The 115,343-nt window shown below is 47.7% G+C and carries 86 protein-coding genes and 2 pseudogenes (1 of these 88 running past the window's edge); 40 read left to right on the top strand and 48 right to left on the bottom strand.

From position 1 onward, the window contains the following. Nucleotides 1-1,254, top strand: the end of a protein-coding gene (locus NC996_RS12105) for a PAS domain-containing protein (protein WP_190687459.1). It extends 1,314 nt beyond the left edge of the window; the window shows 1,254 of its 2,568 coding nt (coding positions 1,315-2,568); its start codon lies off the left edge, out of view; its stop codon occupies nucleotides 1,252-1,254. Between the two features lie 380 nt (nucleotides 1,255-1,634). Next, nucleotides 1,635-4,304 (top strand): EAL domain-containing protein, encoded by a 2,670-nt coding sequence (locus tag NC996_RS12100; RefSeq protein WP_190687457.1) that lies wholly within the window; start codon nucleotides 1,635-1,637, stop codon nucleotides 4,302-4,304. Nucleotides 4,305-4,406: 102 nt separating this feature from the next. Here the strand turns inward: NC996_RS12100 and murQ are convergent, their stop codons facing one another. The 9 genes from murQ to yidD form a co-directional block, all read right to left on the bottom strand. After that, a complete protein-coding gene (murQ, locus tag NC996_RS12095; RefSeq protein WP_190410302.1) occupies nucleotides 4,407-5,336 on the bottom strand; it encodes an N-acetylmuramic acid 6-phosphate etherase in 930 nt (309 codons plus the stop codon). 84 nt (nucleotides 5,337-5,420) lie between these two features. Further along, complete coding sequence (locus NC996_RS12090; protein WP_190410303.1) at nucleotides 5,421-5,813, bottom strand: DUF3110 domain-containing protein; 393 nt, start codon at nucleotides 5,811-5,813, stop codon at nucleotides 5,421-5,423. A gap of 228 nt (nucleotides 5,814-6,041) precedes the next feature. Then, a complete protein-coding gene (locus NC996_RS12085) occupies nucleotides 6,042-6,749 on the bottom strand; it encodes a M15 family metallopeptidase (protein WP_190435319.1) in 708 nt (235 codons plus the stop codon). Between the two features lie 344 nt (nucleotides 6,750-7,093). Further along, on the bottom strand, nucleotides 7,094-7,429 hold the full coding sequence (locus NC996_RS12080; RefSeq protein ID WP_190687455.1) for a DUF6176 family protein: 336 nt from the start codon (nucleotides 7,427-7,429) through the stop codon (nucleotides 7,094-7,096). Nucleotides 7,430-7,464: 35 nt separating this feature from the next. Continuing rightward, complete coding sequence (locus tag NC996_RS12075) at nucleotides 7,465-7,710, bottom strand: hypothetical protein (RefSeq protein WP_190410306.1); 246 nt, start codon at nucleotides 7,708-7,710, stop codon at nucleotides 7,465-7,467. A gap of 360 nt (nucleotides 7,711-8,070) precedes the next feature. Beyond that, a complete protein-coding gene (locus tag NC996_RS12070) occupies nucleotides 8,071-8,457 on the bottom strand; it encodes a GNAT family N-acetyltransferase (protein WP_339380396.1) in 387 nt (128 codons plus the stop codon). A gap of 273 nt (nucleotides 8,458-8,730) precedes the next feature. After that, on the bottom strand, nucleotides 8,731-9,966 hold the full coding sequence (locus tag NC996_RS12065; RefSeq protein ID WP_190687451.1) for a serine hydrolase domain-containing protein: 1,236 nt from the start codon (nucleotides 9,964-9,966) through the stop codon (nucleotides 8,731-8,733). A gap of 171 nt (nucleotides 9,967-10,137) precedes the next feature. Further along, a complete protein-coding gene (locus NC996_RS12060; protein WP_190687449.1) occupies nucleotides 10,138-12,261 on the bottom strand; it encodes an AAA family ATPase in 2,124 nt (707 codons plus the stop codon). Continuing rightward, nucleotides 12,262-12,507, bottom strand: a complete 246-nt coding sequence (yidD, locus tag NC996_RS12055) for a membrane protein insertion efficiency factor YidD (protein ID WP_190536054.1) — start codon at nucleotides 12,505-12,507, stop codon at nucleotides 12,262-12,264. A gap of 57 nt (nucleotides 12,508-12,564) precedes the next feature. On the opposite strand from yidD, the gene NC996_RS12050 reads away from it, so the two are divergent. Together NC996_RS12050 and NC996_RS12045 are read left to right on the top strand one after the other, a co-directional pair. Beyond that, nucleotides 12,565-13,272 (top strand): diacylglycerol/polyprenol kinase family protein, encoded by a 708-nt coding sequence (locus tag NC996_RS12050; RefSeq protein ID WP_190687447.1) that lies wholly within the window; start codon nucleotides 12,565-12,567, stop codon nucleotides 13,270-13,272. Between the two features lie 149 nt (nucleotides 13,273-13,421). Further along, nucleotides 13,422-14,114 (top strand): hypothetical protein, encoded by a 693-nt coding sequence (locus tag NC996_RS12045; protein ID WP_190677232.1) that lies wholly within the window; start codon nucleotides 13,422-13,424, stop codon nucleotides 14,112-14,114. A 61-nt stretch (nucleotides 14,115-14,175) separates the two neighbouring features. Here NC996_RS12045 and NC996_RS12040 read toward each other — a convergent pair whose 3' ends face one another. Both NC996_RS12040 and NC996_RS12035 read right to left on the bottom strand, forming a co-directional pair. Continuing rightward, nucleotides 14,176-14,310: a hypothetical protein gene (locus NC996_RS12040; RefSeq protein WP_277878915.1), complete on the bottom strand. Its 135-nt coding sequence runs from the start codon at nucleotides 14,308-14,310 to the stop codon at nucleotides 14,176-14,178. A 301-nt stretch (nucleotides 14,311-14,611) separates the two neighbouring features. Then, nucleotides 14,612-14,764, bottom strand: a complete 153-nt coding sequence (locus NC996_RS12035; RefSeq protein WP_190687444.1) for a hypothetical protein — start codon at nucleotides 14,762-14,764, stop codon at nucleotides 14,612-14,614. 474 nt (nucleotides 14,765-15,238) lie between these two features. Here NC996_RS12035 and NC996_RS12030 point away from each other — a divergent pair, with 474 nt between their 5' ends. The 5 genes from NC996_RS12030 to NC996_RS12010 all read left to right on the top strand — a co-directional run bounded on the left by NC996_RS12030 (nucleotide 15,239) and on the right by NC996_RS12010 (nucleotide 20,262). Then, a complete protein-coding gene (locus NC996_RS12030; RefSeq protein WP_190687441.1) occupies nucleotides 15,239-16,648 on the top strand; it encodes a nicotinate phosphoribosyltransferase in 1,410 nt (469 codons plus the stop codon). Between the two features lie 108 nt (nucleotides 16,649-16,756). Further along, the gene (locus NC996_RS12025; RefSeq protein ID WP_190437826.1) at nucleotides 16,757-17,344 is read left to right on the top strand and encodes a nicotinate-nucleotide adenylyltransferase; all 588 of its coding nucleotides are present in this window, start codon (nucleotides 16,757-16,759) and stop codon (nucleotides 17,342-17,344) included. Beyond that, entirely contained in the window at nucleotides 17,317-18,063 is a 747-nt protein-coding gene (locus NC996_RS12020; RefSeq protein ID WP_190437823.1) for an NUDIX domain-containing protein, read from the top strand. The genes NC996_RS12025 and NC996_RS12020 overlap by 28 nt, the downstream gene beginning before the upstream one ends. A 153-nt stretch (nucleotides 18,064-18,216) precedes the next feature. Continuing rightward, the gene (locus NC996_RS12015) at nucleotides 18,217-18,513 is read left to right on the top strand and encodes an isochorismate lyase (RefSeq protein ID WP_190687438.1); all 297 of its coding nucleotides are present in this window, start codon (nucleotides 18,217-18,219) and stop codon (nucleotides 18,511-18,513) included. Nucleotides 18,514-18,570: 57 nt separating this feature from the next. Further along, entirely contained in the window at nucleotides 18,571-20,262 is a 1,692-nt protein-coding gene (locus tag NC996_RS12010; RefSeq protein ID WP_190687434.1) for an NAD+ synthase, read from the top strand. A gap of 39 nt (nucleotides 20,263-20,301) precedes the next feature. Here NC996_RS12010 and NC996_RS12005 read toward each other — a convergent pair whose 3' ends face one another. Further along, the gene (locus NC996_RS12005) at nucleotides 20,302-21,528 is read right to left on the bottom strand and encodes a WG repeat-containing protein (protein WP_190687431.1); all 1,227 of its coding nucleotides are present in this window, start codon (nucleotides 21,526-21,528) and stop codon (nucleotides 20,302-20,304) included. Nucleotides 21,529-21,787: 259 nt separating this feature from the next. On the opposite strand from NC996_RS12005, the gene NC996_RS12000 reads away from it, so the two are divergent. Further along, entirely contained in the window at nucleotides 21,788-23,314 is a 1,527-nt protein-coding gene (locus tag NC996_RS12000; protein ID WP_190687428.1) for a site-2 protease family protein, read from the top strand. A 226-nt stretch (nucleotides 23,315-23,540) separates the two neighbouring features. After that, nucleotides 23,541-23,753 (top strand): hypothetical protein, encoded by a 213-nt coding sequence (locus tag NC996_RS11995; RefSeq protein WP_190410320.1) that lies wholly within the window; start codon nucleotides 23,541-23,543, stop codon nucleotides 23,751-23,753. A gap of 218 nt (nucleotides 23,754-23,971) precedes the next feature. Here the strand turns inward: NC996_RS11995 and NC996_RS11990 are convergent, their stop codons facing one another. After that, nucleotides 23,972-25,111, bottom strand: coding sequence for a GDSL-type esterase/lipase family protein (locus NC996_RS11990; RefSeq protein WP_190536048.1), 1,140 nt, complete (start codon nucleotides 25,109-25,111; stop codon nucleotides 23,972-23,974). A gap of 1 nt (nucleotide 25,112) precedes the next feature. Here NC996_RS11990 and NC996_RS11985 point away from each other — a divergent pair, with 1 nt between their 5' ends. After that, a complete protein-coding gene (locus NC996_RS11985; RefSeq protein WP_277877454.1) occupies nucleotides 25,113-25,244 on the top strand; it encodes a hypothetical protein in 132 nt (43 codons plus the stop codon). 146 nt (nucleotides 25,245-25,390) lie between these two features. On the opposite strand, the gene NC996_RS11980 is transcribed toward NC996_RS11985, so the two are convergent. Together NC996_RS11980 and NC996_RS11975 are read right to left on the bottom strand one after the other, a co-directional pair. Next, on the bottom strand, nucleotides 25,391-26,578 hold the full coding sequence (locus NC996_RS11980; RefSeq protein ID WP_190687425.1) for an acyl-CoA dehydrogenase family protein: 1,188 nt from the start codon (nucleotides 26,576-26,578) through the stop codon (nucleotides 25,391-25,393). Nucleotides 26,579-26,894: 316 nt separating this feature from the next. After that, a complete protein-coding gene (locus NC996_RS11975; protein WP_190687423.1) occupies nucleotides 26,895-27,968 on the bottom strand; it encodes a class I SAM-dependent methyltransferase in 1,074 nt (357 codons plus the stop codon). Between the two features lie 728 nt (nucleotides 27,969-28,696). Here NC996_RS11975 and NC996_RS11970 point away from each other — a divergent pair. Further along, nucleotides 28,697-29,206 (top strand): hypothetical protein, encoded by a 510-nt coding sequence (locus NC996_RS11970; RefSeq protein ID WP_348259993.1) that lies wholly within the window; start codon nucleotides 28,697-28,699, stop codon nucleotides 29,204-29,206. A gap of 404 nt (nucleotides 29,207-29,610) precedes the next feature. Then, a complete protein-coding gene (locus NC996_RS11965) occupies nucleotides 29,611-30,063 on the top strand; it encodes an FxLYD domain-containing protein (protein ID WP_190687421.1) in 453 nt (150 codons plus the stop codon). 618 nt (nucleotides 30,064-30,681) lie between these two features. On the opposite strand, the gene NC996_RS11960 is transcribed toward NC996_RS11965, so the two are convergent. After that, entirely contained in the window at nucleotides 30,682-30,915 is a 234-nt protein-coding gene (locus tag NC996_RS11960; protein WP_190687417.1) for a hypothetical protein, read from the bottom strand. Between NC996_RS11960 and NC996_RS11955 the strand changes: the two genes are divergently transcribed. Beyond that, nucleotides 30,914-38,398 (top strand): AAA family ATPase, encoded by a 7,485-nt coding sequence (locus NC996_RS11955; protein ID WP_199303198.1) that lies wholly within the window; start codon nucleotides 30,914-30,916, stop codon nucleotides 38,396-38,398. The two genes, NC996_RS11960 and NC996_RS11955, sit on opposite strands and share 2 nt — an antisense overlap. On the opposite strand, the gene NC996_RS11950 is transcribed toward NC996_RS11955, so the two are convergent. The 4 genes from NC996_RS11950 to NC996_RS11935 all read right to left on the bottom strand — a co-directional run bounded on the left by NC996_RS11950 (nucleotide 38,399) and on the right by NC996_RS11935 (nucleotide 47,788). Beyond that, nucleotides 38,399-38,689 carry a DUF4242 domain-containing protein gene (locus tag NC996_RS11950; RefSeq protein WP_190410329.1) on the bottom strand — a complete coding sequence of 97 codons (291 nt, stop codon included), beginning with the start codon at nucleotides 38,687-38,689 and terminating at the stop codon, nucleotides 38,399-38,401. A 79-nt stretch (nucleotides 38,690-38,768) separates the two neighbouring features. Continuing rightward, nucleotides 38,769-45,233, bottom strand: coding sequence for an AAA family ATPase (locus NC996_RS11945; protein ID WP_190687415.1), 6,465 nt, complete (start codon nucleotides 45,231-45,233; stop codon nucleotides 38,769-38,771). Nucleotides 45,234-45,664: 431 nt separating this feature from the next. Beyond that, nucleotides 45,665-46,504 (bottom strand): 2-isopropylmalate synthase, encoded by an 840-nt coding sequence (locus NC996_RS11940; RefSeq protein ID WP_190687414.1) that lies wholly within the window; start codon nucleotides 46,502-46,504, stop codon nucleotides 45,665-45,667. Between the two features lie 33 nt (nucleotides 46,505-46,537). Further along, a complete protein-coding gene (locus NC996_RS11935) occupies nucleotides 46,538-47,788 on the bottom strand; it encodes a GNAT family N-acetyltransferase (protein WP_199303196.1) in 1,251 nt (416 codons plus the stop codon). 149 nt (nucleotides 47,789-47,937) lie between these two features. Between NC996_RS11935 and NC996_RS11930 the strand changes: the two genes are divergently transcribed. Then, on the top strand, nucleotides 47,938-49,530 hold the full coding sequence (locus tag NC996_RS11930) for a BamA/TamA family outer membrane protein (RefSeq protein ID WP_199303195.1): 1,593 nt from the start codon (nucleotides 47,938-47,940) through the stop codon (nucleotides 49,528-49,530). A gap of 84 nt (nucleotides 49,531-49,614) precedes the next feature. On the opposite strand, the gene NC996_RS11925 is transcribed toward NC996_RS11930, so the two are convergent. The 3 genes from NC996_RS11925 to psaA all read right to left on the bottom strand — a co-directional run bounded on the left by NC996_RS11925 (nucleotide 49,615) and on the right by psaA (nucleotide 55,107). Further along, nucleotides 49,615-50,409, bottom strand: a complete 795-nt coding sequence (locus NC996_RS11925; protein WP_190687412.1) for a class I SAM-dependent methyltransferase — start codon at nucleotides 50,407-50,409, stop codon at nucleotides 49,615-49,617. 144 nt (nucleotides 50,410-50,553) lie between these two features. Further along, nucleotides 50,554-52,767 carry a photosystem I core protein PsaB gene (psaB, locus tag NC996_RS11920; protein WP_190410332.1) on the bottom strand — a complete coding sequence of 738 codons (2,214 nt, stop codon included), beginning with the start codon at nucleotides 52,765-52,767 and terminating at the stop codon, nucleotides 50,554-50,556. A gap of 81 nt (nucleotides 52,768-52,848) precedes the next feature. Then, nucleotides 52,849-55,107, bottom strand: a complete 2,259-nt coding sequence (psaA, locus tag NC996_RS11915; protein WP_190410333.1) for a photosystem I core protein PsaA — start codon at nucleotides 55,105-55,107, stop codon at nucleotides 52,849-52,851. 471 nt (nucleotides 55,108-55,578) lie between these two features. On the opposite strand from psaA, the gene NC996_RS11910 reads away from it, so the two are divergent. Then, nucleotides 55,579-57,381, top strand: a complete 1,803-nt coding sequence (locus tag NC996_RS11910; RefSeq protein WP_190687410.1) for a hypothetical protein — start codon at nucleotides 55,579-55,581, stop codon at nucleotides 57,379-57,381. Between the two features lie 248 nt (nucleotides 57,382-57,629). Then, entirely contained in the window at nucleotides 57,630-59,153 is a 1,524-nt protein-coding gene (locus NC996_RS11905; protein ID WP_190687483.1) for a thioredoxin-like domain-containing protein, read from the top strand. A 143-nt stretch (nucleotides 59,154-59,296) separates the two neighbouring features. On the opposite strand, the gene NC996_RS11900 is transcribed toward NC996_RS11905, so the two are convergent. Beyond that, a complete protein-coding gene (locus NC996_RS11900; protein WP_190437783.1) occupies nucleotides 59,297-60,079 on the bottom strand; it encodes a circadian clock KaiB family protein in 783 nt (260 codons plus the stop codon). Nucleotides 60,080-60,109: 30 nt separating this feature from the next. Next, nucleotides 60,110-61,501: a type IV pilus twitching motility protein PilT gene (locus NC996_RS11895; RefSeq protein WP_190410336.1), complete on the bottom strand. Its 1,392-nt coding sequence runs from the start codon at nucleotides 61,499-61,501 to the stop codon at nucleotides 60,110-60,112. 635 nt (nucleotides 61,502-62,136) lie between these two features. Between NC996_RS11895 and NC996_RS11890 the strand changes: the two genes are divergently transcribed. Together NC996_RS11890 and wecB are read left to right on the top strand one after the other, a co-directional pair. After that, on the top strand, nucleotides 62,137-62,511 hold the full coding sequence (locus tag NC996_RS11890) for a hypothetical protein (RefSeq protein WP_190410337.1): 375 nt from the start codon (nucleotides 62,137-62,139) through the stop codon (nucleotides 62,509-62,511). A 159-nt stretch (nucleotides 62,512-62,670) separates the two neighbouring features. Beyond that, nucleotides 62,671-63,789 carry a UDP-N-acetylglucosamine 2-epimerase (non-hydrolyzing) gene (wecB, locus tag NC996_RS11885; protein WP_190687408.1) on the top strand — a complete coding sequence of 373 codons (1,119 nt, stop codon included), beginning with the start codon at nucleotides 62,671-62,673 and terminating at the stop codon, nucleotides 63,787-63,789. A gap of 14 nt (nucleotides 63,790-63,803) precedes the next feature. On the opposite strand, the gene NC996_RS11880 is transcribed toward wecB, so the two are convergent. The 3 genes from NC996_RS11880 to ilvN all read right to left on the bottom strand — a co-directional run bounded on the left by NC996_RS11880 (nucleotide 63,804) and on the right by ilvN (nucleotide 71,743). Beyond that, a complete protein-coding gene (locus NC996_RS11880) occupies nucleotides 63,804-64,949 on the bottom strand; it encodes an ABC transporter ATP-binding protein (RefSeq protein ID WP_190410340.1) in 1,146 nt (381 codons plus the stop codon). A 229-nt stretch (nucleotides 64,950-65,178) separates the two neighbouring features. Then, nucleotides 65,179-70,293 (bottom strand): hypothetical protein, encoded by a 5,115-nt coding sequence (locus NC996_RS11875; protein ID WP_190687406.1) that lies wholly within the window; start codon nucleotides 70,291-70,293, stop codon nucleotides 65,179-65,181. Between the two features lie 931 nt (nucleotides 70,294-71,224). Continuing rightward, nucleotides 71,225-71,743 (bottom strand): acetolactate synthase small subunit, encoded by a 519-nt coding sequence (gene ilvN, locus NC996_RS11870; RefSeq protein ID WP_190410342.1) that lies wholly within the window; start codon nucleotides 71,741-71,743, stop codon nucleotides 71,225-71,227. Between the two features lie 333 nt (nucleotides 71,744-72,076). On the opposite strand from ilvN, the gene NC996_RS11865 reads away from it, so the two are divergent. Continuing rightward, on the top strand, nucleotides 72,077-72,445 hold the full coding sequence (locus NC996_RS11865; RefSeq protein WP_190410343.1) for a BON domain-containing protein: 369 nt from the start codon (nucleotides 72,077-72,079) through the stop codon (nucleotides 72,443-72,445). A 77-nt stretch (nucleotides 72,446-72,522) separates the two neighbouring features. Here the strand turns inward: NC996_RS11865 and NC996_RS11860 are convergent, their stop codons facing one another. Continuing rightward, the gene (locus NC996_RS11860; protein ID WP_190429292.1) at nucleotides 72,523-73,473 is read right to left on the bottom strand and encodes an alpha/beta fold hydrolase; all 951 of its coding nucleotides are present in this window, start codon (nucleotides 73,471-73,473) and stop codon (nucleotides 72,523-72,525) included. Nucleotides 73,474-73,923: 450 nt separating this feature from the next. Between NC996_RS11860 and infC the strand changes: the two genes are divergently transcribed. The 5 genes from infC to NC996_RS11835 all read left to right on the top strand — a co-directional run bounded on the left by infC (nucleotide 73,924) and on the right by NC996_RS11835 (nucleotide 79,092). After that, nucleotides 73,924-74,457: a translation initiation factor IF-3 gene (infC, locus tag NC996_RS11855; protein WP_190410345.1), complete on the top strand. Its 534-nt coding sequence runs from the start codon at nucleotides 73,924-73,926 to the stop codon at nucleotides 74,455-74,457. 124 nt (nucleotides 74,458-74,581) lie between these two features. After that, on the top strand, nucleotides 74,582-77,554 hold the full coding sequence (locus NC996_RS11850; RefSeq protein ID WP_190687405.1) for a HEAT repeat domain-containing protein: 2,973 nt from the start codon (nucleotides 74,582-74,584) through the stop codon (nucleotides 77,552-77,554). 128 nt (nucleotides 77,555-77,682) lie between these two features. Next, nucleotides 77,683-78,162 (top strand): Crp/Fnr family transcriptional regulator, encoded by a 480-nt coding sequence (locus NC996_RS11845; RefSeq protein ID WP_190429295.1) that lies wholly within the window; start codon nucleotides 77,683-77,685, stop codon nucleotides 78,160-78,162. A 187-nt stretch (nucleotides 78,163-78,349) separates the two neighbouring features. Continuing rightward, the gene (locus NC996_RS11840) at nucleotides 78,350-78,769 is read left to right on the top strand and encodes a XisH family protein (RefSeq protein ID WP_190687403.1); all 420 of its coding nucleotides are present in this window, start codon (nucleotides 78,350-78,352) and stop codon (nucleotides 78,767-78,769) included. After that, nucleotides 78,757-79,092: a XisI protein gene (locus NC996_RS11835; protein WP_190687401.1), complete on the top strand. Its 336-nt coding sequence runs from the start codon at nucleotides 78,757-78,759 to the stop codon at nucleotides 79,090-79,092. Before NC996_RS11840 ends, NC996_RS11835 begins: the two co-directional genes overlap by 13 nt. A gap of 49 nt (nucleotides 79,093-79,141) precedes the next feature. On the opposite strand, the gene NC996_RS11830 is transcribed toward NC996_RS11835, so the two are convergent. From NC996_RS11830 to fbp, 7 genes are all read right to left on the bottom strand, one after another. Further along, a protein-coding gene (locus tag NC996_RS11830) for an IS630 family transposase (RefSeq protein WP_199303191.1) occupies nucleotides 79,142-80,025 on the bottom strand; the annotation gives its coding sequence in 2 pieces (ribosomal slippage) (nucleotides 79,142-79,696 and nucleotides 79,699-80,025; 882 coding nt in all). A 130-nt stretch (nucleotides 80,026-80,155) separates the two neighbouring features. Then, entirely contained in the window at nucleotides 80,156-81,571 is a 1,416-nt protein-coding gene (locus NC996_RS11825; RefSeq protein WP_190687398.1) for a dynamin family protein, read from the bottom strand. A gap of 223 nt (nucleotides 81,572-81,794) precedes the next feature. Beyond that, complete coding sequence (locus tag NC996_RS11820; RefSeq protein WP_190687395.1) at nucleotides 81,795-83,240, bottom strand: cobyrinate a,c-diamide synthase; 1,446 nt, start codon at nucleotides 83,238-83,240, stop codon at nucleotides 81,795-81,797. A 76-nt stretch (nucleotides 83,241-83,316) separates the two neighbouring features. After that, on the bottom strand, nucleotides 83,317-84,693 hold the full coding sequence (gene opcA, locus NC996_RS11815; RefSeq protein ID WP_190410350.1) for a glucose-6-phosphate dehydrogenase assembly protein OpcA: 1,377 nt from the start codon (nucleotides 84,691-84,693) through the stop codon (nucleotides 83,317-83,319). A gap of 189 nt (nucleotides 84,694-84,882) precedes the next feature. Beyond that, on the bottom strand, nucleotides 84,883-86,412 hold the full coding sequence (zwf, locus tag NC996_RS11810; protein ID WP_190526116.1) for a glucose-6-phosphate dehydrogenase: 1,530 nt from the start codon (nucleotides 86,410-86,412) through the stop codon (nucleotides 84,883-84,885). A 145-nt stretch (nucleotides 86,413-86,557) separates the two neighbouring features. Beyond that, nucleotides 86,558-87,703, bottom strand: coding sequence for a transaldolase (tal, locus tag NC996_RS11805; protein WP_190687480.1), 1,146 nt, complete (start codon nucleotides 87,701-87,703; stop codon nucleotides 86,558-86,560). A gap of 109 nt (nucleotides 87,704-87,812) precedes the next feature. Next, nucleotides 87,813-88,892: a class 1 fructose-bisphosphatase gene (fbp, locus tag NC996_RS11800; RefSeq protein WP_190410352.1), complete on the bottom strand. Its 1,080-nt coding sequence runs from the start codon at nucleotides 88,890-88,892 to the stop codon at nucleotides 87,813-87,815. 233 nt (nucleotides 88,893-89,125) lie between these two features. Between fbp and NC996_RS11795 the strand changes: the two genes are divergently transcribed. Then, nucleotides 89,126-90,208: an ATP-dependent 6-phosphofructokinase gene (locus tag NC996_RS11795; RefSeq protein ID WP_190429299.1), complete on the top strand. Its 1,083-nt coding sequence runs from the start codon at nucleotides 89,126-89,128 to the stop codon at nucleotides 90,206-90,208. A gap of 274 nt (nucleotides 90,209-90,482) precedes the next feature. Here NC996_RS11795 and NC996_RS11790 read toward each other — a convergent pair whose 3' ends face one another. From NC996_RS11790 to nrdJ (NC996_RS11775), 4 genes and pseudogenes are all read right to left on the bottom strand, one after another. After that, the gene (locus NC996_RS11790; protein WP_190410354.1) at nucleotides 90,483-90,761 is read right to left on the bottom strand and encodes an RNA-binding protein; all 279 of its coding nucleotides are present in this window, start codon (nucleotides 90,759-90,761) and stop codon (nucleotides 90,483-90,485) included. Nucleotides 90,762-91,164: 403 nt separating this feature from the next. Next, entirely contained in the window at nucleotides 91,165-91,386 is a 222-nt protein-coding gene (locus tag NC996_RS11785; RefSeq protein WP_190410355.1) for a hypothetical protein, read from the bottom strand. 122 nt (nucleotides 91,387-91,508) lie between these two features. Next, a pseudogene (gene nrdJ / locus NC996_RS11780) lies at nucleotides 91,509-92,579 on the bottom strand (ribonucleoside-triphosphate reductase, adenosylcobalamin-dependent); the annotation flags it as partial. Between the two features lie 244 nt (nucleotides 92,580-92,823). Beyond that, nucleotides 92,824-94,053 (bottom strand): annotated as a pseudogene (gene nrdJ / locus NC996_RS11775) (ribonucleoside-triphosphate reductase, adenosylcobalamin-dependent); the annotation flags it as partial. 529 nt (nucleotides 94,054-94,582) lie between these two features. Between nrdJ (NC996_RS11775) and NC996_RS11770 the strand changes: the two are divergent. After that, on the top strand, nucleotides 94,583-95,164 hold the full coding sequence (locus tag NC996_RS11770) for an Npun_F5749 family FMN-dependent PPOX-type flavoprotein (RefSeq protein ID WP_190410357.1): 582 nt from the start codon (nucleotides 94,583-94,585) through the stop codon (nucleotides 95,162-95,164). Between the two features lie 62 nt (nucleotides 95,165-95,226). Here the strand turns inward: NC996_RS11770 and cysE are convergent, their stop codons facing one another. Then, complete coding sequence (cysE, locus tag NC996_RS11765; RefSeq protein WP_190410358.1) at nucleotides 95,227-95,988, bottom strand: serine O-acetyltransferase; 762 nt, start codon at nucleotides 95,986-95,988, stop codon at nucleotides 95,227-95,229. A 163-nt stretch (nucleotides 95,989-96,151) separates the two neighbouring features. Beyond that, nucleotides 96,152-96,613 (bottom strand): hypothetical protein, encoded by a 462-nt coding sequence (locus tag NC996_RS11760; RefSeq protein ID WP_190410359.1) that lies wholly within the window; start codon nucleotides 96,611-96,613, stop codon nucleotides 96,152-96,154. Nucleotides 96,614-96,805: 192 nt separating this feature from the next. Between NC996_RS11760 and NC996_RS11755 the strand changes: the two genes are divergently transcribed. Then, nucleotides 96,806-96,967, top strand: a complete 162-nt coding sequence (locus NC996_RS11755) for a hypothetical protein (RefSeq protein ID WP_190429304.1) — start codon at nucleotides 96,806-96,808, stop codon at nucleotides 96,965-96,967. A gap of 174 nt (nucleotides 96,968-97,141) precedes the next feature. Here NC996_RS11755 and NC996_RS11750 read toward each other — a convergent pair whose 3' ends face one another. The 4 genes from NC996_RS11750 to NC996_RS11735 form a co-directional block, all read right to left on the bottom strand. Beyond that, the gene (locus NC996_RS11750; RefSeq protein ID WP_190437738.1) at nucleotides 97,142-97,864 is read right to left on the bottom strand and encodes an alternative oxidase; all 723 of its coding nucleotides are present in this window, start codon (nucleotides 97,862-97,864) and stop codon (nucleotides 97,142-97,144) included. Between the two features lie 279 nt (nucleotides 97,865-98,143). Further along, a complete protein-coding gene (gene sbcC / locus NC996_RS11745) occupies nucleotides 98,144-101,170 on the bottom strand; it encodes an exonuclease subunit SbcC (RefSeq protein WP_190687392.1) in 3,027 nt (1,008 codons plus the stop codon). Nucleotides 101,171-101,225: 55 nt separating this feature from the next. Beyond that, nucleotides 101,226-101,609, bottom strand: a complete 384-nt coding sequence (locus NC996_RS11740; protein WP_339380395.1) for a hypothetical protein — start codon at nucleotides 101,607-101,609, stop codon at nucleotides 101,226-101,228. Nucleotides 101,610-101,621: 12 nt separating this feature from the next. Then, on the bottom strand, nucleotides 101,622-101,801 hold the full coding sequence (locus NC996_RS11735; RefSeq protein ID WP_348259992.1) for a hypothetical protein: 180 nt from the start codon (nucleotides 101,799-101,801) through the stop codon (nucleotides 101,622-101,624). 110 nt (nucleotides 101,802-101,911) lie between these two features. Here NC996_RS11735 and NC996_RS11730 point away from each other — a divergent pair, with 110 nt between their 5' ends. The 3 genes from NC996_RS11730 to NC996_RS11720 all read left to right on the top strand — a co-directional run bounded on the left by NC996_RS11730 (nucleotide 101,912) and on the right by NC996_RS11720 (nucleotide 106,108). After that, nucleotides 101,912-104,224, top strand: a complete 2,313-nt coding sequence (locus NC996_RS11730; RefSeq protein ID WP_190687387.1) for an NACHT domain-containing NTPase — start codon at nucleotides 101,912-101,914, stop codon at nucleotides 104,222-104,224. A 306-nt stretch (nucleotides 104,225-104,530) separates the two neighbouring features. Further along, on the top strand, nucleotides 104,531-105,202 hold the full coding sequence (locus tag NC996_RS11725; RefSeq protein WP_190687385.1) for a hypothetical protein: 672 nt from the start codon (nucleotides 104,531-104,533) through the stop codon (nucleotides 105,200-105,202). 246 nt (nucleotides 105,203-105,448) lie between these two features. Continuing rightward, entirely contained in the window at nucleotides 105,449-106,108 is a 660-nt protein-coding gene (locus NC996_RS11720) for a hypothetical protein (RefSeq protein ID WP_190687383.1), read from the top strand. 181 nt (nucleotides 106,109-106,289) lie between these two features. Here the strand turns inward: NC996_RS11720 and NC996_RS11715 are convergent, their stop codons facing one another. Beyond that, the gene (locus tag NC996_RS11715) at nucleotides 106,290-106,505 is read right to left on the bottom strand and encodes a hypothetical protein (RefSeq protein ID WP_190410367.1); all 216 of its coding nucleotides are present in this window, start codon (nucleotides 106,503-106,505) and stop codon (nucleotides 106,290-106,292) included. A gap of 128 nt (nucleotides 106,506-106,633) precedes the next feature. Next, the gene (locus NC996_RS11710; RefSeq protein ID WP_190687381.1) at nucleotides 106,634-109,249 is read right to left on the bottom strand and encodes a PBP1A family penicillin-binding protein; all 2,616 of its coding nucleotides are present in this window, start codon (nucleotides 109,247-109,249) and stop codon (nucleotides 106,634-106,636) included. Nucleotides 109,250-109,843: 594 nt separating this feature from the next. On the opposite strand from NC996_RS11710, the gene NC996_RS11705 reads away from it, so the two are divergent. The 8 genes from NC996_RS11705 (at nucleotide 109,844) to NC996_RS11670 (ending at nucleotide 115,233) form a co-directional block, all read left to right on the top strand. Further along, entirely contained in the window at nucleotides 109,844-110,575 is a 732-nt protein-coding gene (locus tag NC996_RS11705) for a site-2 protease family protein (protein ID WP_199303189.1), read from the top strand. A 355-nt stretch (nucleotides 110,576-110,930) separates the two neighbouring features. Then, nucleotides 110,931-111,185, top strand: a complete 255-nt coding sequence (locus tag NC996_RS11700) for a SemiSWEET transporter (protein ID WP_190410369.1) — start codon at nucleotides 110,931-110,933, stop codon at nucleotides 111,183-111,185. Between the two features lie 27 nt (nucleotides 111,186-111,212). After that, nucleotides 111,213-112,847 carry a radical SAM protein gene (locus tag NC996_RS11695; protein WP_190687378.1) on the top strand — a complete coding sequence of 545 codons (1,635 nt, stop codon included), beginning with the start codon at nucleotides 111,213-111,215 and terminating at the stop codon, nucleotides 112,845-112,847. Nucleotides 112,848-112,987: 140 nt separating this feature from the next. Next, complete coding sequence (locus NC996_RS11690) at nucleotides 112,988-113,455, top strand: hypothetical protein (RefSeq protein WP_190687375.1); 468 nt, start codon at nucleotides 112,988-112,990, stop codon at nucleotides 113,453-113,455. 94 nt (nucleotides 113,456-113,549) lie between these two features. Next, nucleotides 113,550-114,005, top strand: a complete 456-nt coding sequence (locus tag NC996_RS11685; protein ID WP_190433637.1) for a hypothetical protein — start codon at nucleotides 113,550-113,552, stop codon at nucleotides 114,003-114,005. 23 nt (nucleotides 114,006-114,028) lie between these two features. Next, nucleotides 114,029-114,217, top strand: coding sequence for a CPXCG motif-containing cysteine-rich protein (locus NC996_RS11680; RefSeq protein ID WP_190410373.1), 189 nt, complete (start codon nucleotides 114,029-114,031; stop codon nucleotides 114,215-114,217). 160 nt (nucleotides 114,218-114,377) lie between these two features. After that, a complete protein-coding gene (locus tag NC996_RS11675; protein ID WP_339380394.1) occupies nucleotides 114,378-114,857 on the top strand; it encodes a hypothetical protein in 480 nt (159 codons plus the stop codon). A gap of 160 nt (nucleotides 114,858-115,017) precedes the next feature. Then, nucleotides 115,018-115,233 (top strand): hypothetical protein, encoded by a 216-nt coding sequence (locus tag NC996_RS11670; RefSeq protein WP_190687370.1) that lies wholly within the window; start codon nucleotides 115,018-115,020, stop codon nucleotides 115,231-115,233. Nucleotides 115,234-115,343 lie beyond the last annotated feature (110 nt).

The following is a 115,343-nucleotide window of genomic DNA, read 5'->3' as shown; positions in this document are numbered from 1 at the left end:
CCAGCGTGGTCGATGACTTACATTAGTGAAGGTTGCTTTAAGCTGACTGGGTATCACAGTGAAGAATTGATTGGCGATCGCGCGGTGTCTTATGATTCCATTACTCATCCTGAGGATTTACCCAAAGTTTTAGAAGCGATCGCTACGGGCATCACGCTTCTAAAACCCTATGTTGTGGAATATCGCATTCTGACCAAATCAGGTGTAGAAAAATGGGTTTGGGAAAAAGGAGCGGCGGTCTGTGACAGCGCCGGTAAAGTCCTCGGACTCGAAGGCTTCATCACCGATATCACCGAGCGCAAGCGGACAGAAGAGGCTCTACAACAAGCAGAAGCAAAGTATCGCAGTATCTTTGAGAATGCAATTGAAGGGATTTTCCAGACAACGCCCGACGGACAGTATATTAGTGCCAATCCCGCTCTGGCACGCATTTATGGATATGAGTCTCCGACAGAACTAATGGCGCGTCTGACGGATATTAAGCAGCAACTATACGTTGACCCAAACCGGCGTGCTGAGTTTACGCGCCTGTTGCAAGAACACGATGCCGTTTCAGAGTTTGAGTCCGCTGTTTCCCGCCAAGATGGCAGCATCATTTGGATTTCGGAAAATGCCCGTGCGGTGCGCGATTGTGAAGGTAAGCTGCTTTACTACGAAGGCACGGTGGAAGATATTACCGAGCGCAAACGGGCAAAGGAGCATCTGCGGGAGCGGGCGTTTTATGATATCTTAACCGGCTTGCCCAACCGAGCTTTGTTCATGGAGCGCCTCAGTCAAGCGGTGGAGCGAGCCAAACAGTGTCAAGATTTTCAGTTTGCGCTGCTGTTTGTAGATTTGGATGGCTTCAAAAAAGTGAACGACAGTTTGGGGCATCTGGTTGGGGATAAATTATTGGTGGCGTTAGCGGAGCGGCTGCTTCGCTGCGTCGCTCGCCGTCTCGAAACCTGCGTGCGTGCTGAAGACATCGTCGCTCGTTTGGGGGGAGATGAATTTACCCTGCTTTTGGAAGCTATTGACGACCTGAGTCACGCCACCAGCATCGCCGAACGAATCAACCGAGAACTGATACCGCCTTTCTATCTCGACGGACACGAAGTTTTTACTGCCGCAAGTATTGGCATTGTTCTCAGCAGCGGCTACGATCGACCTGAAGACCTCCTGCGCGATGCCGATACAGCCTTGTATCGTGCCAAAGCGCTAGGAAAGGGACGGTATGAGGTGTTTGACCAAACGATGCACTCAAGTGCCCGGTGAAAGGAAATGATTCCCGGTCTTCCTTTCTCCAGCGGAGGGGGGTGGGGGGATAGAGATGGTTCCCAATCAATTTTTATAATTGAGATGCTGCTGTTGCAGTTGAGCGCAATTACAAATTTGGGTATCCATTTAACAAAACCTTTTAGAAAATTTTGGATGGTAGATTTCGGATTGAGGTTGAATTCGCAAGGGAACAAAGGCGATCGCGTATAGCCCTTTGGGCATGAAAACAGCGAGGCGTTAGCCTAGCGCTGAAAGAGTCAGTTCGCGTCTCTACCAAATTGAGAGTTGGAAAAAATTAAACCTAGCAGCATTAAGCAAAATTGTTATAAACGGTCGCATCAACGCTGTTGCGACTCCTTTGGGAAAACAGCAGATGTATGAACTGGCAATTCCCTGAAAAGTCCAAAATTCAAAGTTTAAAAGTAGAAGAAAAAGAAAAAGAAAAAAAATCCTTTATTGCTAATTTTGCTTTTTTCTTTTTTCCTTCTTTAATCGTTGCAAGTGGTTTGGTACTAGGGATTTGGCAACCCCTGGAACAGCTTGCTTATCGGGGTTTATTCCGCCTCCGGGGAACGATGCCTTGGGATGAACGGGTGGTGTTGATTGACATTGATGATGCCAGTTTAAAGGAACTGGGTCGCTTTCCTTGGCCTCGCAAGCAATACACCCAGTTGCTGAATCAACTATCCGCAGCAGAGCCTAGTGTGGTGGTATTGGACGTGCTGATGCCCGAAAGTAGTCCGGAAGATGCACAGATGGCGGTGGCGATGGAAAAAGTGGGTCAGGTAGTGTTGGCGCAGGGGTGGGATCTCAAAAAAAACCCTTTGCGTCCTACTCCAGAATTGAGCAAAAGCGCGATCGCAATCGGACATATTGCCAACCACAAGGATAGCGATGGTTTAACTCGCCAAGTTGTACCGCAACTTGAAGGCGTGCCTCTTTTAAGCATCGCGGCTTCCCAGGTTTATTCACTGGTGAAAGAGCCGGTAAAACTCCCACCGATGAATCAACCGCTGCTCGTGAACTGGCCCGGTGAGGTGCTTCAGGCACCGCACTATTCCTTTGTTTCAGTCCTTCAGGGGAAAGTGCCTGCCTCGGCATTCAAGGGAAAGATTGTGATGGTGGGCGTCACAGCAGCCGCTCTCGATCCTCTAAACACTCCGTTTGACAATCATCCACCCGCGAGTGGAATTCACCTGCACGCTACCGTTCTGAATAATCTCTTGCAAGAAAACTTTCTGAAAACCCCAGACCCCAAGTGGCTGCTGGGTTTCCTGTTGCTGGGCGGGCCAATGCTTGGCTTCACGCTCAACCGCTATCGGGCGAGACACCAGCTGATTGCAGTCGTTAGTCTTTGTAGCGGCTGGGTCATTGTCAGTGTAGTGCTTTTGCGGGTGGGTTACTTGATGCCGGTAGTGTCACCCGTGGGATTATTTTGTTTAACGGCAGCGAGCTTGAGCATCCAAGAGCGTCTGCGAATGAAAGCGCAGCTTCAACACATTGAGCAGCAGCAGCAGCAACGGCAACTTTATGACTCGCTGACGGGTTTGCCTAATCGAACCTTATTTATGGAGCGGTTGGAGGTTGCCCTAGAACGTACCTATCAGTTTGAAAATTATCTATTTGCGGTACTGTTTGTGGATCTCGACCGATTTAAGGTGATTAACGACAGCTTGGGGCATACGGTCGGAGATAAACTACTTGTCGCGATCGCGCATCGGCTCTGTACTCTGATGCGCCCCAGAGATACGGTGGCACGTCTTGGCGGAGACGAGTTCACGATCCTGCTGGAGGAGATTCAGCAACTGGGTGACGCGACCCGCGTTGCCGAGTCAATCCACGAAGCCCTCGCATCACCCTTTTACCTCGATGGACATGAAGTATTCGCCGCCGCCAGTATTGGCATTGCCCTGAGCCGGAGAGCCGGAGAGCCGGAGAATCGGAGAGTGGGACAGGACGGTAAGACAATTCCCTTCCTCACGCCTTCTACCCTTCCTTCACCCAACACTCAAAAGAAGCAAGAACCCGTACTTAACCCGGAGTGGGACTTGCTGCGCGATGCCGACATTGCCCTATCTCAGGCAAAAATAATGGGAAAAGGGCGTTATGCCGTGTTCCACACGACTTTACATGCACGCGCGATCGCACTTTTACAATTAGAAACCGACCTGCGTCTGGCAATTGGGGCTTTATCTAAGGAAAGTTTTGAGTTCTCCGTTTTGAGTTCTCCTTTACAAGATGAAAATTCAAAACTCCAAACTCCAAACTTAAAACTTTTACCTAACTCTGAGTTTCGGGTTTACTACCAGCCTATCGTCTCCCTCTCAACCGGCAAAATTACTGCCTTTGAGGCACTCGTGCGCTGGCAGCACCCTAAGAGAGGGTTAGTTTCTCCGCTTGAGTTTATTCCCGTTGCAGAAGAAACCGGACTGATGGCGCAACTGGATTGGTGGGTATTGCGCGAAGCCTGCTGCCAGATGCGTGCTTGGCAAGAAAGATTCGTTCAGAATAGTGAACCCTCAACATCCAACTATGAACAATTAACAATTGGCGTAAATCTTTCTGCGATGCAGTTTGCCCAATCTGACATGGTTCAGCAGATCGATCGAATTGTTCGGGAGACTGGTTTGGAAACTCGCAGTTTAAAGCTAGAGATTACTGAAACTTGCTTGCTAGAAGATGCCGATGCCGTAACCGCTATGCTTGAGCAGCTCAGAGCCTTAGGAGTGAAAGTGGGAATTGACGACTTTGGCACTGGCTATTCTTCCTTGGGGCGTCTGCATTGCTTACCAATTGATACTTTGAAAATTGACCGCTCCTTTATTAGCGGCATGGGGGATGAGGAAAATCGCTGGGAAATTGTCCAGACAATTATGACGCTGGCTCACAATTTGGGGATGGATGTGGTTGCCGAAGGTATCGAAACCGCAGAGCAGATGCTTCAGCTCAAGCGGCTGCAATGTGAATACGGACAGGGATACTTTTTTTCTAAGCCGGTAGATGCACCGGCAGCTGAGGCGTTATTGGCAGCACAGCCCCAGTGGTGATAAAAATCAAAAATTGCCTCAAATCGGCAAGGCAATATCAGCCGTTGAAACTGGGAAAAATTTGAGAGTTGAAATAGAATTCCAACATCTCAAATCTCAAATTTAGGGAGAGTCGCTGGGGTGGTTGTAGCTGGAAACAGCTGCTCTGAGATTACCTTTGTGTTCTGCAAGGAGGCGATCGCCTTCTTGCTTCTCCAAACCCGTCCAATGCATCAACAACGCTAACTTGACAGAACGCCCACTTTGCTCCAGCAAATATCCAGCGTCTTCTCGATTTAAATCCGTGAGGTCTTGCAGCATTCGCAGGGCGCGATCGTGCAATTTTTTATTAGTAACGGCGACATCTACCATGCGATTGCCGTAGACTTTGCCCAGCTTCACCATCACGCCGGTGGAGAGGATATTTAAAGCCATTTTAGTGACGGTTCCGGATTTCAGTCGCGTCGAGCCTGCCACTACTTCTGGCCCTACAATTAGGCGAATATCTAAATCTGCATCGATGGTAACTTGTTCGGCTGGGACACAGGCAATCAAAATCGTGGTTGCACCCCGCTGACGTGCCGCTTGGATTGCACCGTGGACAAACGGTGTTGTTCCCCCAGCGGTGATGCCGACAACAACATCGAGATGGGTAATCTGCCGAGTCGCGATCGCAGATGCCCCGTCTTCATCTTTGTCTTCTAAATCTTCTGAGCTGCGGATTAACGCCCCCGCACCCCCGGCGATAATCCCTTGAACCAGTTCTGGCGGCGTACAAAAGGTGGGCGGACACTCCGCTGCATCCAACACGCCCAAACGCCCGCTCGTGCCAGCTCCCACATAAAACAGGCGTCCCCCGTGACGTAACGCCTCAGCCGTCTTATCGATTGCTTCAGCGAGCTGAGTTCTGGCGATTGCGATCGCTGCTAGCGTCTGAGCATCTTCCTGATTGAACAAATCTACCAATTCCAGAGAACTCATCTGGTCGAGATTCTGGCTATTGGGATTAACCTGCTCTGTTAAAAGATGTCCCCGCTCCTCCAGATTCTTCATCCTCGATCCTTCATTTTTTTTATCGTTCATCCTGCCAAGAAAGCGCCGCTATGGGTTACGCGATCGCTAACATCCTCGATCCTTTCATAACAGTCCTTCTAATTGACGGCGAATTCTGTCTAGATCGGAAACTTCCGCTTGCGGAGCATCTGGTTTCCAGTCTGTTTCCTCCAGATTCGTTTCTGGCGGAACCAGAAAAAGACGTTCCGCATCTCCTTCGGGAACAAATCCCTCCGGAATTAGCTTGCACTCGTAACCTGCACCCTCGCAAAATGCCTCGACTTCCTCTGCATCGATGGCTTCAACACTGGGACTGAGAAAATCTTGGGCTTCTAGTAGCATCGCATAGCGAGTCGCATCGTCTTCTGATTCAAACATGAGTATCCAGTTGCGATCGCCAATCTGAATCGAGTGAATCCCCTCGTTGTCAGTCCGAGGATTAAATATTAAAACGAATACGCGCCTAGATGTAGTCATCGTTTTTTATCCATTCTTAACTTAGGATATCTAACTGGCTTCCCTGATATCACGTCTAGTTGCTCTTCCTTTGCTAGCTAGCGATGCGGAGCAATAAAGACAGAGGGAAAGAGAAATTCAAGAGAGAAGATTCAAATGAAATTGCGAGGAAATCAGCAAAAAAGCTAAATTACCCCCAACCAATAGATGTTAAGACATTTCAGATCGCCATAGATATCCTTTCCTAGCTCAAGCAACTCTACCGTAACGGGCAGTCACAGGATGATGGGGATTTTCTTGATTGCATAACCACGCCCACATCTGATCGCCCAAGCAGAAATGCCACCACTCGTTGGGATGACGGCGAAACCCAGCTTGGAGCATCACATCATTTAATAGCTGCCGATGAGAATGATACTGCTGTTCTACTGGCTGGATGCTATTGGCATAATAATCGGGATGCGATCGCGCTGATATTTCATCAATTTCTCCCCCCATATCTATCGTCTTGCCAGTATTGTCTACTAAGGTGATATCCACCGCAGCCCCCGTACTGTGAGGCGGTGGCATTGCTGGATCGAGGTTGGGGGGTGCCCAAAATTGATAAACTATCTCCCAAATTGCTTGACGCTGAGCTTCTGTTAACTCAATCAAGTTTAAACCTTGAGCCTGAACCACTTCAGCAAAGGTGTAATCTACCATGAATTGCTGGACTTCCACGGGTCGAAAGGCATCAAAGAGATCGATCCGCCAATCTGGATTCGTGACAGCTAACTGGTGTTGGGCGGCAATTAGGGATTCGAGGACACCCTGACGGAGATAATAAGGTGAGCGATCGCCATAAGTCGCACCCAATTTTTCATAAGGATGGGGAGAGACAACCGCAAATTGTTCCAAAGGAATGGCAGTGAGCGGCTCACCACACTCTACAATTACAATCTGCTGATAAGGTTTCATATTCCGTTCTTTCAGACTGACCCTATTTTGCCGTCTGGCGTGAAATATTCAAAATATGCAGTATTTTTATCAGTAGTTTTAGACAAGTTTAATCGACGCTTCAAAATAACGAGATAAAAAGATTTAAAAGCTAAATATCTATATCAAACTTAGAAAATAATTATTAATAAAAAATTAACAGTGCTAGAATCCACAATAACAATCTTAATTCATCCCTTAAAATCTTCTTTCTTTTCTTTCTTCGCGCCCTAAGCGCTAACGCGGAGGCTACGCCAACACGACTTCGCGGTTCATCAAAAAATTGCTGTATCTAGCGTAATCTTGATAGTTGATTTCCGCAATACCTAAACTTCTGTCATCCCCTCTAAGTCGATGACTAATTCTAGGGGCTGGATGTCTCCCCATGTTTCGCTAATGAATTTCTGAGTAGCCAAGGCGAGTGGAGAGCTAGATTCATGGAATGTTTCGCTAGCTTTGCTTAAATCTTTTGCCTTTTGATACAAAATCAAATAGTCTCCATCTTGGCTGCGTTCGAGAAAGATGGATTCTATAATGACTCCTTCGTTCCTCAGCAATTCCCGCACTTCATCCAATTGATTGTTCAAGTTCTTGAGCCAACCAATTACAGGGAGGGTCAATCCTGGCTTAATCCGAATTTTTAAGCATTGGGTGTCCGCCATTAACTTGCCCTTTATGGATGGATAAAATTGAAAAATTACCGAATTGCGTATTGCGTGTTAGGTTGCTTATTCGTTTTACAGAAAGTTTGCTGTAAACCTCTTAATTCCCGCGATTCTTGCTTCACCTGACCAGACATTGCAGCCGTCTGTAAGGCCATGAAAGCGTTGAAGTCTTCCAGGCCATACTTAGTTCTTAAAAGCTGTCGCAGTTGATTTTCTGCTGCAATGGTTAAATAACCTGTTGTCAGAGCCTGTTGTACAAGGTCGCGGATCAGAGACATATTCACCCCTCAAAAATTTTTATATTAACAATATGACCCGGAAAACTAAGTAGCTATCAGTTCGCGCCAGCCAGAAAAATTCAGTGTTTTCAACCGTTATTTTAATAAACTTGGGCGATCGCAGCTTTATGTATTTCTGGTTTTGCGAATGCTAATAGCAATGAATTATTAGCCGTTAGCGATTCAGAAATGGCTGGCTGTTCAACCGGCTTTTAGATGGGTCATCCTGTTAATCTGCCACACTAGGTAGGAAACTTTTACTCCCCGAAGGGCTATAGAAGTTTCCTACCTAGCTTACAAGAAGCGGTTCTAGTAAACCTCATCCTATGGACTCACCCGATCGGGTGATTTTCTCGATCGCTAGCATGGTTCGTGCGTTTTGGTCAGCGGTAGCACGTAACGCCAATACCGAAGACCAAACATAGGTGGGAGTTCGATGTCCTGCTGAAATCCCATTTGCTCATACATTTTTCTGGCAACCGTCATCAACTCGCTCGTATGCACTCCAATTTCGCAGGCACCGTCTGCTTTTGCACGCTGAATACACTCCTGGGTGAGCAGTCGTCCGGCTCCCTTTCCGCGATGGGAAGGGGATACTGCTAGCAAGCGAATGGATGCCCACTGGGGCGGAAACAGCCTGCCGTCTGACTTACCAGGCGCAAAGTACGCCACTGTCCCGACGAGGTGACAATCCTCGTGTGCCACGATTAACTGAGCTAGCTCGGCTCTCTTTGCGACTTGGGACAAATTCCCCTGCATCACCTCCCAGCCACCGGGCGCTAGGGCGCGTGCTTACTCCTGGTAAGCTGCAACCGAGATTTGCTCGATTTGGGCGAAATCCTGTGACAGGGCGTTCCGAATCGCGATCGCCATATTTTATGTTTGCCTGTCTGATTTGAACTCTACGAAGTTTTCTTGGTTGCACTGATTCGGCGCTGGCGCGGAGCTAAGAACCCAGCACTGAGTATCATCAGTCCTGCTAGGATGCTGGGTTTAGGTACGAAAGTGCGATCGCCTTGCTTACGGTTTCCCCAGCACTAACTCTAGAGTGGCATTGCGGATAGAGGTAAAATACTGTCCGACTTCTTGGTTTGACAAAGACACTACGGTAAGCCCTCGATTAGGTAAGTACCACAGCGCAGCAGCAGTCCCGATGCCACTCCCGCTGATTCGCCATGCTTTTCCCCAAGGGGTGTCGTTAGACCAAATCCCCAACCCATATCCGAAACCGCTTCCCAAGTCGATAAAGGTAAGCATTTCCTTGAGGGTGCGAGATTTCAACAATTTACCCCGGAAAAGTTTATCGCCAAAGCGAATCAGGTCTTGCGTATTGGAAACCATTGTGCCAGCAGCCCATGCTACTGACATATTTACAGATGTAAGATCCTCATCAATTCCATCCTGAGGGTAGATATCCCAATATGCATGAACGATTCCCCCCGGAACGCTATCGGTTCTAGCAGTAAAAAAGGTATTTTTCAGCCCTAAGGGTTTAATAATTCGATTTTCTATTTGACTAGCTAGGCTGGAATTTGTCGCCTTTTCAACGATCATCCCTAGCAAGATAAAACCAGTGTTGGGATAGACCCACTTCCCAATCGTTGGTTGTCGTCCGTAAATGTAGGAAACAAGCTCCTCTGGCTTCCAGTCTCTGTATGGATTCTGAAGGATATCCTGCCAAATCGCGCTGTCGTCGGCTAAGTAATCGTAGATGCCGCTGGTGCCGTTCAAGAGTTGGCGAATTGTAATTTTGTTACTGTTCGGAATATTTTTGGCAATTGAAGGAAGCCATTTGTCTAAAGTATCGTCTAATTTGAGCTTTCCTTCATCCACCAGTTGCAGCACAACGGTTGCCGTAAATGTCTTCGTGGCGCTCCCGATGCGGAATTGATCCTGTGGAGCCACAGAGGTTCCCGTTGCCAGGTCAGCTACACCACTAGACCCAAACCATTGTCCCTCGTCGCGGCTGGCGATCGCTAAAGTTGCACCAGCTACTCCTCCTTTACCTGGAATTCCCGCTGCCAAGCGGGTTTTGTCCAGTGTTGCTTGGAGTTGGCGAGCGAGTTTGTCAGATACAGTGTTTGTCGGTGAGTTGCTGTGTTTTTGAGCCGTTAGCAATGAAATAAGATTCGAGCTGCCTGCCTTTGGTGCTGTCGTGCTTGACACTGCTTTACTAGCAATCGCGGTGCTGCCTGAGATACCAAGAACCACGGTTGCGGCAACAGCGACTGATGCAGCTATTTGAGAAAAGTACATATTCGCCATTCCTTGTCAAGTACAATTTTTGCTTGGGTTAGTTTTAGTTTGGCGAAAGAAAGCTATACAATTCCAGATCGAAACTCGATCGAAAAGCGATCAATTTCTAATGGCTAATAGTCACTCTTGCATTAGCCATTGGCTTGTCTTCAAAAAGCGACATGCTTGATATTAGTTTTCCAGTCGGTCGATTTCTTGATGCCACATAATCTCTGTGACTCGCACAATTCCTGCCTTCAAATGACGGCGAAAGGTGCCGATTGATATATCTAATATTTCTGCGGCTCGTTCCTGGGATGGAGCGGGGTGCAGGTAGGCGCGATCCAAAGCGCGATAAAATTTGGCTTCGCGGGGCGATCGCTGTAACGATTCAACCGCTTCTTGCAACAGCGCTTGTAAGGCGGCAATTCGTTCTGCTGCACGAGTATTGGTGCCTGCACGTTCGATAACCAGATGCGATCGCGCTAAAGGATTATGTAATAGTGCCTCCGGTCGCACGAAATCCCGCAAAGCTTGATGCACCGCAGAGGCAAATTCAGATTGGCTTAAAGGGGAATTGGGAAGTGGTAATGAGGAATGGGGGATTGGTATTCCCTTCCCTTGCCTGATCTCCCCCTCTCCTGGTGGAGCGATCGCGATCGCCCAAGCTGGCAGTTCCAACAAATCATTGAATACGGGAAAAACTCGATAATTGTGTGCGGATACACCATAACGCCGTCCACCCACTTCAAAAGATGTTTCTGGCAGCAACGGCATATTGGCTGCCGTACAAAACAATTCCCAGAAATCCGGTCGAGCGATCGCTGTAAAAATAAAAGCTAAGCCGGGAGTCGTGACGCAGTGCCGAAAAATTTTGATAAAGATGAGGCTTTGAATTTGGGAAACAGCTTGATAAGTATCAGCAGCCATCCAAAAGCGGCAGAACGTAGCCTTCTCACCAAGTTGTAATGCTCCTTGCTGCTGGATATAATTCCATACCACCTGAGTAGCGGGGTCAACTTGTAAATCTTCTAAACTAGCTTCATCCAAAGCCAGCATCATCATAAAGCCTAGAGGAGTTCCCTCCTCCGACTGGCGAAACACCAACACTCCTTGAGGCTGTCGCGCCAACCAATGTGCCAAAAGCTGGGCAGAAGCTTCCCCCTCATGAGTCGTCACCATCTCCATCAGCACCGAGCGATCGCTCTCGCGCAGGGTGTCGGTCAGCAAGTTGTTGTCTTGCCATATAAAAAATTGTCGTACTTGCGGACTTTTGAAAACATAATCAAATAGGGCGCGTTCTAGTTCCGAACCCTGAGTTTGCAGGATACGTTTGCAGTAATAACCACGGGCACGACCGAACAGTTCGGCATAGCGTTCGGGATTTCGCCAGCGCAAGTCAGCTGAAATTGCTTCCCGTGCTAAGTCGTGGGGAAAGATACCTTGTAATTTCGATTCTATAAACGAAAGTCCTCGCAGCCAGTTGAACAACTCGTAAGCATCGGGAATCGCGAGAGTTTCACACAGCAGTGCTTCGGTAGTTAAACGCACTAAAGCACAAACTTCTAATGCTGCCCGATGCAACGGACTGGGGACTTCTTGCACAAATTGTTCTAATAAAGTTTTCACCACATCTGGTGCGGCTTCTGGTCGAAAATCAATATTGCCGTGCTGGGCAAAAACATCCGCAACTAGGGACATTGCCAGAGGATGACCGCGAGTAAAGTTCAAAACAGAGGAATGCTGTTCGACAGGAATCTGACGTTTGGTCAGATACGCCCGACTTTCTTCTGGATTCAGGTTATCTAAGGATATTAAACGCATCAACGCCTGCCATCCTGGATCGGCACGCCAAGCAGATGACGGGGGTTGACGACCCGCGAGAACGACGAGGGCATTTTCCGGCAACTGGGGTAAGAAAAATTCCCGCAGCCAGTCTTCTAGTGGCGTTAAGGTTTCGTAGGTATCGATCAGAATGACACAGTGACCGGGTTGGGAAGCAAACCACTCCCAAAGCTGGTTTTGATGCTCCAGACCGATAACCATCTGGAGGGCGCTGAAAAAAGAGTCGGGTGAAGGTTCGACATTACGGGTATCTAGGTAGACGACTGGCGTTTTCGCTTGTTCGCAGATGTAGGCAAACTCGCGCAGCAAAGTCGTCTTGCCAACACCACCCGAACCATGAATATAGAGGAGATGCCAAGGTAATTGCGCCTCGTCCAGCGCCGACTGAAATAGAGTTTGTTCGCGATCGCGTCCTACAAACCGACTACGACGCAACTCCTCTAGACGATCTGATACCCGCGATGACTTCATTTACTCTTTTGTTTGTTTAACCGCCCCAGAAGCGGCGGGTGGCACCGGATCGTAACCGCCAGGATGGAAGGGATGGCAGCGCAAGATGCGCCGAATCGCCATCCAGCCGCCGCGCCAAGGGCCAAATCTCTCTACCGCCTCTAAAGCATATTTGGAACAAGTCGGCTGAAACCGACACGCTGGGGGCAAAAGGGGAGAAATTAGCACTCGGTATCCCCGAATTAGCCAAATTAGTAATATTTTCATTACTGTGCCCTGGATCTAATAGATTGGTAAGGAGAGCTTTTTTTTATAATTCAATCTTTGCGTAAATCCGTGTTGTGGTTAGAATCAATTCCGGATCTATGGCTCCACATTGGGTTAGTTGGGGCTTGCCTGGGCATTCTTGTGTTACTGGCAGAAGGGCTGCATCGCTACACTTCTACCGAACCGGAAAAGGTGCGGAAGGTGGTTCACATTGGCACGGGCAATGTGATTTTGCTTGCCTGGTGGCTGAACCTTCCCGCTTGGGTGGGGATTACGGCTTCAATTTTCGCGAGTGCAGTGGCTCTTTTGTCATACAAATTTCCGATCCTCCCAGGCATTAACAGCGTTGGGCGCAAGAGCTGGGGGACATTTTGCTATGCCCTCAGTATTGGCATTTTAATCGGTTGGTTCTGGCCTCTAAACCAACCCCAATATGCAGCACTGGGAATTTTGGTGATGACTTGGGGGGATGGCTTAGCTGCTCTCATTGGTCAACGATTTGGTAAGCATCGCTATGAATTTTGGGACATCCGTAAAAGTTGGGAAGGCTCGCTGACGATGTTCCTGGTTAGCTATGGGGTTAGTAGCTTGATTTTTCTGGGAGTCCAGGGCAATATCTGGCAAACGTGGGTAGTGCCGATTTTCGTTGCTTTCTTTGCTACTCTCTTAGAAGCTTTCTCCTGGTTCGGCATCGACAATCTGACGGTTCCTGTAGGCAGTGCCGCGATCGCTTTTTTCTTGACTCAGATGCTTTTACTTAGCTAACACTTTCGATAAATAGCAAACAGTTAGTTTGGTTGCAATATCCGTAGAATCCCAGATTACAAATTTTCTGCTTCCATTAAGATAGTTGAAGAAGCCTATCTAGGGACATACTCCCGCTTTATTCAATTTATCTCCAAAGATGGATGTCAATGACTTTTTTTAATCCTGCCGAACCGCTTGTCCGTAGCAAACAGGAAGCCCTTGATTTTCAGGATCGTCAGGGGCTTTTACGTATTCACTTGCAAGTTGGAAATAAAACGCTGATTTCGAGCTTTTATTCTCGAATCGATCAGGCGTTTATTGTTTGGGGTTGGATTACCGCTGCAATTTTTATCAATGCTCAGTTTTTACCTGTTAGCTGGTACGTGCAAGCGATGTTTTGGTCAGCACTTACCTTAGTCGGTACGGTGGGGATGGTGGTGTTGACTCACTTTTGGGTGAAAGTAGAACGCCTGCGCTGGCTGCTTTATAGCTGGGTTGCACTGATGTTATTCGGGGTGGTGCTAACTGACTTGGGTATTTTTCTGGGTTGGGGGTTGGTGCTGATGAACCTGTGTCAGTTTTGGCTGGGTTTAAGTACCATTGGCTACTTTTTTACGGGGATGGGAATGCGATCGCGTACTTTCCTGATTAACGGGTTCGTTCATCTATTGGGCATTGGGATCTTGCCTTATGTCGGAGGCTGGCAATTTCTCACCACGGGTCTTGTAATGGCGGGGACTTTACTGCTATTGGCAGGAGTGCAGTGGGATATGCGATCGCCCATTGATTATGACGTATTAACCCCCGAACAAAAGCAGTTTAACCAGGAACAACATCAGCTACGTCAAATGAGTATTTAGAACTTTAAATAAGCTCTAACTTTTGTATTAAATTCCGTACAATTTTATAGAACGCTTGTCACTATAGAACTATGCAATATTCGGTGCGTGAATTTTCCTCATCCACCGAATATTGCCCGACCATAGCAGGCGTTTTGCTGTTTGTCCTGCGAATTGCCCCACTTAGGAGAACGGCGTCTAGGCGGCGAGTGGTCATTCATTGCCCATTCTCAGGATATGGGCTAACCAAGCCAGTTGAGCGCCAGTTGAGCGTTAAGTAGTGGTACAGGGTTTTTGTCGTTTCCCCTGCTTTGCAGCCACCAAAGGGATGTTAAACCATCCAACAGAGCAGTCTGAGGTGACTGACACATTAAAAGACGTTCTGGTGGGACTTTTTAGCCATATCAGAAGAATAATTTTAAAAATTATTTCATAAAATTTGGTGGAGAAAGAGTCTCTTTCTCCACCAAATTTCTTATTTTTGAATCCAACAATATAGAAAAAAGCATTCAGGCTGACTACCAATCTTCTCCGCGACGTGCTCTAAACGGTTCCCCTGTAAAAGGCTGCACGCCAGTCACAGGATACGCATCGTCGCTTAGTCCAAAGATGCGAGCGATCGCGCCAGAAAAATATTGGATGATATTGTCAAACATTCCGGTAAGACTCATATCTTTACTCTCCAGATTCCTTTGGGGATTCGATGAAATGTATATTAGCCTTTGATACTTTTATTATGAATACGGCTGGATAATTTGAGGTAATTTGCAATACTTGTTTGATTAGGTTTGCAATACTTTGCTTATACTTAAGTCGGCGGTTAGTTTACTTAAGATTTCTACATACTTTTAAATTCATTTAGATTTTGCACGATTAACGCTAGAAACTGATGGTTGGTGGTTAAGGGCGAATGGGCAACGCCGCCATGCTCTCTCCTGTGTCTTTTTGGCATCAACTGCCCTTTTCTGTAGCTTTTGAGTCAAAATACTATTAAGAATAATGTATATAACCTAAGAATGACCTGAAGATGGCAATAAAGCTCTCTTCAGAAACCATCTTCTTGAAGAACTCATCAAAATGCCTTGACACTATTATGGTGAATATTACTATAATTAGAGAACCCACACTTGCTAGGAAGCAAGACTATGAGAACTTCCGTGGACGGACTTGTAAAGCATCCTGCTAACCTGCTTCAGGAGCCGGTTAGGGTAGAAGATCGGGAACTCGCGATCGCTTCTGAAGATTACAGTCTCTTAACCGACCTGTATCAGCTGACAATGGCAGCTTGCTACACCGGCGAAGGTTTAGATCAAACACGGGCAAGCTTTGAGCTATTTGCGCGGCGTCTACCCGCTGGCTTTGGCTATTTGATTGCGATGGGGTTGGAACAGGCGCTGGACTATCTGGAGAAATTCCGCTTCAGTCCCAGCCAGATAGTGGCTTTGCAAGCGACCGGAATTTTCGATCGGGCACCAGAGCGTTTTTGGTCGCTCTTAGCAGATGCTCGGTTCACCGGCGACGTTTGGGCAGTTCCAGAAGGAACCGCCGTGTTCGCCAACGAGCCGCTGCTGCGGGTGGAAGCCCCCCTTTGGCAAGCTCAGCTGGTGGAAACCTACCTGCTGAATACAATTAATTATCAAACTTTAGTTGCCACACGAGCGGCGCGGATACGGGATGTCGCGGGGCCAGAAGCGACGCTGCTGGAATTTGGCACCCGGCGCGCTTTTAGCCCCCAAGCGTCTCTGTGGGCAGCCAGGGCGGCATTGGCGGCTGGATTGGACGCGACTTCTAATGTACTGGCAGCGATCAAGTTGGGTCAAAAGCCCAGCGGGACGATGGCTCATGCTTTGGTGATGGCGCTGACAGCAACTGCTGGGAGTGAGGGAGAGGCTTTTACCGCCTTCCATCGATATTTTCCGGGTGCGCCGTTGTTGATTGATACCTACGACACAGTTGCCGCTGCCCAAATGCTGGCAGAAAAGATTGACGCCGGAAAAATGCAATTGTCTGGGGTGCGGTTAGATTCTGGTGATTTGGTAGGGTTATCCAAACAAGTGCGATCGCTCTTACCGGATGTTCCCATCTTTGCGAGTGGCGATTTGGATGAGTGGGAAATTGCCCGATTGCAAGCAGAGGGTGCTTGCATTGATGGTTATGGACTGGGAACTCGATTGGTTACAGGAACCCCAGTTAATGGAGTGTATAAACTGGTTGAAATTGATGGCATTCCTGTAATGAAACAGTCGAATGGCAAGTTAACTTATCCCGGTCGCAAGCAGATTTTTCGCTGCTTTGAGGGCAATTTGATGAAAGGAGATCGATTGGGATTGGTGACGGAAAGTCCGCAGTTTGAGCAGCCTTTGTTGCAGCCGATGTTTAAGCAAGGCGAACGGGTGTTTCTACCAGAATCTTTAACCCAAATTCGAGAACGAACTGCTATTTCGGTAGGGAGTTTACCAGCGGAGACTCGTCAGTTGGATTCGCCTGTGTCGCCGTTGGTGGGGGTTTCGGCTGCACTGCTGGAGTTGATGGAAAAAACTCGTCGCGCTGCTTAAGGGATTTGGGAACGAACCGCAAAGACGCCCTAGCGAAGCCATGCGCGTTAGCGCTATAGAGCGCGAAGAAAGAGGAAAGAAGAGGAAGTAAGAGGAAGTAAGAAAATAATGAGAATTGCTTTGTTTGGTACGAGTGCTGACCCGCCAACTTCTGGGCATCAAGCGATTTTGAAATGGCTGTCGCAACACTATGATTGGGTGGCGGTTTGGGCTTCAAATAATCCGTTTAAATCGCATCAAACGCCGCTAGAACATCGCTCAACAATGCTACGGTTGCTGATTGAGGAAATTCATCCGAGTTGCCACAATATTGGGCTGTATCCGGAATTCAGTAGCCCTAGAACTCTGGAGACGGTGCAGAAGGCTAGGCAATGCTGGGGGATGTCGGCAGATTTTACCGTCGTCATTGGTTCGGATTTAGTAAACCAGATGCCGCGTTGGTATAGAGTTGAAGATTTATTGCAGCAAGTGCATCTACTTGTGGTGCCTAGACCAGGATATGCGATAGATGACTCTGATTTGGAAGCGCTGAGGCAACTAGGGGCGCAGATTGCGATCGCTGACATCAAACCACCGGCGGTTTCTTCCACAGCTTATCGTGAGAATGGCAACAGACAAGCCTTGACGACGACCGTTGAGGATTATATTCACAGAGAACGTTTATACGAATGCGAGGACGCAGCTCGAAAAAGATAGGAGATTCGGTAAAAAAACCGGCATTAGCGGATTTTAAAGTCGGAGTCGATAACGTGATTTTCTCAGTCGATACGGCGCAAAACCGACTATTAGTTTTGTTAGTAATGCGGCAGGACGAACCTTTTTCCGATCGGTGGAGTTTGCCCGGTACTTTAGTGCGGCAAGGGGAATCTTTAGAAGATGCCGCCTATCGGATTTTGGCTGAAAAGATTCGCGTGAAAAATCTGTATTTAGAGCAGTTATACACCTTTGGCGGGCCTGGACGAGATCCGAGGGAATGCGAAGAAAGCTACGCAGTTCGTTATCTGTCGGTCAGTTATTTTGCTTTAGTGCGATTTGAAGAAGCTGAATTAATTGCCGATGGAGTGAGTGGAATTGCCTGGTATCCTTTAGAGCAAGTGCCACAATTAGCCTTTGACCATCATAAAATCTTAGAGTATGGTCATCGGCGTCTGCGAAATAAATTGGAATATAGCCCAGTCGCCTTTGAAGTGTTGCCGGAGTTATTTACTTTGAGTGACTTATATCAGCTTTACACGACCGTTTTAGGTGAAAATTTCTCGGATTATTCTAATTTTCGCGCCCGACTCTTGAAGCTGGGTTTTCTTTACGATACCAAAGTCAAAGTCTCGCGAGGGGCGGGGCGTCCGGCGAGTTTGTATCGATTTGATGCTGAAGCGTTTGCTCCGTTTAAGGATAAACCGTTGGTATTTATTTAAACGCAAAGGTAGCGCTGTCGCGCCGCTTCGCTAACGCAAAGGTTCGCGCAAAGGTTCGCCAAGTTAAAAAAATAATTTAATTTTATCTTTCTTTGCGTTACCCTTTGCGAACCTTTGCGTTAATAATAAAAAATTAGATAAGGAAAGCCAATTATGAAACAAACCAAAAATTGTTCAAATATTGAAGAAATTCGTCAGGAGATTGATAAAATTGACCGCCAAATTATCGCAGCTTTTGGTAAACGATTTGAATATGTAAAAGCGGCGGCAAAGTTTAAAACAAACGAAACTAGTGTAAAAGCCCCGGAAAGGGTTCAGTCGATGTTGCAGCAAAGACGTCTTTGGGCTGAAGAACAAGGTTTAAATCCAGATGTAATTGAAAAGCTATATCAAGATTTGATTAATTATTTTATGAATGAAGAATTAAAACATTGGCAATCTAAATCCTAATTGCTGCGATTGAAAAATTAGTTTAAATAATCAGAACGACGCAGGTGATAACTGAATATGAAAATTGCGATCGCTCAACTCAACCCCACAATTGGCAACCTCACCGGCAATGCCCAACAAATTCTAGAGGCGGCAAGACAGGCAACTCAGCAAGGTGCCCGTTTGTTGCTGACGCCGGAACTCTCTTTGTGCGGCTATCCGCCACGAGATTTGCTGCTGAATCCCGGCTTCGTCGAGTCTATGGCAACGGTGTTGCAGCAGCTAGCAAAGGATTTGCCACCCAATTTAGCGGTGTTGGTGGGTACGGTAGACCCAAATCCGGAGGCGCACGCCGCTGGAGGTAAACCGTTATTTAATAGTATTGCCTGCTTAGAACAGGGCAAAATACAGCAAATTTTTCACAAGCGACTGTTGCCCAGCTACGATGTTTTTGACGAATATCGATATTTTGAACCGGGACTTCAGCCAAATTCTTTTACGCTCGATAATCTCCGCATTGGCGTCACAATCTGCGAAGATTTGTGGAACGATGAGGAATTTTGGGGAAAGCGTAGCTATGCAGTGAATCCGATTGCTGACTTAGCTCAATTGGGTGTAGATTTGGTGGTGAATTTGTCAGCTTCTCCCTATAGTGTTGGCAAGCATCACTTGCGAGAAGCAATGTTGCGTCATAGTACTGTCCGTTACCGCCAACCAAGCATTTACATCAATCAGGTTGGAGGAAATGATGACTTAATTTTTGATGGTAGCAGTTTCGCTTTGAATCACGCCGGGGAAGTGGTGTGTCGTGCCCTTCGTTTTGAGACGGATTTGGTACTGCTGGAATTTGATGAGGAAAAGCGGGATTTAATCTCCCCCTCAGCAACCAAGGATAACGGGGGAGTCGCACCGCTTGCAGCTAGTGAAGACGAAGAAATTTGGGCGGCGTTGGTGTTGGGAGTGAGAGACTATGCCCGCAAGTGTGGCTTTTCCAAAGTTACGCTTGGCTTGAGTGGTGGAGTGGATTCGGCGTTGGTAGCAGCGATCGCATCCGCCGCTTTAGGGGCAGAAAATGTATTCGGCGTCCTGATGCCTTCGCCCTACAGTTCCGATCATTCTGTCGAAGATGCGCTGAAATTAGCCCAAAAGCTGGGTATTCCCACTCAAACCTTAGCGATTGGGCAGCTGATGCAGGGTTACGACCAAACGTTAGAACCGCTGTTTGCTGGAACCGCTTTTGGGCTTGCGGAAGAGAATATTCAATCGCGGATTCGGGGCAATTTATTAATGGCGATCGCAAATAAGTTTGGCTATCTCCTCCTTTCTACGGGTAACAAGTCAGAAATGGCGGTCGGTTACTGTACGCTTTATGGGGATATGAATGGGGGATTAGCAGTGATTGCTGATGTGCCCAAAACTCGCGTCTACTCTCTGTGTAATTGGCTGAATCGCAACGGTGAAATTATTCCTACAAATATTCTCACCAAACCGCCAAGTGCCGAACTAAAACCCGGTCAAGTCGATCAAGATTCTCTGCCCTCTTATGACATTCTGGATGATATGTTGCAGCGGCTAATTCACGAACATCAATCAACCGCTCAAATTATCGAAGCTGGTCACGATCCAGTCGTTGTCAATAAAGTGATGCAATTAGTCGCGCGTGCCGAATTTAAGCGGCGACAAGCACCGCCTGGACTGAAAATTACCGATCGGGCTTTTGGCACCGGCTGGCGAATGCCGATTGCGAGTCGTTGGAGTGCGATCGCATGACGTGGAGTTGATTTTTAGGAACTAACAATCTTGGCTTTTTTATCGGCTGATATAGCCCCACTGACTGCCAATTCTTACGGGTGCCAGCCCCTCTTGAAAGGAACCAGCCGCATCAAATTGTGGCTTGATGACTGTTTTGCCAGTCTTGTCCATATATCCATACTTCCCGCCAATTTCTACCGCGATTAGTCCTTCGGAAAAACCACCGCGATCGCGTACTTCATTAAACTGCGGCGGAATCACAATTTTTCCGGTTTTGTCCATATAGCCATATTTACCACCCATTGAAATGAGTGCCACTCCATCCTCAAAACTGCCTGCATAATAAGACTGCGGCGGGAGAACTAGCTTGCCAGTTTTATCGATATAGCCAGTCTTTTTGTCAACTGTTACTGCTGCTAGGTCTTCGTTTGGGTAAAAGGGAGAAGCATACTCAAATTGCGGCTGGATGACAAACTTCCCAGTTTTGTCAATATAACCCCAACGCTGAGGAATTTTACTGCCCATTGCTACGGGTGCTAGCCCTTGGGAAAAACCATCATTTATCCCATCGAATTGTAGCTTGATGACTAGATTGCCGGTTGTGTCAATAAAGCCTATCTTTAACTTATTATCAAATACCGCTGCTCGCCCTTCTTTAAAGGGATAAGCTTGTTTATACTGCGGTTTAATAACTATCTTGCCCGTCTTATCAATATAGCCTTCTTGATTGCCAATTCTGACGGATGCCAACCCTTCTGAAAAGTTGTGAGCAGCGGCAAACTGCGGTTTAATAACCAGATTGCGGTTCGTGTCGATATAGCCCCACTTGCCGCCAATACTGGTTGGCGCAAGTCCTTCGGAAAATTGTAAAACTTGCTCAAATGGTGGATTGATAATGACCATTTTTCCAGTCTTATCAATATAGCCGAACTGATTGCCAATTTTTGCGGCTGCCATTCCTTGTTCAAATTTTTCAGCAAAATCAAACTGCGGCTTAATGACAATATTGCCAGTCTTATCGATATAACCTTTTTTTCCGTTAATCGTGACGACTGCCAGACCTTCTGAGAAGTTTCCAGCAGCCTCAAATTGCGGCTTAATAACGCGATCGCCAGTTCTGGCATTTTTTAGCGCTAAAGACGGTGATGAAGCTTGAGAGGGTTGCTGGGTGGATTTTTGGGAGCTGACACAGGCGGTAAGCGGAACGATGCTCAAGGCGATCGCAATTAATCCCAGTCTAATTAACTGACTAAAATTCTTATCTTCTAACTTTTTAAATAGCATAGGGTTCTTAGTAGGTAAATATTGGCGTTAATCTCAACCAAATTTATTTGACATTTCTTTGGCATTCAAGAAATTTAAGCTGGGTTCAGCTCGCTCGAATATTGCACTGTATTTAGGGTGGTGTGGAGATGGCTGGATGAATCTCTCGCAGAGATTGAAATCATTTCCCGACCGAGAGCCAAGAGTAACCTTGAATCCTTATCAGAAATTGAAATACAGTAGACTGGTTGGCTATAGCTGCTACGGCTCCTCATCAAAAATGTTTACTGGATCGGAAACTACGGCGACAGTTTTAATTGTGCTGGTGGCTTTAGGCATCCTGGGTTGGGGCTTCTACCGTGCCAAGTCATTCGGCAAACTCGGCATCTTAGCTTGGTTGCAGTCAGTGGTGTTGATGTCTCCCTGGCTGTTGTTTTTTGGATTGTTCGCGGCGGGGATTTATCTCAACCTGGTGAGCATCTTGTTTATGTTGATAGCCTCCGCTGGGTTGTACATCTTCATCGGAAATAAACTGCGAGCAGCCGGTCAGGATGCCATACTGCGGGAGCGGGTCTTGAAAATGGTGCAAGAATCCAACCCGATAGAAGATACTGCTGAGGAAAATGGGGGAGAGACAGCGGCGGCGACGCCAAAAGAGGCGACCAATCCCGTCTCCCAAGAAGTGGTTCCCATTCCAGATGAAGACTTGAAAAACATCCAAGGAATTTTTGGCATTGATACCTTCTTTGCCACCGAAAGCATTCCTTATCAGGAAGGAGCCATCTTCAAGGGAAATCTGCGGGGAGAACCTGCGGCGGTTCATTCCCGCTTGTCTGCGAGTTTGCACGAGAGATTGGGCGATCGCTATCGGCTATTTTTAGTAGAAAATCCGGAAGAGAAGCCGGTGGTGATTGTTCTCCCCAGCACCAACGATCCGAAACCAGCAACCTTACCGCAGAACATCTTGGCAGGCGTTCTCGTCGTCGCTACCATTGCCGCTAGCTTAGAGACGGCGGGAATTTTCCTCGGCTTTGATTTCTTCAGCAATCCAAGCCGCTTTGGAGAAGTTCTGCCCATCAGTGCCGGAATCTGGGTGATTTTAGTGACTCACGAACTCGGTCACTGGTTCCTAGCTCGTCGTCACAATATTCGCCTAAGTTTTCCTTTTTTCATCCCATCCGCACAGATTGGCTCGTTTGGGGCGATTACTCGGTTTGAATCGCTATTACCCAATCGCACAGTGCTGTTTGATATCGCTTTAGCTGGCCCTGCTGCTGGTGGCATTGTTTCCCTATTGATGCTAATCGTCGGTTTAATTCTTTCCCACGAAGGCAGTCTATTTAAGGTGCCATCGGAGTTTTTCCAGGGATCAATTTTGGTGGGTACTCTAGCACGGGTTGTCCTTGGTTCTAGTCTTCAGCAAACCCTGGTTGATGTCCACCCGCTGACGATTATCGGTTGGCTGGGTTTGGTGGTAACAGCGTTCAATTTGATGCCAGCGGGAATGCTCGATGGGGGTCGAATTGTCCAGGCAATCTACGGACGCCAAATCGCTCGACGCGCTACCGTTGCCACGTTAGTTTTGCTAGGAATTGTCTCTCTGGTGAATCCGACGAATCCTTTGCTGCTGTACTGGGCGATTGTAATTCTGTTCTTGCAACGGGGTCTAGAACGCCCTAGCTTGAATGAGATTTCCGAACCCGATGATGCGCGAGCGGCTTTGGGGCTGTTGGCTCTGTTTTTAACAGTGGCAACTCTCCTACCTCTCACTCCAGGCTTAGCGGGACGCTTGGGCATTGGGGGATAGAAATTGGGGAGCGAATTGGGAATGGGTGAATGTTCTGTCCTCACCTATTCCCTGTCTCCCACTCAGCTCAATCAGGGGAATGCAAAGAAGTTTAAACAGTCCCGGAGAATATTTAACATTTCTTAAACAATTTCCCTGAAAACGATTAAACTTCATTGCAAAATTAGAAGAGACTATGAACGGTATGATAACTTCGTTAAGGTTGACAAACGGCTGAGAGATAACGATGGAGAACACAATAAACGTGCCTTTACAGCAATCCTCAACTCCTTCATTTCGTGAAGATTTTAGTGAGTACGTGGCGCATCTACAGCTTCACATGGCGTTACAAGCGCGCAACCTAGTTCCCACTCTCACCAAGGCTGTTGATAGCCGCGAGCAGCTATTGCAGCAAACTCAGGCGGATATTGAAAAGCTGATTTCTCGTCAAGGCATCTAATTCGGCTAATTTTGATTGATTGGCTGATAAATTGATAGCCGCGCAATTATTTCTAACAATTTTTTGAAACTCCACTGAACTTAGTTTGACAATCAGAGCTTTATCGCTCTGATTTTTTTATGGATTGAATTGCTAAGTAGAGGCATGGCAGGCATGATAGGTATGCCTTTAGGGGCGTGTTTGTGCCATGCCCCTACAAAACGTAAATTTTTTACCAGTTAATTTAATCCAGATAAATCAGAGAGACGCGATCGCTTTACTGAGTTATCAGCACGCACATTATTCCGATTCAGCGCAATTACCGATTCTGCCTGTTGGAGTGCCGATTGCCAAACTTCATATCCTCGACCGCTCAAATGCAGCCCATCCGTCGTTAAGTCCAGACGCAAATTTCCTTCAACATCGCTAAAGCGAGAGTGAATATCTAGATAGCCTGCACCCTGTTGTTGAGCAAGGATAGCCAGTTGTTGGTTAAGGTTACGAATTCGGCGGTTTGGGATGGTGTTGATCCGGGTGGGAAGAATGGATTGCACGATGACTGAGCTGCGAGGATGCTCTTGTCGTAAGCGGCGAACAATTTGGCGAAGATTATCGAGAATTGTTTCATCCGTTGCACCTTGGCGTAAATCGTTGATGCCAGCTAAAACGTAAATAACATCGGGACGAGTTTGGGAAAAAGCAGACAATCTTTTCAAGATGCCACGGGAATTATCCCCAGAAATTCCCTGATTCAGCCACAAACTCCCCCCAGGAAGACGTTCTTGGGGAAACCACAATGAGAGAGAATCTCCCACTAATACGGAAAGACGGTTGGAACCTTGACCTTGAGAAACTGCTCTCGCTTCCTTTGCCAGTAGGCGTTTCCACTGTTCATAGCTAGGTTTTTGTAAAGCCAGTGCTTTAGTACCTGCTTGGTTCGCCCAGTATGACTGAAAGCTATCAACAGGTAGACGAGTATAAATCTTGCCTGCTTTCAGAGCAGCTAATCTTTGGTAAAAAAGTTGACTGCCAGATGCCGGTTTTGTCGTTGCTGTATCCGGTTTCAGCTTCGCTTGTACGGAGGGTTTCAGTTCTATCGCGGCTTGAGCTGCTGTCGGTGCTAAAGCTGTAGTAATAGTTAGTGTGTCAGTCCCCTGGAAAGGATTAGTCTGCGAAATCAACTGCTGGCTAAATTCCGGAGAGGTGATTTCAATGGTCGGGACGATTTTCTGAGCCACCAGTGGCTCAAAGGTACTCGACTCACTGGAATGCCATAACGCTAACAGGTTGTCAGGCTGTGGAGGTAGCACGGGCGGGGGCGGGGCGGCTATTTGCCCGCCGCTTAACAAACTTACCGCCAACAGATAAGGATCGCCCATTGTGTCTCTACTCCTTCACTTGTGCCTTCCTTTCCCTTTGACAGGGATTATTGGTTGGAGTCAGGAATTTTTAGGAGAAGCGATCGCTTTCTGTTGGCAAGACGCGGGAGCGATCGCTTTTAAACTCCTCTAAAGTGACGTCATACACGAGTCATTTGTCAAGCGCATTCAAAAATAAGCCAAAAAAATAAGTCAAAAGTGGATTTGTGCGCCCTAGGAATCGACTTTTGACTATCTACTTGCAAGCAAGCCAGACTAGGGAATGCGATCGCATTCCGGTTACGAATACTGCGATATCATTGGCAGTTCCTGATTGAGAACCCAATTGCCAATATCCCGTAGCTTGTAGTCCACTGGGTCATGCAGGGTAAACGTCCGCAAATCGCGCCAGTAGCGGTCAAAGCCGTATTTCGCAGCAGTGGAACGAGCGCCCATGACTTCAAAGATGCGGGTGGTGATATCCAAGCCAACTTTAGTGGTAAAAGCTTTAGCAGTATAAACAGCGATCGCAACTTCACCCCGTTCCTCATGAGTGAGCGCCTGTCCCTTTTCCCATGCCGTCTGTACTTGCTGCGCTGCCTGACGGCAGAGCGCGATCGCTGCCTTTAGCTCAGTCCATAGCTCACCATAGTGCTGCAAAATGTAGGGATCTTTCGATGCCCGATCGACGCCTGATGTAATCCAGGGTCGAGTCATCGTCGTCGTGTAATCCCTTGCCGCTTCCAAGGCACCTTCGGCAATTCCCAGATAGACATGGGTTTTCGCCAACTGATTCACCACGAACAAGAGGGTAGAAAAGGCACCCTCTGGAGATGGAGGTGGGCCGAGAATTTCATCCGGGTTCACCAAGACGTTGTGGAAGGTGAAACTACCGCTAGCGGTGCAGCGTTGTCCCATATTGTCCCAGTCGTTGTTGTAGACAATGCCTTCTCGATCCTTGGGAAGGATAAAGGCAATCGGATGATCGACCCCGTCTTGCACGGCGGCGAATACACGAATATCCGCTGCTGGCACTCCGGTGCCAAAGCTCTTAGTTCCATTTACCCGGAAGCGATCGCCTTCTGGCTCAATTTTGAGGCGAGTGTCCCGCGTGTTAAATGCATTGCCCCAAAACAAGTGATTCTGGGCAGTGGCTCGATAGTAGCGTTCGGCTTGAGCGGGGGTGCCGCTCACCTGACCCACCACTGATAAGATTAGCTGATTGCAGTAGAGTTGCCCCGTAGAACCATCTGCTTTAGCAATTTCCTGAAGAACCTTGTAAGCTTCTACCCAGGTTGCGCCAATACCGCCATATTCTCGCGGTACAACCAGAGGTAACAGTCCCGATTCCCGCAACCGTCGTACTTCTTCATGGGGGATACCTGCTTGGCGATCGCGCTCAACGGCACTCGCTGCCAATTCTTGGGAGAGAGCAGACGCGATCGCTGCATAATCTTTCAATTCGATGCGGTTTAGTAATGTAGTCATGGTTTTTTCTCCTTTTTACTTGTCTTTTGTAGTAGATAATTTCTGAACTGGTTGCGAGGCTTGATTTAAAACAACCAGTGAAGAGAACTGTTTCGTAGTTAGCAATAGCGAGTCACTGCTACCGGGTTTTTGATAACGCCAAGCAAATGCACAGAGTTTGCACATAGGATTTTCTAGCTTTCAATGGTTTTCAGAATTGAAGGTTGGTGTTACATAGTTTTTTAGCGATTCACTTTCTTGCCGCTACATTTGTGATTTTTTCTGTATCCCCCCAATTGATGGCAGGGATTTAATCCAGACAATTCGTAAAACGGGTTTAATTCTTCCGCACAATGTAGTAATTGTTTTGAAAATCATGAGCGAGTTGCTTGATTTCCACGCTAGTGAAACCGGCATCTTCCAGCATTTCCAATGCTTTCTCCTGACCCCACATGGCACCAAGCCCCATGCCTCCTGCGGCAAGCGATACAGTCATGCAGTGCATACAAGAAATGGTGTAAAGTAACGGCCCTGCCGGATGATCGAGATTGCCATCAACATAACCGGAGGCACGAATATCCTGCATCAAATAAATGCCATCCGGACGCAGTGCTTGGGCAATTCCTCGCAACACTAGATCGGGCTGAGCTTGGTCGTGAATGGCGTCAAAGGTAGCGATGAAATCGTAGTTTTCAACTTCATCCAGGGTGGCAGCATCTTTTACTTGAAAGCGGATATTTGCAAGATTGAGGCGTTGGACTTCGGTTTGCGCGATCGCGATCGCTTCTTCTGAGAAGTCGTAGCCTGTAAACCGACTATTCGGAAATTCCTTCGCCATTTTGGTGATGGCACGACCGCTCCCACACCCCACATCCAGCACCTGAATTCCTTTCTCAAGTGCCTCAATCAGCCCGGGAATTAAGGGCAGAATGTGGTCATTCAGCGCCGCAACGACCGTTTGACCGCTATCTTCCGCCATCACTTGATGAAAACGCTTGAAAGCAGAATAGGGAACCCCACCACCCTTGTAAAAGCAGTCGATGATTTGCTCCTCAACACTTCCTAACAAAGGGATGTATTGGGAAAATGCCGCAATGTTGTCAGGACTGGAAGCCCGCGTTAAGAATGCGGCGTGTTCTAGAGGCAAATCGTAGGTATTCTTAGCTGGATTGTATTCCACAAAGCCACCCGTAACCATTGCTCCCAACCATTCGCGCACGTACCGCTCATTCAACCCCGCTGCGTCTGCAATCTGTTGGCTTGTAGAAGGCGGTAGTTCAGCCATCCTGTCAAATAGCCCAGTTCTGTGACCGATAGACGTCATCAGAGCGATCGCGCCACTGTTGAGAATGTTAAGCATCCGTTCGGCAAATGCTTCTGCTTTGGTTTGGTCTAGGGTAAGTGTTGTCATAAAATCCTCGTCATGATTTTCAAGTTTGAATGTGTTATTCAGAGTGCGATCGCAAAAACTTAGATTTCTGTTGCACTCTTAAGCGGAGTTAGAGGAGCTGATAGGTAGCATTCCGAAGAGAAATAGATATAAGAAAAACGGAGGGTATTCGCAGGAATTCAACCCAAGCTGTGTGTCTCTTCAGGATTTATTCGATATCCTCTATGAATGTTTTTTGGTATATGAACAAGCTATCAAGGCAAGCGTTCCGATAGCGTTCTGGAAGCGTTCGCTCCCCCCAAAACCTTACCCTAGGCTATGTATGCATATAACCACTGTGAAATTGATGCGATCGCGTACAGCTCTTTGGGCATGAAAACAGCGTCAGCGTAGCGAAGGCGGAAGCCTATAGCCGACCTGTCGGCTCGTTCGTCGTTCCTGATAACGGATTGCGGCTCGTATACACTGCTTGAGACGGTTAATACAAGACCGGAAAAATAGACTTATGCTGTTGCTTGCTGCACAATCCTAGAAAAATTTATATAGAATTTGCGAGTTACCAAAAAGATTGTTATCGGGCATCTTCGCTTTAACACGAGCGCCAGTGATTTGAGTCACAAAAATGTAAGTTTCCGATCGCATTTAATTGAACGCTTTGCGAACGCTGCTTTGAATAACTTGGTATTTAGTTGAAGCAATTCACTAATTAACAACGCAAATACCAAGGAGCAACTTCTATGATGTCCAACATGAAACGTGTAAAAGTAGCGATCGCATTTTCTGCCACTCTATTATCCACTGCTGCCATTCCCACCGCAGCATTAGCTGGAGATAATAAAGTCTACGCTGGAAGTATGTGTCAGCCTGAGACTTCCGCTTCTAATCAGCAATTTAGTCGTGCAGCTGGACAGTTTTCAGTTCAAGGTACCACATCCATTAACCTACATTGTCCTGTTGTTCGGGACATTACATCAGGGACTGAAAATGGCAGCGCAGGACCTCTTGCTTTTGTGCATGTATTCAGCAGAAACGCTCAGTCTACAACCCTACAGTGCGAGCTGCGGGCTAACCAGCCGAACTCTCTAAGTTTTCAATTCCAGAAATTAACAATCGCACTTAGCGGTGGTGCTACAGGTACTCCGAAGAAGCATGTGTTCAACTTCACGGGACCTGTAGCTCAAACTGCTAACGGAGCTTATGAGGTTGTTTGCTCACTACCACCAGGTACGGGAGTTGCGAGTTACTCCATTGCTGAGTAACTGGGTACAATTTGCGAGTCGATTTCCAATGCTCTAATACCATTTTGTTTTCTGTTTGCAACATATAGACTTCTTGCCCCCCGATAAATTGGGGGGCTGGAAGGATCGTTAATGTAGCACCTCACTAGCACCTCACAACCCAAATGAGATAACTAGCAACCTGGGTTAGCAAGGCATTGGAATTTTCTCAACTGCCTTAGCCAAGAGATTACTTTTTATTCCCTCACTATGGCTAGGGTTTTAACACCGGGCGAGCCAATACTGGGTGTTTGAAAAAGCCCAACACTCAAGCTCTGAACTTAGAATTTAGCCTTGAATACTGCCTTGAATTAAATTCAGACTCATCCCTCAAATCTGTTAAGACAGATCGAAATTTTGTTATGTTTTTACCAACTGTTAACACTATGCAAAAAACCCTTACTTTAACAATTTCCTTCTGGATTGCTTCGATTTTCTTCGGCAATCATCAATCTTCTGGCAATTCATGGATTACCAATTTACAAGCTGCGAGTGCCTCATCTTCCGAGATCGATATGCCCTTTTGCTATATGCAGACATCGGATGGCAGAACCTTAGACCTCACCCAACTATGCGGTCAAAAACCACAAGTCATCATCGCAGACCAAACATCTGATGGGGATATTTTGACGGGTCGCATCATCAACGAAACCCAAAAAATAGTTCATTCGATTGAAGTCACCTATAACGTTGTTGGATTAGATGGCAAGGTGATTAAAAGTAGTTCTGTCAATGCAGAACCCTCCACGCTAAATCCAGGACAAAGCGGCTCTTTCAAAGTTCACACGATTATCGGTGATGGCAAATTGAGAGCAACATCTGTTAATTGGAAAGAGTAACAAGAATGGTGGTGGGCAAATGAAACCACGCAGTTATTTAAACTCAGCGATTGATTGGGTTGAAAACAAGAATGCAGGCAAAACTCAGAAATCAGAAAATTTCTGATAGGTTTGCTCTAAAAGTAGTCAATAAGCAAGGGATAGTAAAACTAAATGGTCTGGATGCAGATATCAGCGATCGCTTTTTCGGGTATTCTCTGAATCCAAGACTTTACTTTTATTGATTCCGTTGTTGCTGTGGTGCAACTGTTACTAAGAGGGTAGTCTAGTTGCAGTTTCTTCCCTAAGCCATCAAAGAGTTGAGCGATCGCATAAGCACCACCAATATCAGAAGACTCTCTAGGAGGTAGGGTAAACCTACGGAATGGAGGGTCTTATCGTTATCTCCTAGTGGTTGTCTAAATGGGGATGACTGTTATTGTGCATTCTGTAGCTCAGAACTAGGAAAATCTCTCGTAGTCAGTATTAGAGATCCCTTAAGCTTGTCGCAGATAGCGTCAGGAGGCTGGTCTTGTCAAGAGAGCCGAAATGATGACTAAATACTTACAGGAGAATGGTCAGTAGTTTGTCAGCTTTCAAGCATCGAATTTTTCAATTTTTTATGCCATCTTGGGGTAATTACAGATGAGCTAACCGATAGGTCGGCGCTAGGCTAACGCCTCGCTTCGCTGTTTTCATGCCCAAAGGGGTGTACGCGATCGCAACCGGATTCCATCTGCATATTGCCAAGCCTGGAGAATCGGAAAAACTGGTTGAAGCGATTGCTACTCTAGTTAAATCTAGCAGATGAGTCTGAAGCACCATTGGCCTCTGACTATTCTGACGAAGCACGGCTATAGGATCTGTTGACATGACCTTGAAGTTACCCGGATTTACGATTGTCACTTTGCTCAAAGAAGGGATAAAAGCCGTCCTATACCGTGGAATCAGAGTTGAAGATCGGCGTCCGGTGATTATTAAAGGGCTACGTCCAGAGTGTTGTACGCCCAATAATATTGAGCAACTCAGACATGAGTATGCGATCGCCCAACGGTTGAACACCCCCGGAGCAGTTAAAGGCTACGCCTTAGAGGTGCATCAGGGCATTCCTTATCTGATTTTGGAGGATTTTGGCGGGCGATCGCTCGATCGGCTTTTAGAAGACTTTCGGGAGCCGATTCCGTTTTTAAAAATTGCCATTCAAATCAGCAATGCGATCGCCCAAATTCATAACCATAGCATTGTCCATAAAAATATTAAGCCGCAGAACATTCTCATTAATCTGGAAACGCATCAGGTCAAAATCGCTGACTTCGGGATTGCTGCTTTTATCCCCTACGAACAGCAAATGGTCAGCAGTTCCAGCCAGATTGCAGGCAGTTTGGCTTATCTGTCGCCAGAGCAAACTGGGCGAATGAATCGCGGGATTGACCATCGCAGCGATTTATATTCCTTGGGAGTCACCTTCTATGAAATGCTGACCCGTCAGCTACCGTTTCAGGGCAAAGACCCTTTAGAGTGGGTGCATTGTCATATTGCCCAATCGCCGCCACCACTCACAAAGGTAAGACCGGAGATTGGGCGATCGCTATCTGACATCATCATGAAACTGCTCTCAAAGGTTGCAGAAGATCGCTACCAGAGTGCTTTGGGTTTGCAGTTCGATCTGGAACGATGCCTAAGACAGTTGGAGACAATTGGACAAATTCAATCTTTCCCTTTAGGCGAACAAGATATCTCAGAGCGGTTTCAAATTCCCCAAAAATTGTATGGGCGAGAGCGAGAAATTACACAGCTTTTACAAGCATTTGAGCGAGTTGTTAGCCAAGGTACGCCAGAACTTATATTCGTCGCTGGATATGCTGGGATTGGTAAATCTTCTCTCGTGAACGAGATCCAAAAACCCATCGTAAGAGAACGTGGGATTTTTATCTCTGGTAAGTTCGATCAGTACAAACGAGATATTCCTTATTCCACCCTTGTTCAAGCTTTTCAGACGCTCGTTCGGCAAATTTTGACGGAACCTGAAGATAAACTTGCCACTTGGAGAAAGCGAATCCAAGCCGCATTCGGGAACAATGGCAGACTGATAACCGATGTGATTCCAGAAGTTGAACTCATCGTCGGCGAACAACCTCCTATACCAGACTTGGGACCCGCTGAATCCCAAAATCGATTCAATCTGGTGTTTCAAAACTTTATCAGTATCTTTGCTCAAAAAGAGCATCCACTGGCTGTCTTTTTGGATGATATGCAGTGGGCAGACAGCGCCACTCTGAATTTGATTCAAACCATCGTCACGAGATCAAGTCTCCAGCATCTTTGCTTTATTCTGGCTTTTCGAGATAACGAGGTCGATCTGCTCCATCCCTTCAGTTTGATGATGGAGCAGATTCGTCAAGGTGGGGCAAAAATAACCGAAATTTTTCTCACTCCTCTCAACCTTGCTTATGTGAATCAGCTCATTGCTGAAACCCTACATTGTGAGCCGGGACGGTCAGAATCTCTTGCCAAATTAATCGTCCAGAAAACCGATGGCAATCCTTTTTTTGTCAACGAGTTTCTCAAAACGCTGTACCAAGAAAATCTGCTGACATTCGATCGCAACCATCGCGTCTGGCAATGGAATCAAGCCCAAATTGAAGCCCAAGGCATTACGGATAATATTGTCAATCTGATGATTGGGCGGATGCAAAAACTGCCGCCCGAAACTCAACAGTTGCTCAAGTTAGCTTCCTGTATCGGGAATCGTTTTGATTTAGAAGTTTTAGCAATCGTCGGTGAAATATCTCTTCAGCAAACAGCCAACACACTTTTGGAAGCGGTTCTGAGAGGATTCATCATCCCAACAGAGGCAACTGAAAGCATTGAGAAAAGCTATCGCTTTTACCACGATCGCATTCAACAAGCTGCCTATGCCTTGATCGATAATGAACAAAAGCAAGCGGTTCACCTCACGATTGGGCGACTTTTACTTAAAAGTTTCAATTCTGCTCAACTGGAAGAACAAATTTTTGATTTAGTGAATCAACTTAATCTAGCTGTTGGTTTGATTACTGAGCGGACAGAAAAAGACGAATTAATTCGCCTAAATCTAATTGCTGCTAAGAAGGCAAAAGCCTCCACTGCGTACACACCTGCGAAAAGAATGCTTGCTGTCGCTGCAAATCTTTTAAATGAAGATTCTTGGCTTGACCATTATGAACAAACATTTACTCTAGTTAAAGAACGAGCTGAATGCGAATTTTTAACGGGTAATTTAGAGGAGGCGGAAGCTCTATTTAAGCTTCTATTTATCAAAGCCAAATCTTATATAGACAAAGCGAATATTTATATACTTCAGCTCAGACTTTATCAAGTTGCAGGTAGGTATGAGGAGGCGCTAGCACTCGGATTAGAAGCTTTAAAAATTTTTGGGGTGACTTTCCCCGATTCAGAGGAGCAAGTGCAGGTTGCGATCGCTATCGAAAAAAGCCAGGTATTGGGAAATTTAGGTGACAGACAAGTCTCCGATCTACTCAACGCCCCAACGCTCCAAGATCCAAATCTTAAGACACTCATCGGTCTGCTGACAACTGTAGGGCCGCCTGCTTATCTCGGCAGACCCAGTATTTTTCCGCTAGTTGTACTCAAAGCAGTCAATTATTCCCTGAAGTATGGTAATACGGAAGATTCCTGTTTTGCTTATAGTATGTATGCGATGTTGTTGGTTTCGATCTTTCGGGATATTCCTACGGGGTATGCATTTTCTGAGATGACGATTCAACTGAATGAGAAGTTGAATGACTCAAAACTCAGAGGAACGGTTCTACACATTCATGGCAGTCATATCAACGTTTGGCGGAACCATATTTCTACCGATATTCCATTTTTAGAGCGAGGATTTATCGGTTGTGTGGAAGCAGGTGATGTGACGATGGCTAACTACAACGGCTATCAAGGCTCTTGGCAGATTATTCAGCTAGGAAGTCCACTTCCCGAAACGTACAATTTGATTCAAAAGTACGTTAACTTTGCCCAGCAATCTAAGCATGAGGCGGCCTATCAGACGATTAGATTGCAGCAGCAGTTTCTCATAAATTTACGCGGACTCACCTACCACAATCTGACCCTAAGTAATGATAGTTTCGATGAATCGCACGCCTTTTCCATCCTTACGGATGCAGGCTTCGTCAGTGGAATTATCTTTTATCACATCATCAAATTAATTTTGTTTTTCACCTACGAACAGTATGAGGAGGCGCTGAATTCTGCCTTACAAGTGTCCGTGTTTCCAGTTACAACCCTGGCATTACCAATCGAAACCGATTATGTTCTGTATCACTCGCTGACCTTGGCGACTCTTTATCCAACTGCATCTTGTGAAGAGCAGGAAGGGTTTTTAGAAACCTTAGAAATGCATCAGCGCCAATTGCAGGATTGGGCGAGCCACTGCCCTGCTAACTTCTTACATAAGTCTCAATTAGTGGGGGCGGAGATAGCTCGAATTGAGGGTCGGGACATGGAAGCAATGCGCCTGTATGAGCAATCAATTCGCTGTGCCCGCGAGCAGAAATTTGTGCATTATGAAGCCTTGGCGTATGAGTTAGCAGCTAAGTTTTACTTAGATCGGGAGTTTGAAGCGATCGCTAAAACTTATCTGCATGAAGCCAGGAATGCCTATCGGCGCTGGGAGGCGCTCGGCAAGGTCAAGCAGCTTGAGCAGCTCTATCCGACCTTATTGCCGCAACCGTTGCCGCAACAGCCCCCTGCCTCCAACGAAACGTTTTTAAGCACGGGGGAGCAACTTGACTTTCTATCGGTTGTTAAGGCGTCTCAAACTATTTCTAGCGAAATTGTCTTCTCTCGACTTTTGAAGACATTGATGCAGATTGCGCTTGAGCAAGCAGGAGCCGAACTGGGTTATTTGCTGCTTTTTCACGAGCAGAATCTAGTGATAGAAGTCGAAGCGAAAATAAATTCCCAAGCAGAAAAATTTAATGTTTTTCGACCTGAATTGGCGGGTGAAATTGCATTGCCTCAGTCAGTGCTGAATTATGTGCAGCGAACTCAATCAACTGTGATTTTGCCCGATGCCACAGAGCAGAATCTATTTTCGGAAGACGAGTATGTGATTCAAAAGCAACCGAAGTCTGTACTTTGCTTACCAATCGCCCGTCAGTCAAACTTGCTGGGAATTTTATATTTAGAAAACAACTTTATCCCAGGCGCTTTTACACACGACAAGCTTTCCGTGCTGGAAATTTTAGCAGCTCAAATTGCCATTTCCCTGGAGAATGCTCGTCTCTATCAAGGGTTAGCACAAAGTCAAGAACAACTTAACCTAGCGTTGAAATCTGCTCAAATCGGTATTTGGAGTTGGGATATTCTCAACGATCGGTTTGACTGGGATGAGCAGATTTATCAACTATTTGGAGTCACCCCCGAAACGTTTGTTGCCACCTCAGAAGCAGTGTTGGCTCGCCTGCATCCAGACGATCGGGAATCGCTCGCTCAATCTTTGAACCGAGCGGTTAACGAAGGAGTGGAACACGATCTCGAATATCGCATTATTCAGGATGACGGCAGCATTCGCTACGCTGCTTGCCGGGGAAGAGCCTTTTTCAACGAAGCAGGCACAGCGACTCGCATGAGTGGTGTTGTAATTGACATCACAGAGCGCAAACAAACTGAAGAATCTCTGCTGATTTCTAAGGCTGCTTTGGAGCAAATGCCCGATGCTGTTGTGTTAACCGATCTGGAGGGAAATATTCAACGCTGGCTGGGCAACGCGGAGCAGATTTTCGGCTATACGGCGTCCGAAGCGATCGCTAAACCCCTGAATTTCTTACATCACCCTGACATTGCAGCAACGATGACCGCCCAAATGATCCAGTCTATTCAGGAAACCGGAGGATTTTGTGGTGAAGTTCCCTGTGTGAGAAAAGATGGGTTGAAAGTGTTGATTGAAACAACATCAAAGCTTGTTTACGACAAGGCTGGCAAGCCGCTCTTTTTTGTGGGCATCAACAAAGATATTAGCGATCGCAAACAGGCTGAAGCGGAACGTGCCCAACTGTACGCAGAGCAAACCGCCCGCCTGGAAGCAGAAGCCGACCGGCAGCGAGCAGCGTTTTTAGCTCAAGTCAGTGCCACCCTCTCCTCTTCCCTCGATTATGAAAGCACGCTCTCCAGCGTGGCAAGCTTGGTTGTGCCCTACTTCGCCGACTGGTGCGGCGTTGACCTCCTGCAAGACAACCAATCGATTCATCGGGTCGCCGTTGCCCACCGAGATCCGGAGAAAGTGAAACTCGCCTGGGAACTCCATCAGCGTTATCCTAGACCGTTGAATGCACCGGAAGGTGTACCAAAGGTGCTGCGTACTGGGCAAACAGAAATGGTGGCGGAAATTTCAGATGCAGTCCTGGCAGAAGCAGTCAAAGATCCAGAACATCGGCGAATTCTGCGGGAACTGGGCTTAAAGTCCTATATTATCTCACCGTTGATGGCACGGGGGCGGATTCTCGGTGCCATTTCGTTTGTCACAGCTGAATCTGCTCATCGTTTCAACACCGGCGACCTCTCGCTGGCGGAAGATATTGCTCATCGGGCAGCGATCGCTATCGATAATGCCCGCCTCTATCGGGAAGCGCAGCAGGCGCAACAGACGGCGGAGCGGGCAGCAGAGCGAATTGCCCGTCTCCAGTCCATTACCGCTGCCCTTTCAGAATCGCTCACACCCACCCAAGTGTCCGAAGTCATCGTCGAACAGGGCATGGCTGCCTTGGGTGCCAACTATGCTCTAGTGGCATTGCTCAATGAAAGCGGTACTGAACTGGAAATTGTGCGGGCCGTTGGCTATGAAGTGAATCAAATCGATGGCTGGCAACGTTTTTCCATCGACACAGCAGTCCCTCTAGCAGAGGCGGTACGGACTGGGCAACCTGTTTGGGGTGAAACGTCACAAAAACGAGCAGCCCGTTACCCTCACCTGGCTGAAGCCTATAGTCAATTTAACTTTGGGACGTGGGTTTCGATTCCGCTGATGGTAGAGGGTCGGGCAGTTGGAGGGTTGTCTCTGGGCTTTACTGAGCCGCAAGAACTTAACGAGGATGACCAAGCTTTTATCTTGGCACTTGCCCAACAATGCGCCCAAGCGATCGCTCGTTCCCATCTCTACGAAGCAGAACGAACCGCGCGAAGTGCGGCGGAAGCGGCAAACCGGGTCAAAGATGAATTCTTAGCCGTTCTCTCTCACGAACTGAGAACGCCGCTTAATCCGATTCTGGGTTGGGCAAAGCTTCTGCGGAGCCGCAAGTTCGATCCGGCAACCAGCGATCGCGCCTTAGAAACTATTGAGCGCAACGCCAAGTTACAAACCCAATTAATTGAAGATTTGCTTGATGTCTCCCGCATCCTGCAAGGGAAGCTGAGCCTCAACGTCTACCCGGTTGACTTGGTATCGACGATTGAAGCTGCAATCGAGACGGTGCGTTTAGCAGCCGAAGCCAAATCTATCCAGATTCAGACCATCCTCGAACCGGGCGTCGGGCAGGTTTCTGGCGATGCCAATCGATTGCAGCAAGTCGTTTGGAATCTCCTTGCCAATGCGATTAAGTTTACTCCCCCTGGGGGACAAGTCGCGATCGCATTAGAGCAGGTCGGATCGCAGGCGCAAATCCGCGTAACTGACACAGGCAAGGGGATTGCACCTGAGTTCTTACCTTATGTCTTTGACTATTTCCGTCAGGAAGATGGTACCACCACCCGAACCTTTGGGGGATTGGGTCTAGGGCTGGCAATCGTCCGCCATCTCGTAGAACTTCACGGCGGCACCGTAAGTGTATCAAGTCCGGGTGAAGGACAAGGTGCAACTTTCCTAATTAAGCTTCCCTGTTTGCAGAATGATAGAGAAAGGCAGTCGGATGAAAAAGACAACCTCTCAGTTCTGACTTTTGACTCCTTACCTTTGTCTGGCTTACAAATTCTCGTGGTGGATGATGATGCAGATATGCGAGAGTTTTTGTGCTTCCTGTTGGAGCAATATGGTGCAACTGTGACCTCCGTAGCCTCAGCCGTTGCAGCGCTGACAACACTAAGCCAATCCCAGCCAAATGTCATCATCAGCGATATTGGAATGCCAGAAATCAATGGCTATATGTTGATGCGACAGGTGAGGAGTCTGAAACCAGACCAAGGAGGAAACATTCCAGCGATCGCGCTGACTGCCTATGCTGCCGAGATGGATTACCAACAAGCAATCGCCGCAGGATTTCAACAGCACATTTCTAAGCCTGTGGAACCAGAGGCATTGGTGAAGGCGATCGCATCATTACTGTTTCTTCAACCTGAAAGTGAGACTACAAAGGTTTTTTGATTAAGAGCAATTAGACAGGGTTGATACATTTGATCCAACAGATGGTTCTAAAATATCAACTGTCCAGATCCGGGCGAAGGGTAAGCCAGCTTTCCGAAAAGACTTCCGCACAGTCTCAGCATCAGGTGCCTCAAATTCGCAAATTACTTTAGCGCGATCGCGTGCCATCATTGAGCGAATCCAATGAACATTGTGTGCCCTGTGACAAGGTATTCCGATCTCAAGATCGTGGTTCCACTTCTGTTCGGTGATCGGTGGCTCAAATATCTTTTCTACAAGGACACGAACCATATTTTCCTCCTGATTGATTGAGCAATTTAGGTTTTTAAATACAGGACTTACCCACTGAAAACTTGAAGCCTAGATTCCTCTAACCCCCCGATAAATTGGGAGGAACTGGAAAATTCCCCTTTTTTAAGGGGGACGCAAGGGGGATCTCTGCGTTAGTCCTCAGATCCTGCGGTAAGCGATTGATGGTAGTTTGGGCACGAACGCTCAAGACGCGAGGGTCAATTTGGAGCTGTAAGCTTTGAAATAGCTCTGCTGCACGCTTATGTTCGCCTAAAGCTAACTTTCCCCGAATGAGTGCAGCCCAAGCTAGGGCAATTTCACTGGGATGATCTACAATTTGCGCGGCATGAAGTGCTTCTTGAGCGCGGGAGATCGCTAATTCAACGCGACCCCTTTCCAGATCCCTTGCCGCTGCAAAGCTCAGGGTATAAGCTAGCATTCGGTTCGCATCGATCTGGCGCAGGGTGGATAATGCTGGCTCAAGTGCTTCTTCAGCGCCTATTTCTCCGATAACATAACGGGCGAGCGAACTCAGGGCAACGGCGAATGGGCCTTCGCTGCCTTCACCACTAATTTTTGTGGCAACTGCTGCCAGTTCCTCGGAGTAAGCGATCGCCGCTGTCGGATTGCCCGCTTCCAACTCGGTCATTGCCAGATAAGTCAAACAAGCAGACTCTCGCCAGCGATCTTGTTCCGCTTGCGCCATTCGCCATGCTTGTTCCAAAAGAGAACGCGCCGCCGGGAAATCCGCTGCATGACGGCGCACGCATCCCAGACCACAGGGAATATCGATAATTTCAAGTCCCACTCTCGCGGCAAGCGGCTGTGCTTCTAGCAACAGCGCCTCAGCACGGGGCATCTCGCGTTCGGTTTCGGCGAGGCACCAACCGCTGTGAGCTAGCATTCGGGCGGTGGTCGCCGGACTTGCCAATCGTCCTCGTTCTACTGCTTGGAGGGAGTGTTCCCGAACACCCATGAGATTACCTCGCTCGTAGTTCAGCACGATCAAAGCTTCTAGCGCGATCGCTTCTTCATCCTTCAAACCAAGGGCGCTGGCTTCGGCAATCAGTTGATGCAGGTTATTTTCGAGTTGGGGGATTTGATTTCTGGTAACTCCTGCCAGAACGTAGACTTTTAGCAACCCGATGTGAAGTCGAACCCGTAAAGTCTTTTCAAGGTTCCGGCAATGCTGAATTCCCCGTTGAGCCAGTTCCGATGCTTCTGAGTAGGCGAACTGGCGCAAGCAACGTTCGGCAGCTGCCTGGAAAGCTGAGGCGGCTAAGGAATCATGACCGCCCAATGATGCATGATGCGCGACATCGCTGGCTAGGGCGTTGTCAGGAACCGAGAGACGATTCAAAGCCTGGGCAATCTGCAAATGCACTAATTTACGGCGGGGTTCTGACAACTGGTGATAAGCGACTTTCCGCACAACATCATGAGCAAAGTCATAGCCAGTTTCGTTATTTAATAAAGCTCCTGGACGGATAATCCCCTGCCGCTCCAGTTCTTCCACGGCTAAAAGTAATTTAGAGAGCGGATAGTCGGCAACCCGTGCCACGATTGTCGGATTGAAACTTCGTCCCAATGCAGCTGCCCAAGGTAAAAGTTCTCGCGCCGGTTCGTCGAGTTGCCGCAATCGGTCTTGAATCAAGGCTTCCAGATTGTCGGAGTAAGCCGTGTCATGCTGGGCTAGGGCACGAGCCACTTCTAGAGCGAATAGGGGATTCCCGCCACTATCTACAAAGACGCGGTTTCCATCCACATCGGTATTAATCGAGCGAGTCAGCTGAACCACTTGCGCTTGATTTAATAGTGGCAGTGAGATGGTTTGCACCCGCTCCTCCCGCCGCAGCGCTTGCACCAGCTTACACACAGGCACATTATCTGATAACTCGCGTTGACGAGCAGAGAGGGCAAACCGAACGGAGGAATGACCCAGCAGGCGGATTGCATAATGCAGGAGTGCCGTAGATGCCTCGTCCAGCCACTGAATATCATCTAGGATAATGACGATTCGTTTGCCATTGCTCGAAAGTTGGGACAGCAGGTTGACTACCGCATCAAATAGCTGAGAGCGATCGCCCGGATCTCTTCTTCCCTCCACTTCTGGAAATAGGGAACTCAGTTCTGCTGGCAATTGCGATCCTGAATCACGAGCGATCGCCCGCAGTGCATCAATCCAAACTCCATAAGGTCGCAGCATTTCCGCCTCAAACCCGCGTCCCCAGAGTACGCGACCGTTGCTCGTGACAACGGCAGCAAGTTCTTCCAGCAGGCGCGTCTTCCCAATTCCCGATTCGCCAGCCAGTAAAAGGATTTCTGAAACAGCCGTTCGGGTATCGGATGCCATCCAATTACAGATGGTCGCCCATTCCCGCTCTCGCCCGATTAGGGGAGCCAAGAATCGGGGCTGATTCTCTCCTTGGCTCCTCTTTTCCACGGCTCCCAGCGCCTTCAATGCAGCCTTTTGCGCTTCTGTTAATCCGGTCACTCCGGTGATGTTCATTCCCTCATAAGGTCGATCGGCCCTCAAGGTTTTTACACACGCACCCGTCTGCACATCCCAAAGCTTAATCGTTTCATCCTGGCTGCCACTCGCGACCCTGCGGCTATCAAGGCTGAAGATTACTGACCAGACTAAATTGGTGTGTCCCTGCAAGGTATGAAGACAAGAACCGTTTTGGACATCCCAAAGCTTTACCGTTTGGTCGCTACTGGCACTGGCAAGGATTTGACCATCTGGACTAAAAGCAACTGACCAAACTCGGCTGGTGTGTCCGGTCAATGTACGTCGGCACTCTCCTGTCCGCACGTCCCATAACTTAATACTATGGTCGCCACTTCCACTCGCTAAGGTTTGACCATTAGGACTGAACGCGACTGACCAAACCCAATTGGTATGTCCTTGGAATGTCTGACCGCATTGCCCTGTCTGCACATCCCAAAGCTTCACCGTCTGGTCGTAACTCCCACTCGCCAGAGTATAACCATCCGGGCTAAAAGCGATCGCGCAAACCCAACTAGTGTGTCCCTGCAAGGTGCGTTGGCATTGTCCCGTCTGCACGTCCCACAGCTTCACCGTCTGGTCATCGCTGCCACTGGCAAGGGTTCGACCATCGGGGCTGAAGGCAACCGACCAGATCCCGCAAGTATGCTCTTGTAAGGTTTGGCGACAAAGTCCCGTTTCAAGATCCCAAAGCTTCACCATTTGGTCGCCACTCCCACTGGCGAGAGTGCGACCGTCTGGGCTAAAGGCAACAGCAGAAACTGAGCTGATGTGACCTTCTAAGGTTTGAACGCATTTTCCGGTGCCCAGATCCCACAATTTAACCGTGCGATCGTCGTTCCCACTTGCCAAAATGCGACCATCCGGACTTAATGCCAGCGATCGCACTCGGTTCGCATAACCCTGTAGCGTTCTGCGACATTTACCTGTAGGGGCGTGCCACAACTTAACGGTATGATCGCCGCTACCGCTTGCGAGGATTTCTCCATTCGGGCTGAACGCCACCGACCGCACCCAATTTTGGTGCCCCCATAATGTTTGGTAGCATTCCCCAGTCCGAACTCGCCACAGCTTCACACTGCGGTCTTCGCTGCCACTGGCTACCGTTTGACCATCCGGACTGAAAGAAAGCGATCGCACCCAGTTTCCATGCCCTTTGAGAGTTCGGCTGCATTCACCCGTCTTAAAATTCCAAAGTTTAATGGTGCGATCGCTACTACTGCTGGCTAAGGTTTGACCATCCGGGCTAAAGGCGACCGACCAAACTCGCTCAGCGTGTCCTTGCAGGGTTTGGTAACATTGACTGGTTTTGAGATCCCACAGTTTAATCGTGCGATCGTCACTGCCAGTCGCCAAGGTTTTTCCATCAGGGCTGAACGCTACCGATCGCACCCAATTCTCATGCCCCTGAAGCGTTTTACAGCACTGTCCTGACTGGACATCCCACAGCTTGACCGTTCGATCCTCACTCCCGCTGGCTAGGGTTTGACCGTCCGGACTAAAGGCGACCGACCAGACTTGGTGGGCGTGTTCTTGCAAAGTCTGGAGACATTTCCCTGTCTTGAGATCCCACAATTTAATAGTCTTATCATCGCTGCCACTCGCCAGGATATTACCTTGAGGACTAAAAGCAACCGACCAAACCCAATTGGTATGTCCCTGGCAGGTCAGTAAATTTTTCCCATCTGCTACTCTCCACACCCGCACCTCGCGGTTAGTATCCCCAGTCGCTAGAAGTTGTCCGTCGGGGCTAAAAGCAACGGCAAGGGCAAAGCTCAAGGGTTCTGTAAACACCGTTTTTGACAGGTCGGCATCAGCAAGATTGACCTGATGTAAATTCACTTCTCGTAAATCAGCCTGCCAGAGGGTGAGATGGGAGAAGTCATAACCTGTTAAGTCTTTTTGCAATTGAACCAGCAGATTGAGGATATTGCCACCTGCATATCCGGGTTTTCGCGACCTTTCATTTCGCAGTTTTGAAAGCAGTTGAGTCAGCTGCCGCTCAACGTTGTACTGCCCATACAATCGGGTAATTAAAGTGTTTAAAACGGGTTTAACAATTTGTTGACTCTGAATCTCTCTGATGTAATCTTTGCCCTGAGGCTTGAGCAAGGCGTGGCTGTGCAAAATGGAAATTAGGGGTGTCTGGTTTTCGGCTAGCAATTCCCCATTTCCGACTTCTAAATGTTGAATTTCTTCACAGACTTGGGCAATCAATCGCTCAGTGATGTACTCCATCACCACAGGTTGCTGGGTATAGCTGCCTGACTGCTTTTCGATCAGCGATCGCCAACTGAGAGAACCCAATGCTTCTAGTAGGTCTGCACGAGAAACGGTGGGAACGATATCCTCTGCCAATTCCGAGAAGGTTGTCCATTCTCGATTAATGGCAAGCCAAAACATAATTGTTTTTTCTAGGGGAGAGCAACGCTGACACTGCTGGTCTAGTAGTCTGTGAATCCCATTAAAAATCGTGGTATTTTGAGCGAGAAAATCTTGGATCTTGCCATCAAAAACATCTTGAATGGAAGTGGCAACAATCTTCAATGCCAAAGGATTACAGCCGTAGAACTGACACAAATGCTGTTGCTGTGCTTCAGTTCCTATCAATCCTTTTGCTTGAATGAGTGCTTGCGCTGCCTCTGGCGAGCCGCTCAGTTGCAAGGTTCGCACAGGTAAAGCTGAATTCCCATCAACTACACCTTCTAAGATGCCCACCTCAGCAGGCTTCTCCCGACTGGTCAGCACTAGGCAACTTTGATGGGCGGTTTCTGCGATCGCTCGCAGCAGTTCCCCGTAGCCTTCATATCCCGGACGATACTGCCCCGGACAACTGACCTGAAAAAGGGTTTCTGCATTGTCTAGAACGATTAGGCAGCGAGAATTTCGCAGCCAATATATCAGTCGTTCAAGCTCACTGCCTGTCTCTTGTTGTTCCGACAGAAAAGAGATCGAGTCGTGCAAAAGAGTTTCTAGGGTGGGAGCATTTCGTAGCGATCTCCAAATTACAAAATCAAATTCTCCCTGGATTTCCTGCGATAGTTTGGCGGACAAGGCAGTTTTTCCAATTCCACCCATGCCTAATAAGACAACTAGCCGACAGCGATACTGTAAAATGCACTGCTTGAGCGTGTTTAGCTCTTCTGTCCGTCCGTAAAATAGGCTTACATCGATGATTTCGCCCCAATCGCAACGAGGTTGCCTGTCGTTTTGAGGGGGTGTATTTAATTCAGAATTTGTATTGAGTAATTCAAAGCTTTTTTCTCGACTGCTTATCCCTTCAGAATCTTCATTCAGCAGGCGATCGTAGAGGTCGCGGGTAATCGGGCTGGGATCGATACCCAATTCTTCCCGTAAAAGAGTCATGCAACGGTGGTAGATTCGCAAGGCACTCGCGCGATCGCCATTAAGCGCGTGCAGTTGCATCAAGTCACCATAAGTTGCTTCGTTGAGCGAGTCAACTTCTAACAACTGCTGGGCATAGCGCATCGCCGTCCGGATATCCCGTTGCTCCTTTAACAGGCGAACCAACCATTCCAATCCTTGGATAAAAATTTGTCGCAGTCGTTCCTGTTCTGGAAAAATCCATTCGTCGTAACAGTTGGGCAGTAAATCCCCCTGATAGAGGGCTACCGCCTGCTCTAACAGGGTTCGGACGGTTTTCCGGTCAGCCGCTCGTTCTGCCTCCTCCGCTTGAGCCACTGTCCGCTCAAACTCTGCAACATCTAACGTAAAAGGTGCATCTGAGCGCCACTGTAGCGTTTTTGTATCTACTTCAATGAATCGATCCGCGTCCGGCAAAACCCGCCGTAAGTGGTGCAGTTCTCTTCTTAGGTTCGTTCGGGCTTGCTCGTCTGTTGAGTCAGCCCAAAACAGGGAAGCCAGCCGCTGACGAGGCTGAGGCGTGCCTCTGTGCAGCACCAGATATGCCAGCAACGATTGCGATCTCTCCCCGCTCACGTCTGTCACCGGCTTTTCGTCATAAGTTAGGCGAAAGCCACCTAGCAATACGATCTCTAAAGTAGGCAGCATCATATTTTTACTCTGCCCGTCCATTTGGTACTCAGTCTATAACTTTTCGCAGTTTACTGACAGCTGCTTGCGATCGCGGTTAATACTCATCAACTTATAACTGCTATTTGTCAGTGTTGTTAGAAATAAATTATTAAATTCCGAGAAAAAGCCGTTTGGGGCATTCTTGCCTTAAACCTCAACTTTCCAGTAAGTAAGGGTTGCTATTTTTATAAAAATATTTTCCCGCCCCCTTCATTGATTATTGTTGCCATATCCTCTTCTGATAGTTTTTTGTTTATACATAATATAATACTTAAAAAAATAACTTATATTTTAGCTAGGTTTATTTTTTCTGCATTAAAATAGTTAGCTTACGCTGATTATCTATAGAATGTTTATCGGTAAATATTTTTAGATATTGAAATTAAAATAATTAACGAATAACTTTATTTTCACTTTACAGATTCGGAGATTTTAGTAACTAACTCCGAGGCTCGATCTATTAAAGATTTCTCAATACCAACGCTATAATTTGGATGATTAATAATTGCATTTACGACTTCTCCCAAATCAGCATTCCCTTTCCTTGCTCCCAGTCCATTAATCGAGCATTCAATTTGCCTGACACCCCAACTGAGAGCTGCGATTGAGTTTTCTACTGCTAATCCCATATCATCATGACAGTGGACAGAAATCGTAGCCCGATCGATATTTGACACCCGATTAAAGAGCATATTCAGCAACCCTGAGAATTCTATTGGCGACGATAAACCAAAGCTGTCAGGGATACTGATTGTTCTGGCACCGCTTTTGATGGCTGTTTCAATTGCTTTGCAAAGAAAATCCGGCTGGCTTCGAGGAGCGTCAAAGGCACTCCACTCTACATCCGCGCAGTAATTTCTGGCAAGTCCAATAGAATCGTGTATCGCTTCTAAAGTTTGTTCTTCAGCCCAAGTTGATTGATGCTTCAAATTAACTTGGGTGTAAATGTGAATTCTGCCTCGTACCGCTAGTTTAATTGCTAAGGCAACGTCCATCACTTCATTCGGTTTAGAGTTTGCTAATCCGCAAATTGTAGACTGTTTAATTTGCTGGGAAACCAGAAAAATTTCATCAAAGTCTTTCTGGATAGCCCCTGGATATCCCACTTCAATTACATCAACCCGCATCTCTTCTAGAAGCTTGGCAAGCTGGACTTTTTGATGAATATCCATTTTGATACCGGGCGCAAGTTCTCCATCCCGCATGGTGGTGTCGAAGATGATAATTTTTGGTAAAGATGGTTGTGCCATAGCCGGTTTTTTTCTGCATTTTTAGGTAAGCAGTTAGTAATTTTGACCAATCATTTGCTGCCAATCACTTTTCAAGATGCCGTATTGTTCGATATCTTTAAAGGTTTCTCCTTTTCGTAAATGTTGACGGCGACATCCCTCATACTGCATCCCAAGTTTTTGCATGACTCGTCCCGAACCTGGATTGCGCGAAAAGTGCGCCCCATGAATGCGGTGCAATTTAAGTACCTCGAAACCATATTGCAGTAGAGCTTTTGCTGCTTCAGTACAGTAGCCTTGTCCCCAGTAGGGCTTGCCAATCCAGTAACCGATCTCCGCATTGTTCTGTTTGGCATCAATCATCAGATTAACCGTCCCACAGAGTTCTCCAGTTTCCCGCAACGCGATCGCAAAGTAGACTGCTTTGTTTTCCTTAAATGCTGCCAAATGAGCCTTAATCCACGCTTGAGCCATCCCATCTTCGTAAGGATGAGGAATTAGTGTTGTATCAGCAATTTCGCGAGCGCTGGCGAAGCGTTGCACATCAGGAGCATCTGCCAAGGTGAAAGGACGGAGCGTTAACCGTTGTGTTTGAATTGTGGGTGGTTGTATCTCTGTCTCCGACTCAGCAGAACGAGATCCACCAAACACGGCAAAGCTGTAATGCTTATACCAGCAGTCTACGTTCTGAAAACCGGCTGCTTCCAACCATTGCATTTGAGCGTCGAGAGGTGCTAGACGATCGTAGGTCATCCGATGTTGAGCGGCGTGGAGATGTTCTTCGGAGATCCCGCGATCGCGCACGGTATTCAGCCATTGTTGTTGATAAAATTGCTCCAGTTGGGGTGTTCTGCCTAAAACTTGATCGGCGTTGACAAACATCCCTCCAGGTTTGAGCGCATCGTAAATTCGTTGATAAAGATGCTGCTTCTCTGAATCAGACAGATGATGAATCGATAAGCCGGAGATAATCAGGTCATAGGAATCGCTCAAATCTGTCTTAACGTAGTCTCCAATCCATATTTTGGGAGATTTGCCCATCTGCTGGAATCGAGCCTTTGCTTGCTCTAACATCTCAGTCGCGAGATCCAGCAGTGTAAATTCAGCATTCGGAAACACTGCCTGAACCATGCCTGAGTAAAGTCCGGTCCCTGCACCTAAATCGAGAACGTTTAGGGCTGCTGTGCGGTCAAATGGGATAACCTGAATGGCTGTTTGGTAAAAGTCATCAAAACAGGGAATCAGGGTGCGTCGGAGCTTGTCGTACTCAGTTGCTGCTGTGTTAAATGCCTGTTGAATACTCATATCCTTGACGTTTACTTGGTTGTTACTGATACCATTTCACTTGATATCTGCAATAGATCCGTCTGTTGCCCGCCTCAAAAGCCAGTCCTAGCCAAGGATACAAGCCAATGAGCCAAGCACAATGGTAGCCAACCGATTAAGCTAATTTTATGGGTCTTAAAACATTTGCAATTTTGATTGTGGCAACGCTGGGAATCTGGGAAACAAAAGGAGCGATCCCATCCTCCCCACCCGCTGCCCAGACGACTTCGGGCGATATGGCGACATCGGCACCCATTGAGGATGCTGCGACTCCAGCCGTAACCCAGGTAACGCCAGGATTGGCTCAGACAGCAAATCCCATTCCTGTTGTTGAATATGATGCCAAATACGGTGATTATCTGCCACAAACGATACCGCCAGTGTCCAGTGGGGAGGGCGTCCAGACTGCTGAGGTTGCCTCCAGAATTGTCAAAGATGTGCAGATCCGCTTTGTCAATAACAAAGGGGAGTCAGTCGATAACCAGAATCGACCGATACCCAGTCGCACCAAAAAAGATTTTATTATTGGCGAACTGAAACTCAAGCCGGGTGAGGTATTTCGTGAAGATTTGCTTCAGGAAGACTTGCAGCGATTGAGGCGATTAGAGTCTTTTGAAGATGTCAATGTTGTTGTGGAGGAAGCCACCGACGGGGTTAACATCATCTACGACATCCAGGAGAATCGCTTTCCTTCTATCACATTAGGGGGTGGCAATAGCGGGGACATCGGGCTTTACGGTTCGGTAAGCTATCGAGATGCCAATATCAACGGTGTCAACGATCGCTTAGCTGCCAAACTTCAAGTGAGCGGTAAGGATGTCCAGTTTAATACCCAGTTTACTAGCCCTTATCGCGCTGGTGAGCCAAACCGCTTGGGGTATAGCGTTAGAGCGTTTCGCAATCGGGATTATTCCCGCACCTTCACCGATGAAATCGAGTTGCCCAATGGGGACAGTACACGGGAAGGACGATTTGGCGGCGGTGTGGCGGTGTTGCGTTCTTTTAATGGCTGGGATGGATCGTTGGGTTTGAACTACACCCGGATTAGTACCCGCGATGCTGATTTCAATATTGCACGGGTGGATGAATTGGGGAATCCGCTATCTGTCAGCAAAACTGGCATTGATGACTTGGTAACGGTGTCGTTCGGTGTGGCGAGAGATCGGCGCGATCGCCGTTCCAATCCGACTCAGGGTTCGCTGCTAACCCTGACCACGGAACAGTCGATTCCGATTGGATTGGGCAGTATTTTGAGTAACCGAGTGCGAGCGAATTATATTCAATATGTCCCAGTCAGCTGGATTGGCAAGGGTAGGGAAACCGAAAATCCAGAAATGGTGGCTTTAAATTTGCAAACTGGGACGATACTTGGCGAATTTCCTCCGACTGAAGCGTTTAATCTTGGCGGATTCAATTCTGTGCGCGGCTATGGATCTGGTAAAGTCGCTAGCGGTCGCAGTTATGCCTTGGCTTCAATCGAATATCGCTTCCCGATTTTGCAGTGGCTGGGAGGGGTTGTCTTTGCTGACTATGGCTCAGATTTGGGGTCTGGTGACACGGTGCTTGGGCAACCGGGTTTGCTGCGCGGTAAACCGGGGAGTGGTTTTGGTTACGGGTTAGGATTGCGGATCAAGTCCCCGTTTGGTTTAATTCGCAGCGATTTAGGCATTAGCGACCAAGGAGAAGTCCGACTTGAAGTAACCACAGGTCAGCGTTTTTGATGGAAAGGGGATATTTGGGCGATCGCGTTTAAGTCACCTAAAAGAGCGATCGCTTTGTACGCTGCTACCAAAGGCTTGCGATCATCATTCAGAGGATTTTGCCAAGGGTTTTCTAGCGACAAACAAGTAGTTTTGACAGACTACAGAGAAAGGATATGCCAAAATGTCATCTAAAAAATCCCAACTCCATGCCAGCAGTGGGAAATTTCCGATTGCTTTGGGAAATACGCCCCACATATTTCTGGGTAGAAAACCATAACGCTGGACTTCTAGAACCTCAAATCCGGTTTCTTGGCAAAGCGTTTTGATTGACTGGCGAGTATAACGATATTGATGATGATATTTGTTAGGCAACCGGGAAGCGATCGCTTCAATCAGACTAAACTGATTCGGAAAATGGTAACAGATAAAAACGCCACCTGGTTGGAGCAAACGGAAGATTTCCCGTAAGCTGGTAATTTCATTTCCTCCAGTCTCTCTGACATGCTCTAAAACCCCTACAGATACGATTGCATTGAATTTATTATCTGGATAGGGAATGGCTGTTGGATCTTCAGCACTCCCTTTTCTAAATTCATAAGTTGAGCTGTTTAGAGTTTCCCGAACACAAAAGTCCTCAAAAGCAAATCCAGAGGTTTTATAGCCAGCCTTTACTAAGAAATAAGAAAAATGACCGTTCCCACAACCCCAATCTAATACTTCACTTCCTTTAGGAACATATTTTAAAAAAATTTTATATAGCCGAAGATATTGATTAGCACTGATTAAGCTTCTAAATTGCCACAAACTACAATTACTATTTTGCTCTTGAATCTTTATTAGCTCATGGGTGATGCCATTAATGTTTAAGTTACTCACAGTTGCTATTTTATTAGACATTTTATATAAAATACTTCGCCGTTTTAAGCTACATTTTCCTTGAGAACTTTAGCCAAGACAATCTTATAAAAAAATCCCCTACCAGAAGGCAGGGGATTTTGTTTTAATTACCTAAAATGCATTGATTCAGCGAACTACAGGAGATCAACCAAATTTACCAGCAGTAGAGGCAATCAGGAAGGCGGCGTAGGTCAAGACATAGCCAACTGCAAAGTGAGCTAGACCAACCACGCGACCTTGGACGATGGACATAGCAACCGGCTTGTCCTTCCAACGAACTAAGTTCGCCAGAGGAGTGCGCTCGTGTGCCCAGACAAGGGTTTCGATCAACTCTTGCCAGTAACCACGCCAAGAGATCAGGAACATGAAACCAGTAGCCCAAACTAGGTGTCCGAACAGGAACATCCAGTCCCAAACCGCCAGGTTATTCATGCCGTAGGGGTTATACCCGTTGATCAACTGAGCGGAGTACAGCCAGAGGTAGTCGCGCAGCCAGCCCATGAGGTAAGTAGAAGACTCATTGAACTGAGCCACGTTGCCTTGCCAGATGCCCAGATGCTTCCAGTGCCAGTAGAAGGTTACCCAACCAATGGTGTTCAGCATCCAGAACGCAGCGAGGTAGAAGGAATCCCACGCGGAGAGTTCGCAAGTACCGCCACGACCGGGGCCGTCGCAAGGGAAGGCGTAGCCGAAGTCCTTTTTATCGGGCATCAGCTTGGAGCCACGAGCATCCAACGCACCCTTGACCAAAACCAGGGTGGTGGTGTGGATGGCGAGGGCGAATGCGTGGTGAACCAAGAAATCGCCAGGGCCAATTGTCAAGAACAGAGAGTTCGTACCGTTGTTGATAGCATCGAGCCAACCGGGAAGCCAAGGGCCACCAGCCATTGAGGCAACGCTATCAGGATTAGACAGGAGAGTATCCAAGCCGTAGAGGACTTTTCCGTGAGAAGCCTGAATGAACTGGGCAAATACCGGCTCAATCAGAATCTGCTTTTCGGGAGTCCCGAAGGCAACCACAACATCGTTGTGGACGTACAGACCTAGGGTGTGGAAGCCTAGGAATAGGGAGACCCAGCTCAGGTGCGAGATGATCGCTTCTTTGTGCTGGAGTACTCGATCGAGGACGTTACCTCTATTTTGTTCTGGGTCGTAGTCACGTACCCAGAAGATACCTGCGTGGGCAAATGCTCCCAGCATCAGGAAACCAGCAATGTACTGGTGGTGTGTGTAGAGCGCTGCTTGAGTTGTGAAGTCTTTCCCGATGAATGCATAGGGAGGCATCGCATACATGTGCTGCGCTACCAGGGAAGTAGCAGTTCCCAGCGCTGCCAGGTGTATAGACAACTGGAAGTGCAAAGAGTTGTTGTAGGTGTCGTACAACCCTTGGTGAGGTAGGTTGAATTGACCTTCAGTCTTGGTGCCAAAGAAGTTTTTGGCGTTCAGCATATCTCTGATGCTGTGACCAATCCCAAAGTTAGTCCGGTACATATGACCGGCGATGATGAAGATGACTGCGATCGCCAAGTGGTGATGAGCCATATCCGTCAGCCACAGCGATTGTGTCTGGGGATGGAAGCCACCCAAGAACGTCAGAATCGCTGTTCCTGCACCTTGAGAGGTACCGAACACATGACCAGCAGCCTCTGGGTTCTCAGCGTAGACGCCCCAGTTGCCGGTGAAGAACGGTCCCAAGCCTGCGGGGTGAGGCAGCGTTGTCAGGAAGTTATCCCAACCTACGTGCTGACCGCGAGATTCGGGAATCGCAACGTGAATCAAGTGACCTGCCCAAGCCAAGGAGCTAACGCCAAACAGACCTGCCAGGTGGTGGTTCAGCCGAGGCTCGGCACTCTTGAACCAAGAAAGGCTAGGACTGAACTTGGGCTGTAGGTGCAGCCAGCCTGCAAACAAGAAGACTGCAGACAGGACAATTAGGAACACTGCACCTTGGTACAGATCATTATTTGACCGCATACCGATGGTGTACCACCAGTGGTAAACACCTGAGTAGGCAATATTCACTGGAAAAGTCGCACCACCTTGAGTAAAGGCATCTACTGCCGGTTGACCAAAGTGGGGGTCCCAAATCGCGTGAGCGATAGGACGCACATTCAACGGATCTTTAATCCACTGTTCAAAATTACCTTGCCAGGCGACGTGGAACAGGAGGCTAGAGGCCCACAGGAAGATAATTGCCACATGACCGAAGTGAGTAGCGAAAATCTTTTGATAAAGATTTTCTTCCGTCATGCCATCATGGCTTTCAAAGTCGTGAGCCGTTGCAATCCCGTACCAGATCCGACGTGTAGTCGGGTCCTGAGCGAGGTCTTGGCTAAATTTGGGGAATTTTGTCGCCATAGTCTCCTCAATTATCAGTGCTGAGTGCTGAGGACTCAGAGCATCATACTCTTTACTCAGCACTCGTTACTCAGGCTTAAATCATCCTATTGAAAGGATTCGCGCCTCGAAGAACGCCCATATCGTGACGATCGCGCCCAGGAGGAAGTGAGCTACCCCAACGGCCCGACCCTGAATGATGCTCAGAGCGCGAGGCTGAATAGAAGGGGCAACCTTCAACTTATTGTGAGCCCAAACAATCGACTCAATCAACTCCTGCCAGTAGCCACGACCGCTGAATAGGAACATCAGGCTGAATGCCCACACAAAGTGAGCGCCCAGGAACAGCAGACCGTAGGCTGAGAGGGCTGTACCGTAAGACTGAATTACTTGAGCAGCTTGTGCCCATTGAAAATCACGCAACCAGCCATTGATAGTGATGGCACTCATCGCAAAGTTGCCTGCGGTGATATGATCCACCGTTCCATCAGCATTGACTGTGCCCCACACATCGGATTGCATTTTCCAGCTGAAGTGGTAAACCGCGATCGCAATGGTGTTGAACATCCAGAACAGACCCAGGAATACATGGTCCCAACCAGAGACCTGGCAGGTACCACCACGACCGGGACCGTCGCAAGGGAAGCGGAAGCCCAAATTCATCTTGTCTGGAATCAGACGAGAGCTACGGGCAAACAAGAAGCCTTTCAGCAGAATTAGAACAGTGACGTGAATTTGGAAAGCGTGAATATGGTGGATCATGAAGTCCGCCGTACCCAGCGCGATTGGCATCATCGCCACCTTACCGCCTACAGCAACGATACCGCCGCCGAAGGCATAACTTACTGGTTCTAGCTGGTTAGGAGCTGTGCCACCAGGAGCCAGAGTGTGCAGGTTTTGCACCCACTGAGCAAACACCGGCTGCAACTGAATCGCCGTATCCGAGAACATATCTTGGGGGCGACCCAAAGCACTCATCGTGTCGTTGTGGATGTACAAGCCAAAGCTGTGGAAGCCTAGGAAGATACAAACCCAGTTGAGGTGGGAAATAATTGCATCCCGGTGACGAATCACCCGATCCAGCACGTTGTTCTGGTTCACTACCGGATCGTAATCCCGCACCATAAAGATGGTAGCGTGAGCCGCTCCGCCAACGATCAAGAATGCCCCAATCCACATGTGGTGAGTGAATATGGACAACTGAGTAGCGTAGTCAGTGGCAAGGTACGGATACGGAGGCATCGCGTACATATGGTGAGCCACGATGATGGTCACAGAACCCAGCATGGCAAGGTTGGTTCCCAACTGCGCGTGCCAGGATGTGGTCATGTTTTCATAGAGACCCTTATGACCGTCGCCTGTGAAGGGACCTTTGTGGTTCTCTAGAATTTCCTTAATGCTGTGACCAATCCCCCAGTTCGTCCGATACATATGACCGGCGATCAGGAAGAGTACTGCCAAGGCTAGGTGATGGTGTGCCGTATCTGACAGCCACAATCCACCTGTCTGGGGATTTAAACCGCCTTTGAACGTCAGGAAGTCAGCATACTGGCCCCAGTTCAAAGTCCAGAATGGCGTCAACCCTTGGTTAAAGCTGGGATACAGTTGGGCCATCAAGTCACGGTTCAAGATGAACTCATGAGGCAGCGGAATATCTTTGATGGCAACTCCTGCATCCAGGAGCTTGTTGGTGGGCAGCGCCACGTGAATTTGGTGAGCGGCCCAAGACAAGCACCCCAGACCCAGCAACCCAGCTAGGTGGTGGTTTAGCATTGACTCTACATTCTGGAACCATTCCAGTTTGGGAGCCCGCTTGTGATAGTGGAACCAGCCAGCAAACAGCATCAGAGCTGCTGCTACCAAGCCACCGATGGCAGTGCAGTACAGCTGGAATGTGTTTGTGAAGCCAGCTGCCCGCCAAACCTGGAACAAGCCAGAGGTGATTTGAATCCCGTGGAAGCCACCGCCCACATCGGCATTCAAAATATCTTGACCAACGATAGGCCAAACGACTTGAGCGCTAGGCTTGACGCCTAAAGGATTAGCTAGCCAAGCTTCGTAGTTTGAAAACTTAGCGCCATGAAAATACATACCGCTTAGCCAGATGAAGATCACGGCTAAGTGACCAAAGTGCGCGGCAAAAATTTTCCGAGATACGTCTTCTAAGTCACTGGTATGACTATCGAAATCATGCGAGAGGGCGTGAAGGTTCCAAATCCACGTGGTGGTTTTTGGACCTCTAGCAAGGGTGCGGTCAAAATGACCCGGCTGCGACCACTTCTCAAAGGAAGTAGGCACTGGATCTTTATCGACAACAACCCTTACTTTTTTCTCCTCTCGCTCCGGAGGACTGATTGTCATGAGGACTCTCCTCTCTCTAGACAAGGAACGAGTTCTGTCCCATTAGAAAATTAGATTTTAATGGGTAGGAAAGCAGGCTCTTTGAAGAACTACTTTCCCCAATTTATGGAATACCCGTTTTAAAGGGTTCGCTGAGAGGGAAGGGTTGTAAAACCACACCCTCTATCTTTGTAGATGATAGGACTAGGTTTACTGGGTATTTCGAGCCACTTAACAATAATTCAAATTTGGTCAAGTATTGATGCAACTTAGCTTGCACCTCCATATTTAGTGTTAAAAAGTCAAGAGGGATTAAATTTAGTTAACAAAACGCAACGATTAGCTCATTTAAAATCCGTGTCTTCTGGGTTGTCAGAGCCTGAAATTCACGGCATTGCGAGGGTGTAGTTGATGCTTTTGGGCTATAGTTCCCTATGGACAGGTCTTGATTTTTGATGTTGGTCGTGGAAGGAGTAGGAGTGCGTGTTGGGCATGAATCGCCGGTGGAACCCTCTAAGAACGATAGTTTCGTTACTGATGGCAACTGTTTTGGTAGGAAGTTTAGTCAGTTGTGGCGATCGCGCCCTGACGACCCCATCAGGTACCTCCAAACCCTCATCTTCTCTAAGCTCTGGGCAAATCTCAGAGGTATCTCCCCCCGAGGTCATTCAACAGCTGCGCCCAGCGTTGGAGAGTTATCAGCCTCAAGTCACCATCCTCAGTCCCCAAGCTGATGAAGTTCTTCAAGACACAACAGTGGCAGTGCGGCTCCAAGTTCGGGATCTACCCATCTTCAAAGACCCCCAACTCGGTCTTGGCCCCCATTTACATGTCATCCTGGACAACCAGCCTTACAAAGCCGTTTATGACTTAGAACAGCCTCTAGTCTTTGAAGATTTAGCTCCCGGAACTCACACCCTGCGAGTTTTTGCCTCCCGCCCCTGGCATGAGAGCTTCAAAAACGAAGGTGCTTACGCCCAAACAACCTTTCACCTTTTCACCAAGACAACGGACAACAACCCCGATCCAGGGCAGCCTCTGTTGACCTATAGCCGCCCCACGGGCAGTTATGGAGCCGAGCCAATTATGCTTGACTTCTACCTGACTAACGCCCCCCTGCACTTGGTCGCCCAGTCCAATCCCGACGACGAAATTGCCGACTGGCGAGTTCGCGTTACCGTAAACGGTCAAAGCTTTGTCATGGACAGATGGCAACCCCTTTATCTCAAAGGCTTTAACTCAGGGAAGAACTGGGTACAACTGGAATTTTTAGATGAACAGGGAAATCCAGTCACAAACGTCTTCAACAACACCGTGCGGCTGATTACCTACGAACCGAAAGGCAAAGATACCCTTGCCAAATTGGTACGCGGGGAACTCTCGGCGACTGCTGCTCGCGGGATTGTAAACCCCAACTACAGTGGTAAGACGCCAGTGCCGACAGCAACCCCTGAGCCATCTTTCACGCCGACGCCGACGCCGACACCGGAACCGTTAGCGCCTCCTGCCGTTGAAGAAACACCAGCGCCGCAGCTGAGTAAAGAAGAACCGACGTCCTCTGAAGTTGAGCCAGCCAAGCCAGCCGAGGCACCCCCAGCGACAAAACAGTTAGAAAAACCCCAAGGCGGATTCTTTAATCGTTTTCGGCGTTCAGAGGCTCCAGTTAGCCCACCACCTGCACTGCCAGTGCCTGAGGCAATTGAGGAGCCTTCTTCCTTAGCCATACCCCCAGAAAAGATTCCTCAACCAGGGACTTTACCAGAGATAACGCCAAGTCCAGAAGCAAGTCCTGAAGTAGAAACGGTTCCATCTACGCCCCCAGCGTCCCCAGCGCCAAAGCAGGTAGAGAAACCCAAAGGCGGATTCTTCAATCGCTTCCGGCGTCCAGATGCAGGTGTTGATACTCCTACGCGCAATTTACCGCCAGCCTTACCGGAAATAGTCCCATCGCCAGCGCCAGAAGAGCCGCTTCAGGTAGTACCTGCTCAACCAGATTTGCTACAACCACCGTCCTCGCCTCAGCCAACAGATTCTGTACAGCAGAAGACTGAAGAGACAACCCAATCAGCTCAATCATCCCCAACCTTCGCTCAAGCAAAACCAAAAGCCGATATCAAGGACGTATTGATTCCTAAACCTGCTGCGGCTCCACCGTTGCGGATTATCCAAGCTCCATCTGAGCCAGATATCCCCAGCCGTTTCTTCCAAAAATCAAAACCGGCAACACCGGAACTAGAAGTCCCAACAGCGGAAAATCCAGAGGATGCTCAGCTAGGGGAAGCTGCAACGCCTTAGAGATTGCTCAGGAATCCATAAATTGGTCTCAACAACAGATGTAGGGGCACGGGCTTTGTCCTTACCCCTAGGACCATAGATGGATATTGATTCTCTGAAAGCCCCAGGCTTACCGTGCTGCTTCGCGAATGCGTCTCTAAATATCTAAAATTCCCACCGATTCATCTTTAACCGAACAGTATCGGCTTTACAACATCCTTCTTGAGGAGCGTTCTGTTCCCATCGCGGTTAGTGAAAAAGGAGACATGATGACGCCCCGTGTTAGAGCGCCAGAATTTCCCCAAAACCAAATCTGGTTCAATACAGATCGTCCCCTTTCCCTACGTGAATTAAAAGGGCGAGTGGTAATTCTTGACTTTTGGACGTATTGCTGCATCAATTGTCTGCACGTCCTGCCAAAGTTGAAGTACCTGGAGCAGAAATACAAAGACAGCCTCACGGTGATTGGCGTCCACTCCGCCAAATTTGACAACGAAAAAGAAGTTGAAAACATTCGTCAGGCAGTTCTGCGCTACGACATTGAGCATCCAGTTATCGTCGATAGCAATTTTGCTATTTGGAGTCAGTATGCTGTCCGTGCATGGCCCACTTTGACGATGATTGACCCCCAAGGTTACGTCATCGGCTATGTATCTGGGGAAGGAAATCAGGATGTCGTAGAGAAGCTGATTTCGCAGCTGATTCAACAACACAAAGAGAGAGGAACGATTAATTTTCAAGAACTCAGCCTTACTTTAGAAAAACAGCGGCAACCGTTGGTAACACCCCTGGCTTTTCCCGGTAAAGTGTTAGCGGATGAAACACGCGCTCGCCTGTTCATCGCTGACTCCGGACATCACCGGATTGCGATCGCTACCCTTGCCGGTAAACTGCTACAGATCGTTGGTACTGGCAAACAAGGCTTAACCGATGGTTCCTTTACAGATGCTCAATTTTTCGCTCCCCAAGGCATGGCACTCGACGCAGAAAATGACATTCTCTATGTTGCCGATACCGAAAATCATACCCTGCGACAGATCGATCTAAAGAATCAAAAGGTTGAAACAATTGCCGGTACTGGCGAACAAAGCCATCACCTTCGCTCCTACAGGGGTACGGCACGAGAAACTCCTCTTAATTCTCCTTGGGATTTAGAAAAAGTAGGAAATCGCTTGTTTATTGCGATGGCAGGAGTCCACCAAATCTGGGAAATGCAGCTGGAAAACGGCATCATTGGTACCTACGCAGGGATTGGAGCCGAATCATGCGTTGATGGGAATCTAGACGAATCTGCCTTTTCTCAACCCAGCGGCATTACCACCGACGGACAAGAGTTATACGTTGCCGACAGCGAAATTAGCTCAATCCGTGGCATTGGATTGGGTGAAAAGGTTCAGGTGCGAACAATTTGTGGCAGTGGTGAGCTATTTGGGTTTGGGGATATTGATGGTAAAGGCTTTGAGGTTCGACTCCAGCATTGTTTAGGCGTTGAATACGCTCAGAATTACCTCTGGGTCGCTGATAGCTACAACCACAAAATTAAGCGAGTTGACCCGAAGACCGGGATTTGTAACACAGTTTTGGGGGATGGGACGGCAGGAAACAAAGATGGACAAGGCACCAGCAGTCAATTTTTTGAGCCATCAGGAGTGAGTGCGATTGGCTCTCATTTATACATTGCCGATACTAATAACCATGCTATCCGTCGTGTCGATGTCGCCACAATGGAAGTGATAACCTTGAAATTTGCTGGGTTGTGTGCGCCAGACGTCTGTATTCCTACCGCTGATTAAAATAAGAGGCGAGACATGGAGAGTTTAGATTTTGGATTGTAGAAGACTTATAGCGATCGCATTTTGTCAGCAGCCACTTCCAGCAATATATTTGTAGCGACCTTCAGGTGAAATAGTATTACACGGCACTCGTGTGCCTCTACTCAGTAATCTACAGCCCCAAGTACCTGCAAGACTCTCTCAATATTGTCTAAATCTCCCACAATCCGTCGCACAGGTTCAGGCCAAACCCTAACAAGGGTAGGTGTAGCAGAGATATGATTTGACTCCGCCTGTTCTGGATGTTTGAAGATGTCAATCACTTTCAAAGTGTAAGGATGACCCAGAGATTGCTCTAACAACTGATGCAGGCTTTGGAGTGTGTGTTCGGTAGAGCCATTATGACCGGAAACAAATAGGCGCAGGACGTACCCAGGCGTCGAAACTGGGCGGAATGAAGGCTGGAAACCCGTGCGTTCCAAGCGCACAATCAAATCGTGATTTTCCCAAAGTTGGGGAAATTGGTGACGATAAGTTTCTAATACGATAGGATCGCCTAATTCTGAAGGCCAAGGAGCAACTTGCCAATTTTGCAAGTTGCTATTCTGGAAAATCCCATTCAGCAATGCCTGATGCCGTCGTACCGGCAAATAAACCTCAGCGGCAATTCGTAACTGCTGGGTGTAAGGATCGAGCCACCGATCGATCGTCGCGGTATAAGCTGGCACTAAAAAATGGGGAGGTTCGGGTAATCCCAGCATTTCTTGAAGTCCAGCACACAGATGTAGGTGCCAGTGGCTCTGCTTATTGGGATCGATGCAATAAATTAAGTCTCCCCCTGGCGTAAACAGGGCAATACCTTTAAAGAGCTGGGGAAGAGAGAGTGGATCTTGAGTCAAGAAAAAGCGCCAAAATAATAAAAATGAAAGAAGAAACCCTTCTTCCATTTTTAATTTTTAATTTTACATTTTTAATTGTTACACCCGACCTCGGAGGAACTGAGCCATCTCATTCGGAGTGGGCGACATTTCCAGAGCAGTCTCTTCGGTGATTCGACCCTCATGGTAGAGGTCGAGGAGGGCTTTGTTCATTGTCATCATGCCGTCAAAGCTGGAGCCTAGCATGATTCCCGTAATTTCTTCGTACTTACCCTCCTTAATGTAGTCCTTGATTGCTTCGGTATTAATCAGGATGTCGTGGAAAGCCGCACGCTTGCCATCGGTCGTTTTGCATAATCCTTGGGAAATGATCGCCACCAGAGATTCAGCGATCGCTATTTTCATCGAATGCTGCTCTTCTGCTGAATACAGATTGAGAATCCGCTCAATCGTTTTCACAGCGCTATTGGTGTGCAGCGTCCCCATCACCAAGTGACCCGTTTGCGCCGCTTTGAGAGCAGTGTTAACCGTTTCTTTATCTCGCATTTCCCCAACCAGAATCAGATCGGGATCTTCCCGCAAAGCGGCTTTCAGCGCATTGTCGAACTTTAAGGTGTTCAACCCTACTTCCCGGTGCTTAATCAGCGACTTGCGACTCGTATGAACAAATTCAATCGGGTCTTCAATCGTGATGATGTGCTTTGCCATCTCCTTATTGATGTAGTCAATCATGGCAGCCATCGTGGTGGATTTACCCGAACCCGTTGGGCCTGTGACCAAAATCAATCCCTTATGGTAATGGGAAATATCCTTAAACACCTCTGGCAACCGCAGTTGCTCCAAAGTCAGAATATTGTTTGGAATCAATCGCATCACCATCGCTGGACCGCGCATCGAACCAAACACGTTAATCCGGGCGCGAGAGAATTCATACTGGGTAACGCCGTCAAAGTCTAAGCGCTCTTCAAATTCCCGAATCTGAGCATCAGTCATCACCTCTCGCAACCAGCTCATGAATGTCGCTTCATCCGTCTGCGGATAATCGGTCATCTCCATGTCGCCCCGTTTGCGGTAGCGAGGAATTTCACCGACACCTGCATGAATGTCGGAAATTCCGTTTTCATGAGCTTTGACGACGATTTCCTTCAAGGTGGGCTGTCCGGGACTAGGACCTGGACCCCTTGCAGCCGTTCGAGCCACCACCGTTGCTGCTGTTGCTGATGCTGCCGAGGCAGCTGTAGCAGGGGATCGAACTCCTGTCCCCGCTGCTGGAGGAGCCGCTTTCGGTGGAGCAGATACAGAAGCTGCCCCTGCACTTGCCGCTGCATGGGGAGAGGGCGGCGCAGTCATCTGCATCGTTTGCATGGGCTGCTGCTGAGTGGAAACGGTGGCAGCTGTATCCCTAGCCGGAGGTCGCATTCCTGGCGGGGGTGGTGGGGGAACGCGGGGTGGAGGCGGTGGTGACATGGGCGGACGCTGCGGTTCTGTCATCTTTCAACTACCACTGATTGAAAATTTGTAGGAATCGTTACAAAAAAAGCTAAGGATAGCCCGCGAATACGTTCTTTTAAGACGCAAAGCGATTCGGTGGAACACGCCACAGCTTTTATTTGAGGAGCCTTAAAAACTCCTATTCCTAGTTTTCCCAAAACTTTTGGTTCGCTAACATTCAACGCCAAAAATTCTCTTACCAGCTCAAAACAGCAGCAGTGGCAACTTAGCCGTCTGGCGGCGGTTTACCCGTTAGCCCTAGATGAGCTGGTTTATGAGAATACCCGTTGAAAGTTATAAGATATGTTAAGCGTACTGAAAGCGGGTTTGGTTGTTTCGCTCTGCCACTGCTTGGGCTACAAAATTGCTCGATTGGTGGAAAAGACTGAAACCTAGAACCTCTTCAAATTTCTATCTTTTGGATGATGGTCGTTTTATAAGGCAGTCTAATATAGAGCATTTGGAAAAGTTTCGCATCCATAAATCTTCTGGATTGACTGTAAATTTTGGTTAAGAACGGCTCATCTAAAGAAAAGGATTAACTATACTGATTTTCACTTAGTCGATACTAGGGGATCGATTAAAAGTCATTTTCCGCATATAAATTTGTTCTTTGACTATCAGGAGAAAAAATCGTGCAATTAAGTCACAATCAAGGTTTGGCAAAAGTGTATTCATTGTCTATGGTCAAGAGCTTTTTGATCTGGACTTTTACTTTAGGGGTTTGCTTGCTGGTGGTGGGTTTCCCCTTAGTTGTTTTGATGGTTACGGTTGGCGCTTTGTTAGCGATCGCTTTACAATCTGTACTGCCAGTTAGCGCAGTTTTGTTGGTCGCTGGAGCTTTAATTGGCGGGAATATTTTGGCAGTTGTCGCTGGTGCGGCATTGCTAACGCTGAAGGGTGTTAATCCTCAAGAAGTTCGTTGGTTGCACTGGCTGCATGGTGAAGCCAATCCGCTACATACCTCTGTCTATGCAGCTTGCCCACTAACCTGCGATCTAGATTCTTGAATGGCCTGTGAACGCTTTTAATAAGTTAGTCTATTGTCTGCAAGAGTTCTGCGACCCGGCACCTGCCGGGTCTTTTCGTAGGAAAATGGCAAGCGTAGGATGGGAAGAGAAGTGCGATCGCGCTTCTCTCCCGATTATTCCCAATTAAGTTAAATTTCCATGCCGCCATCTCCTATCAAAGTTTGCATCACGCTGGGAACCCGTCCGGAAGCCATTAAGCTAGCACCTGTTATCCAAAAGTTTCAGGAATCGCTAACTTTTCAAACTCACGTAATATTGACGGGTCAACATCGAGAGATGGTCGAGCAAGTCATGCAGCTATTTGGGCTGAATGCCGACCAAAATTTAGAAATTATGCAACATCAACAAACTCTGACAGATATTACTTGTCGTAGTTTGCGAGGATTGGAAACTGTATTTAAACAGTTACAGCCTCATTTGGTAGTAGTTCAAGGAGATACAACCACAGCCTTTGCCGCAGCTTTAGCAGCGTTTTATCAAAAAATTCCTGTCGGTCATGTGGAAGCGGGATTACGCACCGACGAGCTTTTTAATCCTTACCCAGAAGAAGCCAATCGGCGATTAATTTCTCAGCTAACTCAGTTACATTTTGCCCCCACAACCCTAGCGGTAGAAAATCTGCAACGTTCTGGCGTCACTGGCGAAGTTCACCATACTGGGAATACAGTCATCGATGCTTTATTAACCGTGGCGAAAAGTCAGCCGGATTGCCCGATTCCCGGTTTGGACTGGAGTGGATATCGCACGCTACTGGCAACAGTCCACCGACGCGAGAACTGGGGAGAACCCCTGCGGGGAATTGCGGAGGGATTTCTCCAAATATTAGATAAATTTTCGGATACTGCATTACTGTTGCCGCTCCATCGCAACCCGACTGTGAGAGAACCGCTACAAGAACTTCTCGGTAATCATCCCAGAATCTTCTTAACAGAACCGTTAGATTACGCCGAACTGGTAGGGGCGATTCAACGCTGTTATTTGGTATTGACTGATTCTGGAGGATTGCAGGAGGAAGCACCGAGTTTGGGGAAGCCGGTACTGGTATTGAGGGAAACCACCGAACGACCAGAGGCGGTAGCCGCGGGAACTGCAAAATTAGTAGGAACAGAACCCAATCAAATTCTTGCAGCGGCAACAGAACTCCTCAGCGATCGCAGTGCTTATCAAGCAATGGCAACGGCAATTAATCCCTTTGGCGATGGTCGTTCTGCTGAGAGAATATTGCAAGTTGTTGAGAAACATTTCCAAAGCTGTTAACAAGTCGCGAATTCTTAAGGAAACAGAGCATCGCCCGTGGTGGGGTCAAAGACAAATAACTGGTTGAGGTCGAGCTGTACAGAAATGCGATCGCCGGAATGACCCCGCCAATCTGAAGCTGCCTGGATATTGATCGGTACCCCAGACGCCGGTAAATTCGCCCGAATCAGTGTCTCCCGTCCCAGCGGTTCTACAACCTTCACCTCAACCATCAGCAGTGAGTGCTGTAGAGGCAAGACCCCGTCCCGACCAAAGGCTTCGGGTTCTTGTTCGTTTTTAATCTTTAATTTTTCATTTTTAGTTGTTATATGCTCTGGGCGAATCCCTAACTCTATGCCCTGTCCCTGTCTGAGTTGCAACTTGTCCTGAAGCGCTGGAGGACAAGATAAAGCCTGATCCCCCACCTGAAAAACTTCACCCGTATAAGTCGCGTGGAGAATATTCATCGGTGGATTGCCTAAGAATGTAGCAACCATCAAATTTGCCGGTCGCGCATAAATTGTTTGCGGGTCGCCAATTTGTTGAATCCGACCGCGATTGAGTACCACAATTCGATCCGCTAGGGTCATCGCCTCTACCTGATCGTGGGTGACGTAGATCGTGGTAATTCCCACTTGTTGGTGCAATTGCTTGAGTTCTGCCCTGGTATCGTCTCGCAGCTGGGCATCTAGGTTAGAGAGGGGTTCATCTAATAAGAATACTTGGGGTTGACGAGCGATCGCTCTCCCTAATGCCACCCGTTGCTGTTGTCCCCCCGATAGCTGCTTGGGTTTGCGGTCGAGGAGATGGGCGATATCGAGCGATCGCGCGACCGTCTCTACTCGTTCCTGCATCGTTTTCGCGTCAGTTCCACGCATCCGTAGACCAAAAGCTAAATTTTTAGCAACGGTCATGTGCGGGTAGAGGGCGTAATTTTGGAACACCATCGCCACATCTCTTGCCCTAGCAGGAATCTCATTCATCAGGACATTCCCAATGTAGAGATTGCCGCTACTTTGCGTGTCCAAACCCGCAATTGTCCGCAAAATCGTGGATTTGCCACAACCGGAAGGTCCCACCATCACCCAGAACTGCCCATCCGGCACCTCGAAGGAAATATCCTCAATCGCAGTAGCATTATTAAATTTTCGGGTAATTCCTTCTAAGCGAACGTTTGCCATTGTTGTTAGAGATGAGTCAATTAGTCATTAGTTTATAGTTCAAAGCCCTAGTTTCTACTGCCCACGTTCCTCTAGCAATCTTCGTTCGCGTGGGGTACACCAAAACTCTTACTCATTAAGCATTTCAGCTTGTTATTTAGCAATTCTCATTTATTTATAAACTTCTTTCATTTTTCTTCCTTGGCGCTCTCTCCGCCAACGCGGTTCATCATAGAATGACCCAAAACCACTAATTATCACAAAGTAGGCGATCGCTTTCTCGGACTTTGGGATTGTTTTCTAAATAGTCCTGCACCCAACTACAACTGCGTGCCAGGAGATTATCGAGATCCAGATTCCACAACATCACGGTTTTGTCCTTACTGGCAGAAGCTAGAATCTTGCCATCTGGACTGAAACTCACACTGGTAACGCGATCGCTATGACCTGGGAGCGTTTTAATTAACGTGTCATCCAGTCGCCACAATTGCACCGTGTTTTCCCAGGTCGTCGTCGCTAGAATTTGACCATCCGGGCTAAAACTAACGTGAGCAACGCTATCCGTATGCCCTTTCAAAGTTCGATATAAAGAACCATCGCGCCGCCAAAGTTTAACCGTATTGTCATAACTCGCGGATGCGATTAGCTGACTATCCGGGCTAAAAGCGACATCCAAAACCCAACCACTATGTCCCGGTAAGGTTTGCAGATATTTTCCCTCGGCAGTCCAGACTTTGACCGTATGATCGTCGCTAGCAGTCGCCAGTAATTCCCCGTCGGGGCTAAAAGCCACTGCATTAACGCGATCGCGATGCCCAGTTAAAGTTTTAATCAAATTGCCCGAAGTATCCCAAAGTTTTACCGTCTTATCACGAGAAGCAGAAGCAATCATTTTGGCATTGGGACTAAACGCCACATCCAAAACCCAATCGCTGTGCTTATTTGGCTCATTCAGGGGGTTGAGAAGCGTACCCGAGCGATTCCAGAGTTTCAACGTCTTGTCACGAGATGCAGAAGCAATCAACTGAGAGTCGGGGCTAAAACTCACGCTATTGACCCGATCTTTATGTCCATTCAACGTAGCGATCAAAGAACCGCTTCTGTCCCACAACTTCACTGAATTATCTTGACTGGCAGAGGCAGCCATCTGACCATCGGGACTGAAACTCACATCATATATCTGATCCGTATGTCCTCTTAAAACAGTGCGCGACATATCATTAAGTCGCCAGAATTTGACAGTTTTATCGTAACTACTAGAAGCAATCGTCTGACCATCGGAGCTAAAACTAACACTTGTCACCCCATCACTATGTCCCCGCAGGATTTTCAGCAGCTTCCCGTTGCGATGCCAGAGTCTCATTGTATTGTCATTACTGGCAGAGGCAATCATCTGGCTATTCGGACTAAAACTCGCTCCAAACACCCAGTCACTGTGTCCCTGAAGAACCCGGATCGTTTGTCCAGTTTGGTAGTTCCAAAGCCTGACTGTTTTGTCATCGCTTGCTGAAGCTAACAACTGCTTATCGGGACTGAAATTGAGGTTGGTTACTTTGCCAGTATGTCCCTTGAGGATTTTGTAGGGTTGCTCGACCGTCATGGAAGCCATGTTCCAGATTGTCACTGTTTTGTCGTCACTCGCCGATGCTAAAAATCGACCATCCGGGCTAAAAGTGGCGCTGGTAACTTTTCCGTTGTGTTTCAATGTTTTCAGCAACTTGCCGGTGCGATAGTTCCAAAGCTTTACCGTTTTGTCATCGCTTGCCGAAACTAATAGTTGACCGTTTGGGCTAAAGCTGACGTGATTAACCAAACTACCGTGTGCTTTGTCAATCGTTCTTAGTAAAGTACCGTCTGTTTGCCAAAGTTTTATTGTCTTGTCAGAACCAGTCGAAGCTAAGAGGCGACCGTTAGGGCTAAAACTGACGCTGGTGACGCTCTCACGATGACCTGACAAGGTTTTCAGGATCTTGCCATCGCGCCGCCAAAGTTTTACCGTTTTATCGACGCTGGCAGAGGCAATTGTCTGACCATCGGGGCTAAAGCTGACGCTCCAAACGACATCACGATGTCCTTCCAAGCGATTGCGTTCTTGTACTCCGTAGATTGCCTGCTGCATCGCCGTAACGACGCGCATTTGGGTATCGGGTTCTACCCCAACTGCACTTTCGAGGCTTTTCCCTGCCCTCAAGGCTTCAATTAAGGCATCAAATTCTTTGTAGGAGACAAAGAGCGTTTCGGAAGAAGCACTTAGGGCGGTGAGTTGAGCATTGGTTTGCGCGATCGCTGCCAGCTTTCTTTGAGCTTCGGCTCGCAGCGCAAATCCCCCGGCAGAAACTGCCAGGATTGTCATCATAATGCCGACGCCAATCGTTCGCAATTGTTGTTTCCGTGCCTGATACAGCTTTTCCTCACTTTGTGCTAATTGGGCTTTCAAGTTCAGATCGGATTTTTGACGAATCCGATCGACTAGATAATCATGAACCAATTGGTAACGGGCTTCTGACCCTTCCCAAATCACGAAAACCAAACCAGATCCTACAAGAATTTCTAAAATTAAGTCTAGTAGAGGCATTTCCCCACCCACTGCTCTTTCCGCCTCAAGCTGCAATACGGTTGCCAGCTCTTGCTTCGTCTTCAGGGGTCGCGTTCCTTTCTCGTTCGTCAATAAAAATAAAACGTTCCAAGCCAAAGCTTCATTTTCGATACCACAATCAGCAATGACTTTTTTCAGAAATCGCTCAACCAGTTCGGCTTTCGGATTCGCTCCCAATTGCTGATACTGTTGCATCGTGGTGATTTTGTCTTCTTCTTCCTGCAATTGGGCACCCACTAATTGCAATTCAATGGGGCGCACCTCTCCCAGTTCTTCAGCCAAATCTTCCACTAACCGATTAATTAACTGTGGCTCTAAATAAAAAAATGGAGAGCGTTCGGTTAAGCTTTTAACAATCTGCCGCGCATCCGGCTTAGAAAAATTCCCCAAATAGTAGCGAATATCTTGGTTTAAAATGTCGTTATTTATGACATCTAAATACTGGAGTCGTTCGCACTCTAGTAAATAATGCAGATAGTCTTCTCGCAGAGACAAAATAACTTTTACAAAGGGAATGTTGAGGCAGTCGCGCAAAAATTCATAAAACTGCCGCCGCATCGCTGGATTAGTACAGACGAAAAAGAATTCTTCAAACTGGTCAAAAATCAGAACGGTTAACAGATTGCGATCGCTATTGTGTCGCAACTGTTCTAGGAGGTTGGCAGCAAGTAGTGTCGGCGGAACCGCAGACATTGGCATTTCTTCAGCGCGATCGCTTTCTTCTAAGATTTCCTGTAAAGATAAAGTTTCTCCGCCCGTTCTCACTTCGCTGCTATCTTCTGACTCCTGTCCGGACGCGATCGGGACGGGAAGGTGTTGGGCGTCTTCCTCCTCTAAAGGGAGTTCTGATTCCTGGTTTCTGACTCTGAGTTCCTTCGATAATTGTCTTGCCAGCGTCCCTACCCAATCTTTATAAACTTCGATAACGACAGGTAAAACATCACGTGCGCCGATGCTTTTGAGCTGGAGTGCTGGAACTAAACCAGCAGTGATAATTGAGCTTTTACCAACTCCAGAAGGACCGTGAATCACAATCAATTTGTAGTCATTGCGGCCAATCCGGTCAATGAGGCGAGTGACATCCTGCTGCCGACCAGAAGCAGCAATTTCCTGGGGAATCGACCCTCCCAGGCGCATATCTCCTCCAGATGTGACGCCTGGGTTCAGAGCCTGCCGGTAAGGCTGTAGGCGTCCGGCACCTGTAAAAGAACGGAACCCGTATTGATGCTCCAGGGAACGCTGCTCTTGCTTCAGTTGAAAGGCTTGCAGATAATCACCCTGCTGAAAGTAGAGCGATCGCAGTGCCTTGAGAATCCGCAAACATAAATGGGGATCGTACTGATGGTTACACTTGTTGAGCGCTTGTTCCAAGTTTTGAATCGCGGCAGCAGCTTGCCGCTGTCCCAAATGTTTCTGAGACTGTGCCAGCAGCAACAAATATAAACTTTCGTACTGAGATTGGGGGATTGCGGCAGAAGTTGTCTGGAACGTTTCTTCCGCCAGCGTTGAAAGTGCCAGAGTCGCTTGCTGATACGCTTCTATCCAATTGGACTGGTTAAGCGCCACCTCCGCCAGAAAGCCAAAATCTTGAGCCTGCTGGAGGTTTGCATCATAAGTTTGATGCAGGATCAAAGCTTTTTCTGCCAGCTCCTGCAAATCCGCCCACGCTTCCAAACGCCGCAGCACTTCACAAAGGAATGAAATAAACTTAGCAACCAGTTCTGGACGTTGAGCTTCCTCAAAAACTTCAATGCACTGCTGAAAATAATCTCTCGCTTGCTTCCAGTGCTGGCGGCTCATTTCCGGTCGCAAGTTAGCCAAACGGGTATAGCATTGCCCCAAGTGAAACAGCAGCAAACCCACTTTTAGGACTGAGTGCTGAGGACTAACGACACACAGAGAATCGGAAATCGTGGTGCTTGCCTCTTGACCCTCATTTCTGATGTTTTCCCCAGTCCGTACTTCGTGGCGCTTTGCTAACAGTTCTGAGTCTTCAGTCCTGAAATAAGCCAGACTTCGTTGATAATGGGCGATGCTTGACTGGATTTGATCGGTGGCGTAGTCATTGCGCCCCCGCACAAATTCGAGACTTGCCTGTAGTTGAGGCTCCAATTGTTGCCCGCGACGCCGCAAATCTGTTAAGGCCGACTCCAGTTCTAGGCGATGCTGGGAACCAACAACTAAATCGAGAGCGGAATGGTGCAACAACTCAAAATTGCTAGAATCTAGCTCTCTGGCAAATAGAGAGTCCGCTTTCTGCCGCAATAATTCGATTAACTCATCCCCTGACATCACAAATCGGATCGAAGAAGCTGCCCAGCTTTTGAAATCTGGCGCAAACCGAATCAGCTTTTGTAGCACCGCGTCGGAGAGCCACAACACGAGGGGGAAAGGAAACTGAGCGCGAAATTCATCGCGTACTTGATTGGTTGAGGTCAGCAGTTGATCGAGAGCGACTACCGACTCCAGCCCTAAAATCATCGCGGCGGACAATATTTCTGTTTGTCGAGACGTATTCCCTGGCTCTTCCAGCGCTTCCAAGATGGGGTTGTAAAGCGTCTTGACCGAATCTGCTAATATCACCTCGCGCACGGGAAACGGATTTTGTTCCCGTACCTGCTGCACCATCCGCTGTTGCAACAAGCTATAGTTGCAGCGCACCAAAATTAGCGAGAATTGCCCCTGAGAAAGGGCGATCGCTCTCAAGAGCGTCTTTAATGAGCGTTGGTTGTATGCATCTGCCTCTTCTGGTCGGCTCAGATCGGTCATTGCTTCTACGTTTGGCCTGCGCGTTCGATAGACAATATTCCTCTGCCAATGCTTTAGCAGTAGCGGTATTTTAAAAACGAATAGGCACAAATACTATTTTTAATCAGATGAACCGGCTTCGGAGCTGCTTAGGTTTTGCATTTGCAATTGACTGATAATTCGCCAGAATTATCGTCAGGCAGCTTTGTTATACGTGAGTTTTATGATTCCCAGAAATCGTTGATTAAAATGAGTTCCTCCACTCATTTCTGCCAAGATGTCTCTTTTCCTAGGGGCTTAAGCCAAGAGTCTTATAAAGAATCCAGATAGGGAACCATCTGGAACTGCGTACCCAGCAGGAATTTTCGGTATTGCTCCCAGCATTGGCATCCAGGAATGGTTTGCGAACCAACCAGGTTCGCAACTCCCCCTTTAGCAGAGGTTCTTGACGGCTGTTTCGGCAACTCACATCTTATTATGTAGTTATCAGAGAATAAACGATTTTTCTGATAAAAGAAAATAGTATCTGTCCTGAGCAAGGACTAAACTCTAACCGCTCCTGATATAATCCAGTGCCTCTAATCCGAGGTAGGCATCAGCTCATCCGGAAACTTTTGCGAATGTTTAGGACAAAGTTGTACTCAAGGGGATTCCTTGCCTACTCCGGGAAGGGAACCTCTAATCTCACGCTTCTATAGCTATGCCAGTCTTTGGCTACACAGGGCAAGTAGGAAGCCAGGGAATAACAGCGATTGGGTAGATTTCCTGGAAAGTCGTTTGGAGTACCTTACTAAAAAAAGCTCCGAGCCAGACTCAGTAGACTGGAGACTCGGAGAAAATAAGCGCGAATAGAAGAGAAGAACAGATGATAAAAAGCGCAATCGCCGAGCGAGGAAAATTGATGCTTCTGTCTACTTCCCGCATCAGCAAGCTGAAAATTCCCTTACCTCGATTAAAGCTTAGCTTCCAGAGACTTGAGAAACTCTGTGTTAACACCCGACTCGCGGGTAAGGGCGATTTTGCCGGTACGAGCAATTTCACGCAAACCAAATTTATTCAGCACTTGAACAATCGCCACCAATTTGCCTGGATCTCCCACCACTTCTAAAGTGAGCGCATCCTCCGCAATGTCTACTACCCTAGCGCGGAAAACCTGAGCCAGTTCAATCACTTCCGAGCGATTGGAGCTGGTAGCATTCACCTTCAGCAACATCAGCTCTCGTTCTACACACGGAGTATCCGTTATATCCTGGACTTTTAGTACATTCACCAGCTTGTAGAGCTGCTTGGTGAGTTGCTCGATTACCCGGTCATCTCCCGGCACGACCATTGTAATCCGGGAGATTCCGAGCTGTTCAGCTGGTCCAACAGCAAGGCTTTCAATATTAAATCCCCGACGGGCAAACAAACCGGCAATCCGAGTCAGGACTCCAGCTTCATCTTCAACCAAAACTGAAAGGGTATGTTTCATTTTATACAAAACAGGCGGAGGCGCGATGTTGCTTTCAACACGCTAAGCAATATTTTGCTTCCCTACAAGAAGCTACGTGGGTTGTAAGCAGTACGTTAGCAAAGACTTACTACCTACACGGTATGCGAAGGCAATGTTAACAGAAATTACGTTAACGAAGCTACATCTTAATGTTACTGTATAGCACCCCTTGGCTACAAAAAAACGGCTATCTCTGTATATTTAGGGATTTTTAGCCCCCGGAAAACCTTAAATCTTTTCATTGATAGATGTCTTGATTTAGTAATTTCATAATAATGGTGTAGTTCAGCTTAATTCGGAGCAAAAATACCTATGGGTTGGTTAAAAAGACTTTTTGGCATGGAAAAGCCGCAAAATGCACAAACTAATGCGGTACCAGCACCGACAGCTCAAGCTCCTGCCTCAACCGGCACTGCAAGTAGCAGCGAGACGATTCCGCCAGAGCGAGTGGGATTAACTGGAGAATATGACCAAAGCGGACTTGCCAAGCGGGTTGCTCTAGCTTTCGATCAAGATCCGGATCTGGATGATATTAATACGCTCTATGTAGCCCAAACCGGCGGCACAGTTGTGCTAAAAGGACAAGTTCCCAGCCAGCAAATTCTCAATCAAATGGTCTCGGTCGCCCGGAGTGTGGAGGGTGCCACGGGTGTCCAAACCGATCAAGTCACCATTGGCTAGAAGTTAGAGGCCTAGAAATTCGAGGCTAGAAGAAAAAATCGATAGGGTGGGAAGTGCCCACCCTACTTGGCGAAAAGCTAATCACTCACTGCTAACTGTTTTTGGGGTGTAGCAGAGCTATCTACCTGGTCTTCAGGCATCGTTTCAAGCCAGTTGAGGATAATCTGGTTAACTTCATCTGGACATTCGTCATGGGGACAGTGACCTGCATCCAGCTCAACCAACTGAAGCTTAGGGTTGATATCCCTAAATCGAGCCAGTACGCTAAAAGGAATCATTTTATCTTGCCGACCCCAAATCAAGAGCATGGGCGTGTTCAAGGTTGGCAGTAAGGTTTTGACACTGGGGCTAAATTTAGCACTGGTCATCGCTTTAAGGATGGCACCGAATGCTGCTGCCGAACCCCGATCTTGAGCGGGACCTGCCAGAATATCTACCAGTTCGTCGGTGACAGCATTTGGGTTAGCGTAAGCGATCGCAGCCCACTTGCGGACGAAGGACGGACGCCTGACTAGATAAAAAACATTCTGGAGAATCACGGGTGAAGCCACAACACCTTTGACCCCTGCCACAACGGGGCGCAACCAGGCGGGAATTGCCTCTTCCTCCACGGAGGGATCGGGCAAACTCATCATCACAAAGCCCTTCACCATCTCTGGATGCGCGGCTGCCACTGCCAGACACACCAGCGATCCTATCGAATTTCCGACTAAGACTACTGGCTGCTGAATGAAAGTCCGCCAGAAATCATAAACTTGCTCTACCCATAGATCGACTTTGTAATCTGCCTGCGCCTTCCGGGATGCCCCAAATCCCAGCATATCCAGCGCATAAACCGTGTGAGACTGACCGAGTACCGCTAGATTGTGTCGCCAGTGTCCAATGGAAGTCCCAAATCCATGCAGCAGCAATAAGGGGGTCGTCTTTTGTGTCGGTTGAGACGCCCGGATGTATGTATAGCGAGTCTGCCAACCCCGCCAAACCCAGTCTCTTTGACTGCCAATTCGATGCTGCCAATGCTGGGTCACGATCGCTTTTGCCTCAAATTAATAAGTTTTATAAACTTTATCTTTGTCTGTTAATTTCCATTTTAGTGGTTTGCTGCTAGAGCGTGTCTCATCAGGGTTTCTGAGAACTTAAGTTAACAAACCTAGACAAAACCCATGCTGTATGGCTGCACAGAAAAAGTCTCTACCCCGAACACCAGACTTGCATCGTCTGCATAAATTGCCAATCAGCAGTCGTTGAGGGGGAGATGGGAGCGATCGCTTTTTGGAAGTTACGTGAACAACTATAGACAGAAACTCTCCCATACTCAGTAGAATGGCAGATACAAGGAAAGAAAAACTTGGTTTCTTTGGGAATGAAATTGAGAACGCCAGGAAGCAGCCTGTAGCTCTAGTGCGATCGCTCAAACATTCAACAACCCACTGCTATCAAAATTAACCTCATCAACTAACCGAGCAAACATAACCCTAATGCCTGTGATTGAGAAAAGACGCACTCGCGATCTACCCCAAATTAACGAACGTATTCGTTTTCCCCAAATTCGCGTCATTGACACCGATGGCACGCAGCTGGGAATTATGACGCCAAACGAGGCTATCCGCATCGCTGAAGAAAAAGAGCTGGATCTTGTCCTGCTCAGCGATAAGGCAGAACCCCCCGTTTGCCGGATTATGAACTATGGCAAATATAAATTTGAACAAGAGAAAAAAGCGCGGGAAGCTCGGAAAAATCAGCATACGGCTGATGTCAAGGAAGTGAAGATGCGCTACAAGATTGAAGAGCATGACTATCAGGTGCGAGTTAATCAAGCCGAGCGCTTTCTGAAAGCGGGAGATAAGGTCAAAGCCACGATTACGTTCCGAGGTCGCGAAATTCAACACAGCGATTTAGCCGAGGACTTGCTCAAGCGGATGGCGACGGATTTACAGGAACTAGCGGAAGTGCAGCAAGCTCCCAAAAAAGAAGGTCGCAACATGATGATGCTGCTGTCTCCGAAAAAATAGCTCAGTAGTCGGCGGTCAGTAGTCAGTGGTCAGTGGTGTGGGGAAGACCAGGCGTCGCCCGAACAGTGGTCAGTGGCAAAAAAGAAACACTGACCACTGACTACTGACAACGGACAAAATACCAATGAAACTGAACAATCGCGCTTGGTCTTGGTCCGATTGGGGTCGGGGATTACTCCAGTGGGTCAATCTTCGTCCAGAAGAAGGAGAGCGAACACTATTCATGTTCGCTTTCTATACCACAACTTCCATCGGCATCATCTGGGCAGAAGCTAGTACTGTAGCCCTTTTTCTGAAAGAGTATGGCGCAGAGCAATTGCCCCTGTTCTATATCCTCTCAGCGGGTATCGGTTCGAGCCTGGGCTTTGTCTACTCTTGGATGCAAAAGATTTTGCCTTTGCGCTGGGTAGTTGTCCTAGTAGCCTCCCTTGCAGTCATCCCCCTTGTCCTATTCCGCCTGGGATTAGATATTGTCTATTTGGCTGGCGTCACAGTCTTTCTGATGCGGCTGTGGGTGGAAGCGATTAACGTCCTCAATGACCTCAACACTTCCATTACTGCTAATCAACTCTTCAATATCCGGGAAATTAAGCGCACCTACCCCCTCATTAGTAGTGGCATCCTCGTTGCAGATGTTGTCAGTGGTTTTTCCCTCCCCCTAATCCTCGCCACCGTTGGACTGAATAACGTTTCCCTAGTTGCTGTCGTGATGATGGGGTTGGGAGCTTGTAGCCTTTTTTATCTCACCCAGCAGTACAAGCAAGCCTTTCCGGATTCTCCCGTCAGAGCCAACTTAAATCAAGAAAGCGACTTCACATCCAGGCGTCTGAGAGGCCCCTTACAGCGCTACGTCATCCCCTTATTTGGCTTCTTCATCGTCGGGCAGATTCTGTTTTTGTTAATCGATTTTCAGTATCTGAGTCAATTAGAGCTGAACTTTGATAGCAAAGAAATTGCCAGCTTCCTCGGTTTGTTTAGCGGCATCGTGGGTTTATGCGAACTAGCAACCCAGTGGTTTATCTCCAGTCGCGCCATCGAACGGCTGGGAGTATTTGTTGCCGCTATGTTGTTGCCTGTGGCAATTATTATTCTTAGCTTGGTTGCTCTCACTGGGATTACAGGCTTTTTTCTAGGTCTGATCTTCCTCAAATTTATAGACGAACTGCTGCGCTATACCCTTATGGCTGCCCTTGGGCCGGTTCTATTCCAACCGCTCCCCGATAACATTCGCAGCTCAATCATGGCTCAGGTGCGAGGCATTGCCGAATCCCTCTCCACAGGATTTACTGGAGCGGGGATTTTAGGCATCATCAGCTTGTTAGCCTTTGCTTTTCACAACCTGTCGGAGAACTCGCTGCGAGCGCTCCAAAGTTGGGTGTTTGTCGCCGTTATTATTATTTTTGCCCTCCTCTGGCTGTTAATTGTTTTCCTGCTCCGATCGAGCTATGTCGGCTTGCTGGTTCAGAGCGCTCAAGGAGAACGCCTAAGCGTCTCAGATGTCGATCTGCGAGTCCTCAAGCGTGCTGTCGTCGAAACACTGGAAAAACCAGGTACGGAAGCAGATAAACGCTCTTGCATCGAACTCCTGTGCCAAATCGACTTGGAGGATGTGGGCGAAATCCTTGCTCCGCTGCTGACGCACCTCACTCCAGCCTTGCAGCGCCAGAGCCTAGAAGCAATGCTGCTGACGCCGAATCCTACTTATTTAGACCAAGTTCAGGGGCTGATTGCTCAAAAACTCAATCCAGAAGTTCTTGCTGTTGCTCTGCGCTATATCTGGCTAACTCAGGAAACTCCTGATATTAGCCAGTTGCAGCCCTACCTCCGCCCAAACGTAGACCCGGTGGTGCGGGGAACCGCCGCCGCTTTAATATTGCGCCGGGGTACTCCGACGGAGAAAGCCGAAGCGACCAATACCTTGCGCCGGATGCTGACTCATCAACGGGAACGGGAACGAGTCATGGGTTGTCGAGCGCTGGGAGAGGCAGATTATTTGCAGGCACTGCGACTTTATATTCCTAGTTTGTTACAAGATGAGTCTTTGCGCGTGCGCTGCGCCTTGCTAGAGGTAATTTCTTCAACCCACTTACACGAATACTATCCGGCTCTGGTGCGAGGGCTTTACTACAAATCTACCCGCGAAGCCGCTCTCGGTGCGATTGTGCGTTTAGGAGATGAAGCGATTCCGATGCTGGTCGAGCTAGCACAAGATATCCACAAACCAGATTTGGTAAGGCTACAGGCTTGGAGCGCGATGGGTCAAATTGGCACGCCGGAAGCCCTCAATCAGTTGGTGGCTCATCTAAAAACCGGCTGGGGGACTACGCGACGCAACATCCTGCGAATTCTGCTCAAAATGCCCCATGAAACCGGAATAGATGGGGTTCTCGACCGCTTAGGTCGCAGCGGCGTTGAAATGTTGATTGAGCAGGAAATGCTGTTTGTCGGACACTTGTATGCTGCTTTAGTAGATTTGTCAGCGGATGAGCCAATCGAGTCGTTTTTCGCCTCAACACGAGAAGCGAACCAGTCAGCGCTCTCATTGCTACAACGGGCACTTCTGGAAGAGCAGTCGGATGTGATTGAGCGGTGTTTTTTGCTCATGAAGTTTCTTTATCCGGCTAGCTCGATTCAAGCAGCAGCATTTAATCTCCAATCTGATTCGCCGTCGAATATCGCGCTGGGGTTGGAAATTTTGGATAATACTCTAGATATTGCTAAGAAGCGATCGCTCGTGGGACTTCTCGACCGGCGACCGGAGAAAGAAAAACTGCAAAACTTGGCAGAGATGTTTCCTTATCAACCGATGATTCAGAGCGATCGCCTGCGTCGGTTGCTGGATTTACGTCATTTTCTGTCAGACTGGCCTTTAGCATGTTGTTTTCATGCAGCACGTCAGGCGAAATGGAGTTTGACGCCAGAACAGACGCTGGTGTGTCTGCGCCATCCCACCGGCTTTGTGCGGGAAGCGGTTTTGGCTTATTTGAGAGCCGCTGCACCCCGCGCTTTGCAGGAAATGTTGCCCGTCCTGAAAAATGACCGCGATCGCCTTGTCGCCGCCCAAGTTCAGCAGATGATGGCAGAACTGGGACAATAGAGGGACTAGAGACTCTGGACTCTGGATGATTACCCTAATGACGATGGGCTGTTCTCAAGTCTAAAGTCTAAAGTCCAAGGTCTAAAAGTCTAAAGTCTAAAAGTCCAAAGTCTAGAGTCTAGATTCCGATGTTAACCAGCGTTGAGCGCCTATTATTTGTCAGAGGCGTCCCGATTTTCCAGGAACTGCGGGATGATTTTCTGGTGCGGCTGGCTTCTGTGATGGATGAGCTATCCTTTCCAGCGCATCATACGATTTTTACCGAAGGACAAGAGGGGCGATCGCTCTACATTGTCGTTTCCGGCAGGGTACGGGTTCATTTTGGCGGTCGAGATTTGGCGCACTTAGAGCAGGGAGCCACCTTTGGGGAGATGTCGTTGTTTGATGCTGAGCCGCGTTCGGCTTCGATTACGACTTTGGAATCTTGCGAGTGTCTGATGCTGACGCAGTTGCAACTGTATGATGCGATTGATGAGACGCCAGGAATTGCGGTGAACATCATTCGTTTGCTGTCCCGCCGCATCCGCGAACTGAACAACAAAATCAACGTTTATAAGGCGGAAAGTCAGGAAGCAGATTTAAGTAAGGCGGGGAATTTGGGAGGATGAACTGCGAAGCAAGGAGAAAAAGCCAGGAAGAGACGCGATCGCGTTTTAGGTTGGTGGTTGTGGTAGACGCGATAGCGAAGCGCTGACTTGTCAGTTCGCACATTAACTAAGCGTCTTTATCAAGAGCGATCATCTTTCGCCCACCCTGTAGGTAGCATGGAAGCAGGAAATATTAGTCTTGATACGTATGTCTGCTAAAGATGTCTTTCATGAAGTTGTCAAGAGAGCTTTACAGAAGGACGGTTGGCAGATTACTCACGATCCGCTCTCAATTGGTGTGGGTGGTGTAAATATGTCTATTGATTTGGCAGCAGAAAAACTGATTGCAGCAGAACGGGAAGGTGAGAAGATTGCAGTTGAGGTCAAAAGCTTTCTGGAGAGGTCATCTGCAATATCAGAATTCCATACTGCATTAGGGCAATTCATCAATTACAGAGGTGCACTGAGGCGGCGAGAGCCAGAACGTATTTTATATTTAGCAGTGCCTCTGACGACTGACAAAACATTTTTTCAACTTGATTTTCCGAAGGCGATGGTGGAGGAAAATCAGGTCAAAATGATTATTTACGATGCAGAGCGTGAGGTGATTGTCGAATGGAGAAGCTAGCGCGGTATCGGCAACTTGTGCAACAAATGCTTTTGACCTATGGCAAGCGGAAGCCAGCTTACGGGGATATTGAAGTTGAGACGATTTTCGATATTGAGCGCGATCATTACCAAATTGTATATGTGGGGTGGGATCGGCAAGATTGGGTTCATAGTTGTGTCATCCACATTGACATCAAGGGTGGAAAGATTTGGCTTCAGTGGAACGCTACAGAGGATGATATTGCGGCGGATTTAGTTGCAGCAGGGGTTTTAAAGGAGGATATTGTGCTGGGATTTCAATCGCCGTTTATGCGACAGTTTACAGAATATGCGGCGGGTTAAGGGATCTTCCTGCACGAGCGCGTTTTAGGTTGGCGGTTGTGGTATAGCGTTACGCAAATACGTGAGGACATTGTTTGAAAGCAGCATCAACACAATCGCGAACGCTATCAAACTCATCCCAGCGTTGCCGCATCCAATTTTTCAGCACACTCCACCAATGCTCGAGCTTGTTCAAGTCTGGAGAATAGGGAGGCAGATACCAAATTTCACACCCGGCTTCTGTGACAATTTCCTCAATCGTCTGAGAATGGTGGAAACTAGCATTATCAATGACAATCACATCCCCTGGGTGCAATTGCGGGACCAGACACTCTCCTAACCACTGCTCAAACAAGTCCCGATTACAGGAGCCGACAAAGGTCATCGGTGCAAATAACTTTCCGAGTTTGAGTGCGGCAATCCAACTGACTCGCCCAGTGCGTTTGCCACACTTGAGGGCATAGAAGCGTTTTCCCCTCTGGCAGTAGCCATAGGGATAGTCATCTCGGTTATCGATGCCTGCTTCATCCACGTATACGACTTGAGGATAGGGGATACGCTTCAATCGGGCTTGAAAGGCTTGACGCTTGGACTCATCCCGTTCTCGATACCCATATGTTTTTTTTTACGGGTCAAACCAATCTTTTTTAGGGCATGGCTGATGTTTTGCTGCGTCACTTTATCGCCCCACAGCTTCGCCATCTGCGCCTGGGTCTTGCCTCCATACTGTTGAGCAAACGCTCGAAAGCGTTCCCAATCAGTAATTTTATGGCGACAGCCTTTTTGAAAGTGGGTGATGGCTTGACAATCCCCCGTTTGTGCTTCCCGCTTGAGCCATAGGTCTAGGGTATTACGACTGATGTTAAACATCTTCGCTACGTTTGTTTTGCGTTCTCCTCGTTTAACCGCTTCGATTGCTTTTTGGCGCAGGTCATAGCTGTAGGGAGCCGGCATGGTGACTCCTGAGTCCTCTTCTCTCCCTAGAATAACGTCCTAACGCATCTGTGTAATGCTATAGACGCGCTCATGCACTAAGAGAAGCGAAAAGACGCGATCGCATCCATCAGCCAAATTCTTTAATAGCTTAGTTAATTATCTGTACTGGCTTCCAACTATCCAACGATTTCCGAATTAAAGTTAATTCATCCATATATTCATTCAGTTGAGCTTTCCGTTCCTTTAAACTTGTCACAACTCGAGGGGGAATAACTTCCTTTTTTTGGGGTTCAGTTGCCAAATTCTCCAGGTCATTCCCTAATGCTTGAATTGGCTCATTAGTTAGCGTCTCTGTATTTTGGGAAGCTGCCTTTTCTTGCATATTTTCAGTTTCTAATTGCCCGCTTACAAGACGGGTATTCAGGGAATCTTCTATTGCTTTAGCAGCTTTATTGAGTTCTGCCAAAACTCCATTCAGAAGATTCCAACCTAAATTTTCAATAATTGTTTGAAGCACTATTTCTTGAATAACAGGAATTCCGCTATCTCTTAGAACTTTTGGCGCAATTTCTATAGGCTGGGGAACTCTAAATTCACCTTCCTCAGTTTCTTCTATATAGTTCCCTAAAAATACTTGGACGAACTCTTTTGTATGACTGCTAGTTGCTGTGCCGTTTTGAATCAGTTTTGCTAAAAGTCCTTTTCTAGAATTTGCCGAATAGATAATCGGACTTGAAAAACCTAAGCCGATTAACGTTTGTTTGCAGATTTCAATAACTTCAGAAACGTCTATATGTGTGTTTTTCGGCTCAACCTCATTAATAATAAAGAAAACCTTACCTTGATTGATTGCTAAAATTTGGCGATATTTCTCTATTATATTTTTTAAAAAAACGGATACAGAATAATTTTTAAAATTATTCTCATTTAAAATAAATAAGATTACATCGGTATTTTCTAAGGTTTCTAAGATTATCTGTTCTTGCTCTGTTGTCGGGGTGAATTTTATAGATGCTTGCTCATTTTCAACAGACAGATCGCTTAGAGTAAAGCCAGCTAGAGATGAAAGCGTGCTAATTGCTTCAATCGGATGTTCTATTTCAAAGCGGATAGTCCGAGCGGGATTATGTTGATTCCGAATAGATTGAGTATGCTCTAGGAATTTTTGGGCAATTTCGACCGCATCACCAGAAGCGATCGCAACAGGTTGCCAATGTCCTTCTCGATACTCCAGAAATCTATGCACTTGTCCAGAATCAATATGTCGGATATCGGTACGACAGACAGTAATCGCTTCAGCTTCACTCGGCAAAATATCTGCACCTATTAAGGCATTTAGGAAAGTGTTTTTGCCTGCATTCAGAGGAGCAATAACCGCAACTTGATACTTCTGCTCTTTTAAAGCATATAGCGCTTTAGTAATGTCATTTTCGATGCGTTGTAACGCCTTGGTATCGTCTTCCTCCCCTTCGCGTGTTGCTCGAATTTCTTGAAGGGACTGTAAGAGTAGCCTACCTGTGATGTAAATGCTGTCGTGTGCTGCTTGAAACTGTTCAGAAGACATAGCAATCGTCCGCCGAAAGGGGCTAGCGTAAGTTAGCTAAAGCTTACATCAGCTGAACGCAGAAGAAACAAACAAGAGTGACAGTTGCGATCGCAGGCTACTACACGCTCAAGCATTGCAGACACAAGTCGCGATCGCGTACAGCCCTTTGGGCATGAAAACAGTGAAGCGAGGCTTTAGTCTAGCGCCAACCTGTCGGTTCGCATCCGTCCACCCATCTTTTTTACGTCTCGCTTGACTCCTTCCCCGCTAGGGAAAAACGAAGACAATGCTTGAGAAATCGAGCCGGAATCTCCGGACAGCCGCCAAAATGAAGATGGACGTAAGAAGCATGAACGTGATGCACTGCCCATCCCTCACTGGTAACAGGACTCTTGGGATCGTACCCCCGAATTTGAAAAAGTGGCGCTTCCGGTTCCTCAGTTAGGTGAGAACGGTGAAACTCATGCCCCCAAACGGTTCCCCCAGCCGGGAGGAGGGGACTTTCTTGCAGCGCGATCGCTTGCCGATACCCTAAACTCAGGCGCGAACTCATGGCGGCTGTGGTGGATAAAACTCCTACCATCGGGAAAGAATTTCCCTCAAAATCTACAATTTTTTCGGACAAATACATTAAACCGCCACACTCGGCATAAGTGGGCATTCCCGCCAAAATAGCCTTCCGCACTGCATTACGAGTCGCGGTATTTTCAGCCAAGTTTTGGGCAAAAACTTCCGGGAAACCACCCCCAAAATATAATCCTTGGATGCCTTCTGGTAAGCTTTTGTCCGTCAGCGGACTCCAAAATACCAATTCTGCTCCCAGGGATGCAAGTGTATCTAGATTGTCCTGGTAATAGAAGCTAAAAGCGCGATCGCGGGCAACAGCAATTCTTAAGGGATCGAGGATATCCCCTGAAGGCTGGGATGAAGGATGAATTAATTCTATTTGTTGCCTTTGTTCTACCTTGAGAAGTGGCAAGAGGTGTTCCCACTCAAAGCAACTGTCTCCCAAATCCGCAAGCCGATCGATTAAAGCGTCCATCTGAGACAGCTCTGCGGTGGGCACCAAGCCCAGATGTCGGTCGGGAATAGTGATATTATCTTGTCGCCGCAAAATGCCTAGAACGGGCAAATGCAAGGGTTCTAGAGCATCTTTGAGCAGTTGCAGGTGACGATCGCTTCCCACCCGATTTAACACCACTCCAGCAATCTTGATTCTAGAGTCAAAAGAACGATAGCCATGAGCGATCGCTGCCACCGAACCAGATAACCGGCTGCAATCTAACACCAACAGCACGGGTAAATCCAAAAGCCGCGCAATATGAGCCGTACTTCCAAAGTCAGTGCTGAGTGCAAAATTTTCCGTTTCTTGCTCAAGATTTAACTTTTCATTCTGAATTCTCTTGACTCCGTCAAATAGCCCCATGACCCCTTCCACGAGGGCATAGTCGCTTCCGTAACGATGAGCAAGAAAAGACTGCTGCACGTAAGTTTCAGAGGTCAGTACCGGGTCTAAATTCCGGCAAGCACGACCAGTCACGTACGTGTGAAACATCGGGTCGATGTAATCTGGCCCTACTTTAAAAGATTGAACCTGGTAACTCCGACGACATAAAGACGACAGCAGGGCGAGCGTAACTGTCGTTTTGCCCACCCCGCTGCGTTCTCCGGCGATCGCTAATGCCATATTTACTCATTGCTTGTTGTTCATCGTTCATCTATGTTGCGATGAACAGTTGCTATGAACAATGAACAATTCGCGATTAACCATTCGCGCTCGCTAATTTGAGAATTGCCGCCGTGATCGCCATACTTTCTACGTAAAGCATATCCCGGCTCCAACGCCGCAACTGCTGACTTAACAAGAACTCAGCTTTTTGGTCAGACATCGGCGTTACCTGTTGAATCCGGCAAGCTTGGGCACCACCACCTGCCTCCATCCGCATACAACCCGTCGTTTCGGAACACAAAACCGTACAACAGTCTGCATCCAGGTTCGTCGAACTCAGACGTAGCGCAATCAAGTCACCCGGTATATCGCCCCAGTCAGCAGTAGGAATCCCTGCCAACTCCGCTTCTATTGTCCGCTGATCGGGAGCAACAAATTCAATCCGCTTGATGTCATAATCACCGCCTTCTTTGGTATATGAAACGGGGTGCCACTGCAACCGGCTCGCCAGCCAACCAATAAACATCAATGCTTGGTCAGGATTGCCCTTTTCATAATTAATCGTCACCTTATCCACTTCCTTAAGAGCCTCGCGGCGCTCTGGTGGATCGAAAGCTTCAGCGGTTAATTCTTGCCACGGAGCCAGCCGACGCCAATTGAGGTCGGCAACCGGAATGCCTTGTTCCAGAAGGGTTTGTACCCGCAGTAAATCATCCTGTGGTTCGTTGAAAACACAGGAGTCAACGATCACAGAATTGCAGACTGCTGCCAGCCGCTTAAACAGAGCATCATTGGGATCGGGCGTACCCTTCCACCAGAGAAACTTAGGTAGACCGCCGATTAGCAGCCCACTCACAATCCCACCGATGCGTTCCAAAGCTTCGGCAGTGCCTTGCAGAGTAATGTATTCGCAGCAGATTAGCGTATTATGACTTTGCTTTTGAATCGGGCAATAGGCTGAGACTTGGGCAGTCACGCCTTCATCTTCCCCAGAGACGGGACACAGGGCAATGATGCGACAGGGGTTAGCGGCAGCGATCGCATCCGCAATTCTAAAGCTATCTGAGGAAGACTGCTGACCATTACTGGCATCTGCCTCTTTTGTATTCCCATCGGAGCGCTTCTTTGCTTGCTCTACTCGCAGTCGGTCGAGGATTCCGGCATCCGTCTTGCCCGTTACTGGCAGTCCATAAGCTTTCTGAGCCGTCTTGATCGCCGCCTCTGTCAGCGGGCCATCAATTCCATCGATCGGGCCTTTGTAAAATCCTAAAGCTGCCAACAGCTGCTGAGTTTCCTCCGGTTCGTAAACCACAAAAGTAAATGTGGTTGCCCGCGTAGCCATCGGAGACTCGCCATTATCATTGTCGCTATTGTAGCTTTGCCAAATTTGATGCAGTTCCGCCTCAATTTCTGTCATTGAGACATCTTTAGGCGGTTGTATTGAAACAATCGGAAGAGATTGTGTTGCCATATTCAGTGATTGAGGAAAAGGTAATTGGTAAAAAGGTAATTGGTAATTGGTAAAAAGGTAATTGGTAAAAAGTTTTAAGTTGTAGAGGCGCGATTGATTGCGTCTGAGTTTTGAATGGAAGAGTTTCTTCTAACTTCAAACTCAATACTTACAACTCTGATTACCCATTACCGATTACCCATAACCCAACTACAATCTGCGCCAGCGGCGTCCATCTTGATTAATCAAGAATTCTGCTTCCTCTGGCTCCCAGGTTCCCGCTTCATACTGGGGAACCGATGCTGGGTCAGTGCTTGCTTCCCAAGCGTTTAATGCCGGTGTTACAACACGCCACGCTTCTTCCACTTCATCAGCTCTCGTGAACAAAGTTTGGTCGCCTAACATACAGTCGATTAACAGCCGGTCATAAGCATCGGACGTTGCCATCCCAAACGAGGAACCATAGCTAAAGTCCATATCTACCGAGCGCGTCCGCAGTTCTGTTCCCGGCATTTTGGCTTCAAAACGCAGAGAAATTCCTTCATTCGGCTGAATCCGCATCGTCAGCACATTCGGACTTGCTTGCTGGGCGGCAGATTGAAAGATTAAGAAAGGAACTTCGCGGAAGTGGATGGAAATCTCGCTGACCTTCTTGGGTAGACGCTTGCCGGTTCGCATATAGAAAGGAACTCCTTGCCAGCGCCAGTTATCAATTAGCAGCTTCATCGCTACATAAGTTGGCGTCGTGGAGTTGGGGTTGACCCCCGGTTCTTCTCGATATCCAGGCACCGGCTTACCCTTCATCCATCCAGCAGAGTATTGACCCCTAACCGCTGATAACTCCAGGTTATGCACGTCTGCCAGGTGAGTTGCTTGCAGAACCTTCATTTTTTCGGTGCGGATACTATCGGCATCCAGGGAATTGGGCGGTTCCATTGCCGTGAGACAGAAAGTCTGCATCAGGTGGTTCTGCATCATATCCCGCAAGGCTCCGGAGCTTTCGTAGTACCCGGCACGGTCTTCGACGCCTACGGTTTCTGCCACCGTAATTTGAACGTGATCGACAAACTGTCGGTTCCAAATCGGCTCAAAAATTGCGTTAGCGAAACGGAAAACCAGGAGATTCTGAACCGTTTCTTTACCCAGATAGTGGTCGATGCGGTAAACCTGTTTTTCTTGGCAAACCTGCTGCACTACGCGGTTTAGGGCTTGGGCGGAGTTGAGATCCCGTCCAAAAGGTTTTTCAATCACCAGACGGGTTTTCAGTGGGTCATCGAGCATGCCCGCCGTACCCAATTGGCGAAGCGCTTCTGGGAAGAAATTTGGAGAAACGGAGAGGTAAAATACGCGGTTTCCTCGCGTTCCGCGCTGACCATCCAATTCTGCTAAGAAGGCTTTCAGTTTCTGGTAACTTTCGGGCTTGTCAATATCACCAGGGCAGTAGTATAGACCTTGGGCGAAGTCGTGCCAGAGTTCTTCTGAGCCAATCCCATCGCTAAATTCTTCGATCCCCTCGCGCATCTGCTCCCGGAAGTAGTCGTGGCTCCACTCCCGACGCGCCACGCCGACAATGGTCATTTCCGCTGGCAGGCGTCGTTGCAGCTTCATCTGATAGAGAGCTGGCACGAGCTTCCGTTGCGTCAAGTCTCCGGATGCCCCGAAGATTACCAATATCTGCGGCTCTGGTATCCGTTCCTGCCGCAACCCAACACGTAAAGGATTTTCTAGCAGTGTGACCATAGAAGGATAGTTTTGAATTTTGAATCTTGAATTTTGAATTTTGAGTTTTGAGCTTTGAGTTTTAAATTCCTAGCTGAATTGATAACTTTGAATTATCAGACCCCTTTCTTAACTTAAAACTCAGCACTCAAAACTCAAAACTTTCTTACACAGGTTGCAGATGTTTGATTTTCTCTTCCAAGGATGCGGTTAGAGATTCAAAGGGCTTCACAAATTTCTCAATTCCTTCGACTAGCAATTCGTCCATCACTTCGTCTAGATTGATGTCGATGTCGGGGTCTTTGAGACTTTCAATCAGCTGATAGGCTTCTTCCACCCCAGTTTCAATGCGAGAAGCAACGTCGCAGTGGTCGGCGCAGGCTTCGATGGTATTCGGTGGCAAGGTGTTTACTGTGTCTGGGCCAACCAGCTCATCCACATACATGACATCGCTGTAGCTGGGGTCTTTGGTGCTGGTACTTGCCCACAACAACCGCTGGACATTTGCACCTTTTGCTGATAGGGCTTTCCAGCGATCGCTCTTAACGATCTCTTTGTACTTCTGGTAGGCAATTTTGGCGTTAGCGATCGCGATTTTGCCCTTAATTGCCATCAGTTCTGCCTTTTTCTCGATTCTATCAACGCCTGCTTTCAGCTTGGCATCAATACGAGCATCAATATTAATATCGATGCGGCTGAGGAAGAAACTCGCTACCGAGGAGATTTTGCTGATGTCTTTGCCTTCCGCTGCCCGCTTTTCTAAGCCGCGAATGTAAGCCCAAGCGGTCTCAACATAGCTCTCAACGGAGAATAGCAGCGTCACGTTGACGTTGATCCCCTCTGAGATGACTTGCTCGACGGCTGGCAAACCTGCCGTGGTGCCGGGAATCTTGATCATGACGTTATCTTTACCGATTTCTTGGTAATAACGCCGAGCTTCCTCAATCGTGCCTTGGGTGTCGTGGGCGATGTTTGGCGGTACTTCAATGCTGACGTACCCATCCAGACCTTCAGAGGAGTCATAGACAGGGCGGAGGATGTCGCAGGCATTGCGGATATCTTCAAACACCAAGGATTCGTAAATTTTCTCAACGGGCAATCCAGCTTTGATCCCGGCTTCAATGTCGGCGTCGTAGATGGCATTTCCAGCGATCGCTTTTTCAAAGATGGCTGGATTAGAGGTGATCCCGCAGATCCCTTTATTCTCAACCATATCTTTGAGTTCGCCGCTTTGAATCAAATCACGGGTCAAGTTATCCATCCAGATACTCTGACCGTATTGTTTGATCTCTAATAGATGATTGTTTGGCATATCTGTCATTTTTTGGCTCCTAACAATTGTCTTTGTAACGCTAGATCGAGAATGTTCCCGTTGAGCAGCTTGAAAGGTCAATACGGGAATTTTTCAAGAAAGCAAAACCTTATTGAGGCACGCGCGATCGCGCGATCGCGTTTTTATCCTCATCCCATGCCCGTTTCTGAATAAAAGATTCCACCAAGGTGACATCTTCTTTGCTACCGATCAGCAATGGCGATCGCGCATGAAGGGCGTTTGGCACTACGTCCAAAATCTCTTGCGTACCCGTACTTGCTCGACCCCCGGCTTGCTCTATTAAAAAGGCTAAGGGAGCCGATTCATACAGCAACCGCAATTTTCCTTCTGGTTTTTTCACAGTACCGGGGTAAAGGAAAACACCTCCTTGGAAGAGAATCCGGTGAATATCGCCCACCAGCGCCCCGCCGTATCGAGCCGTATAGCCTTCCTGTCGATGAACATAGCGGATATAGTCTCGCAAGGGTTCTTCCCACTGCCAGAAATTTCCCTCATTGACACTATAAATAGAGCCGTGATTGGGAATCTGAATGTTTTCACTTGAAAGGATAAACTCGCCTAAGCTGGGATCGAGGGTGAAAGCATGAACCCCAGTACCAATCGAATAAACCAGCATCGTGCTAGGCCCGTATAGCACATAACCTGCGGCGATTTGTTTGCGCCCGTTTTGCAATAAATCACCGCCGGTTTGATTTTCATCCGTTCCTTCTTGTTGGCGAATTGCGAAGATGGAACCCACGTTGATATTGATATCTACATTCGAGGAGCCATCAATCGGGTCATAGAGCAGGGTATAGCGCCCGATGGGGCAATTTTCGGGAATATAGTAAGGCTTCTCCATTTCCTCGGATGCCAAACGGCAGACTAAACCGCTTTGCTTAAATACCGAGATAAATACGTCATTGGCATAGACATCCATCTTTTTGACGGATTCCCCTTGCACATTCACATCACCCGTAAATCCCAGCACGCCTTCGAGTAATCCTGCCCTGCTGAGTCGTCGCGCAATCAACTTTGCCGCGAGGGCAATGCGATTCATAATCGCGCTCAAGTCCTGGGCATCTGCCGAAAAGCTGTGGAGTTGCTGCAAAACGTGACGAGATAGCGTTGTGCAGTCGCGATCTAGGGCTTGTTCCTGAACGACGAAAGGCTGTTCCACGTTGGACATAGTTTTCGTCCTCCCTTTCAATAAATGCTTTGTTAACAGGGCAGCTCTCATTGAGCTACTGCCCCAACATATCAAGACCTGGTCGCTCTACCTTCTATCTTAGGGAGCCATTTCTCAGGATGGTGTTTAACTTTATATCAACTAAAGAAATAAAATCTTTAGACGCGCTTTATTGTCTAAAAGGCAACAAGGCTGAAATTAGATAATTACCGCTCGCAATCCAAAAAAACAAGATGGGAGAATACAAACGGATCGGAATCCTGACCAGTGGGGGTGACTGTGCGGGGCTAAATGCTGTGATTCGGGCAGTTGTCCGCTGTGCAAATGGTAAGTACGGCTGGGAAGTGTGGGGGATTTGCCGGTCTACGCTGGGCTTAATGAGCAGTCCGCCAGAAGCAATCAAGCTGGAGTTTGATAAGGTAGACCACTTGCTCACGATGGGCGGTACAGTGCTGGGAACGACGAACAAAGGAAATCCCTTTGCGTTTCCAATGGCGGATGGAAGTTTGCGCGATCGCTCAGAAGACATTATTGCGGGCTACCATCAACTAGGCTTGTCAGCTTTAATTGGAGTTGGCGGGGACGGCAGTTTAGCGATTCTCCGAAAACTCGCGCAACAAGGCGGGATCAACTTAGTCGGGATTCCCAAAACCATTGATAACGATGTTGGTAGCACTGAGCGTTCTATCGGATTTGATACCGCCGTCAACATCGCCACCGAAGCCCTCGACCGATTGCACTTTACTGCGGCTAGCCACAATCGAGTCATGATCCTGGAAGTGATGGGGCGCGATGCCGGTCATATTGCCCTGAATGCGGGGATCGCCGGTGGAGCTAATGTGATCTTGATCCCGGAAATTCCTTACACCATTGAAAATGTCTGTCGCAAAATTCGGAATCGTCAAGCGATGGGAAAGAATTTCTCGATCGTCATTGTCTCAGAGGCGGTTTGCACGGCTGAAGGCAATCCAGTTAAGAGTATGGATCGATTCGGGGAATGTCGATTAGGCGGAATCGGACAGTATTTGGCAGAGGAAATTTCGATTGCTAGTGGTGCAGAAACCCGCGTGACTGTTTTAGGTCACGTTCAGCGAGGGGGACTGCCTTCGCCCCTGGATCGGTTACTGGCAACTGCCTTTGGGGTGGCGGCGGTCGATCTTATCGCTGAGGAAAAGTACGATCGCGTTGTTACCTGGCAAAACCGCGAGATTGTCAGCGTGCCAATTGCTGAAGCGATTGGACAATACAGAGCCGTCGATCCCGACGATACTTTGGTCAAAACTGCCAGAGGTTTGGGGATTTGCCTTGGAGATTAAAAGACTAAAGTTCTGCGATCGCGGTGTAGAAATATTTAACAGAGCAATCTGCGATCGCGAAGCTTTCTGTTTCGCTCTACCAGCTTAGAGACTTAACTTAGGAACTTAACGAGCCGCCGGATTCTCCACCGCCACGACTCGTCTCTTGTGTAAGCCATCAGCATCGATTCTGCTCAGTGTTGAGAAGCGGTGGCAATGTGTGACAAAACCAGCACGGTTGTCCTTTTTCAGGAGTGTTTTTCAAACAACCGTGCTGATTTCGCCCTATCTTTCCTTAAAATCTGCTTCGCCTCGCGCCGCCGCGATCGTCCTCCTTGGGTCGTGCTTTATTCACTCTAAGCTGACGGCCCATCCATTCAGCCCCATCTAATTCGGTGATGGCTGCGTCTTCTTGGGCATCATCTGTCATTTCAACAAAAGCAAATCCGCGCATACGTCCCGTTTCGCGGTCTGTCGGTAAGACAACTCGCTTCACCGCGCCGTACTCTGCAAAGACTGCTGTCAAATCTTCTTCGGTCGCTTGGTAAGACAGGTTTCCAACGTAAATGGTCATGTGGATCGATAAAGCTGAACGAGGAACTAAAGTTCAGAACCCCTAGATGGCTAGATGTGACCCATAATGCCAGGTCAAGACTTATTTACCAATGGTGAATTTTCATCAACCCAGCCCACAAATGTGGCTGCACGAGTCCCAAATCCGACCATTAATAGGACTGAACTTTTAGGTTTCGTCCTATCATAGCCTACTAATTTCATTGTGGGAGAGTATCTAGGATACACGCTGAGGGGTTCTCTAATTATTAAAATTCCCTGACTTTTAGCAGTGGCTCAGAAGGCATTGCCCAAGGGAGAATTTCAAAGATTAGGGAGGCTAAATTTCCCAGAAAAATCGACCGATCCGCTGCCAGCTTTCCAGCCGTCTTTATCTTTAGCCTCCTTCAGCTTTCGATGCCAAGTTAGTCAATAGAAATTGACTGTGGACCACTACCTTTGCCGTTACCACTGCCGTTGGAAGAAGCGGTAGGGGAAGGAGCTACACCTGCCTGTCCGTCAAGCCAGGTTTTCACGGGGTCATCATTCAGGTTGATGCGGAGTAAACCAGAAACCAATCCGCCTAAGAAAGCGCCTGGGTGCTGAGTGAATTCTTTAAAGAGCGGGGTTAGTTCATCGAGAAACATTGAGAGTCTCCTGTTGCTACCTGATAGTAACTGATGTCTATCCGTCGATCGTAGCGTGTCCGATTGCGGGTAGTGGTATGGGAAGATGCGATCGCATCTTCCCAAAAACAAGGTTTACACCTCTAGCCAGACTTTTGGTCGGAGAATAAGCACTTATCCGAGTCGCACCCAGCGGGACCGACTTCCATCAAATAGCCTGAATCGTAGCGACTTAAGGCAGCATGAAAATTTTCGGTCTGGCGTCGCTTTTCGACTTCCTGGACTATCTGCTCATACTGCTCTTTGGCGATTGGCTCAAACGGCAAGCGCGGAAACGTCTGATGATCGTCGAAGCGAGCTAGAAGCGCTGCTGAGATGTAACCCTGATCGTCTCGGATTGCTTCGTAAATCCGAGTGCCTAACGCTTCGATCTCGCTCTCGCGCAACTCGATGGTCGCGGAGGTGTTGTGACGCACAAAGAATTTTTGAACTTGCATATAAAAATCCATTTGCGCGATCGCGTTAAACTTGCCAATCTCGATTTGATCGGCTCCCGGTAAATCCGCCCAAGCGACAGCAACGGGGATTTCTACCAGCCATTCCGAGCATCTGGGATCGAAGGGATCGTTCAGGAGATTGCCGTTTTCATCTTTATCAGACTGAGACGGAATCACGTTGTACCCGTAGTCAATACACGCCAGAGCAACTGGGTCATTCTTTCTGAAGGTGATCCGGCGCAGAAAACGTTGAGCTTTTGGCGGATGCCAGCCCGGTGAAGCGCCTGTCAGCAAGGATTTTGTCCCGGAAGGCTGAACCGTGGTGCAGCGGTTGGGGCGTTTGATGCCGTGGCGATCGCAATAATCCCATACCACTTGATGCACCGTTTCCCGCCAGCGCGTCAGATATTCCTGCTCCTGTTTCTTAAAGCTTAGTCCTGCCTCTGTTTCCGGTCTCCCTGCTTCCCACCAGCGCAACCAATCTACACCAAAGGCATTCACAAAGAAATCAAATAATCCTGTGAAAGAAACTCCCACAATTGGATCGAGTTCCCGTGACTTTCGATAGCGTTCTTCGACAAATTCGTGATTGAGCAGCGAGGCGACTGATAATGCTCCCGCTGTAAAAGCTTCCTCTTGTTCTTTATAGTTATGTGGGTCAATTTGATTGAGATGAACCTCCGAAAGGTTGCAGTGGAAGTTTGAGCCGATGATTTCCGGTTTTGTTATCCACTATTTCTAGTGGTCTCGGACTATATCTTCACCTGGTCTAGGTGGAGGGCGCTATCTGACCATTATTGGTTTCCCGCAGGTCTAGTCTCTGAACCTTCTCCAGCTCTGGGGCTACCTGCCTTACATCTGGAGCTTGGCTGCTGATTACCTTGCACCTTTTTGGGTGTTTAGGCTTCCAGCAATTCACCCTCTGACTATCTAACCTGTTCCCAGGTTAGGCGGCAAAATCTAAGCTACCGCAAGGATTCAAACCAACACGAGCTAATCGATGCTCTATCTCATCAGGAGATAGGTGGGGGTAGTGTTCTCCTAACCACTGTTCAGCGCTACCTTGACTATAAGCTTGCAGAAAATCAGTTTTCAGCTCAGGGGTTTCTAATAGATCGCAGTTGGCTCTTGCTACTGCTTCTCCTGCCCATTGAATTGCGCCTTCCCCGGAATAATGCTGCTGACGAACAGAGGCAAGGCATTCTTCTAGAGTGGGTTTGTGGTGAAAAACTCTAGTGTGATTTGCCATGCGAAGCGCATCCCGTTCTGGATCGATGCGCCAGTTGCCGTTTTCATCTTGCTGCCAAAGATTGCCTTTCGCGTCGGCAAATTTTTCATCATCGCTAGAACCTTGCCTCATTCCAGCTGAGCGCCTGACGTTGCCAGCAACCACGACAACGGCGGCTTCATCTATTAATAAACAGCACTCAACCGAATTCAGACGCCTTCCTAGAGCTTTATTTAAAATTGACGCGCAACGTTCGTAAAGACCTGACAACTTCACCGGATTGGCAACGCCACCAAAGCCTTTGAGGGGTTCTCCAGCTGCTCGGACATCGCTGAGGTCGATGGATACCTGTACTTCTGCTGTGAAGCGCTCATCGCTCGATAATTCCAGCAAAGTTTGATAAGACTTAACCCAGCCTTGGCGACTGTCTCCGACGTAAATTTTGACTTTTTCGCCCTCTACTTTCACTTCTGTCAGTTCGCGGCGCTGCAACGCAGGAGTAGAGCCAATCTCACCTTGTACCGTCACCACAAGGCGATTGCGAATTTGTGGCAGTTGATTAATGTATTTTGGTTCGAGAACGGCTCCAGTGCCACACCCCATCATTGCCAAATCCATCATCAGACCGAAGGCACGCCAGTCTACTACATTGGTGCTGGTGCAGTTGTAGGCTCCTGAGAAGTTTTCGGGTCTTTCAATCCACTCGCTGCCGCCCACCCAGAGCCAACGTCCAGAGGCAAGAGCTTTCATCTGGCGCTGCATGCGATCGATCGTGTCAGCTTCTTTAGGGGTGAGCTTGCCAAGCTTCGTCAACGCCCTAATCGTGCGATCGCACACTTCATCCCAAGTCTCGCGCCCCGATTGGGTGCGACGGCTGTACGTCCTAAAAAATACAGGATTCGCAGCCGGTGCCGTTTCAGGAAACCGGCTCGTCTGGATTACTCGCTCAAGCTCTCGAACCATAGGTCAAGTCTGATTGGTTTTGGGAAAATTCACAGATCACTTACTATACGCGATCGCAGATATGGGGTCAAAGCTTGAAAAATCGAGGAAATTGCGCTATCCGTGTGGCTTTCTAGATAAAATTGGTACAGTAAAATATCCCATTGAGCGGCTCAATTGGTCACAGTCGTAATAGTTACAAGAGCGTCAAAAGGCAAAAATTAAGGGCGATTGTCAGCCGCCCTTTCCCATCGTTTGAGATTACTGTCTTGCTTTCAATTGCCTTTTTGAGAGGCGGTGCAAACGTTCAACAGCAAACTTATTTCACGAGCGCAACAGACAGGATCTTCCCAGTTACAAATACTCCCTGTCGCAGTCATTTGGCTCATCAAATTCGGAGGGCAGCAAGTCGCAAAGTTACCAGATTGAGATCGCGTTAATTTTCCCAAATCCGTTAAGGGACTGCCAGGAAACGACAATCAAACAACTCAAGATACTAAACTGATATTTTGGAAAATGGGCAATTAGTAATGGGGATGAACTCTTGACGATGATGCTTGCTCCCTGGCGATCGCTTCTTTCGGGTGCCCTACACCGTAACCGTAGCGAACCCCATTCTCGCTACTTACAGCTAGCCACCATCCAGGCTGATGGGCGTCCTGCTAACCGCACGCTCGTCTTTCGGGGATTTTTAGACAATACCAACCAATTAAAATTTGTCACCGATTCTCGCAGCCAGAAAGCCGATCAAATCGAGCATCACCCTTGGGCAGAAGCTTGCTGGTACTTTACCACCACTCGCGAACAATTTCGCCTCGCTGGGACGCTGACGCTGGTAGGAGCCAATCATCCTGATTCACTGCTCCAGCAAGCGCGTCAGGTGTCTTGGCAAGACCTTTCCGACGCCGCTCGCCTGCAATTTGGTTGGCCCCATCCCAGAGAAAGGAGAGCCGATGTCAGCACTTTTTCTCCGCCGCCACCCGACCCCCAAAAGCCGCTAGAGAGTTTTTGTCTCCTACTACTAGAACCCGTACAGGTCGATCATTTGGAGTTGCGAGGCGATCCCCAAAACCGAAGTCTTTATCGCCTCGAAAGTTCTCAAGCTTGGTCTATTCAAGCCGTAAATCCGTAAGAATTAAAAACGCAAAATTAAAAATTGAGAAATTCCATTTTTAATTTCTAATTTTTAATTACTCAAATCCCAGAACCATCTAAGAATTGCCGGATCAATCCATCTTGCACACGACAACTGGGCGCTGCTGCGGCTGGGATATCCGATACATGATGTCCGGCTCCTAAGGGAACAGGCATTGAGGCATGAGCCGGTTGTTGTAACTCTTGTACCTGTTGTTCTAGTGCTTCCAGACGGTCAACCAAAGCCCGAATTACCGCAGCCTCAGAATCAGGAAGGCTTCCATGTTCTAAGGGATTCACGCGGACGCCGGAACGATAAAGAATCCGACCCGGAACGCCTACTACCGTACAATCCGAAGGAACATCGCGCAATACAACCGAGCCAGCACCAATGCGGACATTATTGCCGATTTGAAGATTGCCGAGAACTTTGGCACCAGCACCGACTACGACATTTTCCCCCAAGGTAGGGTGACGCTTGCCACTTTCTTTCCCAGTACCGCCTAGCGTAACGCCCTGATAGATCAGAGCATAATCTCCCACAATGGCGGTTTCACCAATTACCACACCCATGCCGTGGTCAATAAAAACGCCCCGCCCGATTACGGCACCAGGGTGGATTTCAATGCCGGTAAAAAAGCGAGCTAAGTGGGAAATCAACCGGGGGATGAAGGGGATTCCCAGTAGTCTTAGCCAGTGTGCAAGGCGATGAAATAGCAGCGCTTGCAAACCGGGATAGCAAAATAAAACCTCCAGCCAGTTACGGGCTGCTGGATCGCGCTCGAAGATGATGCGAAAGTCAGCTAGAAGCGTAGATAGCACGAGTGGATATCCATTTTGGCACTACAGACCACTCACTATCATATCGTTCCGAGTGAGTTTCTAAGGTAGGGGAACCGCACCGAAGTTTTAAATTTTGGATGGCGGTGTGAGAATGATGACAGGTCAAGACTTAGACTCTAAATCATCTAAAAAATCTGGGGTTCTATTCTGGTTGCACAGAAAGCGTATAATCCCATCTTTGCCGCTCTTTGATGGAACCTACCCAAATACTATAGTTGCCTGATTTCCAGTCTGAGTCTGTGATACTCGCATCTTTGTTGGAACCCGTGTCATCGCCACAGCGAATGGTACCATCAGGCCCCTTGATGACTAGAGTGCTGTCCTTGCCTCCAGTATTTACTTTTACTGTCAGATTGGGGAAACCTTTCTTCACCACCATGATATGGTCGGGAGTTTCGTCGCCCCCATAACCAATACAGGGGTTGTTCTGGCGATCGCGATTCGCGATCGCTGACAGGGAGAATGCTCCGCTGGTATAACCAGTGACAGATGCCTTGCCACTTCCATCAACAATCAAACGGTCAAAATTTGCTTCTTTTGCTAAAACGGCTGTAGCGCTGAAAACGGTCAGTAAAGCTAGAATTCCAAAACGCCTAAATTGCATGGCAAGTACCTCTTCTCAACTACGGTATTTATTTTCTCTCCGTAGATGAGTACGGAATATAGATAAGCCTACTTATAGTTGTAATCAAAACGGTTCTCTCTATTGGCAGTATAGGTGCCAGATGTATGTCTGCCACATGAATCACCAATTTTTTGTTGCAGTATTTTGTTGCCCTATTTTGTAGGAGGTTGTGTGCCCCTCGTTATCTTGATGATGCTGCTGTTTGTCACCAGCTGGTTCTTCTCGGAAGTTTTAGTGTTATTTCCTTTGAGCATTTTGAATTTAGTATCAATCCCCCACTGGTTGATGATGGTAGGGATCTTGATCTTTTTTGCCTGGTGTTTTGGGGAATAATGCTCAACTGTGTGCGTGTTAGCTCAAAAAATCGAGAGCATCTTCAGCCTTTTAAAAAATGCAAATTAAAGAACTCCACCCCAGCGGGAAGGTTTGGGGCGGGGTTCTTTAAAATTCCGCTACTAATGCTCTAGCACCGGCTAGCAAGCAAGAGAATAGCCAATTAACTACTACTTAAAAGGGAGAATCAGCTAACTCGCGCTCAAGCTCAGCGTCTGTCACTAGAGGCAGTACAACCTGCTGTTCCGAATAAGGGAGAGAGTGGGGACTCTTAAAGGTTTTCTGAGCATCCGCTTTTTGACACGCCATCATGGTTTTGACGTGTTCGCCTTCGTCATCCCGGATGTTGACGAAAACGTCATAGAGGTTATCAACCGCAGGGCGGCGAGATTCGGGGACTACGCCGGTTTGAAATTCATCAAATAGGTAGAGATCGCCGTCCCGGTAGTAGTTGATCGCAACTTGGGGCGCGGGTTTGGTTTTCAATTCGGCTTCATGCTCGCGCAAGAAGGCGTCGTAGGTATGATGGGCGTGTTCTTCCACCATTTCCATGAAGTTATAGGCGGTGCGGGGCGACGCGATGTAAAGTCCTACAACTACCCAGTAGTAGAACAGGGCTGTGGTTTGGGCAAGGAAGCGATCGCTCCAATGTTGGTTTCCCCCTAACGATTCCATAATCAGCAGGTGGTGCATTTCATTCCAAGATTCAGCGAAGTGAACCTTGAGCCAGTCCGCTTTTCGCCACCAACCGAGGGTTTCGTAAAGGTGTAAAACTGATAGGAAGGAAAAATAGGGGACGCGAGCCACTGTTTCTAGCACGTAGAAGCGCTGATAAGGGCGATCGCGATAAAGCGTGTCGATCACGAACACAAGCACGCTAACCAGAAATCGAATCATTAAGTCCTCCCTTAGGAGTGAGAAGAATGGCTGAAAATTCAGCCTGGAGGAAGATGCTGTTGGGTTTTTCTTTCCTCTTACTTTGATCGTAGCGTTCCCCGGAGCGATGGGTATCGCCTGAGTGGGTGAACTAGGGTGAGAAGTCCGAACATTAGGGTTCGGGTTGCACTTACCTAACCCTCCAGCCATCTTCAAAGCCCCGCTCCGCTTCGGAGAGGCGTTTGGAGAGAGTTCTGCCAACTTCTACACCGTAGGGAACGCGATTAGGGGGCTAAGTTCCTACAGCACCAAGCTCAAGTGAGAACCGCTGGGGGTTTTATACACTTCAATCCGAGTCTGGAAGGCTTCTTTGAATTGCGGCATATGGGTGACGGTGAGGATGCAGGCGAAGTCAGGCGCGATCGCATTAATTGCGGCAATCAAGCGATCGCATCCTTCCGCATCTTGGGTGCCAAATCCCTCATCGATAATCAGCATTTGCAATGCCGTTCCCGCACGCTGCGCCAACAATTTCGCTAAAGCTAGACGAATCGCAAAGTTAATCCGAAACGCTTCCCCGCCAGAATAAGTTTCATAAGGGCGGGTGCCGCGAGCATCGGCAATTAAAATATCTAAAGTGTCAATCATTTTGCTAGCTTTTTTTGCAGAGCGTCCACTCCGCCCTGCTTTCTGAGTAACAAACTGTACGTGTAACTGGTTCCCACTGAGCCGAGAGAGGAGAGTATTCGTTTCTGCTTCTAATTGAGGCAGAATATTCTCAATCATCAGCGTCTGGATGCCATTCTTGCCAAAAGCTTGCCCTAATTCCTGGTAAACGCGATATTGCTGTCGCACCTTTGCGTGTTGAGCGGTGAGTACGTCATGCTGAGTTTGAAGCGTTTCTAGATAATGTTGTTGTTGTTGCAAGCTTCCTAGCTGGCGTTGCTTCTCGTCGAGTTGCAGACGCCGCCGCTGTATCTGCTGTTCAATCGTTGTAATTTCGGCTTTCGTATCGGGTGTTTGTTGCAACTGTCGAACGGTGGTGTCTATTTGAGTCGTCATCTGTTGCAAATCTTGCGATCGCATTTGCAACGATTGCTCCAAATCTTGCGATCGCTTTAATAAGGCAGGATATTGCTGCTGCGCGGAAGCGAGTTCCTGATAGCGGACTTGCCACGACTGCGACTTGCGTAAAGCGGTTCTGAGGGCGTCGTGCTGCGATCGCTCGTAACCAATTTCCGCCATTTCTCGATCGAGTGCTTCAATCTGCCGCGATAAGTCGGAATTCACTTGCAGTTGTTGCATTTGCGATTGCAGATTCGCAATTTTTGCCACCAATTCTGGCATTTGAGCGTCTATCTGAGCCTGACGCCGCTGCGCTTGTTTAACTTCTGCTTGCTTAATTTCTGCCCAGCGCCAGCGCTCTACCTCACCTCTGGCGAGGGCATGGTCTTGCTCATTGTAGTTAAGTTGTTGCAACTGTTGCTCAAGGTGGTGCAGTTCTTCTTGTCGATCCGGTGCATAGTTACCAGAGGCAAGCGATCGCTCTATTTGTTGCTTTTCCACCTCAATTTGTTGCAGGCGCGTCTGGATTTCAGCCATAGCAGAACTTTCCGCTGCTAACTGTCCTCGTTGTTCGCGCAAGGAATCGTAGTTTGCCAATGCTTGGGCAATTTCGGTAATTTCCTTCCGCAACCCCTGTAGCTGGTACTCACAGACCGCGAGTAGCCCCTCTACATCCCAGAATTGATCTTGAATTCCCTGTTGCTGATCGTGGGTTTTTTGCACCACTAGCTGCCAGTGGTGTTCGTCGAGAGGGCGATCGCATAAAGGACAACTGGCATTTGGCGTCTGGATCAGTTGCAGCTTTTGGTCGATTTCTGCAAGTTTAGTTTCGCATTCTTTTTGAGCCGCCTGAAGGCGATCGCGAGAACTCCGCTGTTGCAGTTCTTTCTCCTGCACCCGTTCCTGATAGACGCGCTTTTTGTCAAGTTGCTGAATTTGACTTTGAACTTGTTGTAATTGCTGTTGCAATTGAGGTAAGCGTTTTTGCCTGTCTTGCAACTGAGCGGCGGATTTGCGAAGTTCTTCTAATCTGGCAGATAATCGCGCTTGAGAGCGATCGAGTTCCATCTGCACCTGTCCGCGACGTTGCACCAAAGGAGCGACTTGTAACTGCAACCGATCGAGATAACTGACGTAACCCCGCGCCTCTTGGAGTTGTTTTAATCCGGCTTCTACTTCTTCGGTGCGGCTGAGGATTTGCTGAATATCTGCCCTAGATTGCCGTACCGCTTCTAGTTGTCCTTGAGCTTGTCGCAGTTGCAGGTTAAGTTCGTTAATTTGCCGCTCAAGCTGTCGTTGGAGTTGTTGCCGTTGCTGTTGGGCATCTTGGTAAGCTTGTGACTTCGCGGTGAGCGTTTCTTCCTGGGTTTGCAAATCTTGGTAGTGAGCATACCCAGCGGTAATTTGGTCTTTTTGATTCAGTAAAGCTTCTAATTGTTGCTGTTGCAGTTGAGTTGTGGCAATTTCTTGGCGATAGCGATCGCAATCTTTGGTGAGATTTTGATATTGCTGGCGAACAAAGCTCAGTTGTTGTTCCCAAGTTTGTCGCTGATGCTGGATTGCGAGCAAACTTTGGACTTTTTCATTGTCAGCAGCTTGGGCTTGTTGTAATTCTGCCAGTTGAGTTTCCAGAATTGGTTGTTGTTGAGCGATCGCATCTTTTTGTTGCAGTTGTTGCTTAATCGTCTGCAAATTCTGATCCAATTGCTCCGCCTGTCCTTTTAATTGGCGGGATAAATCCTTCGCCTGTTCTGCCAATTCTTCATATTGAGACAGTTTCAGCAAATCCGCGAGAATTTCTTTGCGTTCGCTGGGACGCTTGAGCATAAACTCATCCGCCCGTCCTTGACGCAGATAAGCCGAATTCACAAAAGTGTCGTAATCCAGCTTGAGGTGATGCACGATTGCTTCCTGCGTCGCCCGGATTCCGCGCCCAGTTAAAGAGCGAAAATCGCCAGATGATTGCACTTGAAATTCCAGCGATCCACCTTGTCCCCGGATGCGGGTGCGAATGATGCGATAGGTTTGGCGATCGCATTGGAAGGTGAAATCAACCCGAACTTCTTTAGCACCGGCGTGGATGACATCATCTTCTGTTGCAGCGCGGCTTTCACCCCAAATCGTCCAGGTGATCGCTTCTAGGAGGGAAGATTTACCCGCACCATTAGAACCGCAAATACACGCAGTATGTAGACCGCTAAACTCTAAGGTAGCCTCGCGGTAGCTGAGGAAATTTTTGAGAACCAGTTGCTGTGGGATCATTCAGGCTATAGCGCCATACCTTTTATCAGAAGTAGCAGTACATCTGCACTATTGTTTAGTTTAGCGGTTGAAAAATCAGGTTTTTGGCAATTAAGACCGAATTTGATGTAAAAATTTCTGCTAAATCAAAATATTCGTGGCGAATGGAATTCGCGGCTATACAAACGAAACCCGCGTAGGCGGGTTTTAGAAATGCTGCTAGCGATTGCTCTATCTCGGCTTTGCGCCTATCCTTCTGTTCTATTTCTTCCCGAATCATCCAAGAAGCCACTGCAATAATTTCCAAGCCTTCTTTATATGTAGGGGAGATGCGATCGCGAAGTGCGGACTTATCAATTTGCGCTTTCAAGGCTAGGTTACGCGATCGCACCACACCCATCATCTTAAAAAAATTCAAACCCGCGAAGGCGGGTTTCGTCTGTGTAGCCGCGAATTCCATTCGCCCGGTTGATTATTTGCGCGATCGCCATTTGATGTAGAGACAAAACCACAACACCGAAATCCGGCGTCTGATCGCCTTACTTTTTTTAAGCTTCCGGAAGCCTGCCTTAGCAGACTCTTCAATCAGCATTACAGTCAAGACTTGGAGGATAAAGCAGAGTGTGCCAGTTAGCATTGCGTTAAGAAGCAAGTTTCAATCTTGTCTCCTTCATCATCTGAAGCCGATGTTTGCGATCGCTTGTATGCGCTGTATGCGTTGTATGAGTTATCAAAGAAACATCAGCGTTTTGTGGGTAGACAATGGCAGAGCGATCGCTCCGGGCATCTTCAGAAGGCATTCAGAAAGCCAAAAAGGTTTTTAAATACCAAGGCTGGACGCAAACACAGATTGGAGAACGAGTAGGAACGACTCGCCAGCCTGTAGGAAAATTTTTTGCGGGTAAACCGATTGAGCGTCCTACATTTCTCGATATCTGCCGTTGGCTGAATCTCAATTGGAAAGAAATCGCTGAACCTGAAGCAGAGGAGCAGAATCAGGACACGAGCATTGATATTGATGCGCTGGTGCAAGAAGTACGCGAAAAGATAAAACCCATCATCCAAGAACGCTGCGGGACAATGCGGGTGCTGGATATGGCTCACCCCATTGGGTTGAATGATATCTACACCAACGTCAACATTCTGGAGAAAATTACTGGGCGCAGGCGTAAAGAGATTCCTGAATTACTGCAAGAGTGCAACTTTGAGGATGTTGAGCGATTTGGACTGGGCAGAATCACTGAAGAAGGAGTGCCAGGACTGGATGCGGTCGAGAAACATACCAAGCTGATGATTTTGGGGAAGCCAGGAGCTGGTAAAACCACGTTTTTGAAGTATTTAGCGATTCAGTGCAATCAGAGTAAATTTCAGGCTGATCGCGTGCCGATTTTTGTTACCATCAAAGACTTTGCTGAAGCCGCTAATAAACCGAGTTTATTGGAATACATCAATCAGCAATTCGTGGGTTGCGGCGTTGCCGAGACAAGGGTAATCGCGTCTCTACAAGATGTAATTGAACGCGGTAGGGCATTGATTTTACTCGATGGGTTGGATGAAGTTAGAGAGGAAGACAATAAGCGCGTCTTAAAGGAGATTCGTGATTTCTCCGATCAGTATCGTGAAAACCGCTTTGTGATGACCTGCCGAATTGCAGCGAGAGAATATACCTTCGAGAAATTTACAGAGGTAGAAGTTGCTGATTTTGATAGTGAACAAATTGCCACCTTTGCAACCAACTGGTTTAAGGGTAAAGCTGTAAAACCAGAAACTTTTATCGAACGCCTCACAGACAATGATCGGATCAACGAACTCGCCACAAGTCCGCTACTGCTAACGCTCCTATGTTTGGCGTTTGAAGAGTCAGGGGATTTTCCGGCAAACCGTTCTGAGCTATACAAAGAAGGACTGGATGCGCTACTGAAAAAATGGGATGCCAAGCGTGGGATTCGACGTGACCAAGTATACAAAAAGCTATCAATTCAGCGTAAGGAAAATTTACTCAGTAAAATTGCCCTTGCTACGTTTGAGCAAGGTGACTATTTCTTTAAGCAAAAAACAGCCGAGCAATACATCACAGATTACATCCGTAATTTACCTAGTGCTAATACTGATGAGGAAGCATTACAACTGGACAGTGAGGAAGTTTTGCGCTCAATTGAGCATCATCATGGTCTAGTAGTGGAACGCGCTAAAGGGATTTACTCGTTTTCCCATCTAACATTTCACGAGTATTTCACTGCTAGAGAAATTGTTGTTGTAAAACAGTCATCAGAGGAGGCGTTGCAAAATCTAGTAAGCCATATCACTGACTACCGTTGGAGGGAAGTCTTTCTGCTATCAGTCGGTATGTCGCCAAGTGCAGACCATCTGTTGCTGTTAATGAAAGAGAAAGTTGATGCGCTCTTAGCTAGTGATGATAAGCTACAGCAGTTCTTAATGTGGGTAAATGAGAAATCTATTTCTGTCCAGCTACGCTATACAACAGCAGATGTTCGAGCCTTTTACTTTGAAAATGATACTAACGTTGAATTCCTTGACGATACTTTTGACTTTGCCTATACTCTTGGCATTAACAATCTAAATGATCATTGCTTTTCTGTTGAGGATGCCCATGCCCTTGAGAACAATCTTGCGCTAGACAACAATCTTCTGCTAGCCCTTGAATTTGGTATTAGCGCTTCCTTTTCCCCTAACAATGCTCTTGACCTTTACCTTAAGGATATTTTAAATTTTGAACTTACAAGTGAACTAAAACAAGCGCTACAACAACTTAAAAATGAACTACCTGACCCCGATCAAGAGGATAAACAATTTCAGAAATTGTGGGAAGCTAATGGTAAACTTTGGGGTGATAAATTAAGAGCTGTAATAATTAAGCATCGCAATATTGGTCACGATAGGGAGTTCGGCGAACTGCAACAGGAATTGCTAACGCAGTATTACGATGCTAATAAATTGCTGGTAGAGTGTTTGAATAGCGATTGTTATGTGAGCTGTGAAGTGCGGCAGGAGATAGAAGATACATTGTTGTTACCCATTGCTGAAATTGAGCAACGAAAAATAGGATCAATGTAGCGCGATCGCATTTTTTGCAATTTTTCCCGAATAACGCGATCGCACGTTGAAGATAGATTGTTTTATCTGTTGCGTAAATTGATACGGGTAAAAAACGCGATCGCTAATTTTTTCTACTAAAGCAACTAATTTAGAGAAACCGCGTCACTGCTCATAGGGGATATTCAACTTTAATTAACCTTTTAAAAGCAAACTAAGCTTTAATACTTAATAAAATAATTTTCTAGTTCTCAGAAACATTTTTTAGCCCACAACCTTCTAAGAAGGTATCAGTGAAAATACACAAAGTTCGTGGGTTCCCTATTTATGACACGCTTAAATAACTTAAAGTCTGGCGTTTTGGTATTGATGGCTCTGGGCACATTCGCCGGTTCTGTTGGCGCTGTACCCATCAATGTTCCTGTCCCTACAGTCCCTCGTGCCAGCCACCCATCTCAGACCAAGACTGTAATTTCTTCTGGAGCTTCTATTCCTGTTAGATATGACGGAACGGCTGAAAAAATCTTGCTATCTAGAACCGAAAAAGTGCCTTTAACTTTAACAGTTTCATCCACTGTTAAAAGCAGTTACGGGACAACTTTGATTCCAGCAGGAACAAAGATTTTGGGTCAATTGGAACCGGCTGGTCAAGGCTCCCGATTTGTTGCTACACAAATTGTTCTCCCCTTAGATGGAACTCGGACAATCAATGCCACTTCTCAAATTGTGACCAGAACTGAACAAATCAAAAAAGGTTCTAGAACCAACACAATCTTGAAAGGTGCCGCCTTAGGTGGAGCCGCTGCATCCGCGATCGCAGCCCTAGTTGGCGACAAAGCGATCGCGACTGAAGAAGTCTTGGGTGGCTCAGGCTTGGGCGCTTTAGCTGGGCTATTTTGGGGACGCAAATCTGTTGATGTCATCTCCGTGAATCCCAGCCTGGATTTGAGGACTATTACCCTGGCTTCTCAGCTGCCAGTTACCGTCGCTCTACGCTAAACAGGGAATTCCTAATTTCCCTTGGTGATGCTACACATCAGAATCCGTCTGTTACAGACCTAAAGTGAAATGGTATAAGAACGCTCCGACTCCCTCCCCGAATCGGGGAGGGTTGGGGAGAGGTTCTTTCCCCATCGCTCTCCATTTTTCCTTCGCAATGCACTAAATCAGTTCAATTGTCAAGAAACAAATTTTAGCCGCGCAGCGTCTTGACCCTTATCCGTATAATTGCTGAGAGTGTTCCCTATGTCTCGCTTCAATCGCTGGAAATCAGGAACCGCTGCACTCATGGCATTGACAATCACCGCCGGTGCAGCTGCCCCCTTCGTCGCGTCTGCACCTGCTGCTGCCCAATATTACGAATTTCCGCCTCCACCTGTCTCCCAAGTCAGCATTCCTTCAGGTACAACCCTCCCCTTGCGCTATAACAAGGCAAATAAAATCGTTGTGTCTCCCCAGGAAACGATGCCTTTAACGCTGACGGTGGCAACAAATGTCAGAAATACTCGCGGAACCATCTTAATTCCGGCAGGAACTCAGGTAGTTGGTCAACTGCAACCCGCAACGAGAGGCGGTTCCCAGTTCGTTGCCAAAGAGTTAGTTTTCAACAACGGGAAAAGGCAGTATATCAATGCCTCTTCCAGAGTAATTACTCGCACCGAACAAGTGAGTCGCGGAACGAATACCAGTTCTATTTTGAAGGGTGCCGCTGTTGGTGGAGCTGCGGCTGCGGCGCTCGGCGCTCTAACTGGAGACAGAGCGATCGCTACTGAAGAGATTTTGGGGGGTGCTGGTTTGGGTGCCTTAGGCGGGCTTCTGTTGGGCAAAAAACGAGTTGATGTTGTTGTCGTTAACCCCAACACCGATTTAAATGTCACCCTGCGCTCGGCTCTAGCACTGCGCTAGCCTTTTTTCGAGCCGCTGCGCTAGCCTTTTTTCGAGCCAAGGTGTTTTATCTCGTTGTCTCCAAAAATAACGCTGTAGGGCAGGGTATACCCCTGCCCTACGTTTGTATAAGCGGTAAAGACGTTGAACGCAATGTCTCTACAATCTTTATAGGTTTTCTAAAAATTTTCCTGTTAGAGAGTTACGCGCTAGGCTTGCCTACACCGGGATTTGCCTCTTTCTTAACTTCAGGCACAATATCCGGGCGCTCTTTATCTTCCCAACCCACAGGGCGCTTAGAGTTATACCACGCAACGGAACCGATACTTACAGCGGCAATAAAACCTACCGCGTACACAGCAGTAGCAGAGACTGGAAAATGGGGCGTATTCGTAGCAACTTCCATCAATAAATGCATTCTTTGTAACCCTCTTATCGATTTTTGGTTATCGTACCAAAACTCAGGGGATCGTCTATCACCCCTGAGTTTGATCCCCATTGTTTTCGCGATCGCGCTTGAGAGTTAGGAAGTTGTTCTAATCGTTCCTAATTTTCCTTCCGCGCTGCTGGCGGAGCAGGAGGTGGGGCGGCATCCGCTGTTCTCCTCGGTGCCCGTGGAGCGGTTGGCGCAGAATTGTAAGTTCGTCTTCTCCTTGGCTGTGCAGTGCTAGAAGTAGAATCTGATGATGCCCTTCTGCGAACAGAACGCCGAACGGGTGCCGACTCCTGAGAGCTTGTGCTTGCTTGGCGACGAGAACGGCGGTAGCGACGGCTGCTATTGCTTGAACTCTCTTGGCTTTGAGAATTGGTACTTACTTGGCGGCGAGAACGACGGTAGCGAGGTCTAGATTCTTCTTGAGGCTGGACTTCTTGGCTGCGACGCCGTCTCCGCCGAGGCGCGCTCTCGGAGCTTTGGACGCTGCTAGTACGGTAGCGTCTACGCCGGGGAGTTTCTTCGCTAGAGCTATCATCGCTATCCGTAGCCCGACGAGACCGGCTACGCCGGGGGGTATCATCGTCGTCGCTGTTTTTGGAGATGATGCTTCCAGAGAAGATGCTTTTAGGCTTGATGGGCTTGATCGTGAGCTGGGCTTTACGTCCTTCTAGCTCGGTGGGTCGATCTGGGAACTTCTCGACCGGGATATCTTTGACCACTTCCGCCATGAATTTATTCCAGGTGTAGGCGGCTGTACTACTCGCGCCCCAAGTCGGTTTGTTGTCATCGTTGCCCAGCCAGACACCCGCAACCATTTGGGGGATGTAGCCAATAAACCACAGATCGCGTGCCTCATCCGAGGTGCCCGTCTTCCCAGCAACAGGTCGATCGTCTAGAGCAGCGGCGCGACCCGTCCCCTCATTCACGACACCCCGCAGCAACCAGGTCATAATCGCAGACGTATCTTCTTGGAGGACACGGTCGGGCTTAAACTTCGCTTCGTAGATAACGTTCCCGCGTCGGTCAAGAACGCGACGAATGCCGTAATTTTTGGTATGCATCCCTTTGGTCGCAAAGGTGCCATAAGCACTGGTGAGTTCCAGCAGGTTCACTTCAGAGGCACCTAAGGCAGTGGAATAGGTCGGCTTCAGTTCTGATTCAATGCCCATTTTGTGGGCGACATCGATCACCGTATCCCATCCCACATCGACCAAAACTTTGACAGCAACAGTATTGATTGAGCCAATCAGGGCATCACGCATGGAGATCCAGCCCCGGTACTCTTCGCTGTAGTTTTTGGGGGTATAGCCGTCTACTTTGTAGGGAGCGTCCAGGTAGCCGCGATAGGGCGTGAAACCGGCAGCCATTGCTGTCGTGTATACAAACGCTTTAAATGTCGAACCGGGCTGGCGCTGTGCCTGAGTAACGCGATTAAACTGTTGCTTATAAAAATCTTTTCCCCCGACCATTGCCCGAATCTCGCCGGTACGCGGATCGAGCGCCACAAGGGCGGCTTGCTCGAAGTTTTGACCGCGACCGCTGTTTTCAACGGTTTCGATAACGGCTTTTTCCGCCGCTTCCTGCCATTCTGGCTTCAGGGTGGTTTCTACTGTTAATCCTCCAGCCTTAATCGCTGCTGGCGAGACGTGTTTGGGCAGTTCTTGTTGGATGTATTCGGTGAAATAAGGGGCAAACCTTTCGAGCCGCTTAGGACGGCTGGGTTTTGTTATCAGGGTGTCAGCGATCGCTTTCTCGGCTTCAGCGGCTGTAATGAACCCTGCCTGCTGCATCTGTTGTAATACCAGATTGCGGCGCTCTTTAATCACTTGTGGATTTTTAATAGGCGAGTATTGATTGGGTGCTGGTGGGATGGCGGCAAGTGTCGCCATTTCCGATAGGGTTAGTTCGTACACTGGCTTAGAAAAGTAAACCCAAGCCGCATCTGCCACACCATAAGCACCTTCTCCCAAGTAAACCAAATTTAAGTAGCGTTCTAGAATTTGATCTTTGGTATTTTCGTTTTCGATTTTTTGAGCGGTTCGGACTTCCTTCAGCTTGCGCCAGACGCTACGCTCCTGATCGAGAAAAACCATCCTCGCCAGCTGTTGGGTGATGGTGCTACCGCCTTCTACAACATCTCTTGCTATCAAGTTAGAAAAGGCTGCCCTTAAAACTCCCTGGTAATCAACTCCCTGGTGTTTGTAAAAGCGTCTGTCTTCTATCGCAATGAAAGCTTGAATTAGCTGCTTGGGAATTTTGTCAATTTTGAGGGTTTCGCGAGTCGCTGGGCCGATTTGTTGAAGTATTTTGTTGTTTGAGGCTTTGATCGTCAAAGTCTCTGGTCGCATCAAGGTTAAGGCATCGCTGGTATCGGGTAAGCTACTCTCCAACGACCACGCAGCAGTCAAAAGCGCGATCGCTCCTCCTCCCACACCTAAACCAATCCAAAATCGACGCTGATGATGGAGTGGGTTTTCTCCAGTGAATGGCTTCTTGACAATTTTAGGAAGCTCCTGAGTGGAGAAGCGCTTCAGCCGCAAGAGATTTCGCTTCAATTCCCGACGATGTCGTGATGCGTCTGCGTGTCCTTCGTCTTGTTCCTTGCCATCAATCGGAGTATCGACTGGTTCTTCTTTATTACCTACAGGAGTCTCGACTGGTTCATTTGACACCCCCGCATTGAACTTGCCTGATAAATCCTTCAGTCTTGAGATGAACTTGGTCACGTCAACTCCTCAATCACCAAAAACTTCTGGCGCAAAATTCCCTGCTTATTGTTGCCTATTTTATGGCTTGAATCCGGGATCTGTGCCTACACAATGTGAACTTATTCGCTTTTTGTCAAATTGTTATTTTTTTATTCCGTCAAAGAATACACCTAAAGTCATCCAGTTCCAAGCTTTGTTCTAGACCTTGTTGGTTGATAGCTTAAGTAACTTCAAGAAATGGGGCAAATCTCAAGGCATTTTCTACCAAACTCCTAATTATCAGCTTCTTGCTCTCTGGCTGAGCTTATTAGAGGAGCGGACGTGGTATTTGATAAAAATCTAGCTTTGAGAGGAGCGGGTTAGCGCTGAAGTCGGCGCTCCCCCCTGAAAAATGTTTGCCAAGAACATTTCTCAGGGGGATCGCTTTTTGGGAACTTATCTGGAAAACAGTAACTTCGGTTTGTAGCTCAAAATATCCTTCCTAAGACAGATGCACCCGTTGGGATCAGTATAAGCGATCGCCCTTCTGGTGCCAATCCATGATGGACAATTTGCTTAACGTTTGTGCGTAATCTTCAGCCACCAAGCAGATAAATACATAAGTTATGAAGATTGCGACCAAAACTACTGGGTGCAGTAAGTTCTGTCAGTCAATTGATTGTTGATTTTATTTCGTTTTGGGTTGCTGTATTACCGCCTTATCGAGGTCAAGCGATGTTAATTGAAACAATTCTGACCGATCCTATACTCTTTCTAAGAATTATCATCCTGGTTGTGGCTTCAGTGACGCTACACGAACTCGCTCATGGTATAGCTGCTTTAAGCCAAGGTGATGACACCCCGAAAAAAAGCGGACACATGACCCTGAATCCAGTGATTCACATGGGATGGGAGTCAATTATTTTTCTTTGCATTGCTGGTATGGCGTGGGGACAAATGCCTATCAATCCCGCACGGTTTCGCCATAAGAAAATTAGCAATATTTTGGTTTCTATCGCTGGCCCTTTGTTAAATCTAGGCTTGGGCATTCTGTTTCTTTTAATTCTCAAATTGGATTTCAGTTTGTTCTCAACAAGAATTCTGAGTTCTGAATTTCTCTACCTGGGTGCGTCTATCAATTTGAGCTTGTTTCTCTTTAATATGCTGCCTATTCCTCCTCTGGATGGGTTTCATGTATTCAGTGAATTTTTCCCGTCATTAAAACCTTTAGAAAGTAGCCCTTTTGGATTATTAGCTTTAACAATCCTCTTGGTTAGTGGTTTTTCTTTAGGTCTGGGTTTTATCGCGAATGCAGTCATCTGTGCGGTTGTTCCCTCAATGCAGGGATGCCAAGTTGTATTTTAGATGGATGCACTGCTTCCATCAAACTTTAGTCTGCGTCTATACAGAATAAGTCTGCGTCCGCAGGCTTATTGTTTTCTAGTCAATTCCGGATTTGAGATTCATTGAACACAATCTCTATTAACGAACCGCATTGGCGGAGCCTGCGCGTTAGCGCTTAGACGCCTTAGGGTTCGCGAAGCGGCGCGGATGCGCGTTAGCGCTATAGGACGCGAAGAAAGAGAAAGAAGAGAGATTACAAATCACTTCAGAACCCCGACTTCTTTAAGAAGTCGGGGTTCTCGCATTCACGAATCATATAGGACTGCTATAGTTAAATCTTATCTATAATTTTTTTTGCAAATCAATTGGCAGTAGCATGGATTTTGTGACGGGTTTGGGATTTTTGGCGGCAACTTTGACCACTGTAGCTTTTTTGCCTCAATTGTTTAAAGTATGGCAAACAAAATCAGCCAAAGATGTTTCCCTGGAAATGTTGATTATTTTCTGTTCGGGAGTGTTTTTGTGGTTGGTGTACGGTTTTTACATTCAATCTTTTCCGGTTATTGCTGCCAACTTGTTAACCTTAATTTTTAATCTGATAATTTTATCGCTTAAAATTAAATATGAATAGGATAATCTTTTAAGGTTTTACTTGCCTGTGATGTCTGGAGTTTTTGCCGCAGAACGTCTTTTATTTACACCCGCGACGCCTGACACCGACGCCATCCGAACTATATTTGCCTTCCCGAATGAGTACAGCGTTGGCATCACTAGCCTAGGCTATCAAGTGGTGTGGGCGTCTTTGGCAATGCGCTCCGATCTTGAAGTCAGCCGCCTATTTACAGATACTCATGAGCAGCTGCTGCGATCGCCCGAATTAGTCGGATTTTCCCTTTCTTGGGAATTAGATTATGTCAATATCCTCAATCTACTGGAATTGCTAGAGATTCCGAATCGAGCATCTGCGCGTGATGACAATCATCCCCTCGTATTTGGGGGAGGACCCGTATTAACTGCCAATCCAGAACCTTTTGCTGACTTTTTTGATGTTATTTTGCTGGGAGATGGTGAAAATCTACTCGGCAATTTTATTGATGCGTATAAAGAAGTTAGAAACGCTACCCGACAAGCTCAACTAAGGCGTTTGGCGCAAGTACCAGGAATCTATATTCCTAGTTTGTATCAAGTTGAATATCACTCGCCGGATGGCTCGATCCAGTCAATTTTGCCCGTGGATGCGGAGATTCCCGCCGTCATTGAAAAGCAAACCTATCGGGGAAATACGCTTTCCGCTTCCACTGTGGTGACAGAGAAGGCGGCGTGGGAAAATATTTATATGGTGGAAGTGGTACGCAGTTGCCCGGAAATGTGCCGCTTCTGTTTGGCGAGTTATCTAACATTGCCGTTTCGGACAGCGAGTTTGGAAAGTTCGCTAATTCCAGCCATCGATCGGGGATTGGCGGTGACGAATCGGCTGGGATTATTGGGGGCGTCTGTTACGCAACACCCAGAGTTTGAAACCCTACTGGATTATTTGAGCCAGCCAAAGTACGACGATGTCCGCCTCAGCATTGCTTCGGTGCGGACGAATACGGTGACGGTACAGCTAGCTCAAACTTTAGCAAAACGAGACACGCGATCGCTCACCATTGCCGTAGAAAGTGGCTCGGAACGATTGCGGCAGATTATCAATAAAAAGCTGACGAATGAGGAAATCATCCAAGCTGCAATCAATGCCAAAGCAGGTGGATTAAGCAACCTCAAACTCTATGGAATGGTGGGAGTTCCGGGGGAGGAACCCGAAGATTTAGAAGCAACTGTGGCGATGATGCGATCGCTGAAAAAAGCCGCGCCTGGGTTACGCTTGACACTCGGATGCAGCACTTTTGTCCCTAAAGCTCATACGCCGTTTCAGTGGTTTGGAGTGAATCGGGACGCCGAAAAGCGGCTGAAAAGCTTAGAGAAGCAATTGCGCCGCGAAGGCATTGAGTTTCGACCGGAAAGCTATAATTGGTCAGCAATCCAAGCTTTAATATCCAGAGGCGATCGCCGACTTTCCCATCTTTTAGAACTGACGCGACACTACGGCGACTCTCTAGGCAGCTACCGCCGTGCCTTTAAAGAACTGCGAGGACAACTGCCGGATCTCGATTCCTACATCCACGCCAGTTGGTCGTTAGATCGAGTTTTGCCTTGGAACCACTTGCAAGGACCCTTACCAGTTGCCACCCTCCAGAAGCATCTAGCCGACGCTAAGGCTCATTTTCGGGAGGCTTCACCCTGCTTAACCTAGCCTACGGGGTGATTACGACCGTAAGGACACGGATCAGCCACTTCTGCGATTTTAGGAAAACAGCGATCGCACAGATGTAGTTGTTAGAAAGTCCCGTGAGACTCTAAGAAGAGTTTTATTCTCCCAAGGCAGGCTAACAGATGGTATTCGTAAAACCTCAATTTAATCGTAAATTTGCTTCCAAACTAACTCTAGTAGGTGCAGGAGCGCTTTTGTGCTTGATTCCCTCTGTAGAAGCGATCGCCAAAACCGTAACTTCCACAGGTGCTGCGGCAGTTGAACCAACTGTTTTGGCAGCTCAACCGCAAGGTCGCACCCAGCGGGTTCGATTTGCAAAAGGGAAAAGCTCAGCAGTTGTAGAATACTCAGTCGTGCGAGGAACGAGAGATATTTATCTGCTGGGTGCCAAGGTACGCCAGAAAATGACGATCGGCATTACCTCTGTTGAAGACAACGCTGTTTTTGATATCGTAGCTCCGAATGGGCGAATTATTGCACAAGAGGCAACTAGCTGGAGCGGCACATTGCCTAGAAGCGGGGACTATAAGATCGTTGTTGGCGGGACTAGAGGAAACGCCAGTTACAGAATGCAAGTGGGAATTAAATAATCGTTCCATTTATCAGATTTTCCCCCACCAGACGCTGTACTGGTGGGGATTTTTTTTTATAAATTGAATAGAGCAAGCAACCAAGGATAAGCAGATGTTAAAACAAGCTTTGGCGGGCGTAGGAGCATTTTTATTCCTGACCTCTTCGGTGTACGCTGGAGAACAGAGTGCCGAGAGCGATCGCTTTGAGTTTTCCCTGCAAAACATAGCAGAAATTTTCCAGGTTCAACACTTATCAACTTCCGACTCGATTGAACTCGCTCAACTTCTGAATACCCGCTGTCCACCGAATACCTCTTTATACCGTGCTGCTGAAACTAGAAATCATTTCGCCCATATTTGTGCGGCTAAGGGGGGTACTTTAGTCTTTGTTGGGGGTGCCAAAAATGGAACCCAAAACAGCATTAATGTGACGATTCCTAGTAACAGTAGTGGTCAGTTTGTTGCTGTTCAAGGTAATACCCGTTATATTCTTACCCAAAGCCAGCTACGCATTATTCAAGGGAATCAAACTATCGTTAATGAAAGAGTGTTGCGATGGACTCAATAACGATGATTAGAGGAATAAATTAAATGCAATCAACATCTGAGTATTTTTGTGCCTATTGCGGCGAACCAAATGTTACATTTGTTGACCTGAGTGCTGGGGGTCAGCAGTCGTATATTGAAGATTGCCAAGTTTGCTGTCGCCCAAATATTCTCTACATCCGATTTGATGAAGAAACCCTTGACATTGAAATCGATAGCGAATACGAAGGCTAAAAATAAAGTTTTATTACTTCCTGCCTAGTTTGCTCGCAAAAGATTTCTAGGATTTCTGGAAATGCCTTGCGCCCTTCTGAAGATGAAACTATCGACAACAGATAGTTCCCAAAAAACAACCGTAATCTTACGGTTATTATCTTACAAAGAAGGTCAAATCATGGTATTTACTAAACCTGAATTCAATTGCAAACAGGCTTTGAAATTAGCTTTAGCGGGCACAGGAGCATTATTATTCTTAGCACCTTCAGTAGGTGCTGTACAACTAACTGAAAAAAGTGCCGAGAAGGTTGCTTTCACTTCTGAGCAACCTGCATCTCAAACTTTATCGACTTCCCACTCTATCGAACTAGCTCAAACAGAAGTGGGTTGTCATAGGGATGAAAGTACTTTCGTTGCTGCTGAAACGAAAAACTACTTAGTGTATATTTGCGGCGGAGATAATCCCCACACTTATGTCGGTTATGCCAAGAATGGGCGTGGTGGTATAACTGTTCCTCTTACTTCTTACAACCGTAATGTATTTACGGCTAAAAACGGTCCGTACACTTACACGGTGGACATGAGTAAGAGTCAGCTCGTTATTAAGCTCCCAAATGGCAGACGTTCTATTGAAAAGTTAATTAATAGTTTGGAGTAATACTATAGCAGCAACTCTCACTATTTAGTTGTTAGTTTTGTTTCAGGCATAATAGTGGGGGTTCAGCTTTTAGTTTTAGTACGAAAATTCATTTTTTTAGCTAATCCTTAAACAAAACAATTAGTCACTTGATTACGCTCTGTCAAAGGAAGAAAATGAAATGGCATCTGTGAAACTTGGATTGAATGGCAAACAAGCATTGAAACTCGCTTTAGCAAGCGCGGGAGCATTATTATTTTTAGCACCAACAGTACAAGCAGCAGAACTCACAAAAACTGTTTCCGGTGCTAGCGATCGCCCAATCCAAATAGCTGCTTCTAACGATTGCATCAACGACATCGCAGAAGGTTTCTCTGTCGAAACAACTAATCATTAAACTTAATCGGAAATAAGAGGTTGTAGAGAAAAGTGGGATCGTTTCTATTCCTTTCACCCTAAGCTGTCACCAGCTAGCGATAGCTGAGACGGAAGTTGTGCAATCCACAA

Origin of the sequence: Trichocoleus sp. ST-U2 (assembly GCF_039961875.1) — a bacterium.
GTDB lineage: Bacteria > Cyanobacteriota > Cyanobacteriia > Cyanobacteriales > FACHB-T130 > FACHB-T130.
The sequence above is the reverse complement of the archived record's forward strand: the minus strand, read 5'-3'. Positions and strand labels throughout refer to the sequence as shown.

Excerpts from the sequence above, each read along its gene's own strand:
- NC996_RS12100 (WP_190687457.1), top strand. The coding sequence starts at position 1,635 with ATGAACTGGCAATTCCCTGAAAAGTCCAAAATTCAAAGTTTAAAAGTA.
- murQ (WP_190410302.1), bottom strand. The coding sequence starts at position 5,336 with ATGAAGAATCTGGAGGAGCGGGGACATCTTTTAACAGAGCAGGTTAAT.
- NC996_RS12090 (WP_190410303.1), bottom strand. The coding sequence starts at position 5,813 with ATGACTACATCTAGGCGCGTATTCGTTTTAATATTTAATCCTCGGACT.
- NC996_RS12085 (WP_190435319.1), bottom strand. The coding sequence starts at position 6,749 with ATGAAACCTTATCAGCAGATTGTAATTGTAGAGTGTGGTGAGCCGCTC.
- NC996_RS12080 (WP_190687455.1), bottom strand. The coding sequence starts at position 7,429 with ATGGCGGACACCCAATGCTTAAAAATTCGGATTAAGCCAGGATTGACC.
- NC996_RS12075 (WP_190410306.1), bottom strand. The coding sequence starts at position 7,710 with ATGTCTCTGATCCGCGACCTTGTACAACAGGCTCTGACAACAGGTTAT.
- NC996_RS12065 (WP_190687451.1), bottom strand. The coding sequence starts at position 9,966 with ATGTACTTTTCTCAAATAGCTGCATCAGTCGCTGTTGCCGCAACCGTG.
- NC996_RS12060 (WP_190687449.1), bottom strand. The coding sequence starts at position 12,261 with ATGAAGTCATCGCGGGTATCAGATCGTCTAGAGGAGTTGCGTCGTAGT.
- yidD (WP_190536054.1), bottom strand. The coding sequence starts at position 12,507 with ATGAAAATATTACTAATTTGGCTAATTCGGGGATACCGAGTGCTAATT.
- NC996_RS12045 (WP_190677232.1), top strand. The coding sequence starts at position 13,422 with ATGACTTTTTTTAATCCTGCCGAACCGCTTGTCCGTAGCAAACAGGAA.
- NC996_RS12040 (WP_277878915.1), bottom strand. The coding sequence starts at position 14,310 with ATGACCACTCGCCGCCTAGACGCCGTTCTCCTAAGTGGGGCAATTCGC.
- NC996_RS12035 (WP_190687444.1), bottom strand. The coding sequence starts at position 14,764 with ATGAGTCTTACCGGAATGTTTGACAATATCATCCAATATTTTTCTGGC.
- NC996_RS12030 (WP_190687441.1), top strand. The coding sequence starts at position 15,239 with ATGAGAACTTCCGTGGACGGACTTGTAAAGCATCCTGCTAACCTGCTT.
- NC996_RS12025 (WP_190437826.1), top strand. The coding sequence starts at position 16,757 with ATGAGAATTGCTTTGTTTGGTACGAGTGCTGACCCGCCAACTTCTGGG.
- NC996_RS12020 (WP_190437823.1), top strand. The coding sequence starts at position 17,317 with ATGCGAGGACGCAGCTCGAAAAAGATAGGAGATTCGGTAAAAAAACCG.
- NC996_RS12015 (WP_190687438.1), top strand. The coding sequence starts at position 18,217 with ATGAAACAAACCAAAAATTGTTCAAATATTGAAGAAATTCGTCAGGAG.
- NC996_RS12010 (WP_190687434.1), top strand. The coding sequence starts at position 18,571 with ATGAAAATTGCGATCGCTCAACTCAACCCCACAATTGGCAACCTCACC.
- NC996_RS12005 (WP_190687431.1), bottom strand. The coding sequence starts at position 21,528 with ATGCTATTTAAAAAGTTAGAAGATAAGAATTTTAGTCAGTTAATTAGA.
- NC996_RS12000 (WP_190687428.1), top strand. The coding sequence starts at position 21,788 with ATGTTTACTGGATCGGAAACTACGGCGACAGTTTTAATTGTGCTGGTG.
- NC996_RS11995 (WP_190410320.1), top strand. The coding sequence starts at position 23,541 with ATGGAGAACACAATAAACGTGCCTTTACAGCAATCCTCAACTCCTTCA.
- NC996_RS11990 (WP_190536048.1), bottom strand. The coding sequence starts at position 25,111 with ATGGGCGATCCTTATCTGTTGGCGGTAAGTTTGTTAAGCGGCGGGCAA.
- NC996_RS11980 (WP_190687425.1), bottom strand. The coding sequence starts at position 26,578 with ATGACTACATTACTAAACCGCATCGAATTGAAAGATTATGCAGCGATC.
- NC996_RS11975 (WP_190687423.1), bottom strand. The coding sequence starts at position 27,968 with ATGACAACACTTACCCTAGACCAAACCAAAGCAGAAGCATTTGCCGAA.
- NC996_RS11970 (WP_348259993.1), top strand. The coding sequence starts at position 28,697 with ATGAAACGTGTAAAAGTAGCGATCGCATTTTCTGCCACTCTATTATCC.
- NC996_RS11965 (WP_190687421.1), top strand. The coding sequence starts at position 29,611 with ATGCAAAAAACCCTTACTTTAACAATTTCCTTCTGGATTGCTTCGATT.
- NC996_RS11955 (WP_199303198.1), top strand. The coding sequence starts at position 30,914 with ATGACCTTGAAGTTACCCGGATTTACGATTGTCACTTTGCTCAAAGAA.
- NC996_RS11960 (WP_190687417.1), bottom strand. The coding sequence starts at position 30,915 with ATGTCAACAGATCCTATAGCCGTGCTTCGTCAGAATAGTCAGAGGCCA.
- NC996_RS11950 (WP_190410329.1), bottom strand. The coding sequence starts at position 38,689 with ATGGTTCGTGTCCTTGTAGAAAAGATATTTGAGCCACCGATCACCGAA.
- NC996_RS11945 (WP_190687415.1), bottom strand. The coding sequence starts at position 45,233 with ATGATGCTGCCTACTTTAGAGATCGTATTGCTAGGTGGCTTTCGCCTA.
- NC996_RS11940 (WP_190687414.1), bottom strand. The coding sequence starts at position 46,504 with ATGGCACAACCATCTTTACCAAAAATTATCATCTTCGACACCACCATG.
- NC996_RS11935 (WP_199303196.1), bottom strand. The coding sequence starts at position 47,788 with ATGAGTATTCAACAGGCATTTAACACAGCAGCAACTGAGTACGACAAG.
- NC996_RS11930 (WP_199303195.1), top strand. The coding sequence starts at position 47,938 with ATGGGTCTTAAAACATTTGCAATTTTGATTGTGGCAACGCTGGGAATC.
- NC996_RS11925 (WP_190687412.1), bottom strand. The coding sequence starts at position 50,409 with ATGTCTAATAAAATAGCAACTGTGAGTAACTTAAACATTAATGGCATC.
- psaB (WP_190410332.1), bottom strand. The coding sequence starts at position 52,767 with ATGGCGACAAAATTCCCCAAATTTAGCCAAGACCTCGCTCAGGACCCG.
- psaA (WP_190410333.1), bottom strand. The coding sequence starts at position 55,107 with ATGACAATCAGTCCTCCGGAGCGAGAGGAGAAAAAAGTAAGGGTTGTT.
- NC996_RS11910 (WP_190687410.1), top strand. The coding sequence starts at position 55,579 with ATGAATCGCCGGTGGAACCCTCTAAGAACGATAGTTTCGTTACTGATG.
- NC996_RS11905 (WP_190687483.1), top strand. The coding sequence starts at position 57,630 with ATGACGCCCCGTGTTAGAGCGCCAGAATTTCCCCAAAACCAAATCTGG.
- NC996_RS11900 (WP_190437783.1), bottom strand. The coding sequence starts at position 60,079 with ATGGAAGAAGGGTTTCTTCTTTCATTTTTATTATTTTGGCGCTTTTTC.
- NC996_RS11895 (WP_190410336.1), bottom strand. The coding sequence starts at position 61,501 with ATGACAGAACCGCAGCGTCCGCCCATGTCACCACCGCCTCCACCCCGC.
- wecB (WP_190687408.1), top strand. The coding sequence starts at position 62,671 with ATGCCGCCATCTCCTATCAAAGTTTGCATCACGCTGGGAACCCGTCCG.
- NC996_RS11880 (WP_190410340.1), bottom strand. The coding sequence starts at position 64,949 with ATGGCAAACGTTCGCTTAGAAGGAATTACCCGAAAATTTAATAATGCT.
- NC996_RS11875 (WP_190687406.1), bottom strand. The coding sequence starts at position 70,293 with ATGACCGATCTGAGCCGACCAGAAGAGGCAGATGCATACAACCAACGC.
- ilvN (WP_190410342.1), bottom strand. The coding sequence starts at position 71,743 with ATGAAACATACCCTTTCAGTTTTGGTTGAAGATGAAGCTGGAGTCCTG.
- NC996_RS11865 (WP_190410343.1), top strand. The coding sequence starts at position 72,077 with ATGGGTTGGTTAAAAAGACTTTTTGGCATGGAAAAGCCGCAAAATGCA.
- infC (WP_190410345.1), top strand. The coding sequence starts at position 73,924 with ATGCCTGTGATTGAGAAAAGACGCACTCGCGATCTACCCCAAATTAAC.
- NC996_RS11850 (WP_190687405.1), top strand. The coding sequence starts at position 74,582 with ATGAAACTGAACAATCGCGCTTGGTCTTGGTCCGATTGGGGTCGGGGA.
- NC996_RS11845 (WP_190429295.1), top strand. The coding sequence starts at position 77,683 with ATGTTAACCAGCGTTGAGCGCCTATTATTTGTCAGAGGCGTCCCGATT.
- NC996_RS11840 (WP_190687403.1), top strand. The coding sequence starts at position 78,350 with ATGTCTGCTAAAGATGTCTTTCATGAAGTTGTCAAGAGAGCTTTACAG.
- NC996_RS11835 (WP_190687401.1), top strand. The coding sequence starts at position 78,757 with ATGGAGAAGCTAGCGCGGTATCGGCAACTTGTGCAACAAATGCTTTTG.
- NC996_RS11825 (WP_190687398.1), bottom strand. The coding sequence starts at position 81,571 with ATGTCTTCTGAACAGTTTCAAGCAGCACACGACAGCATTTACATCACA.
- NC996_RS11820 (WP_190687395.1), bottom strand. The coding sequence starts at position 83,240 with ATGGCATTAGCGATCGCCGGAGAACGCAGCGGGGTGGGCAAAACGACA.
- opcA (WP_190410350.1), bottom strand. The coding sequence starts at position 84,693 with ATGGCAACACAATCTCTTCCGATTGTTTCAATACAACCGCCTAAAGAT.
- zwf (WP_190526116.1), bottom strand. The coding sequence starts at position 86,412 with ATGGTCACACTGCTAGAAAATCCTTTACGTGTTGGGTTGCGGCAGGAA.
- tal (WP_190687480.1), bottom strand. The coding sequence starts at position 87,703 with ATGCCAAACAATCATCTATTAGAGATCAAACAATACGGTCAGAGTATC.
- fbp (WP_190410352.1), bottom strand. The coding sequence starts at position 88,892 with ATGTCCAACGTGGAACAGCCTTTCGTCGTTCAGGAACAAGCCCTAGAT.
- NC996_RS11795 (WP_190429299.1), top strand. The coding sequence starts at position 89,126 with ATGGGAGAATACAAACGGATCGGAATCCTGACCAGTGGGGGTGACTGT.
- NC996_RS11790 (WP_190410354.1), bottom strand. The coding sequence starts at position 90,761 with ATGACCATTTACGTTGGAAACCTGTCTTACCAAGCGACCGAAGAAGAT.
- NC996_RS11785 (WP_190410355.1), bottom strand. The coding sequence starts at position 91,386 with ATGTTTCTCGATGAACTAACCCCGCTCTTTAAAGAATTCACTCAGCAC.
- NC996_RS11770 (WP_190410357.1), top strand. The coding sequence starts at position 94,583 with ATGATGCTTGCTCCCTGGCGATCGCTTCTTTCGGGTGCCCTACACCGT.
- NC996_RS11760 (WP_190410359.1), bottom strand. The coding sequence starts at position 96,613 with ATGCAATTTAGGCGTTTTGGAATTCTAGCTTTACTGACCGTTTTCAGC.
- NC996_RS11750 (WP_190437738.1), bottom strand. The coding sequence starts at position 97,864 with ATGATTCGATTTCTGGTTAGCGTGCTTGTGTTCGTGATCGACACGCTT.
- sbcC (WP_190687392.1), bottom strand. The coding sequence starts at position 101,170 with ATGATCCCACAGCAACTGGTTCTCAAAAATTTCCTCAGCTACCGCGAG.
- NC996_RS11740 (WP_339380395.1), bottom strand. The coding sequence starts at position 101,609 with ATGGAATTCGCGGCTACACAGACGAAACCCGCCTTCGCGGGTTTGAAT.
- NC996_RS11730 (WP_190687387.1), top strand. The coding sequence starts at position 101,912 with ATGGCAGAGCGATCGCTCCGGGCATCTTCAGAAGGCATTCAGAAAGCC.
- NC996_RS11725 (WP_190687385.1), top strand. The coding sequence starts at position 104,531 with ATGACACGCTTAAATAACTTAAAGTCTGGCGTTTTGGTATTGATGGCT.
- NC996_RS11720 (WP_190687383.1), top strand. The coding sequence starts at position 105,449 with ATGTCTCGCTTCAATCGCTGGAAATCAGGAACCGCTGCACTCATGGCA.
- NC996_RS11715 (WP_190410367.1), bottom strand. The coding sequence starts at position 106,505 with ATGCATTTATTGATGGAAGTTGCTACGAATACGCCCCATTTTCCAGTC.
- NC996_RS11700 (WP_190410369.1), top strand. The coding sequence starts at position 110,931 with ATGGATTTTGTGACGGGTTTGGGATTTTTGGCGGCAACTTTGACCACT.
- NC996_RS11690 (WP_190687375.1), top strand. The coding sequence starts at position 112,988 with ATGGTATTCGTAAAACCTCAATTTAATCGTAAATTTGCTTCCAAACTA.
- NC996_RS11685 (WP_190433637.1), top strand. The coding sequence starts at position 113,550 with ATGTTAAAACAAGCTTTGGCGGGCGTAGGAGCATTTTTATTCCTGACC.
- NC996_RS11680 (WP_190410373.1), top strand. The coding sequence starts at position 114,029 with ATGCAATCAACATCTGAGTATTTTTGTGCCTATTGCGGCGAACCAAAT.
- NC996_RS11675 (WP_339380394.1), top strand. The coding sequence starts at position 114,378 with ATGGTATTTACTAAACCTGAATTCAATTGCAAACAGGCTTTGAAATTA.
- NC996_RS11670 (WP_190687370.1), top strand. The coding sequence starts at position 115,018 with ATGGCATCTGTGAAACTTGGATTGAATGGCAAACAAGCATTGAAACTC.